This window comes from Enterobacter cloacae complex sp. ECC445 (assembly GCF_021892025.1).
Lineage (GTDB): Bacteria > Pseudomonadota > Gammaproteobacteria > Enterobacterales > Enterobacteriaceae > Enterobacter > Enterobacter chengduensis.
The window spans coordinates 1-114,370 of the sequence record NZ_JAKLRZ010000002.1 but is presented as its reverse complement, the minus strand read 5'-3'; the positions used below and the strand labels follow the sequence as shown (position 1 = coordinate 114,370).

The following is a 114,370-nucleotide window of genomic DNA, read 5'->3' as shown; positions in this document are numbered from 1 at the left end:
TTGGTCGGCACTAAGACTTATAGCATTGGCCCCGAAGTTTTTCATCGCAAACGGCGCTTGTTTTTTGTTTCGCCGTTAGCATCCTGAGATTTACCTTAAGTCAGATAAAAAGAGCGTATTAGTGAAAATGTTCTGCTCAGCGTGCTGTGATACTGGTCTCCAGCCGTGGTAAGCGATAGTATCGCCCGCGGTGAGACGATGCGTTCGTCCTCCTGTTTAAGGCGCTTTGCTACTATTATTCTCTTTTGTTTAGCAACGCTTAATAAATTAACGAGAGAATATATTTTATATTCTTATTAAGTTTTGAGTATTAATATGACTGGTCATTTTTCACGATAAATAACTAATATGGTTTGAATGCGCATGTTCGTTGCCCGATAAAGATGTACCCGGCAGGCGAAATCGGTAACCCTCTCAGGCGTGGGATTGCATAATGCTCAATATATCGTGGGACCCTGTGTTAATCGCTATCTCTTATCTGGTGGCGTTTATCGCCTCCTTTGTGGCACTGGACAGCGCCGGAAAGATCCCCCTTTCCAGCAGAAAGGCTGCCCTCTTCTGGCGGATTGCCGGAGGGGTCACGCTGGGCATTGGCACCTGGTCAATGCACTTTATCGGCATGCTGTCGATGCAAATGCCCATGATGATGAGTTACGACCTCTGGCTAACCCTTACATCACTGGGCGTCGCGGTGGTGGCTTCCACCACGGCCCTTAATATTGCCGTCACGGGCAAAAAACGCTCTCCCGTTCGATTAATCCTGGCCACGGCGATCCTGAGCGCTGGCGTGGTGTCGATGCACTACACTGGTATGGCTGCCCTGATGCTGGACGGCGGCATCATCTGGGATCGTCGTATAGTTGGACTGTCCGTAGTAATTGCCGTTGTTGCCTCCGGCACGGCGCTGTGGCTGGCTTTCCGTTTGCGGGATAAACACAAAGGCGTCTTTATCGAACGCATTCTTGCGGCCATCGTCATGGGCGCCGCAATTTGTGCGATGCACTATACCGGCATGAGCGCCGCGCGGTTTCAGGATATGGCGCATACCCTGCCCGGGGGAATTAGCGAGCTGGGCTTATCCATCTGGGTTTCGGTCACCACGCTCTGCCTGCTCGGCATGATGTTAATCATTTCGCTTATCGATTCCCACCGGCGCACCAGCCGGCTGACGGATAACCTTCAGCAGCTCAACCGCCAGCTTGAGCTACAGGCGCGCTTTGATGCGCTCACCGGGCTCGCCAACCGCCACCAGATGGATCTCCGCATGCAGGATTGTCTGCGCAGCGCGTTGCTGAGCAACAGGCCATTTGCCGTGATTTTTCTGAACGTCGATCACTTCAAGCGCATTAACGATACGTGGGGCCACAGCGTCGGGGATGAGTTTTTGATCGCCGTTGCGCAGCGCATCACCGCCCGGCTCACGCGCGAAATGACGCTGGCAAGGCTGGGAGGAGACGCCTTTATCCTGCTGGTGCCTGAATGTGATGACGATAAGCTCAACGCCCTGCTCACCGCGTTGCTGGAAGATGTTCGACGCCCGCTTTCGATCTGCGGGCATGCGCTAAGCACGACAATCAGTGCGGGCGTCAGCCTCTATCCCCGGGATGGTGAAACGCTGCACGAGCTGAAGCTCAAGGCGGATGCAGCCTTGCACCACGTCAAAGAAGAGGGCCGAAACGCCTGGACGATTTATCGGGCCGAGATGTCCACGGCTATCCCGGCGAAACCCGGTTTCCTGCAGGAGCTTTCTCAGGCGCTGGAACGCGATCAGTTTGAGCTGTGGTACCAGCCAACCTGGTATGCGCAAGAGAAAACCATCCACGGTTTTGAAGCCCTGTTACGCTGGCGTCATCCTGAGCAAGGCGTCGTGCTGCCTCATCTTTTTATCCCCTCGCTGGAACAAACGGGCTTGATTATTCAGGTAGGCAACTGGGCCATTGAAGCGGCATGCCGGCAGCTGCATTTCTGGACGGAACAAGGGTTCAGCCAGTGGACGCTGTCGCTCAACCTCTCCCCCGTCCAGTTCGAGCAGCCCGACATTTTTCATATCGTATCGTCGATGCTGGAGAAATATAACCTGTCTCCCTCAAGGCTGATTCTTGAGGTAACCGAGAGCACCGCGCTTAAAAATCTCGACCGCAGCATTGAGTTGCTCAACGCGTTTAATCACGCGGGGATCACCGTCTCAATTGATGATTTTGGTACGGGCTACTCCAACCTGCTGATGCTGAGCGTGCTGCCTGCTAAAGAGCTTAAGATCGACCGAAGCTTTGTCACCTCAATGCTGGAAAATGAAAAAAGCCACAAGCTGGTTGAAACCATTATCAGTATCGCCCGGACCATGGAGATGAACGTGGTGGCTGAAGGGATCGAAACGAAAGAACAGGAGGCGGTTCTCACCCGTCTCGGCTGTGATTATCTCCAGGGTTACCTTTTTTCCCGCCCCTTACCTGCTGAACAGGTGCCGTGGCTACTGCTGCAGATAAACTCAGACAAAATGATTATACCCATTAATAAAATTCAAACGGACCCCGCATTTATTTCACAAAAAAATCATGCCTGACGGGGTTAACTGGAGTATGTTTCAAAGGAGTACACGCGAGTCAATTCTGTCATGATTGTCAGGCACATGTTGCCGATGAACAGGAAACGCCTATGTCGCAACCTTGTTTTGATGCATTGAATGTAATTAAAACACCCGTGTGGCTCATTTCACCCGCGTCGGAACAGATCGTTTTTGCGAATGTGGCCGCAAGGCAGGTGATGGGGGATAAAACGCTCGATGACCTGCGCAAGGGGATCTACTCTGCCAGCGCGCAAACCCTCCTGTCGATGTATGTACCTGAACTGAAAACAGAGCAGGAGATCGTCGAAATCTGGACAATGAGCCGGGATGGGCAGGATACGCCCTTAAGCTGTCGACTCTCGCTTGCCCAGCACGCGCCCTGGGGGGATGTTATTGTTTTCGAAGGCATCGCTCCACAACTACTCTCAGGCTTGAAGGCCAGCCGTTCCGCCACCTACCGGCGGAAAAAACAGGGTTTTTATGCGCGCTTTTTTCTGACCAACAGCGCCCCGATGCTGTTAATCGATCCCGCGCGCGACGGCCAAATCGTCGATGCGAATCTGGCCGCGCTCCATTTCTATGGGTATTCACATGATGAAATGTGCAGTAAACATACCTGGGAAATCAATACGCTGGGGCGGGCCGTGATGCCCATCATGACGGCGATTGCCGCACTGCCCGGTGGGCATAAGCCGCTCAATTTTATTCACCGCCTTGCCGATGGCTCCACCCGTCACGTTCAGACGTATGCCGGGCCCATTGAGATCTACGGTGACAAGCTCATGCTGTGCATCATTCACGACATCACCGAGCAAAAAAGGCTGGAGCAGGAGCTGGAACATGCGGCGTTACGTGACTCCATGACCGGGCTTCTCAACCGGCGGCAGTTCTACGCGATTACCGATCAAAGCAACCTCAATTATCTTCCCGCGCAGCAGCAGTTTAGCCTGCTGCTGGTGGATACCGATCATTTCAAAAACATCAACGATCTGTTCGGTCATCTGAAAGGTGATGAGGTCCTTATCGCCCTCTCGCGAATGCTTGAGGCCTGCAGCCGGGAGAACGACATGGTGTTCCGCTGGGGGGGCGAAGAGTTCGTCATCCTGCTGCCCCACACCTCTCTCGATACCGCGCTGCAGATTGCGGAGTCGATCCGTGCAGCGGTTGCCCACATTACGATTCCAGGCTTACCGCGGTTTACCGTCAGCATTGGCGTGGCGCGGCATAATCAGGGTGAGAGTATTGATGAGCTGTTTAAGCGCGTGGACGATGCGCTGTATCGCGCAAAGAATGATGGCCGTAATAAAGTCCTTGCTGCATGAAACTGGAGTATCCCGGAAAGCCCCGCTACAATGCCCACCTCGAATGAATTAGCGCAGGTGGGTTAAAGCTTTAATGGGAAAAACAGAAATAATACTCACCTTAATTATTTTACTCCTTATTATATTTGGCCTTTGGTTTATTTTTAGCGGTGAGGTCTGGTACCTCGTCGAGTTTCTCGAAAATAGCCTTTACCCGACCTTCGACGCGCCGTAACGCAGACAGGCTTTTTATTTCCGGCATTTCAGCCACGCCAGGCTATACCTTAATCATCTTTTGTCATTGAGGAGAGAAATGATGAGCAAGAAGATCCTGATGCTGGTAGGCGACTACGCCGAAGATTACGAAACCATGGTGCCTTTTCAGGCGTTGCAGATGATTGGTCATCAGGTAGATGCCGTCTGCCCCGACAAAGCGAAGGGCGACTACATCATGACGGCAATCCATGACTTTGACGGCGCCCAGACCTATAGCGAAAAACCCGGTCACCGGTTTATCCTCAACGCTGATTTTTCTACCGTAAAGGAGCAGGATTACAACGCGCTGCTTATCCCCGGTGGAAGAGCCCCCGAATATCTCCGGCTAAATGAGGACGTTTTAAAGCTGGTGCAGGCATTTGACGCCGCGCGTAAACCGATTGCCGCAGTGTGTCACGGCCCACAGCTGCTTGCTGCCGCAGGGATCCTGAAGGGGCGAACCTGTAGCGCCTACCCGGCGTGTGCGCCTGAGGTTCGCCTCGCGGGGGGACACTACGCCACAATCGGCATCGATCAAGCCCACGTAGACGGGAACCTGGTAACGGCTCCCGCGTGGCCCGCGCATCCGCAGTGGCTGGCGAAGTTTAATGCCTTATTAGAATAGCTTTATCTGCTCCCGCGAGATCGGCCCGGGCGGGAGCGTTATCACAGACGACATCCCCGACAAAAGCCGGGCATGAAGCCCGGTTAGCGAAAAATTTTCATTTATCATGCCCATGCCATTGCTCATCCATCTCTCGCTGCTTTCTTCGCGCGTTCTCTTTTTTACGATACAGCGGCGGATAATAAATGTGCCCCCAGTCCCACTTACCGAACCAGATGTTTATCAGGGCGCTAAATACGATGAGGATGACGATATAAAATATAACAAAACCCTCATCGCCGCCCAGGTTGAAAAGATCGCAGGCTAAGGAATGTTGAGCGTGACTGAACCAGTGCGGATGGTAATCAAGGGTCATGAAAAAAAGGATGCCGAAGAGTAAATCGCCAATTTTAAACCTTTCACTGAATTTATTGCGCCAGGCGATATCATGTTTTTCATAGTAACTGAGTAAAAACTGATTATTCTCTTCCAGCGCTAAATCAAGTACTTCGCTTGACGGTACCGTTCCGGGATGTCGTTGGTAATCGCTCTGAGGGCGAAGAATGTCCGGGAAGATGCTGCTGTATATGATCTCATTTAGCAATAGCCTTACGATATTCGCGGCAGCGGGCATGAGGGTTGTGGCTATCAATCCCAGCGCCGCCAGCGCGACGCAGAAGAAACCAAGATGTTCGGTCCAGTTACTGACCTGTACTGGCCAGGTCAAGATCCCCTGTCCGGTGTAAGCCAGCAGTGCCAGATCGGCGAAAAGGACAATATAGATGAAGCGTATAATCCATTGCCATTCCCAGATTTTATCCATAATGCCTAAGCCTGCAGGAAATGAGGGTTTGTCTTTCTTTTCATCCGTCATAATTTATCCATACGATTACTTGTAAATAAGACATTTTCGGCAAATAAAAAAACAACTGGCGCCATATGCGCCAGTTGTCAATCTTACTCTTATTAACGACAGTTGCCGTAGAAAACGGGCTCGTCAGTGCTTCTCAATATACATCGTCCGGCTATACGCCACGTCTTCCGGGTTATTAATCGGATAACCTTTCACCCAGGGCTTAATCAGGCGACCGTTGGTGTACTGGTAAATAGGCGCAATAGGCGCTTTCTCCATGAGGATTTTCTCCGCCATATTGTAGTCCGTATTTCGCGCTTTTGCCGTGGTTTCCAGCGTCGCCTGGTGAATAATCTTATCGTAAGCCGGGTCATTGAAACGCGAGATATTGCCGCTGTGCGTGGAGGTCAGCAGGGACAGGAACGTCGATGGCTCGTTGTAATCGCCGACCCAGGACGCGCGGATCACGTCGAAATTACCGGTATTGCGGCTGTCGATATAGGTTTTCCACTCCTGGTTTTGCAGTTTGACATCCACACCGAGATTTTTCTTCCACATGGACGCCACCGCAATGGCGATTTTCTGGTGATTTTCCGACGTGTTGTACAGCAGGGTCAGCTTCAGCGGGCGCTGAGGGCCGTAGCCTGCCGCCTGAAGCAAGGTTTTCGCCTGAGCGTTTAGCTCCTGCTGGGACATCTGCTCGAATGGTGAAGGTTCAGGCGTGAAGCCCGCCGTCACGTCGGGGGTGAAATGCCAGGCCGGTTTCTCGCCGGTTCCTAATACCTTTTCCGCCATAATGCGGCGATCGATCGTCATACTCAGCGCCAGACGCACGCGGGAGTCGGCCGTCGGTCCCTTTTGCGTGTTAAACGCGTAGTAATAGGTCCCGAGCTGAGGCGGCGTATAAACCTGCCCCGGAATGTCCTTCAGCAGCTTCTGATACATGTTTTTCGGGAATGATTCGGTAATATCAATATCCCCTGCCAGATAGCGTTTGGTGGCGGACGATTCCTGGTTAATCGGAATAAAGGTCACCTTTTGCAGGACAGTTTTCGCATTGTCCCAGTAGTGGGTATTGGGCACGACGACCAGTTTTTCATTCACCACGCGATCGTTCAGGACGTAGGCGCCATTACCGACCAGGGCTCCCGGACGCGTCCACTCCTTCCCGCTTTCAACGTTCGCTTTTTGCACCGGATAGAAGGCAAAGTTTGCCGTCAGGTTACTGAACCACGGTAGCGGTTTGTCCAGCTGAACGCGTAACGTTCTGGCATCCACCGCCGTCACGCCCAGCGTGTCAGGCGCCGCTTTGCCGTCGATAATCTCCTGCGCGTTGCTGATGCCCGCCAGCGCAGCAAACCAGGCGAACGGAGAGGTGGTTTTCGGGTCGACCAGACGCTGCCAGCTGTAGACAAAATCCTGCGCGGTAACGGGCGTACCGTCAGACCATTTCGCGTTGTCACGCAGGGTGAACGTCCAGATACGGTTATCGTTGCTCTGCCAGCGCGTCGCCACGCCCGGGGTCAGTTCCCCCTTCTCGTTCTGATTCACCAGCCCTTCAAAGAGATCGCGGATCACCTGAATCTCGGGTAAACCGACCGCTTTTGCCGGATCGAGCGAAGCCGGTTCATCTTTAATATGCCTGACCAGCTCCTGTTTTTGCGCCAGTACCGTGCCCTGGGGCACGTCAGCAGCGTACGAGAGTGTAGAAAGTCCGCACAGGTACAGTGCAGCGCAGAGACGCGAAACAGGATGCTTCATAAGATCCCCTTTAATGAATTCAGGTAACAAGCAGATGCGTAATTATTTGTTTCGAAACAGAGAAATGCAAATACCTTCGTCAGGAATAGTGATTTGAGGCAATTCTGAGCCACAAAGGAAACTATTTGATTAAGCGCGGGTTTTGCACAACACTGCCAGTAGAGACTTCTTAATCAGGATTTCGTATGGCAACCACCCGACCCCGCGCGGAACGCGGCGCCTTTCCGCCGGGCGCTGAGCAATATGGCCGCTCATTTTTAGGCGCATCGCTAATCTGGTTCCCGGCGCCCGATGCCGATCGCGACAGCGGTCTGATTATTGCCGGGACCCACGGAGATGAAAACTCGTCTGTCGTCACGCTCTCGTGCGCGCTGCGGACGCTTACGCCTTCGCTGCGGCATCATCACGTTATTCTTGCCGTCAATCCGGATGGCTGTCAGCTTGGGTTACGCGCGAATGCCCGGGGAGTCGACCTGAACCGTAATTTCCCGGCGGCAAACTGGCGCGCCGGAGAAACGGTGTATCGCTGGAACAGCTCCGCCGATGAGCGGGACGTGGTGCTGCTGACGGGAGACAAGCCCGGCTCGGAGCCAGAAACGCAGGCGCTTTGCCAGCTTATCCATAAGATCCACCCCGCATGGGTTGTCTCCTTCCACGATCCGCTGGCCTGTATTGAAGATCCGCGTCACTCCGACCTTGGCGCGTGGCTGGCCCAGGCTTTCGCCCTGCCGCTCGTCACCAGCGTGGGTTATGAAACGCCAGGCTCGTTCGGGAGCTGGTGTGCCGATTTAAGCCTGCCGTGCATCACCGCTGAATTCCCGCCGATTTCCTCCGACGAGGCCAGCGAAAAATACCTAAAAGCGATGGTAGAGCTTCTGCGCTGGCAGCCTCAGAGATGAAGCACGCCGCTGGTAAAATTCAGCGCCGGTGAAACGTCAACCGCCAGCCACGTCGGGCCATCCAGATCCGCGAAGCGGACCTGGTTAACCAGCGGCAGCGCCGCGCCGATCGCACGGGACGTGCAGAGCATGCAGCCCAGCATCAGCGCAAAACCCTGCGCCTGCGCTTCCGCCGCCAGGGCCAGCGCTTCAGTCAGCCCGCCGGTCTTGTCGAGCTTGATGTTGACCATGTCATAGCGGCCCTTAAGCTCGCTTAAATTCTCGCGGGTGTGGCAGCTCTCATCTGCGCAGACGGGCAACGGATGGATAAAATTCTTCAGCGCCGCATCGTCCCTGGCTGGCAGAGGCTGTTCCAGCATCGCCACGCCCAGATCGGCCAGCAGCTGGCATCGGGCGGCCAGCCCTTCGGGACGCCACGACTCGTTGGCGTCTACAATCAGCGTGGCAGCGGACACCGCCGAGCGAATGGCGACCATCCGCTCGCTGATCAGGCGATCGTCGAGCTTCACTTTTAGCACCGTCGCCCCGGCGTCGTAGAGCGCTTTTGCGCTGGCGGCCATATGCTCCGGCTCGCCAATCACGACCGTTTGCGCCGTCACGACGGATGACGGCAGCACCACGCCCAGCAGGGACGGCAGGGATTGCTGCCGCTTAGCGGCCTCAAGGCTCCAGAGCGCGCAGTCGATGGCGTTGCGCGCCGCGCCAGCGGGCAAACGCTGCTGTAGCGCCTCCCGCGTGAGCCCTTTTTGCAGGTCAGGCACCAGGGTCATGATCTGCGCCATCACCGAGGCAAGGCTTTCCCCATAGCGCGGGTACGGCGTGCATTCCCCGACGCCTTTCACCCCCTCTTCTTCGATCTCAACCACGACCACGCTGGCTTCACTTCGGCTGCCGCGGGAGATCACAAACGGGGTGTGCAATGGCCAGGCTTCTTCATAGACCTTAACGCTTCTCATCACTGACTCCTTGCGGCCCGGAAAGGCGAAAAATTTGGTTTGCCGTGTTATCCGCTGATGGCATACACTAGCCACGACGTTAACTATATGTAAACAGGAAGATATCTATGTCACAACTCGTTCATTTCCAGGGCAACCCGGTTGCTGTAGCAGGTTCCATTCCTCAGGCTGGCAGCAAAGCGCAGGCTTTTACCCTGGTGGCTAAAGATCTGTCTGACGTCACACTGGCTCAGTTTGCGGGTAAACGCAAAGTGCTGAACATTTTCCCAAGCATTGATACCGGCGTGTGTGCCGCATCCGTGCGTAAATTCAACCAGCTGGCGACTGAAATGGACAACACCGTTGTGCTGTGCGTTTCCGCTGACCTGCCGTTTGCCCAGTCCCGCTTCTGCGGAGCCGAAGGCCTGAGCAACGTGATCACCCTCTCTACCCTGCGCAGCGCTGATTTCCTTGAGAAATACGGCGTCAGCATCGCGGAAGGTCCGCTGAAGGGTCTGGCGGCACGTGCTGTACTGGTTCTTGATGAAAACGACACCGTTCTGTTCAGCGAACTGGTTAACGAAATCACCACCGAGCCGGACTACGCTGCCGCGCTGGACGTGCTGAAAGCATAATAAGTCCTTAGCATTCTATACAACTTATTCTCAACCTCGCTACGGCGAGGTTTTTTATTGCGTAAAAGCTGAATCGTTAAGGCACAAACAAACATAAATCACACTAATTATGCAATGATGTCGACAGCCTGTAACATAATCGTGACTAACAGCGCATTCTAATCGCTAAGATCCGCTATTTTTGCCCTCAGTGAAGCCCATCACATTTCCCTTTTTGTCTAAACATTAGATTTGCTTACGAAAGAAAATAATCGTTTCAGCAAAAAGGATAAAATATGAAAATCAAATTCGCCTATACGCTCCTCGCCGTCCTGATTTCTGGCCATGCAGCGGCTCAAACCTGGGTGCTGACGAGCGCTGAAAGCAGCGTAGAGAAAGGAAACTGGAAGATTTCCAGCGATGAGCTGAACGTTAAGGATAAAACGTTCAGCATTGAGCAAAAGGTCCTGCACGGCGGTAAGCAGGAGGGCAGCAAAGTCATCATAATTAGCAGCAAAGACGGCCTGACCATTACCTTAAGCCCAACCCGCGGCATGAACCTTCTGCACGTTGAAGGGTTTGGCACCCGGCTGGGCTGGGATTCTCCGGTTAAAGAGGTTGTTAACCCGGCCTATATCAATCTTGAAAGCCGCAACGGTCTCGGCTGGCTGGATGGTTTCAACGAGATGATGGTGCGCTGTGGCTATGAGTGGACGGGACACCCGGTCACCGCGGACGGGCAAATTTATACCCTTCACGGCCGGGCCGGTAATACCCCGGTATCGCAGGTGGAAGTTGAGGTTGCGGATGCCGCTCCGCATGAGATCCGCGTTCGGGGCCTGATCAAAGAGAGCACGTTCAAAAAAGCGGATCTGCAAACCATGACCGAACTGCGTTACGTCCCCGGTACCAACCGCTTTAGCCTGCACGATGTTCTGACCAACCGTGCGGATTATCCTCACGATTACCAAATAATCTATCACAGCAACTTCGGCACGCCGATCCTCGAAGAAGGCGCCCGCTTCCTTGCGCCCGCGGTGAGCGTGAGCCCGTTTAACGACTACGCCAAAGCGGGCGTTAACGACTGGCAAACCTACGCCGGGCCGACAAAAGGCTTTGATGAGATGGTCTTTAATATTAAGCCGATCGCGGACAATAACCACGAGACGCTCGCGGCGGTGATTAATAAAGCCGGAGATAAAGGCGCGTCAATCCAGTTTGATACCCGCCAGCTGCCCGTGCTGACCTTATGGAAAAATACCGACACGCTGAAGCAGGGCTATGTCACGGGCATTGAGCCGGGCACCAGCTACGCCTACCCCGTCACCATTGAACGCGAGCAGAAGCGGGTTAAGCAGCTGCAGCCCGGCGCCAGCGCGCAGTTTGATCTGACCTATACCCTGCTGCACAGCCCGCAGCAGGTGAAAGAGGTCGAAAGCAGGATTGCGTCAATTCAGGGCGAGACAAAAACAGAAATCGTTAACACGCCGATTGCGAAGGAATAAACCTAAGGTCAAAAGCCTCTTTACAGAGGCTTTTTTGTTATTCGTCGCCTTTCTTATGATTCAAACCGTACTCGCGCAGCTTATTCGCGATCGCGGTGTGCGAGACGCCAAGGCGTTTTGCCAGTTTACGGGTGCTGGGGTAGCTGCGGTACAGCTGGGTCAGCACTGAACGCTCGAAACGGCTGGTGATATCGTCCAGCGACCCTTCCATCGCCTCTTCGCCTACCGATACCGTACCGGCGTCGTAATCCGGCAACAGGATATCCTGCGGGCGCAGTTCATAGCCTTCAAGCTGGGTCAGCGCACGATAAACGGCGTTTTTGAGCTGACGAATGTTGCCCGGCCAGCCGTAGCGCATCAGCACCGTGCCGAGATCGGCAGAGAGCTTCGGACGCGGCACCCCCTGCTCGTCGGCAAAGCGGGCGACGAACAGCTCCGTCAGCGGCATGATGTCCTGCGGACAATCGCGCAGCGGCGGAATGTTCAGCGTCAGGACGTTGAGGCGATAATAGAGATCTTCGCGGAAGATCCCCTTTTGCACCAGTTCCACCAGGTTTTTCTGGGTGGCGCAAATGACGCGCACGTCCACATGCACTTCGTGATCTTCACCGACGCGGCGGAACGTGCCGTCGTTCAGGAAGCGCAGCAGCTTAGCCTGCATACGCGGCGACATTTCGCCGATCTCGTCCAGCAGCACGGAGCCGCCGTTGGCCTGCTCAAAGAACCCTTTCTTGCCTTCCGGCGCGTGGCCAAACAGCTCGCTTTCAACGGCATCTTCCGGAATAGAGGCGCAGTTAAGGGCCAGATAAGGCTTAGCCGCACGCGGGCTTGCCAGATGGACGGCGTGCGCCAGCAGGTCTTTGCCGGTGCCGGTATCCCCGGTAATCAGCAGCGGCGCGGTCAGGCTGGCGAGCTTGCGCGCCTGGTCCACCACGTGGCGCATTTTCGGGCTGACGGCAATAATCTGGCTGAACGCACCCACGTCCTGACTGGAGAGGTTTTGCAGCTGACGCCCCATGCGAAGCGTCGAGCGCAGCATGATCACCGCCCCGGTCAGTACGCGGGTATCATTTTCCCCTTTCAGATAGACCGGCGTGATCTCCATCAGGAAATTCTGCCCGTTAATCACCACATGCTCGCTGTGCGTGTTTTGCGGGTTGCTGTCCAGCCAGCGCTGGAAGTTAAAGCCGGGGATCAGCTGCGCGGCGTTATGATTGCTCAGCTTCTCCTGGCTCTGGGCGAAAAGCTGGCAGCTCGCGTGGTTAACGCGCTCAACTTTGCTTTTCAGATCCAGGGAGAGGAACGGCTCCGGCATGGCCTCCAGCAGCGCGCTCAGCGCCAGGTGCTCGCGCTCGGAGGGCATCCAGGGAATGGTGCGGACATCCGTAACGCCAGCGATACGGCGGATTTCCGCCATCAGGCTGCTGAAGGTATTAAATTCAATTTCGGCAAAATTGAGGTAAATTCGCCCGACAGGATCGATCTCAATGCCACGTAAATCAATGCTACGTAAAACAAGAAGATCGAGTAATTCGCGGGTCAGACCGAGACGGTCTTCACAGAAGACTTCGAGACGCATGGGAAATTCACCGTTTTAAGCCAATAACAGTAAAATGATATGTCAGAACACGGTGATCCGGAAGATGGCTGTCAACAAATATTGACAGCCAGCACGATTAGTGAACAAAACCTCACGGCGCCGGTTTTTTATTGAGCGTCTCTTTGAGCTGGCCGATCAGTTCACGTCGGAAATCCCCGAGACGGGGCTTATCGCCGTCAATCCACGGCAGCGGACGGCAGACCTCCATCGCTTTAATCCCCAGGCGCGCGGTTAATAATCCCGCACCGATACCCTGAGCCGCACGGGCAGAAAGACGCGCCGCCAGATCCTGCGACATCCAGTCCATGCCCACTTCGCGCACCAGTTCGCTCGCCCCGGCAAACGCGATATTGAGCAGGACCAGCTTGAACAGTCTGAGCCGACTGTAGTAGCCCAGCTCGATGCCGTAAAGGTTCGCAATGCGGTTGATCAGGCGCAGGTTACGCCAGGCGATGAAGGCCATATCGACCAGCGCCAGCGGGCTGACGGCAATCATCAGGGTGGATTCCGCGGCAGAGCGGCTAATTTCCCGCCGCGCCTGGGCATCCAGCACCGGCTGTACCATATGGGAGTAGAGCGTCACCACTTCCCGGTCATTCTGGGTTTCATGGATGGCGGCATACCAGCGCTGAAGCGCCGGATGCGACTGATCGATTCCGGCCTGGCTGGCCAGCTTTTCACAAAACGCGCGACCTTTGCCGGTGCCGTGGCTGTGGAGCAGATCCCGCGCCTCATCACGCTCGTGCGCGCGCTGTCGCAGTCGCCAGAGTCGCCGCCACTCGGTGGCAACCGATCCGACGCCCGCCCCCACAATCAGCGCGCCTGCGGCACATCCGCCCAGCGCGACCCAGTCCTGCGTTTGCCAGGCATTCATCGTCCACTGCACGCCCTGTCCCACCACGCTTACGCCAAACAGCGCCAGACCGGCGGTCACCATCCTGCGCCACAGGCTGCGTTTTGGGCGAAGCGCGGCGTCCACGGCCGCCTCTGCCGGCCCCTCCTCAACAGCGGGATCGTCCTGCAGCGCCGGGGCGAAGTTTTCGGCCTGAGTACCGCTGAACGTCTGCGCCGTTTTAAACGCCTCCTGAGGCTCCTGCTCAAGCGTACCGGTAAAGTCTATGCGCGGTTTTAACGGTTCCGTCATCGCAATTTATCTCCAATCAAAAACTCCAGCGCCGCATCCAGACGGATGTGCGGTAATGGCCGATCGACGCTCATCGCCTGCGGGCGGAAGGCTTCGAACTGGAAGCCCTGGTTCTGCCAGAAGGCCTGACCCGGCAGCCGCGCGGGCACTTCGCCCGGATACACCGTGAGCGGTTCACCGTCGCTGAGCCGGTTGCCGCGCAAGGCCGGTATTTTTTCGCCGTTGAGGTCAATCAGCCCGCTTTGCGTCGCCTGGACGGACGCGAGCCCAAGGCAATCCATGCCGATCCCTTCGAAGGCGGCGTTTTGCCAGGCGTCCTGCACCAGCTGCTGCAGCAGCGATACCATATTGGCATGCTGGTCGACCGTGACGTGATCGGCCTTGGTGGCCGCAAAAAGCAGTTTGTCGATCACCGGAGAGAACAGGCGGCGAAACAGCGTCCGCTGCCCGTAGTGAAAACTTTGCATCAGCTGCGTCAGCGCGAGGCGCATATCGTTGAAAGCCTGCGGCCCGCTGTTGAGCGGCTGCAAACAATCCACCAGCACAATCTGACGGTCAAATCGCAAAAAGTGGTTTTTATAGAAACCTTTGACCACCTTTTCACAGTAGTAATGGTAACGCTCGCGCAGCATCCCGGCATTGGTATGTTTGTCCGCCTGCGCCAGCGTCGACTCGCCCACCCCATCCACATCCGGCCACGGGAAGAACTGCAGCGCGGGCGCGCCCGCTAAATCGCCAGGCAACACGAAACGCCCCGGCTGGATGAAGTGCAGCCCTTCCTGTTTGCACTGATGCAAATAGTCCGTCCACGCTCCGGCGATGGCCGCCAGACGGTTTTCATCGGCGGGCGCAAGCGGGTCCAGGCCTTCGCACAGCTCTCGCCATTTAGCCGACCAACCGGCGCGCTGCCCCTGCAACAGCCCCGTCATCTGGCGGGACCAGCTCAGGTAATCCTGCGCCAGCATCGGCAAATCGAGCAGCCATTCACCGGGGTAATCGACGATCTCCAGGTACAGCGTAGAGGTATCCTTGAAGTGGCGCATCAGGGATTCATTGGAGCGAAAACGTAGCGCAAGACGAATTTCACTGACACCTCGCGTCGGCGTCGGCCACATAGGCGGATCGCCATAGAGCTGCGCCAGCCCTTCGTCATAGGTAAAACGGGGAATACCAAAATCACGCTGCGGGACGCGCTTCACGCCCAGCAGGCGCTCTTCCCGCACCGCGCTCAGCAGCGGCAAACGCGCCCCGGCGTGCACGTTCAGGAGCTGGTTTACCATCGCCGTGATAAACGCCGTCTTGCCGCTGCGGCTCAGCCCCGTCACGGCCAGACGCAGATGACGGTCAACGCCGCGGTTCACCAGTGAATTGATTTCGTTTTTAAGTCGCTTCATCGCCGTCCTTCGTTGCCTGGAAGCCTTGAATGCATGGCTTCAGAATACATTAGATGGGGGCAGATCGTTGATTATCAATTCTTATTTATTGCTATTGCCGTTTTCTCTCCAGTAAGATGAACGACATTGCTGTCAGTCCGGAGTGAGTAAGGTGTATGTCACCCACCATCTATGATATCGCACGGGTTGCGGGCGTATCGAAATCAACCGTTTCCCGCGTTCTGAATAAACAAACGAATATTTCCCCCGAAGCACGCGACAAAGTGCTGAAGGCGATTGACGAATTAAATTATCAGCCCAACAAACTGGCCCGCGCTCTGACGACGTCAGGCTTCGATGCCATTATGGTTATTTCCACCCGCTCCACCAAAACCACTGCCGGTAATCCGTTTTTCTCCGATGTGCTTCACGCCATTACGGCAAAAGCGGAAGAAGAAGGATTTGATGTTATTTTACAAACGTCAAAAAGCAGCGAAGACGATCTGCTGAAATGCGTGAGTAAAATAAAACAGAAGATGATCAAAGGGATCATTATGCTGAGCTCTCCGGCAAATGAATCCTTTTTTAACACGCTGGATGCGTATGGCGTACCGGTTGTGGTTATCGGCAAAGTTGAAGGTGAGTATCAGAATATTTATTCCGTCGACACGGATAATTTTCATGACAGCGCCACGCTCACTGAAACCTTTATTAAAAATGGCCGCCGTAAAATTGCCTGCCTGCATGCGCCACTTGATTATCATGTTTCAATCGATCGTCTGGCGGGCTATAAGGCCAGCCTGGAAAAGCACCATATTGCCATTAACCCGGAATGGGTCAGGGATGGCGGCTATACCCATGAGAGTGCGCTGACGGAGGCGCTGGAATTGTTGTCTTCGCCCACGCCGCCTGATGCGGTATTTGCTACCGACAGCATGAAGTTGCTCAGCCTCTATCGCGCGGCGGATGAGTTGAATCTGATGATCCCAGAGCAGGTGGTGATAGCCGGATACAGCGACCCGATGCTCTCACTCATTCTGACGCCCGCCCCTGGCGGCTTTGATATCCCCACCCGAAAACTGGGGGAAGAGAGCTGCGATCTTCTCTTCAGGCGCATTGCGGGCCATCCCGCCCCGCAAAAAGTGCTTGTTGACACCCATTTTTTGCTGGCTGCTTCCCTTCGCTAAAACCAGGGGCTTTGTGCCCCTGGCGTGCCGTCGGTCAGAACGCGTAGTTTACGCCAACCCCCGCGTAGTGGAAGCGGTCGTTTTCACCCTCGTCATGGTTTTCCCACTCATAGGCATATTCCAGCGTCATGGATAAACCATTGTTGAAATCATAAGCGTAAAGAAGACCGAGCCGGTTGAAATCGTGTCCTTCACGATCGGGATCGTCCTGCCAGTCCCAGTTCGACCAGCGATCCAGCCCAAGGCGGGTATAAGGCGTCAGGGTGGTCTGGCCTAGCGAAATGGGCAGATAGGCGCGAATTTCCTGCGTAGAAAACTCGCCGTTATTGCGGGAACTGTCCATGTTGAAACCGCGCTCTAAATAGTAATTCACTTTAGCGGCAAAGGTTTCGTTAAGGGTCCAGGTAAAGCCCGTTTCGGTTTCGACGCGGCTGTCAGCATAGCCGGTTTTTTCCAGATCGTTTGCAAACTGGTACATGGCAAACCAGCCGCCAAAGCGCCAGTCGTCGGTTAATTTAATATCCCAGTCAGGCTGAACCTTATAGCGCTGCATATTTGCGCTGCCGTCTCTGGCGCCGTGTTCATCCTTAAAGTGATAGCCATAATTACGGAAGCCGCCGGTCAAACCGAAGGTAAAATCATCGGTTCCGATAAAGCGATAGCGTAATTCAACTTCAGGACGATCGAAATAGGTTCCGCGGGTCATGCTGCTATAATCAACCGGACCTTCCTGATACATTGCCAGCGAAATAGTCCAGGCATCCCAGGTTGCATTAAACCATACGGAGGGTTCATATAATCCGTCTTTATCTTCCCCCTGTCCTTCGACGTTTTCGATTTCATACATCGCGCCAATATTAAATTCCCACTGCTTAGCTGTTTCTGATGCTTGGGCGCAGCTAACCCCTGCGCACAGTACCAGCGCAGCACGTCTTAGTAGAGTACTCATTACATATTCCCTTTATAAGTAACAAACAAAAAAACCGGAAATGGGTATTTCCGGCGAACACCTTTCTTATCTAATAGCCGCTTCGGTTTCAGCGTCGAAGAAATGGCACTTATTCATATCGAACTGGATGCCGATACTGTTCCCAGCGGCATAATCATTCGCGGCACCCGCGCGAACAACCAGCTCGTGGCCGCCAACCGTGGCGTAGAGCATAAACTCCGCCCCGGTCAGTTCGGCTACGCTGACTTTCGCCGCAATATTTTCACCACTGCTCTGCAGAGTAAGAATATCTTCCGGGCGGATCCCAAAGACCACGGCTTTTCGCTGATACCCTGCGGCATGCAGTGACGCGAGCTTGTCTTCCGGGATCGCCAGACGCAGCGTTTCCGTGACGAAATAGCGGTCGTCGATAGCGCCACGAACAAAGTTCATGGCCGGCGAGCCAATGAACCCCGCGACAAACATATTGGCCGGCTCGTTGTATACCTGCTTCGGTGCGCCGACCTGCTGAATAATGCCGTCTTTTAAGATCACGATGCGGGTCGCCATCGTCATGGCTTCCGTTTGATCGTGGGTCACGTAAATCATCGTGGTGTTGAGCTTCTGGTGAAGCTTGCTGATTTCAGCCCGCATCTGCACGCGAAGCTTGGCGTCGAGGTTGGAGAGCGGTTCATCCATCAGGAACACGCCCGCTTCCCGCACTATCGCCCTGCCCAGCGCCACGCGCTGACGCTGGCCGCCGGACAGCGCGCCTGGCTTGCGCTTAAGGTACTCGCGCAAGCCGAGGATCTGTGCCGCCCAGTTAACCCGCTCTTCGATAACCGCAGGCGCAATCTTTTGCATCTTCAGGCCGAACGCCATGTTGTCGTAGACCGTCATATGCGGGTAAAGCGCATAGTTCTGGAACACCATGGCGATATCGCGAGACTTGGCGGGCACGTCGTTCATGCAAACCCCGTCAATGACCAGTTCCCCCGCGCTGATCTCCTCCAGACCGGCAATCATGCGCAGCGTCGTGGACTTACCGCAGCCAGAAGGCCCGACGAAGACGATAAACTCCTTGTCCTCGATTTCGAGATTGAAATCCTTCACCACGTGAACCTGGTTATCGTAAATTTTCTGAATGTGTTTCAGAGACAGTTGAGCCATTGTTAATTCCTTATCAATACGTCCGGGATGCCCAAAACTCGGTCAGGCGCGTCCAGGTCAATTCCCGCGTTGAATGAAGCTGTAATCCCGCATGGTTCAGGCCAGATCCAATTCCCACCGATAGCATTCCCGCCGCGTTGATCGCCTCCACGCCCGCTGGCGCATCTTCGATGCCGATAGCCTCTTCAGGACGAACATTCAGGCCTGCACAGGCGGCGAGGAAGATCTCCGGGTCCGGCTTTGAACAGATGATGAGGGACGCATCGGCGCAAAAATCAAACGCGTGCTGAATGCCGAGGGCACGCAATATGCCGGGGGCATTCAGGGAAACGGAGGCCAGCCCAATTTTGACGTTCGCCGCACGAATATCCGCCAGGACGTCGCGAATGCCCGGCAGCAGTGAATCCTCCGTCAGTGACGCCAGAGACTGCACATAGAGGGCGTTTTTTTTCGTCGCCAACGCGAGGCACTGCTCATCGCTAAGCATCCCCTCTTTCCCGCCATGCTTCAGGATGCGCTGCAGGGAATCCATGCGGCTAATGCCCTTCAGCTGCTCGTTAAACGCCTCGTCGACGGTGATGCCGATTTCCTCCGCCACCGCGCGCCAGGCCAGAAAATGGAGGTGTGCGGTGTCGGCGATCACGCCGTCCAGATCGAATACAACGGCCTTAAGCATCATGGCGCCCCTCCGTGGTAGCGGTCCCATTGATGGGTGTAAGAAAGTCCTCATAAGCGCAAACCTGATGCCCCAAAACGCGTAGCGTTTTACCCCAAAGCTTCAGCGTGACCGGAGCCGACGTCTCGATGGTTAACGCCTCGTGTTCACAGGTGAAGCGCAGCGTTGCGTTCCGCCAGCGCAGGGGGAACGCCAGTCTTCGCCAGTGGGCTGGCAGACGTGGGGCCAGATGCAGCTCCCCTTCCACAATCTGCATACCGGCAAAGCCCTGAATGACTCCGGACCAGATTGCGCCGGTCGCAGCGGCGTGAATTCCGTCATCGCAGGCGTGCGGGTCGTCTCCAAGATCAATGGCGACGCCATCACGCCAGAAGGCGTAGGCACCTTCAGTGTCACCACAGCGGGCGGTGACAATGCCGTGAATGGCCTTGCTCAGCGAAGAGTCATGGATGGTGCGGGGCTCGTAGAACGCCAGATTGGCGGCGCACTGTTGCGGCGTAAACCGCTCCGGCAGCAGATAGGTCAGCATCACCACGTCAGCCTGCTTAAGGATCTGCATGTCGTTCACTTCCGCGCGGGAATAATCGAGCAGGATGGTCTGCTTGCCCGCCTTCGCTTTATAGCGGCTCAGGTCAATGGCAGGCTTCGCCATGAAGGTATCATCCTGCGGGATCACGCCGTCTGAACCGGCTTCCGGCAGGAACAGGCGCATCAGGAACCGCGTGGCATTCTGCGTAAAACCGTTATCCTCCCGCCCAAACATCGCCATAAACCGGCGGGCGCAGGCAACGTTATGCCAGGCCAGATAGTTGGTGTAAGCATTGTTGTTCACATGCTCGGTGTATTCGTCCGGTCCGATGACGTCATGGATTTCGAGACGATCGTTGATTTCCGTTGCGCGCCCCATCCAGAACGTAGCGGTTTCCATCAGCAGCGTCAGGCCTTCATTGCGCATAAAGACATCATCGTGCGTCGCCTGCCAGTAGGCCACAACGGCCCAGGCAATGTCCGCCACGATGTGGTGTTCCGCCAGCGCGGAGGCCACCTTCTGACGCGTGCCGGTTCGGATGTTGATAGCCGCGAACTCCGGCGTCTCTTCATGACCGCTGGCGGCGCTTTCCCAGGGGAACAGCGCGCCGGGCCAGCCGTTGCGACGGGCTTTTTCCCGCGCCCCGGACAGGTTGAGCCAGCGATAGCGCAGCAGGCTACGGGCGGTTTGGGGACGCGTGAAGAGATGGAAAGGCAGCAGGAAAATTTCGGTATCCCAGAAGACGTGGCCTTTATACCCTTCTCCCGTTAGCCCTTTGGCGGCGATGCTGCTTCGCTCATCATGGGCGGGCGTCATGGCCGTCAAATGCCAGACGGCATAGTCCAGCGCTATCTGATCCTGATGCTCCGCAGACTCCACTTCTACCCGCGCGTCACGCCAGATAGCCTCCCAGGCATACGATGAGCTTTCCAGCAGCGCGTCATAGCCTCTTGCCGCACAGACCTTAAGATCGGCCAGCGCGTTGTGAGCGAAAGACGCCTGCGGCAGCGCTTTATCACTGCGATGGGTCACCCAGACGATTTTCTCAAGCGTGACGGTGTCACCCTTCGCGATGTCCAGCGAATGATGAACGCTGAGACGACGATTTTTGGCCGTGAAGCAGCTGTCGCTCTTTGCGGAGAGCTGACAAAACGCCGAAACCACAACGTCTGACGCCCGGTCCTGCGTTTCATACACGCCCTGCATGTACTGCTGGTCAAACACTCTGACCGATATTTCATCCAGATGCTGTCTGCCGCTGTTCGTTTGCGTGGCATCAATGCCGGTTTTCAGCACGGCGTGCGTGGCGGCATCAAGCGGGGTGATCGAAAGCTGCATGGCCACGAGGGGTAGCTGGTCCAGAGACACAAAACGTCGACTCTCCAGCCGATACCGTTTCCCATCAGGCGCGCGCCAGACGACGCTGCGACGAAGTTCGCCATTGGCAAACGCCAGCTCGCGCTGCCACTCAAGAATGTCGCCTGACAGGAGCGTGAAGTTGACGCCATCCAGCTCAACATCCATACCGATGATATCCGGCAGATTGATGAGCTCAGTGGTCTCGTTACGCCCCGCCCGGTGATAGAGCCCCGCAAGATACATGCCTCTGGTTTGCCGGGTGTAATCTTCTTCGTGCGCAGCGCGGATCCCCATGTAGCCATTACCGCAGGCCATAATGGAGCCGTATTTATTCAGGCTGTGTGGACAAAAGCCTGGTTCGGTTAATACAGACACGTTTAGCATAACGTCACGCTTTCCCCTGTTTCTGCTGATTCATACAGCGCGGCGACAAGCTGCTGGATAACCAGCCCCTGCTCTGCATCGGCGATCGTGACGGGCTCGCCCTGAACATGGCGCACGAAGGCATCCATGCTGCGCATATGACGCTGGTCTTCAGCCTCTTCACGCTGCGTGAGGGTAACTAAAGTACCGGCTTCGTCGTTGTAGATGTGCGCCGGAAACAGCGTTGCCCCCGCCTTTTCCCCGCAGAACGCGACGTTCATGATCGACTGCTCGCGGATATTCAGCGCAAACGAGGTGTCCAGACGCAGAATGCCGCCGTTGCAGAATTCGAGGGTGCCAAAAAGGGCATCTTCCACCGAAAACTGTGCGGGATCCCACTCGCCAAACTGGCCGCTGCTTTTTCGGTTGCCCAGCCTTTGAAAGCCGTGCGCCGTCACCCGTTTTACCGCCGGGAACCCCAGCACGTACATCGCGGCATCGAGCATATGGATGCCGATATCAATCAGCGGCCCACCGCCCTGCAGCGTTTTGTTGGTGAAGACGCCCCAGCCGGGTACCCCGCAGCGCCGTAACGCCTGCGCCGAGGTGTAATAAATCTCCCCCAGCGCTCCCTTCATCACTGCCTCACGAAGCAGCTGCGTATCGAGAGCAAAGCGATGGTGAAAATCATATGCCAGCACTTTCCCTGCCCCGCGTGCGGCCATGCGCATCCGGTCGGCCTCCTGCGGCGTCATCGCTGGCGGTTTTTCACACATCACGTGGCAGCCTGCTTCCAGCGCGGCCATGACGTGCTCGAAATGGAACCGGTTAGGCGAACAGACGCTCACCACGTCCGGCTTCACCGCGGCGAGCATGTCTCGCGCATCCTGCCATGCAGAGGGAATACCATGACGTTCCGCAAACGCCCGAGCCTGTTCAGGATGGCTGTCCATGACGGCCACCATCTGAACATCACTGCGCGTGGCGTAATACGAGGCATGCACTTTATCCGCAACCTGCCCGGCACCAATGATGGCAACGCGCAGAGGCGAAGGTGTAGAAGCACTCATCACGCTCGTCATCCTTAGCATTTACGCAGATAAATGAGTGAGTCCCGGTATGCCTGGGCCGGATCCTCGGCGCGAACGCGGCACTCATACACCACGTAACCCTGGTAATTATCGGCACGCAGCCGATCGAACAGGCTGGCAAAATCGAGGCTGCCGCTGCCCGGCTGGTAGCGGTGGTTATCCGCGATGTGCACATGGCCCAGCAGATCGCGGTGCTGATGCAGCGCGTCCGTCAGCGAGTCTTCTTCAATGTTCATATGATAGAAATCGCCGATGATCTGCACGTGATTGAGATCGTTCTCTTCAATATAGCGACGCGCGTCAGCCAGGGTGTTAATCATGTGGTCCTGATAGCGGTTCAGCGGCTCCAGGTAGACGGTGGTGCCGGTGCGCGCAGCCACCTCATCCAGCCAGCGCAGCGACGCACTCACCGCTTTGCGGTCTCCTTCGAGACTGCGTGGTGAGGTCATTGGCGGCAAACGGAAGGTAAACATTCCCCAGGCGGCAGGCACGATAATGCCCTTACCGCCCACTTCAGCCAGCGCGTCCAGAATGCGCTCAATCTGCTGTAATCCGTTCAGACGGCGCTCTTCGATGAAGTCGCCGATCCAGCCATCGTATCCACCGCAGGCCGTCGTCACCGGCAGGCCGGTGGCCTTAATCGCCGCTTTTACCTCGGCGAGGTTTTCCACCAGCAGCCTGCCGTCAATTTCATAGCCATCAAAACCCATCGCTTTGATGTACTCGAATTTTTCCATGATGTTGGCCGGGAAAAAGGCCTGGTTCTGTGTTGCGATTTTCATGATTTGCTCTCCTTAGCTTAAAAAGTGACGCCCATTTTGATGCTCAGTTCCGGGTGCCGATCGACATATTTCATATAGCTTTCAGCGCTGCTGGTGAAGGCCACGACCGGGTCGATCAGATCGTCACAATTCAGATAACCGTTCATCAGCAGTTTCCAGCAGGTTTCTTCAATACGCTTGCGGCTCCAGCGCGGGTAGTCCGGGTTTGGCTCACTGCAGGCGCGGGAGAAGACAATCTTCGCGTTGTTGAAGTGCGCTTCGCGCCCCAGATTGAAGCCTTCCGCGAACGGTTTTGCGAACGCAACGTAGGAGATAGTGCCGCCGTAGGCGAGGCCGCGCAGCGCGGACTGCAGGGCATCTGCAAAGCCGCTGGTCTCGATGATCACGTCCGCGCCCTGCTTCCCGGTCAGCTTTTTGATTTCCAGACCGACGTCCGTGCCGATGGGGTTCAGGCAGTGGTCCGCACCATGACGGCGGGCGATCTCACAGCGGTGTTCGATAGGATCGACGCCGATGACGACTGACGCACCGGCTTTTTTCGCCAGCTGGATCGCTATCTGTCCGATGGCACCCAGACCGACCACCACCACAAAATCTCCGACCCGCACGTTGGCATCGCGCACGCCGCTCATGGCGAACTGCGCGGGATCGTAGCAAACGGCGTTTTTCCAGGAGGCGCCCTGCGGCATTTTGCGCAGCTTATAGTTGTTCACCGCGTTGACGATAACCGTCTCCTGCAGCGGACCGTAGCAGCAGACGCGATCGCCCGTCTGGTAGTCCGTGACGTCAGCGCCGCATTCGATAATGTCGCCGACGATCATATTGCCCAGCAGGAACTTACCGAATTCGATCCCGCGCGCGGCGCCCTCTTCACGCGGGGTAAACATTTGCCACTCCGCGTTGAACTCTTCGTCAATAAACGGGCTTGCGGCGCGGAAATCCACCACTTCGGTACCGTGTTTCGGCGCGCCGAAGCGGGCACGAATTTTCACTTCATGACCGGCAACCGGACGATCTTCATATTCCACCAGCGCCGCCACGCGTGGCGCTGTCGCAACTAACTTTTTCATGACTGACTCCTTGTTAAAATTGGCCGCCTCAGCCCTTCACGCCACCGGCGGTCAAACCACTTTTAATAAAACGTTCAGACAGGGCGTACATGATGACCACCGGAAGCGCCGTCACCAGCGATGCCGCCATCATGCGACCCCAGATATAATCCGGCGTGCTAAAGAGCGTGTTCAGCCCGACCGGCAACGTGAAATTGCTGGCGCTGGACAGGAAAATGGACGCAAACAGGTAGTCGTTCCACGCCACCATAAAGCAGTAGACAAACACCGATACCAGCCCGGAAATCGCCAGCGGTACGGTGATTCGAAAGATGATTTGCAGGCGGTTCAGGCCGTCCATCATCGCGGCTTCTTCGATTTCGTCCGGGATGGTGTCGAAATAGCTGCGCAGCATGAACACCGCTGTCGGTAACGTTTGGGTCACCATGGTGATAATCAGCGCCAGCTCGGTGTCGTAGATCCCAAGGGCAGTGATGATTTTGAACAGCGGCACCACCAGCAGTATCCCGGAGAACATGTAGACGGTGTAAAAACTCGCGTTGATCGTCGTGCGACCCTTAAAACGCAGCTTGGACAGCGCGTAAGCCCCCAGCGTGCCGAGAAACACGGCAATCACCGAGGAGGTCAGCGACACCACCATGCTGTTTCTGAAATAGTCCACAAACGGGAAGATCAGCGGGTTAAAGATGTCGACGTAATGCTGCAGCGTCCAGGCCTGCGGCAAAATGGTCGGGCTAAGCGATATCGCCTCTTTCGCACTCTTAAACGACGTCATGAGCATCACGAAGAACGGAAACAGCGTGATGACCAGAAACACCGCCAGCCCGAGATAAAAACCAATACGGTTAAGGACGCGTTTATTTGTTGCCATTGAGGTTTACCCTTTTTCTGGTCAGCAGAATCACCGCGAAGATGATCACAAACAGCACCACGGAAATCGCCGCCGCCTTGCCTAAATCGTTGAACGCGAACGCGGTTTTGTAGAGATAGACGCCCAAAATATCGACCTTGGTCGTCAACAGGTAGACATCCGCAAACATGTAGAACATCCAGATGGTTCTCAGCGTGACCACCGTTGCCAGCACCGGCATAATCGCGGGCAGCGTGACGATACGAAAACGCTGCCAGGCATTCGCCCCGTCCATTTCCGCCGCTTCGTACAGTGACTTATCAATGGTCTGTAAAATCGCCAGGAACGAAATGAACGCGTACGGGAAGTAACGCCAGATGGCGAACAGCACCACCAGCACAAAACTGCTGCCAGGGTTGTCGAACCACAGCGGCGCCTGGTCATACAGATGCAGCAGGTCTACGCCCAGATAGTTCACGATGCCGTAGCCGTTGTTGAACATGTATTTCCACGCAAACACCAGCGAGATGGACGGGGTGACGTAGGACAAAATCACCAGCGAACGTGCCGTTTTGCGCATGCGGAATTCTCGGTTAAAGAAGATCGCAACCGCGAGTCCCAACCCCGTGCTGCCGATGACCACCAGCGCGGTGTACCAGCACGTCATCCACAGCGAGTGCCAGAACGCAGCATCCCCGAGAATGCGGATGTAGTTATCGAGCCCGACGAACACCGCATCAATACGCGGGTTAAGCGGCAGTCGTAAGAAACTGATTTCAATATTGGAAATCATTGGCCAGGCCACCAGGCCCCCCAGCAAAATCAGGCTGGGGGCCAACAGCAGCATGGCGAAAGGCATATCTGAACGACCAGAAAACAACGTCTTCATAATTTCCTTCCGCAGAGCGCTCCTATCGTTGTGACATCAGGTCAGTCAGACGCTTCTGGCTGTCGCTAAGCGTGGCGCTGAGATCGTGTTTTCCCACCGTGACGTTATGCACCATGGAGCTGATAATGCCGGACCCGGTAACATCGCCCATGCGCGTGAAGTTTTTGTCGCCCACCGCGCCAAAAACCTGAACGTTCGGAAACTGCGCAATCAGTTCGTAAGGCAGTTGCCCAAAGGCTTTAATGACCTCGTTGTTTTTCCAGGTATCGGTGCCCACCACGAGCTTGTTCACCGGCAGCGCCGCGCCGGGCGACATCATGACCCAGTCGGTTGCGTTTTGGGCCTGCTCCATCCAGGTCACAAATTTTTCAGCCGCCTGAGTTTCCTCTTCGGTTTGACCAGTGGTAATCGTCAGCGACGTGACCATGCCGTAAACGGCAGAAGATGTTTCTGTTGGGACGACGAAGCCCAGGCTGGCAGGGTTTCCATCCTGGAATACCGCCGGCAGGATGTAGGTGGAGTAAACCGCCATCGGCGCAGACCCATTCATAAAGGCATCTTTGATCTCCATGACGTCGTTTGAGCCCGGCATGGTGGTCGCGGCCAGGGCTTTATAAAACGCCAGGGCTTTCGCCATTTCAGGGGTATTGATGTCGACGGTCCCGTTGGCATCAAACACGTTCGCCCCGCCGGAAAGCGCAAACTGGGAGAATGCCTGTTCGGTCATGACGCTTTCCGCAGTGGGCAGCGCAATGCCGTAATGTTTTTTGGCCGGATCGTTCAGGCGCTGGCTGGCTTGCAGAAGCTGCTCCCAGTTATGCGGTTCCTCAATACCGGCTGCTGCAAGCACATCCTTGTGATACCAGACGCCGGATAGCCAGGCACTGACGGGTACCCCTGTCCAGGCAGAACCGTCTTCCGTGCGAACAACACGCAATATGCCGTCATAGAAGGTGTTCTCGCCGACCGCTTTAATGGCTTCGCCAATCGCCTTGCGATCCAGCAGCTGTTCCTTATCCATGACCTTCGCGTAGTCATGGCTGACTTCAATCACCTCAGGCAGCGCGCCCGTTCTGGCGAGCGTAATGACCTTGGTGTTGTAGGCATCCTCTTCTACCGGCACCTGTTTCACCGTGATGCCGGGGTTCTCTTTCTCGAATTTTTCGATCAGCTTCGTGATAACCGCCTGGCGCTCCTGCTCGACCGACGAGTGCATAAACTCAATGGTGACGGCAGATTTTTTGTCATCCTTGCATCCTGACAGCAAGGCGCACGAAACCAGTGCTGATATCAGCACAATTCGGGGCATTTTCATTTTTAAGGTCCTTTTTAGTTTTCTTTAATCCAAAGCACCTGCCATGGATATAGGGTCAGCGTTTTATCTGTAATATCTTTCCCAGTAATCAATTCTTTTCCGGACTGAATAACGGACTCCACCGTTTGAATGCCATCACTGAAATTAAACAGCGCCGTTATTTTTTCACCACCACTCGCCACGCGGAGTATTTTTAGAACATGTTCACCTGACGCGCTAAAATAAGCCTCACTGTCAGGATGGAATGCTTTTTCCGCCCGACGCAGCGCGATTAGCTGGCTTAATGAGGAATAAACCTGAGAACGCAGGCTATTTTTATCCTCAAGCGCACTATCAATTTGTCCTGCAGCGTATTTCTCACGATTTATCGCGCGGTTGTATCCCAGGCGCTCAACGCCGGCATAATCATTACGGGAGCCGAGAATACTCTGGATATAAATCGCAGGCACGCCGGGGAAGCTTAACAGGACGGCATGGGCCAGAATAAACCGGGCAATCCGGTCGCTATCAAGACCGTCGCGCGGACTTAATGCATCCAGATAGGTCACATTAATTTCATAAGGGCTGCGCGTACCATCCGGGTTATTTTTCCAGTTGACCAATGCCCCTTCAGCCTGAAGTTTCTCGACCAGCGAAAGGATTTCCGACTCGGGTAAAATGCCGCGTAACGGATTCAGACCAATTCCGTCATGCGAGGCCAGGAAGTTAAACCAGGTGGTTTTCGTGGAAGGTAACGCAAGCGACGCTGCCCACTGGCTGAGCGTGCGGACGTCCTGAGCATGCACCGCATGCAGCACCAGCGGGGGCAACGAGAACTGATAAACCATCTGCGCTTCATTTTGGCCGTCACCGAAGTAAGAGACGTTATCTTTATGCGGCACGTTCGTCTCGGTGATGATTACCGTTCCCGGCGCGACAGCCTCGGTAATGGCACGGAAAAGCTGGATGAGCCGGTGGGTTTGCTCAAGGTGGATGCAGTTTGTTCCGGGTATTTTCCACATGAAGCCCACCGCATCCAGACGGATGTACCGCGCCCCTTCAATCAGGTAATGCAGCAGCACGTCGACCATTGCGATCAGCACCTGCGGAGAGGCGAAGTTGAGGTCAACCTGGTCCTCGCTGAAGGTGGTCCACAGGTGCCGCACGCTGCCATCTTGCAGGGTAAAAGGCGTAAGCAGCGGTAAGGCACGCGGACGCGTAACGGCGGATAAGTCGGTTTCTGGATCGACAGAAATAAAGAAATCGTCATACCCTGGCGTTTGCTTCAGATAATTAGCAAACCAGGGACTTTTGGCCGACATATGATTGCAGACGAAATCAAACATCAAACTGGCTGATCGTTTTAATTCAGCAACATCTCGCCACGTTCCCGTTTCAGGCGCAACTTCATGATAATCAATGACAGAAAACCCGTCGTCTGAAGACCATGGATAAAAAGGCAAAAGATGGACATGAGAAAAAGAATGAGAAAGCCATTTGTTATAAAAACGTGTAAAAACCGGGAGTGCTTTCTCCCCTTTCGCTGAAAACTGATCGGCGTAGGTAATCAAAACAACGTCTTTCTCATCCCAACCCGCCTTACGTTTTTCAGTAATAACGGACGCGGCCTTTCCAATATTTTCCAGCAGCGCATTAAGATGGGCTTCGGAAAACGTTTTTCCATAAACAAGATTAATGAGTGCCTTAATTTTTTCGTTCATTTCATTTTCCATGGTAGCGGTCCCACGGAGTGGCAATCTACTCCCATGAAAAATATCTGTCAACGGAACGGTTGGGAGAAAATGGTATTTGCAAAGCAGCTCAATACAATAGTGTGAGCTGCCGCAAAGAAAGCACGGGGAGAAGAGAAAACGCGGTTAACCGTCGTGAGTCCCTCTCCCGAAGGGAAAGGACTCACGCCAGCGGGAATTATTGGGATAAGTAGCGGCGAGAAAGCCGTTTTGCCACCTTTTGTAACAGCGGTTCGAGCGCTACCGCCAGCACCATTCTGACCGGCTTGCGGGCAACGGATTTTATCGCCCAGCCCGCCACGCCTGCCGGGCCGAAACGTAACGCGGTCAGCAGGACCAGTTTACCTGCGATTTTCAGGCCGGGCTTTACCTTCTGACCGGCCTGTTGCCAGTGTTGTTTCATCTCATTTCTCTCTTAAAGCTGACGAAAACGGCTTCTCAGCGTAAAGGTATCCGACGTGACATAGCGCTCCATTTCCCGCAGCCGCTTCTCACCGGCGGCGAGTTGTTCATCAACGGCATTGAGAAGATCGCTGCTGGTGGGAGCACCTTCCGCAGCCAGTTCGCCTTCCGGCATCGGGTCCAGAACAAACGACAGGACGATATATGCCACCAGGGTAATAAAGGCCAGACCAAAGAAGATCGATAGCACCGCGACCACGCGCACCAGCTTAACCGGGACATCAAGATAATGCGCCAGTCCGGCACAAACGCCGCGCACCATGCCCTGCTGTGGAATACGCCACAGCTTTTTGTTCAGGTTCAGTCCAGACATTAGCGGTCCCTCCAGTTTGGATGCTCAGCATCGAGAATGGCTTCCAGCGCCTGAATACGTTCGCGCATTTTGTTCGCCTCATCGGAGAGCTGTACCAGACGCTGTTGTTCACTCTGGGAAAGTTCGCCCCGTGAGGAACGGTTGCTGTAGTGCAGCCATAGCCAAATCGGCAAAACGAACAGCACGAAAATTGTCAGGGGAATAGCCAGAAATAGCGCGCTCATGTGTACTCCTTGTCTTACGATGCGGCACGCTCAGGTGCCGCAGGCATTATTATTGGTTGTCTTGCTTCATTTTGGCTTTCAGTGCCGCCAGCTGCTCGCTGATTTCGTCATCGGCCTTCAGGTCGGCAAACTGCTGATCCAGCGACTTCTGCTTGCCGATGCCGTGGCTCTCGGCTTCCGCCTCCATCTGATCGATACGACGTTCAAACGATTCAAAACGCGCCATCGCTTCATCAAGCTTACCGCTGTCCAGCTGGCGGCGCACGTCGCGGGATGAGCTTGCCGCCTGGTGACGCAGGGTCAGCGCCTGCTGACGCGCGCGGGTTTCGCTCAGCTTGTTCTCCAGCTCGCCAATCTCTTTCTTCATGCGGGTGAGCGTATCGTCCACCAGCGTCACTTCATGCTCCAGCGTCGCGACCATATCCGCCAGCTTCTGTTTTTCGATCAGCGCCGCGCGGGCCAGATCCTCTTTATCTTTGCGCAGCGCAAGCTCCGCTTTTTCCTGCCATTCGTTCAGCTGAGCGGTGGCCTGTTCAATACGACGCGTAAGCTGTTTTTTCTCCGCCAGCGCGCGGGCGGAGGTAGAACGCACTTCAACCAGCGTGTCTTCCATCTCCTGAATCATCAGCCGTACCAGCTTCTGCGGATCTTCCGCTTTCTCAAGCAGCGAGTTGATGTTGGCGTTCACGATGTCGGCAAAACGAGAAAAAATACCCATAATCAAATCCTCATAGTTCTGTTATCGGGCGATGCCCTGCTGTACAGATAATACAAACATCATGCCAACTTTTTATCTTATTGATTTCACTGAGCCTGATTGATTTTCAGGCAATGAAGAACTATTCTTGCCTGGTGAATATCGCTAAGGAGTGGTTAATTTCATCATGCCCGGATATAAAGACAATTTACTTGGCGAAGCGAACAGCTTTCTGGAAGTGCTGGAGCAGGTTTCTCGCCTGGCGCCACTCAATAAGCCGGTGCTGATCATTGGTGAACGCGGGACGGGGAAAGAGCTGATAGCCAACCGTCTGCATTACCTATCCGGACGCTGGGATGGTCCCTTCATTTCCCTTAACTGCGCGGCGCTGAATGAAAACCTTCTCGACACCGAACTCTTCGGCCATGAGGCGGGCGCGTTTACCGGTGCCCAGAAACGCCATCCCGGACGCTTTGAGCGCGCCGACGGCGGTACGCTGTTCCTTGATGAACTGGCCACCGCGCCCATGCTGGTGCAGGAAAAACTGCTGCGCGTGATTGAATACGGCGAGCTGGAGCGCGTCGGCGGCAGCCAGCCGCTGCAGGTCAACGTGCGCCTGGTCTGTGCGACCAACGCCAACCTGCCGGAAATGGTAGCAGAGGAGAAATTCCGCGCCGATCTGCTCGATCGTCTGGCCTTTGACGTCGTTCAGCTTCCTCCGCTGCGCGAGCGAAAAAGCGACATCATGCTGCTGGCAGACCAGTTCGCGATTCAGATGTGCCGCGAGCTTGGGCTGCCTCTGTTCCCCGGCTTTAGCGATTATGCGCGGGAGACGCTGCTGGCTTACCACTGGCCGGGCAATATCCGTGAACTGAAAAACGTCGTGGAACGTTCCGTCTATCGCCACGGCAGCAGCGAGACGGAGCTGGACAACATCATTATCGACCCTTTTCAGCGCAGCGCATCACCGCTGTCTGCGCCACCGTCTTCAGGCGATGCCCCCACTCTCCCCCTTGATTTGCGCCAGTTCCAGCACGATCAGGAGAAACAGCTGCTGGAGCAAAGCCTGAAGGTCGCGAAATATAACCAGAAACGGGCGGCTGAACTGCTGGGTCTGACCTACCATCAGTTAAGGGCATTGCTCAAAAAGCATCAAATGCGCTGACAATATCAGCACTTACCCGCAGACATTTTTACGAAGCAGGCGTAAGTGCGATACACTTTGCAGATCGAACCTAAAAACCTTAAAAATTATGCGTCTGGTTTTATCGTCCTTTTTTGCACTCGGTCTGTTTAGCAGCCTGGCCTTCGCCGCGCCCGGGCAAACGCCGCAGCCTGATATTCGTGACAGCGGCTTCGTCTATTGCGTAAGCGGCCAGGTGGATACCTTCAACCCGCAAAAAGCGGGCAGCGGCCTCATCGTGGATACTCTGGCCGCGCAGCTTTACGATCGCCTGCTTGACGTTGACCCGTACACCTACCGCCTGGTGCCCGAACTGGCGGAAAGCTGGGAAGTGCTGGATAACGGCGCAACCTACCGTTTTCACCTGCGCGATGACGTCGCGTTTCAGCGCACGCCGTGGTTTACCCCCACGCGCAGGCTAAACGCGGACGACGTGGTCTTTACCTTCCAGCGCATCTTCAACCGCAATCATCCGTGGCATAACGTTAACGGCAGCAACTTCCCCTATTTCGACAGCCTGCAGTTTGCCGATACCGTGAAAAGCGTGCGCAAGCTGGACAACCGGACGGTTGAATTTACGCTGACGCGACCGGATGCCTCCTTCCTCTGGCATCTGGCGACCCACTATGCGTCGGTCATGTCTGCGGAATACGCGGCGAACCTGACGAAAAAAGATCGTCAGGAGCTGCTCGATCGTCAGCCTGTCGGCACCGGGCCGTTCCTGCTGGCCGAGTACCGCGCCGGGCAATATATTCGTCTGCAGCGTCATGAGCATTTCTGGCGCGGTACGCCGCTGATGCCGCAGGTGGTGGTCGATCTCGGTTCAGGCGGAACGGGGCGCCTGTCAAAACTGCTCACCGGGGAATGTGACGTGCTCGCCTGGCCTGCCGCCAGCCAGCTCACCATTTTGCGCGACGATCCCCGCCTGCGTCTGACCTTACGCCCCGGCATGAATATCGCCTATCTGGCCTTTAACACCGATAAGCCGCCGTTAAATAACCCTGCCGTTCGTCATGCGCTGGCGCTGGCGATCAACAACCAGCGCCTGATGCAGTCGATTTATTACGGCACGGCGGAAACCGCGGCCTCAATTCTACCGCGCGCCTCGTGGGCCTATGACGGTGAAGCTAAAATTACGGAATACAATCCGGCAAAAGCGCGTGAACAGCTGAAGGCGCTGGGGGCGGAAAACCTGACGCTGCAGCTCTGGGTGCCAACCAGCTCCCAGGCGTGGAACCCGAGCCCGCTCAAGACCGCCGAACTGCTGCAGGCGGACATGGCGCAGGTGGGCGTTAAGGTGATCATCGTACCGGTTGAGGGCCGTTTCCAGGAGGCGCGCCTGATGGACATGAATCATGATTTGACCCTGACAGGCTGGGCGACAGACAGTAACGATCCGGACAGCTTCTTCCGGCCGCTGCTGAGCTGTGCGGCGATAAACTCGCAGACCAACTACGCCCACTGGTGTAATCGGGAGTTTGACGCCGTGCTGCAAAAAGCGCTGGCTTCCCAACAGCTGGCCTCACGTATTGACGCCTATGATGAAGCGCAGAAGATCCTCGCCGAGGAGTTGCCCGTGCTGCCGCTGGCCTCTTCCCTTCGTCTTCAGGCGTATCGTTATGATATTAAAGGCCTGGTGCTGAGCCCGTTCGGCAACGCCTCGTTCGCCGGCGTGTCGCGTGAAAAAGAACAAGAGGTGAAAAAACCATGATTATTTTTACCTTACGTCGGCTCCTTTTACTGCTGGTGACGCTCTTTTTCCTGAACTTTGTCGGCTTCAGCCTGAGCTACTTCACGCCCCACGCGCCGCTCCAGGGGTCGTCGCTATGGGATGCCTGGCTCTTCTGGTTCAACGGGCTGCTGCACTGGGATTTCGGCGTGTCCAGCATTAACGGGCAGCTGATTTCCGACCAGCTGAAAGAGGTTTTTCCGGCCACGATGGAGCTGTGCATTCTGGCGTTCGGCTTTGCCCTGATGGTCGGGATCCCCGTGGGCATGCTGGCCGGGATCTACCGCAACAAATGGCAGGATAAGTTTATCAGCGCCCTCGCCCTGCTTGGCTTCTCCATCCCGGTATTCTGGCTGGCGCTACTGCTGACGCTGTTCTTCTCGCTGACGTTGGGCTGGCTGCCGGTGTCCGGCCGTTTTGACCTGCTCTATACGGTTAAATCGGTGACGGGCTTCGCCATCATCGACGCGTGGCTGTCCGATTCGGTGTGGCGGCATGAGATGATCGTCAGCGCCCTGCGCCATATGGTGCTGCCGGTGCTGACGCTGGCGGTTGCGCCGACGACCGAAGTGATCCGCCTGATGCGCCTGAGCACCATCGAGGTGTTTGACCAGAACTATGTCAAAGCCGCCGCCACGCGCGGACTGTCGCGCCTGACCATACTGCGCCGCAACGTCCTGCACAACGCCCTGCCGCCGGTTATTCCGCGTCTGGGATTACAGTTTTCCACCATGCTGACGCTGGCCATGATCACCGAAATGGTCTTTAGCTGGCCTGGCCTGGGACGCTGGCTGATTAACGCCATCCGCCAGCAGGACTACGCCGCGATTTCCGCAGGCGTGATGGTGATTGGTTCGCTGGTCATTATTGTTAACGTGTTGTCCGATATTCTGGGTGCCATGGCTAACCCATTGAAGCATAAGGAATGGTATGCCTTACGATAGCGTATACAGTGAAAAGCGCACGCCCGGCGTGCTGCGTACCGTGTGGCGTAAATTCTATGGTGATACCACGGCAATGGTCGGCCTTTACGGCTGCGCCGGCCTGGTGTTGCTGTGCGTCTTTGGCTCGTGGTTTGCGCCGTATGGCATTGACCAGCAGTTCCTTGGCTATCAGCTGCTGCCGCCGTCCTGGTCCCGCTACGGGGAAGTCTCTTTCTTCCTGGGAACGGACGACCTCGGGCGTGACGTGTTGAGCCGGCTGCTGAGCGGTGCGGCCCCGACGGTGGGCGGCGCGTTTGTGGTGACGCTCGCGGCAACGATCTGTGGGCTGGGGCTCGGTATTTTTGCAGGCTCTACGCATGGCCTGCGTTCGGCGGTGCTTAACCACATTCTGGATACGCTGCTGTCGATCCCCTCGCTGCTGCTGGCAATCATTGTGGTTGCCTTTGCCGGTCCGCATCTGTCGCATGCCATGTTTGCCGTCTGGCTGGCTATCCTGCCCCGCATCGTGCGTTCGGTTTACAGCATGGTGCATGACGAGCTGGAAAAAGAGTATGTCGTTGCCGCCCGTCTGGACGGCGCGACGACGTTCAACATTCTGTGGTTTGCCGTGCTGCCGAACATCGCCGCCGGGCTGGTCACTGAGATCACCCGCGCCCTGTCGATGGCGATTCTGGACATCGCGGCGCTCGGCTTCCTCGACCTCGGCGCGCAGCTGCCCTCGCCTGAATGGGGCGCGATGCTCGGCGACGCGCTGGAGCTGATCTACGTCGCGCCGTGGACGGTCATGCTGCCGGGTGCGGCCATTATGGTGAGCGTGCTGCTGATCAACCTGCTGGGCGACGGTATTCGCCGTGCAATTAACGCGGGGGTGCAATAATGCCGCTTCTTGATATTCGCAACCTCACGATTGAATTCAAAACCGGCGAAGGCTGGGTTAAGGCCGTCGATCGCATCAGCATTACCCTCGCGGAGGGTGAAATTCGCGGGCTGGTGGGGGAATCCGGCTCGGGGAAAAGCCTGATCGCCAAAGCCATCTGCGGCGTGGCGAAAGATAACTGGCGCGTCACCGCCGACCGCATGCGCTTCGACGATATCGACCTGCTGCGCCTCTCTCCCCGCGAGCGGCGCAAGCTGGTTGGGCATAACGTCTCGATGATTTTCCAGGAGCCGCAGTCCTGTCTCGACCCGTCCGAGCGCGTGGGCAAACAGCTGATGCAGAACATTCCCGGCTGGACCTATAAAGGCCGCTGGTGGCAGCGTTTCGGCTGGCGAAAACGACGCGCCATCGAGCTGTTGCACCGCGTCGGGATTAAAGATCACAAAGATGCGATGCGCAGCTTCCCTTACGAGCTGACCGACGGTGAATGCCAGAAAGTGATGATTGCCATCGCGCTAGCCAATCAGCCGCGTTTGCTGATTGCAGATGAACCGACGAACGCGATGGAGCCCACCACGCAGGCGCAAATTTTCCGCCTGCTGTCGCGTCTCAACCAGAACAACAACACCACCATTTTGCTGATCAGCCATGACCTGCAGATGCTCAGCAAATGGGCGGATAAAATCGACGTGATGTACTGCGGGCAAACGGTCGAAACCGCGCCGAGTGAAGATCTGGTCACCGCGCCGCATCATCCGTATACCCAGGCGCTTATCCGCGCCATTCCGGATTTTGGCAGCGCGATGCCGCATAAAAGCCGACTGAATACCCTGCCAGGGGCGATTCCGCTGCTGGAGTCTTTGCCGATAGGCTGTCGTCTGGGGCCGCGTTGCCCCTATGCGCAGCGTAAATGTATTGAAACGCCACGCCTGACGGGGGCCAAAAATCATCTTTACGCCTGTCATTTCCCGCTGAACATGGAGAGAGAGTGAAATGGTCGAAACCTTGCTTGAAGTCCGTAACCTGAGTAAGACCTTTCGCTACCGCACGGGGCTGTTTCATCGTCAGACCGTCGACGCGGTGAAACCGCTGAGCTTTACGCTGCGCGAAAAACAGACCCTGGCGATCATCGGCGAGAACGGTTCAGGGAAATCCACCCTGGCGAAAATGCTCGCCGGCATGGTTGAACCGACCGCAGGGGAAGTGTTGATTGACGATCATCCTCTGACGTTTGGCGATTACTCGTTCCGCAGCCAGCGCATCCGCATGATCTTCCAGGATCCGTCTACTTCCCTTAACCCACGCCAGCGCATCTCGCAGATCCTCGATTTTCCGCTGCGTCTGAACACCGATCTGGAGCCAGAGGCGCGCCGTAAGCGCGTAGTTGAAACCCTGCGCATGGTTGGACTGCTGCCGGACCACGAAAGCTACTATCCGCATATGCTGGCCCCTGGCCAGAAACAGCGTCTGGGCCTGGCGCGTGCATTGATCTTGCGGCCAAAAGTGATCGTTGCGGATGAAGCGCTTGCCGCGCTGGATATGTCGATGCGCTCGCAGCTGATTAACCTGATGCTGGAACTGCAGGAAAAACAGGGGATCTCGTACATCTACGTGACCCAACATCTGGGCATGATGAAACACATCAGCGATCAGGTGATGGTCATGCACCAGGGCGAAGTGGTCGAGCGCGGCAGCACCGCGGACGTGATGGCCTCCCCGCTTCATGAACTGACAAAACGATTGATTGCAGGCCATTTCGGCGAAGCTTTGACCGCCGATGCATGGCGAAAAGATCGGTAAACAAACGTTGCATCGTTCAAAAGGATTAAATAGCCCTTGCGCGCTGTTTAATCCTTTGCTTTTTCATCTCCATCTCCGCTCCATATTTTAAGCAATATCAATCAACAGTTCTTCTCCAGAATATCCGGACATTACGGAGGAGAAGAAATGAATACCACCACGTACGTTCTCAAATATACAGAATACCTCATCAGAAAATGTCGTTCATTTTTAATAAGTGACCTGCACTTTCATACCGTGAGGCTTAAGAAAACATCCGGCAAAAACCCTGACGTCAAATCACCTACGACGTTGAGCGAGAAAATATGTCATCGTCTGGTCTACGATCATAATACTCTCTACACGATGCTTGCCGATAAACTCGCCGTTAGGGCATACGTTTCCGCCAGAACAACACGGGTGAAAACGGTGCCATTAATTGGCGTTTATGCCAGGGCGTCGCAGATTGATTTTTCAGTCCTCCCGGATAAATTCGTCCTTAAGTGCAACCATGACAGTGGCAGCACAATAATATGTACCGATAAGGCGCAATTTAATACCAGGGAAGCGTGTAAAAAACTGAGTCTCGCATTAAAGAAAAATTTGTACTACACCACGCGTGAATGGCAATACAAAAACATTACGCCGAGTATACTTTGCGAGCCGTTTGTCGATCTCTTTGATGATGCAGACAGAAACACAACCCCCGAAATGCTGAGGATCCATTGCTTTCATGGCGTCGCGCACTATGTTGAGGCGGATTTTACGGATGATAACGGCAACGGTTTTATCAACGTTTACGACAGACACTGGAACTTGCAGCCCTTCCAGATGGAATATCCGAATATGTCAGTCGATCCAGGCGAACCGCTCTTATTCCGACAGGCGTTGTTGGCCGCCCAGGAGCTGGCGGAAGGCATTGATTACTGCCGCGTTGACCTGATGCTAAAAAACGATGATATCTATTTCAGTGAAATAACCTTAAGCCCGAAACGCGGTAAGCTGACGATTACGCCGCAGGAATGGGATGCCAGGTTAGGAAAAATGTGGCATTTATCGCCGGCAGGCGCATTTGACCTGCCGCTGAACGTCACGAGTCGGGCCAGGTGAGTTTAAATATCGAGTGGTTTTGCGTCGTTAAGGTATAGGTAACATCGCCACCATGAGCAAGCATGATGGCTTTTACCACCGACAGGCCCAGGCCACAGCCTTCCGGATTCACATGTCTGGCACCATTGTCGCGCTGAAAGGGCTGAAACAAGCGATCGTGAAATTCTCTGGGAATGCCCGGCCCCCCGTCCTGAATAAGGATATAATTGCCTCTGTCAGACACGCCATTTTTCACAATGAGTTTGCGTGAGGTCGAATAGTGTAACGCATTGTCAAATAACACCGTTAAGCACTGATTGATGCGTAACGGATCGAACACGCATTGCTGATCCCTGAGTTCTGCATTGAGGGTAAATGCCTTACGGTTAAACTCGGGCATGAATGTATCGAGCGCATCCTGTATTGTCCCTTTTAGATCGCTTCTGAGCGGGTATAACGCGTATCCCGCTCCACCATCCGAACTGATTACCCGCAGATCTTCAATCAGACGGGTTAACCCTTCCGTCTGTTTAAGAAGATTGTTAAACAGAACCGGGTCAGGAGTAAAAACACCGTCAACCAACCCCTGAAGCCGTCCGCGTAAGATCGTTACCGGGGTTCTTAATTCATGCGCAATAGCGGCATTCCAGGATTTCCTGTGCATATCCAGCGTCTGTAATTTTTCCGCCATTTCATTGAAATCCGTTACAAGGTGATTGATCTCACCCAGCCGGGAACTGGCGCAGAATGCCCGGGCGTCCAGATCGCCCTGAGAAATCCTTTTCAGGCTGGACGCGACCGCGTTTAGCGGAGTGAGTATCCGCGATGAAAGTTTGACCGTGAAAAAGAGTGCAATAATCATGCTGATCGTCGTCGCGGTGCCAATCCATACCCAGTCCCACATCGTCATCTGCTCGTCATCGCTCGCTACAGTGCCGCCCGGAAGGTGATCCAGAATGAAGGAGTAAAATAACCAGGAACCCAGCACGGCGATGGCGATTATCGTAAACGTCAGCAACAGCATGTACGTTAAGATCTGACGACTCAGGACAGACTCTTTGTTCATTTCTTTTCCCCAAGCCGGTAACCCATGCCTCTGATGCTTTCGGGTACACCGTAAAGCCCGGCAAGCTCCAGTTTTTTACGCAACTTACTCATGTGGCTGTCGACCGTTCTGTCGAGCGTATCACCTTCCGGCAGACACGCGTTGAGTAACTCTTCCCGGGAACAAACCTTTCGCGGATATCTCACCAGATAAGTCAGTAATTTAAATTCGGTCGTCGTTAATACCGGGGAGATCACCTCCGTGCCCACGGTGACTTCCACGTAGAAGTCATCCGGATAGACCGTGATGAATGGCGTTCTGAGCGGCAGGGAACCCGCCTGCTGAAGCGCGGGTTTGGTTCTGCGCAGCACCGCCTCAACCCGTGCGACAACTTCAGACGGATTAAAGGGTTTGATCACGTAATCATCCGCGCCCAGCCTCAGCCCCATGAGCTTATCGACATCCTGATCGAGAGCGGAAACCATAATGACGGGAACAGAACTTTCCTGACGAAGCGTGGTAAGTACGCTCCAGCCGTCACATACGGGCAGGTGAATGTCCAGCAATATGAGATCCGGTTTATGGAGGCGATTGAGGGCGATGGCCTGCTCGCCCTGCCTGGCTCTGAGCGTTTTCATTTCCGAACGCTCCAGGTAACTCATCAGGATTTCGGCGATTTCGTCTTCATCTTCAACAACAAGGATCAGCGTATTTTTGTGCATTTTATCTCCGTGGGTAGAATCCCTTGAGCACGCTATCAGATATCTTTAGCACAATAAGACACAGCCTCTGGGAAAAAGTGCCGTGGACACGAAAATTTCCCCGTTGAATTTATTATCCGGTTATTTCTCCACACAGCCTACACATTCAGTCAATAAAGACTCGACAATGTCCGTTCAAAATTGCTAGTCAGGCATAACCCCATTTTACCGAGAGTGACTAATAAACACCGTCCCTTAAGACTTTCTGAATTTGGCTGAGATAACGATCATGGAACTTTCTAAATACTTCTCTCCTAAAAAAATCGGCATATATTCTCTGTTTCTTCTGCTGTCGTGGGGATTACTTTATATCTGGCTGGTGCTGATACACGCAATGGATGAGAAAGTCGCGTCGACGCTCCCCTCATCCCCCATCGTCTATGGCTGTATCGGATTGTCGGTTGTCTCTCTGATAATCCAAAATAAACCCGGCGCCCTGACTGAGTTACTCGTCATTGCCTTCTGGCTGATGGTGATTTTTGTCTATCTTATTATTACGTTCACCGTGCTGTTAAACGCGGTACCCGATATCGAGGATCTGGTCTTTTACTACGAGTGTTATTTAATCATTTTTTTTGGCGGAGCACCGCTTTACCTGATGATGAGGATGTTTTGAACCGTTGCTCCACACGTCCTCCATATACCGCCCATTTCCGCTAAACAGGCGCGCGGTAGACTCTCCACCTCACTATTTTGTACAAATCACTCGCAAGAGTCTGACATATGCCTCATTTTTTTATTGAACGTCCCGTTTTCGCCTGGGTAGTGGCGCTTTTTATCGTTCTGGCGGGAGTTTTGTCTATTCCTCGTTTGCCGGTTGCGCAGTATCCGGCGGTAGCGCCGCCTGGCATCATTATTTCCGTCAGTTATCCAGGGGCCAGCCCGGATATTATGAATACGTCCGTGGTGTCGTTAATAGAACGCGAAATATCTGGGGTCGATAATTTGCTCTACTTTGAATCATCCAGTGACACCACCGGTTCGGCATCGATTACGGTCACGTTTAAGCCTGGCACGGACATCAAGCTGGCGCAGATGGATCTGCAGAATCAGATAAAGATCGTCGAGCCTCGCCTGCCTCAGGCGGTAAGACAAAACGGCATTAACGTCGAGGCCGCTAATTCTGGCTTTTTAATGATGGTGGGGCTGAAGTCCACGACAGGTCAATTTGAGGAAGCCGATTTAAGCGACTATTTTGCCAGAAACGTCAGTGACGAGCTTCGCCGCGTGCCCGGCGTAGGGAAAGTTCAGCTGTTTGGCGGCGAAAAAGCGCTGCGCATCTGGTTGGATCCCATGAAGCTCCACGGCTATGGCCTTTCGGTGAGCGACGTTCTTTCCGCTGTTAGCCAGCAAAATGCCCTTGTTTCGCCCGGCAAAACGGGAGATGAGCCAGCATCTGCAGGACAAGGAGTCACCTATCCCATCACCGTCATGGGACAGCTCTCCTCGGTAGAGGCGTTCAGCAATATCACCCTGAAATCTGACGCATCCGGCGCCCGCCTGAAATTGTCCGACATTGCCCGGATAGAATCTGGTCTGCAAAGCTACGCTTTTGGTATCCGCGAGAATGGCGTCCCCGCAACGGCGGCGGCAATCCAGCTGTCGCCTGGCGCCAATGCCATGAGCACGGCGTCAGGCGTACGCGCGCGCATCGACGAGCTGTCCCAGGTGTTGCCCGAAGGAATGGCGTTCACGGTTCCGTTCGATACCGCTCCCTTTGTGAAACTTTCTATCATGAAAGTTATCCAGACATATGTTGAAGCGATGGTTCTGGTCTTCCTGGTGATGCTGCTGTTTCTGCATAAGATGCGCTGTACGCTCATCCCGGCGATTGTTGCCCCCGTCGCACTGCTTGGCACCTTCACGGTGATGCTATTGAGCGGATACTCCATCAATATTCTGACGATGTTCGGCATGGTGCTCGCGATAGGGATTATCGTTGATGATGCCATTGTGGTCGTCGAAAACGTTGAGCGACTGATGGAGGAAAAAGGCCTGTCCCCCCGCGACGCGACGCGGCAAGCCATGCAGGAAATCACTCCGGCGATTATAGGGATCACGCTGGTGCTGACCGCCGTCTTTATCCCCATGGGGTTTGCGGAAGGATCCGTTGGGATTATCTACCGACAGTTTTGTATTTCAATGGCGGTCTCCATCCTGCTGTCCGCGTTTCTTGCCCTGACGCTGACGCCTGCCCTGTGCGCAACGTTACTCAAGCCGCACAACGCAGGAAAGCGCGGAGGCGGAAGTTTCGCGGTCGGGTTTAACGCGCGCTTCCGCTCGCTCACCGCCCGTTACGAAGCCGGGCTGGGTGCCGTTCTGCAGCGCACCGGGCGCATCCTGCTTCTGTACGTTGCGCTTTGCGCGGCGCTGTTTTTAGGATTGTCTTCGTTACCCTCATCTTTTCTGCCGGATGAAGACCAGGGCTACTTTATGTCCTCAATCCAGCTGCCTTCTGACGCCACGATGCAGCGCACCCTCAATGTGGTTAAGAAATTTGAAGCAGAAGCTGCGGCTCGCCCGGACATTAAAAGCAACATTATGATTCTGGGGTTTAGCTTTACAGGTTCAGGACCGAATTCGGCTATGGCGTTCACTACGCTGAAGGACTGGAAAAATCGTCAGGGCTCGACCGCCCAGAATGAAGCCGACCATATACAGACCAGCATGGCGAACGTCTCTGATGCGGTCACGATGAGCCTGCTCCCGCCGGCCATTTCGGATATGGGCACCTCCTCGGGCTTCACATGGTACGTACAGGACAGAGCGGGACTGGGCTACGAAGCGCTAAAGCGCGCTGCCGACGCGCTGGTTATGCAGGCTAATCAGCGCCCCGAACTGAGTGACGTCTACATAGACGGGTTGCCGGAAGGAACCAGCCTTGCGCTCCAGGTGGACAGAGAAAAGGCGGAAGCATTGGGCGTCTCATTTGATGAAATCAACCAGACGCTTTCCGTTACCCTGGGCTCAAATTACGTCAATGACTATACGAATAACGGCCGCGTTCAACAGGTGGTTATTCAGGCCGATGCCCCCTACCGAATGCAGCCTGCGCAGGTACTGAATTTATCAGTGAAAAATCGGATGGGTCAGATGGTACCGGTATCGACGTTTGCCACGCTTTCGTGGAACGTTGCGCCGCAGCAGTTAACGCGTTATCAGGGATATTCCGCTCTTCGCATTACCGGAAATGCGGCGTCGGGAAGCTCCAGCGGCACCGCAATGAAGGTTATGGAGGCGTTGTCCAGGAGCCTGCCTCAGGGCATTGCTGGCGAATGGGCCGGGAGTTCGCTGCAGGAGAGAAAATCTGAATCTCAGCTTCCGGGCCTTATCGTCCTGTCGATACTGGTCGTGTTCATGGTGCTCGCCGCCCTGTATGAGAGCTGGTCGATTCCTTTTGCGGTCATGCTGGTCGTTCCGCTGGGTCTTATCGGTGCGGTGGTGGCCGTATGGGTTGCCGGCATGGCCAATGACGTTTTCTTCAAGGTCGGTCTGATTACGCTTATCGGCCTGTCGGCCAAGAACGCCATTTTGATTGTTGAGTTTGCCCGGCAGCTTCATCACCAGGGTCAACCCCTGCTGGAGGCGACCATTCATGCCGCCAGCCAGCGCCTGCGCCCTATTCTGATGACATCGCTAGCCTTTACCCTGGGGGTTGTTCCGTTGATGCTGGCCAGCGGCGCGAGCGACAGTACGCAGCATGCCATCGGTACTGGCGTATTTGGCGGCATGATTAGCGGCACCCTTCTGGCGATCTTCTTCGTGCCGGTTTTCTTTATCGTCATTGCGCGCTTAACCGACAAGATTAGGAAAGCCTGAATATTCCTGCGGGATCGCGCTTCCTCTCTGGTTGGATGAGGCGAAGCTGATACCGGGTGATATACTGGACGAATGCTGAAATTTTGAGCCCCCGCGGGTCCGCGGCGCATTCTTCAGGGCAGGCGTCTTCAGAGAAGAGCGAGAAATATCGTGACACAAGGGGCTGTGAGTGGGCTATAATTTCGAGCTAATTTCGAATGATTTTGAAATACTGCCTGTAACGCTATGAATTACAAGGCAAAATAAGCAATGAATATAAGGATTAAAGCTATGGGTTTTCTTTCCGGTAAGCGCATTCTGGTGACTGGCGTTGCCAGCAAACTGTCCATCGCATACGGCATCGCGCAGGCAATGCATCGCGAAGGCGCTGAGCTGGCGTTCACCTACCAGAACGACAAGCTGAAAGGCCGTGTTGAAGAGTTTGCCGCGCAGCTGGGCTCCAGCATTGTTCTGGAATGCGACGTTGCACAAGACGAAAGCATCGACGGCATGTTTGCTGAACTGGCAAAAGCATGGCCAAAATTCGACGGTTTCGTTCACTCCATTGGCTTCGCTCCTGGCGACCAGCTGGACGGCGACTACGTGAACGCGGTTACCCGTGATGGCTTCAAAATCGCTCACGACATCAGCTCCTACAGCTTCGTTGCGATGGCGAAATCCTGCCGCGCGATGCTGAACCCGGGCGCTGCCCTGCTGACCCTGTCCTACCTGGGCGCAGAACGTGCTATCCCTAACTACAACGTGATGGGTCTGGCTAAAGCCTCTCTGGAAGCAAACGTACGCTACATGGCGAATGCAATGGGTCCTGAAGGCGTGCGCGTTAACGCCATCTCTGCAGGTCCTATCCGCACCCTGGCGGCTTCCGGTATTAAAGATTTCCGTAAAATGCTGGCACACTGCGAAGCGGTTACCCCGATTCGTCGTACCGTTACCATTGAAGATGTGGGTAACTCTGCAGCTTTCCTGTGCTCTGACCTTTCCGCAGGTATCTCCGGCGAAGTGGTTCACGTTGACGGCGGCTTCAACATCGCTGCAATGAACGAGCTGGAAATTAAATAAGCTGTGACTCTCTTCCCGCCCGGGAAGAGAGTATTTCCCCCCGCGTCACCCCTTCGTTATTCCGTTCTGCTATTTGTTATCACCTAACAATATTTTTCCCTTTATCTGCCTTACGCCAGGATATTGATCGCCATTTTGAGATCAAGGAACGCACATGGAACAACGCCGTTTTTCCGGCAAAGGCCACTGGTATCACGAGACCCAGTCAAACCACGCGCAGACGGATGTTCTGCCTCTGGTGCCCGAAGCCGCTAACGTCGACGATCGTTTTTTGCTCGATTTAGCCTTGCCTGACGAGATTGTCGCTGCCTGTTCTGGCTGGCTTACCCCTGCCAGAGCCTTATGCCACAAGCTGTTTCCGCTCTCGATTCCCGTGAACCGCCTGCACACGCTCAGCGCCTACGATCGGCTCAGTACCGCGCTAACGGTTGCACAGGCCTGCGGCGTTCAGCGGCTCTGTAACCATTACGCCGCCCTCCTCGCACCGCTTCCCGGCCCGGACTCCTCGCGTGAAAGCAACCGGCGTCTGGCGCAAATCACCCAGTATGCCCGCCAGCTCGCCAGCTCGCCTGACGTCATTGATGATAAAGCGCAGAACCAGCTTGATGAGGTTGGCCTGTCCACGTACGACATCGTGGTGATTAACCAGATTATCGGCTTTATCGGTTTTCAGGCGCGCGTCGTTGCGATTTTTCAGGCGCTGCTGGGACACCCTGTTCGCTGGTTGCCGGGCCATCATATTCCGCCGCACACCCTGCCCGCGCGTTACGCCGCGTGGGTACCGCTTTTGCCTGTCGTCGAGTTGCGCTATGCAAGTGCGCATCAGCTTGAGTCGCTGTCCCGCTGGCAGGCAGAACCCGCGCTGGAGGCGCTGACGCCGGTCCTTTGCCATGAGCCGTCCCTGCTCGACCTGACCGGAGAAATCCTGATAAACAGCCGCACGGAGATCCCGCTCACGTCCCCTGCACTTTCGGCGGCGGTCGAACTGCTGACGCGCTCCCCGGACCGTTTCAGCGCCGCCCAGTTCACCCCTCTAACCGATCAAGGGCTCTCTGCCGAACACGCGATTGCCCTGCTCATCCAAAGTGCGTATGACGGCTGGCTTCATCGTCTGAAAGTCGCGTTTGGTAAAGAGGAATAACCATACTCATTACCCAAACATCGCTTGCTGAGACAGTGAGAATCGCGTAAAACTGTCAGCCGCTCAATGGCTACGAAAATAGAACATTATGTTTCAGGACAACCCGCTGCTAGCGCAGCTTAAACAGCAACTGCATTCCCAGACGCCGCGTGCAGAAGGGGTCGTAAAAGCCACGGAAAAGGGCTTTGGCTTCCTTGAAGTTGACGCGCAGAAAAGCTACTTCATTCCGCCACCGCAGATGAAGAAAGTGATGCATGGCGATCGCGTCATGGCCGTCATTCATACCGAGAAGGACCGAGAGTCTGCCGAGCCGGAAGAACTGATCGAACCGTTCCTGACCCGTTTTGTGGGTAAGGTGCAGCGAAAAGACGATCGTCTTTCTATCGTGCCGGATCATCCCCTGCTGAAAGATGCCATTCCCTGCCGCGCCGCCCGTGGCGTTGAGCATGATTTTAAAGAAGGTGACTGGGCCGTAGCAGAAATGCGCCGTCATCCTCTGAAAGGCGATCGCGGTTTTTATGCTGAGCTGACCCAGTTCATCACCTTTGGCGCTGACCATTTCGTGCCATGGTGGGTCACGCTGGCACGCCACAATCTTGAAAAAGAAGCGCCGAACGGCGTGGCAACCGAGATGCAGGACGAAGGTCTGACGCGTCGCGATCTCACCGGGCTGGAGTTTGTCACTATCGACAGCGCCAGCACCGAAGATATGGACGATGCGCTCTACGCTGAAGAGAGCGACGACGGCAAGCTGCACCTGACCGTCGCGATTGCCGATCCCACCGCCTGGATTGCCGAAGGCAGCAAGCTGGATGACGCGGCGAAAATCCGCGCCTTCACCAACTACCTGCCGGGCTTCAACATTCCGATGCTGCCGCGCGAACTGTCAGACGATCTCTGCTCGCTGCGTCCAAATGAAGTGCGCCCGGTCCTTGCCTGCCGCATGACCATTGCTGCGGATGGCGCGATTGAAGACGATATTGAGTTCTTTGCCGCCACCATCGAGTCGAAAGCCAAACTGGCCTACGATAACGTCTCCGACTGGCTGGAAAACACCGGCAGCTGGAAGCCTGAATCCGACGCCATTGCCGCGCAGATCCGCCTGCTGCATCGCATCTGCCTGAACCGCGGCGAGTGGCGTAAAACCCATGCGCTGGTGTTCAAAGATCGCCCGGATTATCGCTTTGTTCTGGGCGAGAAAGGCGAAGTGCTGGACATCGTGGCCGAACCGCGACGCATTGCTAACCGCATCGTTGAAGAGGCGATGATTTCAGCCAATATCTGTGCCGCGCGCGTGCTGCGCGACAAGCTGGGCTTTGGTATTTACAACGTCCATACCGGGTTCGATCCGGCGAATACCGAAGCGCTGGCGGCCCTGCTGAAAAATCACGATGTGCACGTTGATCCGGAAGAAGTGCTGACGCTGCCGGGCTTCTGCAAGCTTCGCCGCGAACTGGACGCACAGCCGTCAGGTTTCCTGGACAGCCGCATTCGTCGCTTCCAGTCCTTCGCTGAAATCAGCACCGAGCCTGGCCCGCACTTTGGTCTCGGCCTCGACGCTTACGCCACCTGGACATCGCCGATCCGTAAGTATGGCGATATGGTTAACCACCGTCTGCTGAAAGCGATTATCAAAGGTGAAGCCGTTGCCCGTCCTCAGGAGGACACCACGCTGCAGATGGCCGATCGTCGCCGCCTGAACCGCATGGCGGAGCGTGACGTTGGAGACTGGCTGTACGCGCGCTTCCTGCAGGATAAAGCCGGAACCGATACCCGCTTTGCGGCGGAAATCATCGATGTCAGCCGCGGCGGGATGCGCGTCCGCCTGGTCGATAACGGTGCTGTTGCGTTTATTCCTGCACCGTTCCTGCATGCGGTGCGTGACGAAATGGTCTGTAGTCAGGAAAACGGTACCGTGCAGATTAAAGGTGAAACAGTTTACAAAGTCACCGACGTGATTGACGTGACTATCGCCGAAGTTCGCATGGAAACCCGCAGTATTATCGCGCGTCCTGTCGCCTGATAACCGGTTCAATTGTCGGCCGTTTCCCTTCCGGAAGGGCCGACAATTTTTTCTTTTTATCCCCGCCACAAAATCATTATTTTTCCTGACTATTTTCAATCTCCCTTCGCCCAAAACCGCCATACTTATCTACAGTAAAAGAGTGTTGTTATATTCGGTTAAGTGAATTTTTATACGCTCGGTATCCTTTTTAGCCTGACTCGTTTTATTATAAGAAAACAGGGAAAAACAACAGGTTCACTTCGGTTTTACCGCTGTTTCTCAACGGAAAAGTCGACTGCAAATGAATAATTTGTGCGCTAATGAACAGCTGCAGGAGAAAACATGATGGACGATCTGGAGCAGAACTTGCTGTTTCGCTACATGGGTACTCACAGCCCGTGGTGGCGCTTGTCAGCTGACAGCAACGCTCTGCACCTTGCCGCCAGTGAAAATGCCGACGTCACTCAGGTGATTGCGCTGGACGATAAACAGGCCGATCTCATCCGTCACTTAACCGTTATTACCTCCAGCATTTCTATGACGCTCTCGCTATTCGGGGAAGATCTTCCGGTTCACCTTGTTGGACGTAAAATTACCCGCAACGAGTGGGCCGGAACCGCTTCCGCCTGGAACGATACCCCCTCCGTGGCGCGCGACCTGGCGCAGGGGCTCTCTTTCGCGGAGCAGGTTGTCTCAGAGGCCAACTCCGTCATTGTTATTCTCGATCAGAACGGCAATATTCAGCGTTTCAACCGGCTTAGCGAAGAGTACACCGGCCTGAAAGAGCATGAGGTGATTGGCCAGAACGTATTTAAGCTGTTTATGAGCCGCAGCGAAGCGGCTGCATCAAAACGCAATATTAGCGGTTTCTTTCGCAACGGCAGCTCCTACGAAGTCGAGCGCTGGATCAAAACGCGCAAAGGGCAGCGGCTGTTTCTGTTCAGAAACAAGTTCGTTCACAGCGGCAGCGGAAAAAATGAAATTTTCCTTATCTGTTCCGGGACCGATATTACCGAGGAGCGCCGCGCTCAGGAGCGGCTGCGCGTGCTGGCCAACACCGATACCATCACCGGCTTGCCGAACCGTAATGCTATCCACGACCTGATTTCTGACGCCATTGCTAACCGCGGCGATACCCAGGTGGGCGTGGTGTATCTCGATCTGGATAATTTTAAAAAAGTTAACGACGCTTACGGGCATATGTTTGGCGATCAGCTGTTACAGGCGGTCGCCCTCGCCATCCTGAGCTGTCTGGATGAGGATCAGGTGCTGGCGCGACTTGGCGGTGATGAGTTTATCGTCATGGCTACCAATACCTCTCAGGGCTCTCTGGAGGCGATGGCATCACGCATTTTAACCCGTCTGCGCCAGCCGTTCCGAATCGGTCTGATTGAAATTTATACCGGCTGCTCCCTGGGTATCGCCCTCGCTCCGCAGCACGGCAACGATCGGGAAAGCGTGATTCGTAACGCCGATACCGCGATGTATACCGCCAAAGAGAACGGCCGGGGCAAGTTCTGCGTCTTCTCGCCCGAGATGAACCAGCGCGTGTTCGAGTATCTCTGGCTGGATACCAACCTGCGTAAGGCCCTGGATAACGACCAGCTTCTGATCCACTATCAGCCTAAAATCACCTGGCGCGGGGAAATCAGAAGCCTCGAAGCGCTGGTCCGCTGGCAATCCCCCGAGCGCGGCCTGATCCCGCCGCTGGAGTTTATCTCTTATGCCGAGGAGTCGGGGTTGATTGTGCCGCTGGGCCGCTGGGTGATGCTCGACGTGGTTCGCCAGGTGGCGAAATGGCGCGATAAGGGCATAAACCTGCGCGTGGCCGTCAACGTCTCTGCTCGCCAGCTGGCCGATCAGACCATCTTCAGCGACTTAAAGCAGGCGCTGAAGGATCTGAATTTTGAATACTGCCCCGTCGACGTTGAATTAACGGAAAGCTGTCTTATTGAGAACGAAGAGCTGGCGCTGTCCGTGATCCAGCAGTTCAGCAAGCTCGGGGCGCAGATTCATCTGGATGATTTTGGCACCGGCTACTCCTCCCTTTCGCAGCTGGCCCGCTTCCCTATCGACGCTATTAAGCTCGATCAATCCTTCGTCAAGGATATTCATAAACAGTCCATTTCGCAGTCGCTGGTGCGCGCTATCGTCGCGGTGGCGCAGGCGTTAAATCTGCAGGTGATTGCCGAAGGCGTGGAAAGTGCAAAAGAAGACGCCTTTCTGACCAAGAACGGCGTCAACGAACGGCAGGGTTTTCTGTTTGCGAAGCCGATGCCCGCTGCCGCATTCGAGCGATGGCTAAAACGATATCAAGCGCGGAATCAACGTTAGCTGGCTTTACGCAGGCCCGCCGCGTGATGGCGGTTTTGCAGCGTGACCAGACGTTCCATGTAGGCGATATCTTTCGGTTCCAGGCAGAAAGCAGCGTCAACCCAGTCTTCCGTGATGTCCATCAGTTCACTGCGCGGCAGCTGCAGAACGCGCGTCCGGGCGCGAAGCATCGCCCTTATGCCGTTCAGCTTTGGCCGCAGCGTATCGATGAAGGTTCGGGTGGAGACATAGCTTTGTCCGGGCTCAAACAGCAGGTCCACCAGCCCATGCTGTTCATACCATTCAGCCGTGTGGGATTCCCCTTTATAGATAAGCTCCTCCGCCAGCTTCATGCCTGAACGGCGCGCCACCAGGGAATATCCCCCCATGCCCGGAAACAGGTTGAAGGCTATCTCCGGAAAGCCCAGACGGGCGTCGCGCTGCGCCAGCACGAAATGATGCGCCAGGGCGGCCTCAAACCCGCCCCCTAACGCACTGCCTTCGACCATTGCCAGCGTGATGGCACCCGTATCAAACCCCCGTGACGCCGCATGGACGCAATCCACGCAGGCGCGAGCGTACGCCCGTAACGCTTCCCGACGCCCGTTTTGAATGCACTCGACGAAGAACTGTAAATCACCGCCCGCATTGTACATCTCGGGAACCAGCGATCCGGTTACCCAGAAATCAACCGCAAAACCTGACTGGCGAACCAGCCAGGAAAAGTTCATGATCTCCTCAATTAACGCATGGTTGAAGCAAGGACGCGGCTGCGCCCGCAGCATCATCCAGACGGTGTGACGCTCCGCCTCGTAATATCCTGACAGCTGCGTGAACCGTTCAGTATCGGTAAACAGTGTGCAGGTCGGCTGGTTGATAACTGTCATAGTCTAATTCCTCTTATAAAAAAGCGCCTTGCGCGCAGTTTTAGACTAATCCACCCATTAAGCCTGCTGTATGAGGGGGAATAAATTTATCACTTACGTTTATGTAATTTAGTTATTGCGTTTTTTCCCTTCTCTTTTGATCCTAATTTCTGCATCATTGAAAATATTCACTTTTCGCGCCTGGGAGAGATTATGTCTACTATTGACGCACAAGCTGTAGCACAACGAATTGATACCGTGCTGGATATCCTGGTAGCAGGCGATTATCACTCTGCTATCCGTAATCTCGAGATCCTGAAGTCTGAACTTCTTGCTCAGAATGGTGCTGACAATGCGCCCGAAAACAGACAGCCAAAAGCGCCGTGGGAAGTTTAACCCCGCCGCCTCCGACCTCGTTTCGCTTTATTAAATGGATGCTATGAATTCCCGACAACAACTCATTTTGCAGATGGTCATCGATCAGGGACGCGTAAGCGTGGTCGATCTCGCTAGAACTACCGGCGTGTCTGAAGTCACAATCCGTCAGGATCTTAATCTGCTGGAAAAACAGAGCTACCTGCGTCGCGCCCACGGCTATGCGGTCCCGCTGGACAGTGATGACGTTGAGACGCGCATGATGAACAACTACGCGCTGAAACGTGAACTGGCGGAATTTGCCGCCTCCCTGGTGAATAACGGCGAGACCGTCTTTATCGAAAACGGCAGCAGCAATGCCCTTCTGGCGCGCACGCTTGCCGATCAAAAAGACGTGACCATCATTACCGTCAGCAGCTATATCGCGCATTTGCTTAAAGAGACGCGCTGCGAGGTGATTCTTCTCGGCGGCATTTACCAGAAGAAAAGTGAAAGCATGGTAGGCCCGCTGACCCGTCAGTATGTCCAGCAGGTCCATTTCAGCAAGGCCTTTATCGGTATTGACGGCTGGCAGCCGGAAACAGGTTTCACCGGCCGGGATATGATGCGCTCTGACGTCGTGAATGCCGTACTGGAAAAAGAGTGTGAAGCCATTGTGCTCACCGACAGCTCTAAATTTGGCGCCGTGCACCCTTACACAATGGGCCCCATTTCACGCTTTAGCCGCGTGATTACCGACGAACGGTTGAGCGATGCGCACCGTAATAAACTGGAAGATGACGGACTGATCGTCAATATTATTAAAAACAGCGTCTGAGTTCCCTCCGCGCCCGAATTTCGGGCGCGCACGCCCTTCTTTCTCTGAGATGATTCCTGGTACTTCTTTAAGAGTTTTTACCTGTTTAACCGGCCTTAAAGTCGTAAAATTAATGTTAGCGATATAACAGGAAGTGACTATCACCTGCGTGATTACGTAACGCCTGCGCGACCAGCTTTCACGGAATACAGAATTAAGTATTCGGTTCGTCTATACTTAACGTGTACATCTTTCCGTGAATCGATAATTCAGGAGAAAGTATTATGACCTTAACCAGCAAAAAATTAGCCGCCGCTGTTCTGGCAATCACTGTAGCAATGTCCCTGAGCGCATGCTCTAACTGGTCTAAACGTGACCGTAACACCGCTATTGGTGCCGGTGCCGGTGCTCTGGGTGGTGCAGTATTAACGGATGGTAGTACGCTGGGTACATTAGGTGGCGCTGCTGTCGGTGGTATTATCGGTCACCAGGTTGGCAAATAATTATTATCTAAGCCTTCCCCGATATTGCGATATTTGAACGCATTTCAGGTTTGACATACGCACGTATATAACACGAGCCACGGCATTTGCCGTGGCTCATTTATTTTAGCCGCCAGCCAGTTTGACCTTCATACCTTTGGCTTCCAGCAGGGACTTTATTAAATCACGTTTATCTCCCTGGATTTCAATAATGCCGTCCTTCACGGCGCCGCCGCAGCCACATTTCTTTTTCAACTCGGCCGCCAGCTTCGTCAGTTCAGCATCATCCAGGTCAATCCCGGAGATCAGGCAAACCCCTTTCCCCTTTCGTCCGCTGGTCTGGCGCTGGATCCGAACGATGCCGTCCCCCTTTGGACGTTCCACTTTCGCCTTTTGTTCGTCGATACGCCCGCTCTCGGTTGAGTAGACCAGACGGCTGTTGGAATCGGTCATTACGCCCCCTTTTTCAGCGATGCGTTGATAGCCTTTAACGTCTCTGCCGGATTGGCAGACTGCGTCACCGGACGGCCAATGACCATATAGTCAACGCCAGCGTCTAGCGCCTGCTCAGGGGTCATAATACGGCGCTGATCGCCCACGTCGCTGCCCGCAGGACGGATCCCCGGCGTGACCAGTTTAAATTCCTGGCCCAGCGCTGATTTGAAACGTACCGCTTCCTGTGCGGAGCAGACGACGCCATCCAGCCCGCAGTTCTGCGTCAGACGCGCAAGACGTTCGGCATGTTCGGCAGGTGACAACGTCACGCCGAGGTCGCGTAAATCGTTTTCATCCATGCTGGTCAGCACGGTAACCGCAATCAGCAGCGGGGCATCTTTACCAAACGGCAGGAGCGCCTCACGGGCGGCCGTCATCATTCTTGCCCCACCCGATGCGTGAACGTTGACCATCCATACGCCCAGCTCTGCGGCTGCAGCAACGGCGTGCGCAGTGGTGTTCGGGATATCATGGAATTTCAGGTCGAGGAAAACGTCAAAACCGCGCTGCTGCAGATCGCGAACGATTTGCGGTCCAAACAGCGTGAACATCTCTTTGCCAACTTTCAGACGGCAGTCGCGAGGGTCGATGCCGTCGACAAACGCCAGAGCAGCGTCACGCTTATTGTAATCGAGCGCAACAACAACAGGAGAATCCGTAATAACGCGGGAAGTGGAGGATGTAACAGACGTCATGACCAGCCCTTTTCGTCTATGGGCGCGCAGCGGCGCGGAACAGATAAACGGCCAGCATTCTACCTGCCGACGCCGCAAATTGACAGGATCCATTTATCCACCTGCCAGGCGAGCAAACCGCACCGTGGTCGGGAGTGCTGAAAGCCATCAGTATGTTGTAACTAAAATGAGGGGTTTTAAAAAATTACTGCCCGTCCAGGCCACGAATTGGCTTGATGGTGGACCAGGCGCGGCAGGAAGGACAGTGCCAGTAGAGCGTATACGCGGTGAAACCGCACTTCTGGCAACGGTAGCGCGGCTTGCTGCGCACCTGCTCGCCGACCATGTCGCGCAGCACCATCAGGCTCTCTTTCGCGCGCCCTTCTTCCGCGTCGTTCAGATGGTAATCCATCAGCTTATGGAAGACCCGCATGGTCGGATGACGCTGCAGCTGGCGCGTAATATACACCTGCGCGGTGTCGCTTCCCTCATACTGCTCAACAACGTCTGAGAGCATCAGTTCGGCGGTGGCGCCGGTATTTTCTTCCACGCAGCGACGCAGGAACGCGACCCACTCTTCCCGCTTGTCCAGCTGTTGATAGCAGGTTTGCAGCATTTCCAGCGTTTCACTGACCAGCTCTTTGTCCTGGTCAATAACCCGCAGCAGGCTTTCAACGGCCTTGGCGTAGTCGCCATTCGCCATAAAAACGCGCCCCATCATGATGGAGATGCGCGCGCTGTTGCGGTCCGCGGCGGCGCCTTTCTTCAGCAGCGCCATGGCTTTATCCATGTCGTCGTTGCCCATCTGCTGAAGCGCAAGCTCGCAGTAGAAATGGGCTATCTCTACGCGCTGCTTATCTTTGCCAAGCTTCACCAGACGCTCAGCCGTATCAATGGCTTTTTGCCAGTCGCTGGTGGCCTGGTAAATCTGCAGGAGCTGCTGCAATGCGCCGATGCGGAAATCCGTTTCATCCACCAGCTGCGAGAACATATCTTCAGCGCGATCGTACAACCCCGCGGCCATGTAATCGCGCCCCAGCTGTTGTACGGCAAGGAGACGTTGATCGTAGGTCAGCGAAGCGCTTTCCATCAGGGTCTGGTGAATACGAATGGCGCGATCGACCTCACCGCGCGAGCGGAACAGGTTACCCAGGGTGAGATGCGCTTCAACCGTGCCCGTATCCTCTTTCAGCATATCGAGGAACAGGTCCACCGCTTTGTCCTGCTGATTGCTCAGAAGGAAGTTCACCCCCGCAACGTAGTCGCGGGAGAGCCGATTGGCCTCGTCCTGTTTTGTTTGTTGCGCACTTCTGCGGCCCATATACCAGCCATAGGCTGCGGCTACAGGCAAAAGCAGAAACAACAACTCCAGCATAGTCGATTATTCCTTCACGACCGGCACGCCAGAGCTTTCCGGAATGTCAGACCCAGGGGCAATGTTATTTTCGAGTCGCTTAATTTTACGTTCAGCGCGCGCAAGAGAAACACGGACTTTTAGCCAGAACAGGCCGCAAACCAGCCAGCCAATGGCAAAGCCGGCAGCAAATAAGACCGCTAACAGGCTCGAGACGCGATACTCACCCTGAGCCAGCAGATAGTTAAACGTCACCTGCTGATCGTTTTGTGCACCCAACGTGACTGAAATGACAAAAATCGCCAATACCAGTAAGAAAATGAGTAAATATTTCACATGACTTCCCGTTATGTGGTTCAAGCGAATAAAGTGTGTTCAACTTACCGCAATCAGCCTTATAAGCTACCATTTTAGCGACGGGCGCGAAACGGAAAAAGTGACGCGCCCGTCATGGATTTATGGGCAAAATACGGAATATCAACCGTCAGGCGCCCGTTTGGTCCCTTTCGGCTATTTCTTCTTTCTCTTCTGGCGGTGGCGTTAGCGGTCCACAGAATCGTTCAGCAAGCCAGGTCGCCAGCGTCACCAGCAGCCATGAGATCAGCGTGGCGACGACCAGGTCTCGCGGCCAGTGCATCCCCAGCAGCAAGCGGCTACCCATAACGCCCGTCGCCCAAGCCAGTAAAATCACGAGCGTTACCGTTCGACGCCTTGGCCAAAGCAGCCCGACGCCCAGCAGCGCCCAGCTGGCCGCAAACATGGTGTGACCGGAAGGAAACGCGAAACCCGTCTCTTTCTGCCAGTGTTTACGCAAGAATGTCGGGATATCCTGCTGTTCCGCAAGCTGTTCTTTCACCAGCGCACCGCGATCTTTACGCTTTAAAGTGTAGAACTCATCCACGGGAACATGATGCGTTTTTTCCAGCCAGACGACAAAAGGACGCGGCTCCTGAACGCGATCTTTCACCCAGGACTTCACGCCCTGACCGACGAGAATAGCGCCGCCGAGGATCGCAAAGAGCATCAGCGCCGCGCGCAGACGAAAGCGCAGGCACCACAGAAACCAGGCGCAGAGGAGTACATGGGTAATAATTCCCCAGGGCTGAGTGACCGTTTCCGTTATCCAGTATAACGTTTTCAGCCACATGGCGTTTTGCCCGGGCTGCCACATCCAGCCTGAAAGCCATACGGCCAGGGGCATAATCAGTAAAATGGCCGCACCTGCTGCCGTACGTCTGGCGATTGAAAGCATGTCTTCTCCTTTTTTGCTAAGCGTCACAATCATAACTGAAATTCCGCTGCCGGGTGGAGATGTCGGATCGTGCGTTTAACGTTCATATAGCATGGTGCCCATTAGGCGAATCTGCTGAGCTTGTGGCAAAATGAGTTGATACAGAAAGCAAAACAGGGCAAAGGCATGAAACGTGTCAGCCCGGTCTGGAGAATCACATGCAGCTTAAACGTGTGGCAGAAGCCAAACTGCCAACCCCATGGGGCGATTTCCTGATGGTGGGTTTTGAAGAACTGGCAACCGGACAGGATCATGTCGCGCTGGTATATGGCGACATTTCAGGGCAGACGCCGGTTCTGTCCCGCGTCCATTCAGAGTGTCTTACCGGCGATGCGCTGTTCAGCCTGCGCTGTGATTGTGGTTTCCAGCTTGAAGCCGCCCTGTCTCATATCGCAGAAGAAGGTCGCGGCGTGCTGCTTTATCACCGCCAGGAAGGCCGTAACATTGGTTTGCTGAATAAAATTCGCGCCTACGCGCTGCAGGATCAGGGCTACGATACGGTTGAGGCAAACCATCAGCTCGGCTTTGCCGCCGATGAACGTGACTTTACCCTGTGCGCGGACATGTTCAAGCTGCTGGGCGTGGACGAGGTTCGTCTGCTGACGAACAACCCGAAAAAAGTGGAGATCCTGACCGAAGCGGGGATCAACATCGTCGAGCGCGTACCGCTGATTGTTGGCCGCAACCCGAAAAACGCCCACTATCTTGATACTAAAGCTGCCAAGATGGGCCATCTGCTGAAAGAGTGAAAGTAAAAAGCCCGGCATAAACGCCGGGCTTTTTTATCAATCGAGCATCTTACGAATCACATAATGTAAAATGCCGTCGTTCTGGTAGTAGGTCAATTCGGTTGCCGTATCAATACGGCAGCGGCAGTCCAGCACCTCGGTTTTCCCGTCTGCCCGCGTTAATTTCACCGGCACCGTTTTACCCGGCTGCAGGTTTTGCAGACCGTTAATCTCAATCTGCTCTTCCCCGGTCAGCCCCAGCGTTTTACGCGTTACGCCCTGCGGGAACTCGAGCGGCAGGATCCCCATACCGATCAGATTCGAGCGGTGAATACGTTCGAACGATTCGGCGATGACCACGCGCACGCCTAGCAGACGCGGACCTTTCGCCGCCCAGTCGCGGCTGGAGCCGGAACCGTACTCTTTCCCGGCGATCACCGCCAGCGGCGTGCCTTCCTGTTGGTATTTAACCGCCGCATCATAAATCGACACGACCTCCGTCCCCGGCAGATGGCGCGTCATGCCTCCTTCTACGCCCGGCACCATTTCGTTACGAATGCGGATGTTGGCGAACGTGCCGCGCATCATGACTTCATGGTTGCCGCGACGCGAGCCGTAGGAGTTAAAATCACGGCGTTCGACGCCCCGGCCTTGCAGGTAACGCCCTGCCGGGCTATCGGCTTTGATACTCCCCGCCGGAGAGATGTGGTCAGTGGTGACGGAATCCCCCAGCATCGCCAGTATGCGCGCGCCGTGGATGTCCTTAAGCGGAGCCGGCTCGGCCAGCATCTCATCAAAGAACGGCGACAGACGAATATAGGTCGAGTCATCCTGCCAGTCATAGGTATCGGAGCCCACCACGTTGATGGTTTTCCATTCCGGCGTGCCTTCAAAGACTTCCGCATACTCTTTACGGAACATCTCGGTTGAGACCTTTTCAACGGCCAGCGCGATTTCACGCGAAGAGGGCCAGATATCCTTCAGGTAGACAGGGTCATTCTTACGGTCGTGACCAATCGGATCGGTCACCAGGTTGATATTCATGTTCCCAGCGAGGGCGTAAGCGACCACCAGCGGCGGCGAGGCAAGCCAGTTGGTTTTCACCAGCGGGTGAATGCGCCCTTCAAAGTTTCGGTTACCGGAGAGAACCGCGCCTACCGTCAGATCCCCCTGCTTAATCGCCGTTTCAATGGGCTCAGGCAGCGGACCGGAGTTACCGATACAGGTCGTACAGCCATAGCCCACGAGGTTAAAGCCCAGCTCGTCAAGGTACGGCGTCAGTTTGGCCTGGGCCAGGTAATCCGATACCACTTTGGAGCCCGGCGCCAGCGAAGCCTTGACCCAAGGCTGAGGTTTTAGCCCAAGCTCTACCGCCTTTTTCGCCAGCAGACCGGCCGCCATTAATACGCTGGGGTTTGAGGTGTTGGTGCAGGAGGTAATGGCGGCAATCACAACCGCGCCATCCGGAAGCTGATATTGCTGCCCGTTCAGGACATAGTCGACGGGACGATGGTCTTTCTGCGCCACGTTGACCTCCAGCGCATTGCTGGCGGCAAAGGCTTTTGGCACGTCGCTCAGCGCAACCCGATCCTGCGGACGCTTCGGCCCGGCGAGGCTCGCTTCAACGCTGCCCATATCGAGTTCAAGCGTGCTGGTGAAGACCGGTTCATCGCCAGGATTGCGCCACATGCCCTGCGCTTTGGTATACGCTTCCACCAGCGCGACCTGCTCTTCGCTGCGCCCGCTGAGGCGCATGTACTCCAGCGTCACATCATCAATGGGGAAAAAGCCGCAGGTCGCACCGTATTCCGGCGCCATATTGGCAATGGTGGCGCGGTCGGCCAGCGGCAGCGAATCCAGACCGTCACCGTAGAATTCAACAAACTTGCCCACCACGCCATGCTTGCGCAGCATCTGGGTAACGGTCAGCACCAGATCGGTGGCGGTAATGCCTTCAGACAGCTTGCCGGTGAGCTTGAAGCCCACCACGTCAGGGATAAGCATGGATACCGGCTGGCCGAGCATGGCCGCTTCCGCTTCGATACCGCCGACGCCCCACCCCAGCACGCCCAGACCGTTGATCATGGTGGTATGCGAATCCGTCCCCACCAGCGTGTCGGGATAAGCAACCCACTCTTTATCCTGCAGTTCGCTCCAGACGGCTTTACCGAGATATTCAAGGTTAACCTGGTGGCAAATACCGGTTCCCGGCGGGACCACGCTAAACCGGCTGAACGCCTGCTGCCCCCACTTCAGGAAGACGTAGCGCTCGTGGTTACGTTCCATCTCAAGACGCACGTTTTCACCAAAGGCATCGTCATCGCCAAAGTGGTCAACGGTTACGGAGTGGTCAATCACGAGGTCAACCGGGGAAAGCGGGTTAACTTTTGCCGTATCACCGCCGAGGCGCTTAACGGCCTCGCGCATCGCGGCCAAATCAACTACGGCCGGGACGCCGGTGAAGTCCTGCATCAGCACCCTTGCCGGGCGGTAGGCGATTTCTCTGTCGGCATGGGCATGCTCAAGCCACCCTGCCAGCGCCTTAATATCATCGAGCGTGACGGAATCACCGTCTTGCCAGCGCAATAGGTTTTCCAGTAAGACTTTCAATGACTTGGGTAAACGCGAAATGTCCCCAAGCGTTTTGGCAGCCAGCGGCAGGCTATAGTAGTGCCAGGTTTTATTTTCTGCCTGTAATGTATCCTTACTGGCTTCGCGTAGGGTTAACGACATAAGCTCCTCCTTAATCACAGAGATGCCCCGACAATCATCAGGGCCGTAATTAAAGATAACACATAGATGTCGTAACGTTTTGATAACAACCCAAATTGATAAATTTAGGATTGGTCCAGAATGGGAAAACAAAAAACCCCGCCGTAGCGAGGTTTTACATTTTAGTGGAGCGCCAGCCAGATGAGCTGGCTCCAGAAGAGAATCGACACGGTAAAAACGCCGATCCATGACCAGTATTTGTGAGACGTCATGTTATTCATCATAGGGACACCAGGCATTATTTAAAAAGTTCCGAGGTAAGTCCTCAGTGCTATATTGCTGATGTGTATTTATTAAAGAGTACAAAAGTGCAGAGTCGGTATTCAGACTATTTGCATCATTACGCAATAAACTAAATTATTGTTTTTTGGGTTCGTCTTCCGCGAACACATCAATAAACGCTTGCTGCTGCGGCGTCAGTTTCCAGGACGCAGGTACAACAGTCGCAGGCGCTTTACGCCCTCTGTGGCCGTTGTCACGATGCTGACACATCTGTTTTACCGAATCTGTACGTACCGTCACTGCCATATTTAACCCCAATATTTCCAGGCCAGGAGAGCAACCACCACCCAAAACAGGGTAGAGACGAGAAAGACCGCCAGCCAGGCTTTACGCTTGAGCGCAGGATCCCTTTGCGGTTCTTCACTTCCTGAAGGCATTGCTAACCTCATACAATCGACATCGCTTATCATTTAGGACCAAACAATTGGTACAATTAATCATCTGTTGAGATAAATCCTAAAGAAACTTTAGCCGAAAAGCCAGTGAATTTACGCACCGGGAGGTATGAAATATTCATTCTTTTGACCAGAAATAAATAATTGAAAAGAAAAATTTGCGAAGGCGTTAATTAGTTTCTACTTTTGTCGCCAATTCACGACATTATAACCTTACGGTTTAAATGGATAATGACATTATATGACAGGGGTGGTGTAGATGATGATAATTCTAATTTAGCTTTGAGGCGTTATTTCGGTATCTTTCCCTTAGGGAAAGATACCGGGTGTGATTATTTTTCGGGGAGTTTGATATCTTTAAACATCTCTTCAATATCTTCATTCGAGCGTAATGCCACGGCGGTATCAACCACATCGCGCGTTAAGTGCGGGGCAAAGCGCTGAATAAAATCATACATATAGCTACGCAGGAAAGTGCTGCGACGGAATCCAATCTTGGTGGTGCTGTGGCTGAAAACATCATGCGCATCAAGACGCACCAGGTCAGGATCTGACACCGGGTCCACCGCCATGCTGGCAATGACGCCCACGCCCAAGCCAAGCCGCACGTAGGTCTTAATGACGTCGGCGTCCGTCGCGGTGAAGACAATGCGAGGAGTTAATCCGGCACGGTTAAAGGCGGTATCAAGCTCGGAACGTCCGGTAAAGCCAAACGTATATGTGACCAACGGATATTGCGCCAGCTCTTCGATAGTGACCGACCCTTTCCCCGCCAGCGGGTGATCGGGGGTCACCACGATAGAGCGGTTCCAGTGGTAGCACGGGAGCATAACCAGATCGTCATACAGATGAAGCGCTTCGGTGGCGATGGCAAAGTCTGCATTCCCCTTCGACACCGCTTCAGCGATTTGCGTTGGCGACCCCTGGTGCATGTGCAAAGAGACGCGGGGATACCGCTCGATAAACCCTTTGATCACGCCGGGCAGCGCATAGCGCGCCTGGGTATGCGTCGTGGCAATATACAGGGAGCCTTTATCCGGCCAGGTGTGCTCCCCCGCCACAGACTTAATCGCATCGACCTTGGAGAGGACTTCCCGCGCAATGCGGATAATTTCCTGCCCCGCAGGCGTGACCTGGGTGAGATGCTTCCCGCTGCGGGCAAATATCTGGATGCCTAACTCATCCTCCAGCATACGAACCTGCTTGCTGATGCCCGGTTGCGAGGTATATAAGCCCTCGGCGGTAGAAGAGACGTTAAGGTTATGATTCACCACCTCAACGATATAACGAAGCTGCTGTAATTTCATGCCAGACCATCCGATTTAGCGCACGCGGTCAATCGCTTAAGACGATTTGATAATAAGAAATGGGTTAACTATAACCACTATATCATTTATAGCCCGACTGTATAGTACGGAACAAAAAATAATAACAGGGCAATAAAAAAGGGCCGGAGATCCGGCCCTTTTACAGGTAAGTTACGGTAAGAAAAGATTATTTTTTGCCTTCAACCCATTTGCCATCGACAAAGAAGGCGGACCAGCCGGTCGCTTTACCCTCTTTCTCGGCCGCAACATACTGCTGCTTCGTTTTACGGCTAAACCGCACTACGGTTTTATTGCCTTCCGGATCCTGCTGTGGCGCATCGGCCAGATAACGCAGTTTCTCTGGCAGGCGATCGCGGAAGCGATACAGTTCTTCTACAAGCGGCGCGCGTGTTTCACGCGATTTCGGGAAGGTGTTGGCGGCCAGGAAGACACCCGCGGCGCCGTCACGCAGCACGAAGTACGCGTCGGATTTCTCGCACGGCAGTTCTGGCAGCGGAACCGGATCTTCCTTCGGCGGAGCCACTTCACCGTTACGCAGAATTTTACGCGTGTTTTTACACTCGTCGTTGGTGCAGGCCATGTACTTGCCGAAACGCCCCATTTTCAGGTGCATTTCAGAACCACACTTCTCGCACTCCACAATCGGGCCGTCATAGCCTTTAATGCGGAACTCGCCCTCTTCGATCTCATACCCGTCACACGTTGGGTTATTACCGCAGACGTGCAGCTTGCGTTTTGGATCGATCAGGTAGCTGTCCATTGCCGTGCCGCATTTTTTGCAGCGACGCTTGGCGCGCAGAGCGTTGGTTTCCGCATCGTCACCTTCCAGCACGTTGAGAACTTCGTTCTCCGGCACCAGGTTGATGGTGGTTTTGCAGCGCTCTTTTGGCGACAGCGCGTAGCCGGAGCAGCCAAGGAACACGCCCGTTGTTGCGGTACGGATCCCCATCTTGCGGCCGCAGGTTGGGCAGTCGATGCTGGTCAGAACCATCTGGTTAGGCAGCATCCCGCCTTCATCGGGATCTTTCTCCGCTTTTTCAAGCTGGTCGGTAAAGTCGCTGAAGAAGCTGTCGAGGACCTTTTTCCACTCCGCCTGATGGCTGGCAACCTGGTCCAGGCTGTCTTCCATTTGCGCGGTGAAATCGTAGTTCATCAGCTCGCGGAAGTTCGCTTCCAGGCGGTCGGTGACGATCTCACCCATTTTTTCCGCATAGAAACGCCGGTTTTCAACGCGTACGTAGCCGCGATCCTGAATCGTCGAGATGATGGACGCATAGGTCGACGGACGGCCAATACCGCGTTTCTCCAGCTCTTTGACGAGGGACGCTTCACTAAAGCGTGCAGGCGGTTTCGTAAAGTGCTGAGCCGGGATCAGCTCAACCAGAGACAGTTCGTCACCTTTGTTCACCGCAGGCAGCGTTCTGTCTTCATCGCCTTTGCGCAGCGCAGGCATCACTTTCGTCCAGCCGTCGAAACGCAGGATACGACCGCGCGCCTTGAGACGGAAATCGCCCGCGCCAACGGTCAGCGTGGTGGAGTCGTACTGCGCCGGGGTCATCTGGCACGCCACAAACTGACGCCAGATCAGCTGATACAGCTTCTGCGCGTCGGCTTCCATGTCTTTCAGCGATTCCGCTAACACAGAGACATCAGAAGGACGAATCGCTTCGTGTGCTTCCTGAGAATTCTCTTTGCTGGCGAACTGGTTAGTGCTTTCCGGCAGGTATTTCTTACCGAAGTTGTCGCTAATATAGCCGCGCACCATGCTGACAGCGTCCTGGCTCAGGTTGGTTGAGTCGGTACGCATGTAGGTGATGTAGCCCGCTTCATACAGGCGCTGGGCCATCATCATGGTTTTCTTCACGCCGTAACCCAGACGGGTACTTGCCGCCTGTTGCAGGGTGGATGTGATAAACGGCGCACCAGGCTTGCTGCTGGTCGGTTTGTCTTCACGTTCCAGCACCTGATAGCGCGCTTTTTCCAGCAGCGCTACGGCGGCCATGGTCTGGTCACGGTTTTCTGGACGGAAAGGCTTATCGTTCTGATGACTTACCTGCAGCGGCAGAGCGTCACCGCCCGGCGTGGTAACATTGGCGTCAACTTCCCAGAACTCTTCCGGCACGAAGGCTTTAATGTCGCGCTCGCGCTCAACCACCAGACGCACGGCGACGGATTGCACACGACCGGCGGACAGGCCACGGGCAATCTTCTTCCACAGCAGCGGAGAAACCATATAGCCTACAACGCGGTCCATAAAGCGACGCGCCTGCTGGGCGTTGACACGGTCAATATTCAGTTCGCCCGGCTTCTCAAACGCCTGACGAATCGCATTCTTCGTAATTTCGTTAAACACTACACGGCTGTAGCGTTTGTCATCACCGCCGATCACTTCCCGCAGGTGCCAGGCAATGGCTTCCCCTTCGCGGTCAAGGTCGGTTGCGAGATAGATGTGGTCTGCTTTTTCAGCAAGCTGCTTCAGCTCGTTAACGACTTTTTCTTTCCCGGGCAGCACTTCATATTGTGCATCCCAGTTATGCCATGGGTTCACACCCATGCGGTTGACAAGCGCGCTACGTTCATCCTTTTTAGGCTTTTTAGCCCCTTTGGTGGAGGTAGAGTCTGCGCTCTTTTTGCTGGCTGAGCCACTGGTCGGCAAATCGCGGATATGACCGACGCTGGACTTAACCACGTAGTCATTACCCAGATACTTATTGATCGTTTTGGCTTTTGCCGGGGACTCAACGATGACGAGAGCTTTACCCATATTCACCTTTACCTAATTTAATTCTTCCAGGAATACGCCGCACGTTGATTTCCCTTCCGCTGACGACGAGCCAATGATATTGCGACTGCGTCAGGAGATATCAACCCCTTTGTCTTACCGGGCGTTAAAGAAACGACGCCCAGGTGATTGAGTTTTCGGGTATTTTTCTCACATCTCGTGTAATTCGTGACGAATTCCCGGTTGAATGTCAAGCAATTCTGTTGCCAGAATGACGAAAGCGCACACTCTACCTGATAAAATCCGTTACGCAACTTTATTAGCATGCAAAAGCAAATCCCGCCAGCCAGGCCCCTGCACCTTATCCCCTCACATTACAGGGAAAATTTGCCCCCAAAGCGCCCTCGGCGTAGACTATTGCCACTGTTTAAGGAGTGGATTATGCAGAATACGACCCAACCTATTGACCGAGCCTCTCTGCTTATCGAAGCAAACAAGCTTATCCGTGACCATGAAGATACCCTGGCGGGCATCGAAGCCACCGGCGTAGAGCAGCGTAATGGCGTGCTGGTTTTCAGCGGCGAATACTTCCTTGACGAACAGGGGTTACCAACCCCGAAAAGCACCGCCGTGTTTAACATGTTTAAATACCTGGCGCATACGCTTTCCGAGAAATATCACCTGGTCGATTAATGCAAAACGCGAGGCGTGTGCCTCGCGTTTTTGTTTACAGCAGCGGTTTTTGTCCGCGCTGTAGCCAGCGTAGCAGCAGGCGGTCCGCGCTTTCCGCCGCGCTGTTGGTAAAGCGGTCAAGCAGGCGCTTGCGCTGGGTGAAGCGCACGCCCACCAGTTCCCGGCCTTCCATCAGGTTGAGCAGCAGGTCATCGCTGGTCCCGACTTCATCCACCAGCCCTTTCTCCTGCGCCTGGACGCCGTACCAGTGCTCGCCCGTCGCAACCTGTTCAATATCGAGCGTCGGGCGCATCCGGTGCACAAAGTCTTTAAAGAGGTGATGCGTTTCGTTGAGATCTTCACGGAATTTCTGACGCCCTTCTTCCGTATTTTCCCCCAGCAGCGTCAGGGTGCGTTTGTACTGACCCGCCGTGTGAAGTTCAATATCAATCTCTTTGTTTTTCAGGAAGCGGTTAAAGTTCGGAATTTGCGCGACCACGCCAATCGAACCAATAATGGAGAACGGCGCCGCAACAATTTTGTCCGCCACGCAGGCCATCATGTAGCCGCCGCTGGCCGCCACCTTATCCACGGCCACGGTCAGCGGGATCTGTTTTTCACGCAGGCGCTGCAGCTGTGAGGCGGCCAGCCCGTAACCGTGAACCACACCGCCCGGGCTTTCAAGACGCACGACAACCTGATCCTGCGGCGTTGCCACGGCCAGAACGGCAGTCACCTCCTCCCGCAGAGAAGCAACTTCGTGCGCGTCCATGCTGCCTTTAAAATCCAGTACATAGACGCGTGGCGCGGCCTTATCCTGCGGCGCATTAAGCTTTGCTTTTGCCTTTGCCGCTTTGGCTTCCTGCTTATGCTTTTTCTTCTGCGCTTTCAGCCAGAGTTTCTGTTGATGACTATCAAGCAGCGCCAGAGACATCTCTTCCTGCATCTCCTTATACTGCTCGCTCAGGCGGGTAATGCGTAGCTCCCCACGCTGACGCTTGCGCTGCGTCAGGTTGACAATCAAAACGGCAACCACCGCAATGGCGATCACCACCGTCGCGATTTTGGCCAAAAACAACCCATATTGAGAAAGTAATTCCACGCGTTCCACCTTGATTTAACCACGAATCTTTCACGGCAGTGTACAACAGCCCTGCCCATGCGTCTCGCTTGAGACATTACCTCTGCGAACCGCCTTCAGGAATCCCCGACCTGGCGTTTAAATATTTGCAAATTGTTAATTTTACGGTAATGCGTCCTGTAGACTGATTGAATTATTAGGTTAATTCGGGCATAAAGCCGAAAAGTCATTATAAAGGCACCATTGCGTCACCGGTCGCCTGAGGAGTCACCGTGCATTATCAACCGCAAAAAAATCTGCTGCAAAACCGCATTATTCTCGTCACGGGAGCCAGCGACGGGATTGGTCGCGAGGCGGCCCTGACGTACGCCGACTATGGCGCAGCCGTTATTCTGGTCGGGCGCAACGAAGAAAAACTGAAAAACGTCGCTCACGAGATTGAGGCGGTATCCGGCACGCCAGCGCCGTGGTATACGCTCGATTTACTGACCTGCACGCCCGCCGAGTGTCAGGAATTAGCCCAACGAATCAGCGCCCACTACCCAAGACTCGACGGCGTGCTGCATAACGCCGGTCTGTTAGGTGAAGTACGTCCAATGGATGAACAGGATCCTGATATCTGGCAGCAGGTCATGCAGGTTAACGTTAACGGCACCTTCTTCCTAACCCAGGCATTGCTTCCTTTATTACTGAAATCCGAGTCGGGGTCGCTGGTCTTTACTTCATCCAGCGTTGGCCGTGAAGGACGCGCAAACTGGGGAGCCTATGCCGTATCAAAATTCGCGACCGAAGGCATGATGCAGGTGCTGGCGGAGGAGTACCAGAGCCGCCATCTGCGCGTAAACTGCATTAACCCGGGCGGTACGCGCACCAAAATGCGCGCCAGCGCCTTCCCGACGGAAGATCCGCAGAAGCTCAAAACCCCGGCAGACATTATGCCGCTCTATCTCTGGCTGATGGGCGACGACAGCCGCCGCAAAACCGGGATGACCTTTGACGCCCAGCCGGGCCGTAAGCCGGGGATTTCGCAATGAGTGAAGAACGTCACCAGCAGCGCCAGCAGCGCCTGAAGGAACAGGTGGATGCGCGCGTCGCGGCAGCCCAGGACGAGCGCGGGATCGTCATCGTCTTTACCGGCAACGGCAAAGGCAAAACCACCGCCGCGTTCGGTACCGCCACCCGCGCGGTTGGCCACGGTCAGAAGGTCGGCGTTATCCAGTTTATTAAAGGTGAATGGCCCAACGGCGAGCGTAATTTGCTTGAGCCTCACGGGGTCGAGTTTCAGGTGATGGCAACCGGCTTTACGTGGGACACCCAGAACCGCGAAACCGATACCGCAGCCTGTCTCGCCGTCTGGGAGCATGCGAAGAGAATGCTGGCCGATCCAACTTTGAATATGGTTCTGCTGGATGAGATAACGTATATGGTCGCCTACGACTACCTGCCGCTTCACGCCGTTCTGGACGCGCTGAAAAACCGGCCTGCCCACCAGACGGTTATCGTCACGGGGCGCGGGTGTCATCGGGATATTCTGGAGATGGCGGATACCGTCAGCGAGCTGCGACCGGTTAAACATGCGTTTGATGAGGGCATCAAAGCGCAAATCGGAATAGATTACTAAAGAAAAAAGCCCGGTGTCTGCACCGGGCTTTTAGATTAACCGTTGTTATTACGGCTGCCGGAGCGGCGGCTGCTGTTCACCTGGCTGTGACGCTTCACCGCGCGACGGATTTGGTTCGCCTTCATGCGACGGCGGTCTTTCTCCACCGCCACTTTTGAGGTGGTTTCCGGCGTCAGGCCGACCAGCTCGCGCAGGTAGTTGGTTTGGGTCAGATCCAGTTCGGTGTACCCCCCGCGCGGCAGGCCTTTCGGCAGCAGAATGTCGCCGTAGCGAACGCGAATCAGGCGGCTCACCTGGACGCCTACCGCTTCCCAGAGACGACGCACCTCGCGGTTACGGCCTTCGGTCAGGGTGACGTTATACCACTGGTTAATGCCTTCCCCACCGGTAAACTTGATGGTTTTGAACGCCGCAGGGCCGTCTTCCAGCTGAACGCCACGCGACAGATCGCGCAGTTTATTCTCATCAACCTGGCCAAATACGCGTACCGCGTATTCACGCTCCACTTCACGGCTTGGGTGCATCAGACGGTTGGCCAGTTCACCATCGGTGGTAAACAGCAGCAGACCGCAGGTGTTCACGTCCAGACGACCAACGGCAATCCAGCGCGCACCGCGCAGCTTAGGGAGACGGTCAAACACCGTCGGACGACCTTCCGGGTCGTTGCGGGTACACAGCTCGCCTTCCGGCTTGTAGTAAGCCAGCACGCGACAGATCTGTTCGGCAGACTCTTTCACGGAGATAAGATGACCGTCGATGCGGATCTTCAGCCCCGGTACGATTTCAACGCGGTCACCCAGCGTGGCGATTTTACCGTCCACACTCACGCGGCCCGCTTCAATAATGGCTTCGATTTCACGGCGTGAGCCGTGGCCGGCACGCGCCAGCACTTTCTGTAACTTCTCGCTCATTGAGCTTCCTCAGGTGTCGCCTTCACAGGCGTCTGGTGTACTTTCTAAACAATGAGTTAGCAACAATAACAACCTAACTCACTGATATGTAAATCTTTCACGGTACACAGCATGGCAAACAATATGTCATACAAGCTGTCACATACAATGATTCGTGGGCGCATATACTACACGAATTTTAGATTAAATGATTCAACAAGTTTTGGATGTCTGACTCTCGATACTGATAGTCAAAAACAAACTGCAGTGGTCATGAATCAGATCCGCCCATACATTCCGCTCGCTCAGAATGGGACAATGGGTATCGAAGAGTTTAAGCGGAAGATTCAAGGCTAACGAGCCGCCACAAAACAGGACTTTGACAGCTATCTACTACGCGCCCTTGAAAGAGATGTTGCCGAGGTGGAGCGTCTTCCTGAATTGGGACAGTGGCACAAAAACATCTTTCCCGACTCACCATTATCAGCCTCTGATACGGTAGAAGCTGCTCAGGGCTATGCCGATGCACATTTTAATCGAATAGTGGAAGGCAGCGAACAACCCGCGAACGAAGTACTTACCAGCCTACATATGCAGAAAATTGAGCTATGCCAATCTGATCTGCCACTTGCAAATCAAGTTGCCGCAGCACTCGATCTGAGCCGTACAACGGTAGCACAGGCCTATGAAGCATTTGATTCGAAAGACTTGCTACGCTACCGTCAAATCACAGCGAGCCTACAGGCACAGTTAGAAGAGGCAAAGATCAAATCTGAGCCGCAATCGGTCTTTGAACCAAAACAACCTGTCATCCCAGAAACCAAATAAATTGTAAGTCAGGCGATCACACTGTCCGAAACTTGGGTTATGTATGTCAAAGAGAAAGGCCAAAAGTGGCGCAGAAGTCTCGCCAATGAAAACCAGCGCTTCTTTGATGTTCTGCTCTATGTCGTCGGTGACAAGCCGATTGACTCAGTAACGAAGCAAGACATTCGGGAAGCGTTGAAGGTTACGGAAAACCTCCCGACTCGAATCAAGCTACCTTACAAGCGTTTGACACTGAATGAGTGCATTGTCACGGCTTCGATCTTGGCGTTGGCAAGTTCAACCATCAGATTAGCCAACTCAAGTTTTAGCGTTGCCTTGACCAGTTCATCGCTATTATTTGCCAGCTTCTGAGTGATGCTAACCGCTTTATCGAGAATCCCTACTGCCGCCGCCGTGCTTGCCAATACACCTGCCATAACATCCCCTGCCTGAGATTTGTTGAAGATTAACACTCTCACTTTACCGCATAACCTGCTGTTACGAAACGAAGTTTCACTTAGGCCTAATACTTGTTGCTCATGTGGTTATTGCTTGTAAAATAACCTCTTTGATTATTTCCATAACCAGTAAAGGGACTTATGAAACAATACACCAACGAACTTACCCCGCCTGTGCTCGTATCATTTAAGAATCCATTCAGTGCAGAGCAAATGGCAAACTCAGACGACGAACAACGCCAGATTTTCAAATCCCATGTTGAAGAAATGAAAGACCGTTCTTTACTGGCGATTTGGCGTTTTGCTACTACTGGAGCACTCACCCATAACAGCGGGAAGATTGAGAAAGCCAGCGCCAACGACTCATTTACCCTTGAGGACGGGAGTGAAATTAATCGGGCAATGGTTGGTGATTACGTTGTTTACCCTGACGGAACACGCGCGAAAATCATCAACGGATCGGGATCAGTCAATACCAACGGCAGCGGCGTTTCTTATGCTCTCGTAGGAAGTCAGCTTGATAACGGTGATGTGATTATCAGTACTCCGCAAGATTATGCCCTCCTCTGCCAGTTGGACAACAGCCCCGCAATGCCAGCCGATTTTCTCGCTTCAGTTGCACTCTGAAATAAGGAGTTCAGAAAATGGCTATAGGCTTTTGGGTTGTAAAAGGCGATAAAACAACATGCGGGGGATCTGTACTGACCGGACATCCGAAAGGGAAGCAGATTGGCCCGAATCTAAACAGACAAGCAACAGTAGGTTGCCAGGTCTCCTGCGGTAAACACCCAGGCATTTTCAGCGTGGTTGGTGGATACCCTGGAGAATATATTCATGGGCAGTTAGCCGCCAGTACGATTTACAGCCGTTCGACCTGCCCGTGCAAGGCTTTTTTCATTGCCACCCATACCTTTATGAAACACGGCCCTTACCAGGAACCCGTGAGAGCTACCTCTGCACCACTGGAAACGAAAGCCGTATCTGACCCAGTGCAAGAGCCGGAACAACACGCCCAGGTAGCGAAGAAGCAAAACAGCTTTGCTGACACCTGTAAGCCAGAAGAGAACCCGCTATTAAACGGCGTTTACATCTGGACTGAAACCAAAAACGCAGGTCACGCTTTCGTTTCGGTGCACCAGAATAACAATGTTTATCTCTACACGTATGGTCGCTACGGCAGAACCAATCGTGGAGGCTTTACGGGAGATGGTATTCTTAACTTCCTGCAAGATGAAGACGCAAGGGTTTACTATCGTTCTGAACTCTATGAGATGGGTGCTCGTGTTTTCCGCATAGAAGATGCCGACCCGGTGAAGACAAGAGCATTCTTCGAAAACTTATGGAACAGCAGTAAACCATCGTTCCAAACGTCAAACATGAAAGCAACCACGAGGAGAAGAGGCCACACCATTGACGGGTATGATGTAACGGGCAGAAATTGCACCACACATTCAGTCGAAGGGATCAAGTTTGCAGGCTCAAGAGTATTCGAGCATGGTTACACATCGAAGACAACACAGCTACCTATCGACGCCGAGGAGGATTTCACCATTCCTGTATCTCTGCAAAGATTTATCATCACAAAAGGTGGAGACATGTCCTCAATGCTTGTCGTTGAGATGACAAACACATTCAAAAAGCAATTCCCTACTTCAGGCAATTTGCAGCCATTCCAGGAAACTCCTGGTGGGAAATTTCAGCATCTCGTTGCAGATACCGCGGCTATTGGAGATTCATTGTCTCCGTATTCAGGCGGCACTGTGGGCGGCGTATTAGGTGGTTCTTATGACAATGACGAGTAGAACTAAAACTATTCTCCGATGGAGCGGAATTGGCATTGTATCGTTTTGCTACTTTATCGGGTTGGCACTGGCTACATTCTCATTTTCTGCTTTCAGCGAGAATGAAAGTATGCAATTTTCTGACCCAGTACCGTTGAATGAATACCATGCTTCGATTGATTCTATCCTTCAAGCGACAGGTATAGTTTTCGATGTGGCAATTTACGGATTTATGATTTGCGTCCCCTTAATCTTACTTATTTTTAAAAAGGTGAGATGATGAATAATAAATTCTGGATCAGGTGGGGATGTATCGCGCTGATCTGCGTAGCGTATTATGTTATCGTGCTGTATTTCGATCTGGTCTTCGCTGTTAACTTCTCAGAAACCGTGAGCCAAGGATGGGATTTTACGCCCTCTCAGCTAACGTCGTTTGTTATTGAGCTATCGCAAAACCACTCTGATTCAGCGTTAGCCTCTATTGTTGGTTTCGCTGTCTGCGTCCCTCTTATCCTGCTCATCTTCAAGAAGGTGAGATGACCGCCAAAGGCTGGAGACTTCCAGCTTTTTCCCTTTCCCCGAATTTAGTCTACAGAAGCCATAAAACTCGTGGTGATACACACGGACGAAACAACCCTATCGGCACAGAGGTTGATAGCCTGCCAGAGAATGAAAAACGGTGTGCATAAAAGATGGTATTTAAAGTGCTGCTAAAGCTGTCACACAAAATAATGAATGCCACTCACGCCAACAACTCAACACCTTGATAAATAATGATTTGTTATTTATCTTGCGCGCCTCACAGGCGTCGAATCAGGTCAAAACAGGGCCGCGCCCTGCTTTGATGGCCGCGTAGTATATCTGCTTATACCGTTACAAGAAAGGCTTTACATCGCCCACGCCTTCTCGAATCACTTCCGGTGCATCTTCGGTTAAGTCGACCACGGTGGTCGGCTGCTGGCCGAGATAACCGCCGTGAATAATCAGCTCGACGACCTTCTCGAGACGATCTTTGATCTCTTCCGGATCGGACTCGGTAAACTCGCTCCCCGGCAGCATCAGCGAGGTCGAGAGCATCGGTTCGCCGAGCGTTTCCAGCAGCGCCTGCGCAATCGGATTAGACGGTACGCGCATGCCGATGGTTTTACGCTTTTCCTGCAGAAGACGGCGCGGAACCTCTTTCGTCCCTTTCAGGATGAAGGTGTAGTTACCCGGCGTGTTGTTCTTAATCAGGCGAAACGCCACGTTATCCACATAAGCATAGGTCGACAGCTCGGAGAGATCGCGGCACATCAGCGTAAAGTTATGGCCGTCCGGCAGCTGACGAATACGGCAGATGCGTTCCATTGCCCCTTTATCTTCAATTTTGCAGCCCAGCGCGTAGCCTGAATCGGTCGGGTAGACAATTACGCCGCCTTTGCGGACGATCTCCACGGCCTGGTTAATCAGACGCGGCTGCGGGTTATCCGGATGGATATAGAAAAACTGACTCATACTTCCCTCTCTTCAATTTGCTGCGGCTGTTCCCAGAGCTGCCAGACCGGCTCAACGCCAGCGGGCAACCAGAGCTTGCGCCCCAGTTCGATCCAGGCGCAGGGCTGATGGAAATCAGACCCCTGTGACCCAAGCAGGCCGAACTGGCGGGCATAGGTCGCGAGCTGCGCGCGCTCGTTGGGCGCCTGCTGACACTGGGCGACTTCCATCGCCTCACCGCCGCATTCGGCAAAGTGCGCCAGCAGCCTTTTCAGCCATTTAGCAGAAAGATTATACCGCCCCGGATGGGCCAGCACGGCCTTACCGCCAGAATGATGAATCACATCAATAGCTTGTTTTATTGTACACCACTGTGGCGGAACGTATCCGGTTTTCCCGCGTGCCAGATACTTTTTAAAGACATCCGCCATGGTCGTCGCTTTGCCCGCTTCGACCAGAAAACGGGCGAAATGACCGCGCGTGACCGCCCCGCCGTTCGCCATCTTTTGCGCGCCTTCCAGCGCGCCCGGAATATGCGCCTTTTCGAGACGCTCGCCGATCATCTCTGCACGCTGGTTGCGCCGCGTTTTTTGTTCTTGCAAAAATGCCGTAAGTGCCGGATGGTCTATATCGATGTTCAGGCCAACGATATGAATCTCATGGTTTTCCCAGACGGTCGAGATCTCGACGCCGGACACCAGATTCAGCGCCAGCCCGCTGCGGGCAATCTCAGCGCGGGCCGCCGGAATGGCATCGGTCGTATCGTGATCGGTTATCGCCAGCGTGCCGACGCGCATTTCAACGGCACGATGAACCAGGGCTTCGGGTGTCAGCAGGCCATCAGAGGCCTGAGTATGGCTGTGTAAATCATAAATAATGGCGTAGGTGGTATCGCTCAAAGCACTTCCCATAGCAGGTTGGAGACATCCGAAAACACCATGATACCGACTTAACGCTAAATTCTGAAATCAAGGGTTGACAACACGCCATCGAACTAGTTAACTAGTACGCAAGTTCACACGAGAAAGGTATCTGAAAATGACAGCACATTTCACTCTGCACGGCTGGTGGCGTACTTCCTGATCGTCGGGCAGTGTCACGCGTCTGCGAAATGTAAACAGATACCCGCCCGCTACCCAGCGGGCTTTTTTTTGAACAGAATAAATGAGAACACCAACATGCAAACAGCCAAACCTCATCTCGAACTGCTGACCTGCGAGGCGGCCTATCGCCACAACCCCACCGCGCTGTTTCATCAGGTGTGCGGGGCACGTCCGGCAACGCTGCTGCTGGAGTCTGCGGACATCGACAGTAAGGACGATCTCAAGAGCCTGCTGCTGGTCGACAGCGCGCTGCGCATTACCGCTTTAGGTGACACCGTCACCATTAAGGCGCAGTCAGACAATGGCGCCTCGCTGCTGCCGCTGCTGGATGCCGCCCTGCCTTCAGGCATTGAAAATGAACGTCATCCAGAAATGCGCATTCTGCGCTTCCCGCCCGTGAGCCAGCTGCTGGACGAAGACGCCCGCCTATGCTCGCTGTCCGTGTTCGATGCCTTCCGTCTGCTGCAGAACCTGGTGACCGTGCCGGAAGACGAGCGTGAAGCGATGTTCTTTGGCGGGCTGTTTGCTTACGACCTGGTCGCCGGATTTGAAGATTTACCGGAAACCGAGCTGGGCAATCGCTGCCCGGACTATTGTTTCTATCTGGCCGAAACCCTGCTGGTGATCGACCATCAGAAACAATCCACCCGCATCCAGGCGAGCCTGTTCACCCCTTCGACGGCTGAGAAAAATCGCCTTGAGCACCGCATCGCGCAGCTTCAGCAGCAGATGACGGAAGCGCCCCCTGCGCTGCCGGTACAGCGCGTGGAGCAGATGACGTGTGAGGTTAATCAGACCGACGATCAATACGGGGCCGTGGTTCGCCAGATGCAAAAAGCGATTCGCGCCGGGGAAATTTTCCAGGTGGTACCGTCCCGTCGCTTCTCGCTGCCCTGCCCGTCGCCGCTGGCGGCCTATGACGTGCTGAAAAAGAGTAACCCAAGCCCGTACATGTTCTTCATGCAGGACAACGAGTTCACGCTGTTTGGCGCCTCGCCGGAAAGCTCGCTGAAGTACGACGCCACCAGCCGTCAGATTGAGATCTACCCGATTGCCGGAACCCGTCCACGCGGACGTCGCGCCGACGGCTCGCTGGATCGCGATTTGGACAGCCGCATTGAACTGGAAATGCGTACCGACCATAAAGAGCTCTCCGAGCACCTTATGCTGGTTGACCTGGCGCGTAACGATCTGGCCCGTATTTGCACCCCGGGCAGCCGCTACGTGGCGGACCTAACTAAAGTCGACCGCTATTCGTTCGTGATGCACCTGGTCTCTCGCGTGGTTGGCGAGCTGCGCCACGACCTCGACGTGCTGCACGCCTACCGCGCCTGCATGAACATGGGCACCCTGAGCGGTGCGCCGAAAGTACGCGCCATGCAGCTGATTGCAGCGGCCGAAGGACGCCGTCGCGGAAGCTACGGCGGCGCAGTGGGCTACTTCACGGCCCACGGTGACCTCGATACCTGCATCGTGATCCGCTCCGCCTATGTCGAAGACGGCATCGCTACCGTCCAGGCGGGTGCCGGAATTGTTCTTGATTCTGTTCCGCAGTCTGAAGCTGACGAAACGCGCAGCAAAGCCCGTGCGGTCCTTCGCGCCATTGCAACCGCACATCATGCACAGGAGATTTTCTGATGGCTGACATTCTGCTGCTCGATAATATCGACTCCTTTACCTATAACCTGGCAGATCAGCTGCGTGCGAATGGCCACAACGTTGTTATCTACCGCAACCACGTCCCGGCGCAGACCCTAATTGAGCGTCTGGCAACCATGCAAAACCCGGTGCTGATGCTCTCCCCCGGCCCCGGTGCGCCGAGCGAAGCGGGCTGTATGCCCGAGCTGCTGACGCGCATGCGCGGCAAGCTGCCGATTATCGGCATCTGTCTTGGTCACCAGGCGATCGTGGAAGCCTACGGCGGCTACGTCGGTCAGGCGGGCGAGATCCTGCACGGTAAAGCCTCCAGCATTGAACATGACGGCCAGGCGATGTTTGCCGGGCTGCCGAACCCGCTTCCGGTTGCGCGCTACCATTCGCTGGTCGGCAGCAACATTCCTGCCGGATTGACCATTAACGCCTCGTTTGAAGGGATGGTGATGGCGGTGCGTCACGATGCGGATCGCGTCTGCGGTATGCAGTTCCACCCGGAATCGATCCTGACCTCCCACGGCGCTCGCCTGCTGGAGCAGACGCTCGACTGGGCGTTACAGAAGCTGGAGCAGACCAATACCCTGCAGCCGATACTGGAAAAACTGTACCAGGCGCAGACACTGAGCCAGCAGGAGAGCCACCAGCTCTTCTCCGCCGTGGTGCGCGGCGAGCTGAAGCCTGAACAGCTGGCGGCAGCCCTTGTGAGCATGAAGGTGCGCGGCGAAAGCCCGCAGGAGATCGCCGGTGCCGCCACGGCCCTGCTGGAAAATGCCGCCCCGTTCCCGCGTCCGGACTATCCGTTTGCGGATATCGTCGGCACCGGCGGCGACGGCAGCAACAGTATCAATATCTCCACCGCCAGCGCCTTCGTGGCGGCGGCGTGCGGGCTGAAGGTCGCGAAACACGGCAACCGCAGCGTGTCCAGCCGGTCAGGCTCGTCAGACCTGCTCGCCGCGTTCGGTATTAATCTCGATATGAACGCCGAGCGCTCCCGCGAAGCGCTGGATGACCTGGGCGTCTGCTTCCTGTTTGCGCCGAAGTATCACACCGGTTTCCGCCACGCGATGCCGGTTCGTCAGCAGCTTAAAACCCGCACGCTGTTTAACGTGCTCGGCCCGCTAATCAACCCGGCGCATCCGCCGCTGGCGCTGATTGGCGTTTACAGCCCTGAGCTGGTTCTGCCGATTGCCGAGACGCTGCGCGTGCTGGGTTACCAGCGTGCCGCCGTGGTGCACAGCGGCGGTATGGATGAGGTTTCTCTTCATGCGCCAACGCTGGTAGCCGAACTGCGCGACGGAGAAATCCTGAGCTATCAGCTGGACGCTGCCGACTTCGGCCTGACGCCGTATCACCAGGAAGCGCTGGCTGGCGGTACGCCGGAAGAAAACCGTGACATTCTGACGCGCTTATTACAAGGTAAGGGTGAGGTCGCACACGAGGCCGCCGTGGCTGCCAACGTCGCCATGCTGATGCGTTTGCACGGTGAGGAAGACCTGAAGGCCAACGTTCAAAAAGTTCTGGATGTACTGCGCTCCGGTGCAGCTTACGATCGCGTTACCGCACTTGCGGCAAGAGGGTAAAGAATGCAGACCGTTTTAGCGAAAATCGTTGCCGATAAGGCCATCTGGGTGGAAGCCCGCAAGCAACAGCAGCCGCTTGCCAGTTTCCAGAATGACGTCGTCCCGAGCAGCCGTCGTTTCTATGACGCCCTGCAGGGCGCACGCACCGCCTTTATTCTGGAGTGCAAAAAGGCCTCTCCGTCAAAAGGCGTTATTCGTGACGATTTCGACCCGGCGCGTATTGCCGGTATTTACAAGCATCATGCGTCAGCCATCTCCGTGCTGACGGATGAAAAATATTTCCAGGGCAGCTTCGATTTTCTGCCGATCGTCAGCGGCATCGCGCCGCAGCCGATCCTGTGCAAAGACTTTATTATCGACCCGTACCAGATCTGGTTGGCGCGTTTTTACCAGGCCGACGCCTGCCTGCTGATGCTCTCGGTGCTCGACGACGAGCAGTATCGCCAGCTTTCTGCCGTAGCGCACAGTCTGAACATGGGCGTGCTGACCGAAGTAAGCAACGAAGAGGAACTTGAGCGCGCGATTGCGCTTGAAGCCAAAGTGGTCGGCATTAATAACCGCGATCTGCGCGATCTGTCGATTGACCTGAACCGCACGCGCCAGCTGGCGCCGCGTCTGGGTCCGGGCGTTACGGTCATCAGCGAATCCGGCATTAACAGCTACGCCCAGGTGCGCGAGCTGAGCCACTTCGCCAACGGTTTCCTGATTGGCTCCGCCATGATGGAGCATGACGATCTCAACGCCGCGGTGCGTCGCGTGCTGCTGGGGGAAAACAAAGTCTGCGGCTTAACCCGTGAACAGGATGCGCAGGCTGCGTATGAGGCCGGGGCGATTTATGGCGGGCTGATCTTCGTGGATTCCTCACCTCGCGCGGTCAGCGAAGAGCAGGCGCGTAAGGTCATCTCAGCGGCTCCGCTGAGCTACGTGGGCGTTTTCCGCAATGCCGATATTGAAGACGTTGCGGCAAAAGCCGACGCGTTATCCCTGAGCGCGGTACAGCTCCACGGCAGTGAAGACCAGATCTACATCGATGCCCTGCGCGCCGCGCTGGCACCACAGGTGCAAATCTGGAAAGCGCAAAGCGTTGGCGATACGTTGCCTCCGCGTAACCTGAACCACGTGGATAAATACGTCCTCGATAACGGCCAGGGCGGCACCGGCCAGCGTTTTGACTGGTCGCTGCTGAACGGCGAAAAGCTGGACAACGTCCTGCTGGCGGGCGGATTAAGCCCGGATAACTGCGTAGAAGCCGCTAAAACCGGCTGTGCAGGCCTCGATTTCAATTCAGGCGTAGAGTCCCAACCGGGTATCAAAGATGCCAGCAAGCTGGCCTCGGTTTTTAAAACTCTGCGTGCATATTAAGGAAGAGAAGATGACGACATTACTAAACCCGTATTTTGGTGAGTTCGGCGGGATGTACGTCCCGCAAATCCTGATGCCCGCGCTGCGCCAGCTGGAAGAAGCGTTTGTCAGCGCGCAGAAGGATCCTGCGTTTCAGGCGGAATTTACCGACCTGCTGAAAAATTACGCCGGTCGTCCTACCGCGTTGACCAAATGCCGCAACCTGACGGAAGGCACCAAAACCACGCTGTATCTGAAGCGTGAAGATCTGCTGCACGGCGGCGCGCATAAAACTAACCAGGTGCTGGGCCAGGCGCTGCTCGCGAAGCGTATGGGCAAAACCGAAATTATCGCCGAAACCGGTGCGGGACAGCACGGCGTGGCCTCTGCCCTTGCCAGCGCTCTGCTCGGCCTGAAGTGCCGCATCTATATGGGGGCGAAGGACGTTGAGCGTCAGTCGCCAAACGTCTTCCGTATGCGCCTGATGGGGGCGGAAGTGATCCCGGTGCACAGCGGCTCCGCGACGCTGAAAGATGCCTGTAACGAAGCGCTGCGCGACTGGTCCGGCAGCTACGAAACCGCGCACTACATGCTCGGTACCGCGGCGGGCCCGCACCCGTTCCCAACCATCGTGCGCGAATTCCAGCGCATGATCGGGGAAGAGACCAAGGCGCAGATCCTCGAAAAAGAGGGTCGCCTGCCGGATGCGGTCATCGCCTGCGTCGGCGGCGGGTCTAACGCCATCGGCATGTTCGCAGACTTTATCGACGACACCAGCGTGGGTCTGATTGGCGTCGAGCCTGCCGGTCACGGCATTGAATCCGGCGAGCACGGCGCGCCGCTGAAGCATGGCCGCGTGGGGATCTACTTCGGCATGAAGTCTCCAATGATGCAAACTGACGAAGGCCAGATTGAAGAGTCTTACTCCATTTCTGCCGGTCTCGACTTCCCGTCCGTCGGGCCACAGCACGCCTATCTGAACAGCACCGGTCGCGCGGACTATGTCTCCATTACCGATGACGAAGCGCTGGAAGCCTTCAAAACGCTGTGCCGCAGCGAAGGGATTATCCCGGCGCTGGAGTCTTCACACGCGCTGGCGCACGCGCTGAAAATGATGAAAGACAATCCGGAAAAAGAGCAGCTGCTGGTGGTGAACCTTTCCGGTCGCGGTGACAAAGATATCTTCACCGTTCACGATATTCTGAAAGCACGAGGGGAAATCTGATGGAACGCTACGATAACGTATTTGCAGAGCTGAAATCCCGCCAGGAAGGCGCCTTCGTTCCCTTCGTGACGCTGGGCGACCCGGGGCCGGAACAGTCGCTGAAGATTATCGACGCCCTGATTGAGGCCGGTGCCGACGCGCTGGAGCTGGGTATCCCGTTCTCTGATCCGCTGGCAGATGGCCCGACCATCCAGAACGCCACCCTGCGCGCGTTTGCCGCGGGCGTGACGCCGACCCAGTGCTTCGAAATGCTGGCGGCGATTCGCCAGAAGCACCCAACCATTCCGATTGGCCTGCTGATGTACGCCAACCTGGTGTTTAACCGCGGTATCGATGAATTTTACGCCGAGTGCGCGCGCGTCGGCGTTGACTCGGTCCTGGTGGCTGACGTACCGGTTGAAGAGTCCGCACCGTTCCGCCAGGCCGCGATGCGCCACAACGTTGCGCCGATTTTCATCTGCCCGCCAAACGCGGATGACGCGCTGCTGCGCCAGATAGCCTCTTACGGGCGCGGTTATACCTACCTGCTCTCCCGCGCAGGCGTGACCGGTGCCGAGAATAAAGCCGCCCTGCCGCTGCATCATCTGGTGGAAAAGCTGGCGGAGTACCATGCCGCACCGCCGCTGCAGGGCTTCGGGATTTCATCCCCGGATCAGGTCGCCGCGGCGATTGACGCAAAGGCGGCGGGTGCCATTTCCGGCTCTGCGATTGTGAAGATCATCGAAAAGAACGTGGACAAGCCCGAGCAGATGCTGGCCGAGCTGAAAGCGTTTGTGACCGCCATGAAGGCGGCGACGCGTAAAGCCTAACCCCCTCACCGTCTGGCAGCGCTGCCAGACGGTTACCCTCTTTTATTACACTTCCTTTTGATTTTACAGCTTTTCACTCCGTTGAAATTAACAGAACATAAATACTGAATTGCACTTTTCACCAGATTAGAATAAAAAGAAGCTGACGACATAGCGTCATGTGGTGCAGCGGGGCTAAAAAATCTTCCAATTTTCAGGGAATTAAATGAGTTACATCATCTCGACGATAATAAAAAGCAATGCTAGAATGGCCTCGGGTTCAGGCAAAGCCTTCTAATTCTTTCTATACAAATATCCGTAAGGTTTGAAGATGGATTTATACTTTTCGATTTATTTAGTTTTCACATGCTTAGCATTGGCAATTGTGATTTTTAGCCTACCGCTATTCAAATTTATAGATGAAGATACTGAACCGACAAGGTCAAACAGTATAGATGGTATGAGATACGTCCTTGCCTCATTTGTCATATTTCATCACATGGATTGTGCTTACACATATATTAAAAAAGGCAATTGGGCCCCAACATCAGACTTGTTGCTCTATTTTGGTAGGTATGGGGTTGCTTTATTTTTTATGATTACAGCTTTTTTATTTTGGGGGAAAATTAGAAAAATAAATGAAGTGGATTGGATTGAGTTATATAAAAAACGCCTTTACAGAATTGCACCGTTATCCATATTTTGCTCCTTAGCGGCTCTATGCTTACTTTTGTTATTAACCGAACGAAAAGAATTTTCTCTTAGTGTAATAAGCAACGCGCTTTCCTGGTTTGATTTAGGACTCTGGAATGACAAACCGCCGATCACTACTTTCCAGTATCCTTTTATGGCTCTGGCTGGGGTGACGTGGACATTGCGCTGGGAATGGATTTTCTATTTTTCTCTTCCGTTGTTGTATATGTTCAAAAAATGGTCGTTTGAATTAACCATTTTCCTTTTTGCCTTCTCCGTATATTTTCTTCCAGGCTTTACGAATGATTCATCTTTGTGGTCTTATTTTTTTGCCGGAATGTTATGCCGGGAAATCAAGGATAGAATAATCATAACAAAAAAAATGGCCAACGCCGCTCTGATTTGCACGGTTCTTATAACTCTGTTAGCGCAACCTGCACTTTATGGTTCTTCAGAGAAACTATTCCTCTGCGCAATATTTTTTTCTGTTATTTCCGGCGCGAATATTTTTGGTTTTTTAATTACCAAAGCAGCCATTCGTCTCGGTGCAATAAGCTACAGTTTATATTTGACACAAGGGTTAATCTTATTCCCTCTAATCCTATACTTCAAAACAAACAATGAACCAGAGTTAAATGTTCATACCTTTGTGATCTTAGTCTTATGTTATATTGCAATATGCATTCTATCTTCCATTACTTACCACTTTATTGAAAGACCTTTCATAAAGAAAATGAGCATCGGTAGCATAAAAAAAGCATACGCGAAATAATCATCTCCGGCGCGTAGGCGCCGGAAGTTAAAATCATTATTATATAACTTATAGATATTTTTTTGATATTCCTTTAAAACGTATTCCTGCCCCCTGAGATTTAAGGTCACTGCCCTCTCAGGCGTTAGTCCCACTTTGTAGTATCGATGACCTTATTTCCCGATTTCCCCCCAGTTATCTCACAATGCTGCGCCTTAACTCACAAGGAAATTGGCCTCAATTTGTTACATCACTCCCTCCGGGGGTAATCCTCAAACATCTTGCACGACAGAGACGTGCAACAAAGATCGTGAAAAGTGAATAGAACAAGCTTGAAAGTAAATGGCGGGAATATGCGGTTTACAGTGAGTTGCAGGTTTTTGATGACTGAGGTCATAAAAGGTGTATATAATTGGAAAATATTTTTTGAGAGCTTTTAGATATTGAGAAAAAGATATATATTCCAATCCGCTTAATTCACTAACCCCTTCTGAGTTCAGAGGCTTATTCATGTCATGGCAATCCTTCAAACAGACTTACCTGGTTAAGTTCTGGTCACCTGTCCCCGCCGTTATCGCGGCAGGCATTCTCTCTACTTATTATTTTGGCATTACCGGTACCTTCTGGGCCGTGACCGGTGAGTTTACCCGCTGGGGTGGACAGCTGCTGCAGCTCGCAGGCGTGCACACCGAAGAGTGGGGATACTTTAAGCTCATCCACCTCGACGGTACGCCGCTCACCCGCATCGACGGGATGATGATCATCGGCATGTTCGGCGGCTGTTTCGCGGCGGCGCTGTGGGCAAATAACGTCAAGCTGCGTATGCCTAAAAGCCACATCCGCATTCTGCAGGCGATTGTCGGCGGTATTATCGCCGGGTTTGGCGCCCGTCTGGCGATGGGGTGTAACCTTGCCGCCTTCTTTACCGGGATCCCGCAGTTTTCGCTTCACGCCTGGTTCTTTGCCGTCGCCACGGCAATCGGCTCTTACTTTGGCGCAAAATTCACCCTGCTGCCGCTGTTCCGCATTCCGGTGAAAATAACAAAAGTCAGCGCGGCGTCTCCGTTAACCCAGAGGCCCTCTCAGGCACGCCGCCGTTTCCGCCTCGGAATGCTGGTCTTTTTCGCCATGGTGGCATGGGCGCTCTGCACGGCCCTGAACCAGCCCAAACTCGGCCTGGCGATGCTGTTCGGCGTGGGTTTTGGTCTGCTCATTGAGCGCGCGCAGATCTGCTTTACCTCCGCGTTTCGCGATATGTGGATTACCGGCCGGACGATGATGGCGAAGGCGATCATTGCCGGGATGGCGGTGAGCGCCATCGGCATCTTCAGCTATGTCCAGCTAGGCGTCGAACCAAAAATCATGTGGGCCGGTCCAAACGCGGTGATTGGCGGCCTGCTGTTTGGCTTCGGGATTGTGCTGGCCGGCGGGTGTGAAACCGGCTGGATGTACCGGGCCGTTGAAGGTCAGGTGCATTACTGGTGGGTGGGCCTGGGAAATGTTATCGGCTCGACGATCCTGGCCTACTTCTGGGATGATGTTTCTCCGGTACTCGCAACGAGCTGGGATAAGGTGAACCTGCTGAGCACCTTCGGTCCCCTCGGCGGCCTGCTGGTCACCTATGCCCTGCTGCTTATTGCTTTTTTACTGGTTGTCGCACAGGAGAAACGCTTCTTCCGTCGCGCAGACGTCAAAACTGAAACGCAGGAGAACGCTGCATGAAAGAGATCGTACCTGACTATCGCCTCGATATGGTCGGTGAGCCTTGTCCTTACCCGGCAGTGGCTACCCTTGAAGCGCTACCGCAGCTAAAAAAAGGGGAAATTCTGGAAGTGGTGAGCGACTGTCCGCAGTCCATCAACAACATTCCGCTGGATGCGAAAAACCACGGCTACACGGTGCTGGATATCCAGCAGGACGGGCCAACCATTCGCTATTTGATTCAAAAATAAGAAAAAGATATGCGCCCCACCGGGGGCGCATTGAACGGACGGGATTAGAAACGATACCCCGCAGAGAACATAAACACCCACGGATCCAATCTCGTGTTGATGCTTTGCTGGTCACCGTTATGCTTGAAGCGTACGTCCGTATCAATATCCATGTACCAGACTGAGGCGTTAATCAGCCAGTCTCGGTTAATCAGATAATCCAGACCAACCTGCCCCGCCATACCCCACGAATCTTTCAGGCTGAGGTCCGTCAGACCGGCCGCTTTACCGGTATCGTTAAACTTCTCATCAAAGAAGGTGGTGTAGTTCACACCCGCGCCAATATAAGGACGCACCTTGCTGCTTGCGTCGCCAAAGTACCATTGCGCCATCAGCGTTGGCGGTAAATGGTGAACCGTGGCGATATCACCGGTCGGCCCGAGACCCACGCGATGACGGAACGGCGTTGCCGCCAGAAGCTCAACACCTACGTTATCCGTCGCCATATAGGTGAACGTTAAACCTAACTGGGTGTTATTACTGACGTTAAAACCGCCCATCCCCAGCACGTTATCCGATCCTTCCGTTGGGCGAACCGTTGCCGAACCGGCACGGATAAAGAATTCGCCTGCTTCATGCGCATACGCGCCGCCAGAGAGACTGCTTAATACAAGGGCTGCCACCGCTAATTTTTTCATATCCGCTCCATCGTTGTGGTTTTAATCGCGGATGAGAATATACTCACAAAAGAGTAATAAGTGATCTGTCACAGATCACATTAAAACCAGTAACTTAACATTCATTGATCTGGGTTAATTTTTTGTGGCGCATTGAAAAGCAGTAAGTTGTTTCCATGTCAATTTTTGGTACTTCACGGTTACAAATTTTTCCCTTTTCCCCCTCTTGCTCTTCCTCTGGCGGCTGGCTAATTTATCGCTCTCACAAGTTGATTTGATGCGTTCTTCTTTTGCAGGTGTGCCATGAGTGATATGAACCCGTGCATGACGTGCGGAGCCTGTTGTGCGTATTTTCGAGTCTCTTTCTACTGGGCCGAAGCCAGCGATGGCGGCGGTACCGTTCCGGTTCATCTAACCGAGCCGTTGACACCCTTTTTGCGCTGCATGAGCGGCACGAACCAAAAGCAGGCCCGCTGCGTCGCGCTGCAGGGCGAGCCAGGGGTATCTACCCGATGTTCCATCTATGAGGATCGCCCCAGCCCGTGCCGGGAATTTGCCATGTCGGGGGAAGATGGGCAGGTCAACGAAGCCTGCAACCGCGCCCGCGCGCGCGTTGGATTACCGCCGCTTTACAAAGATATGCTTTTCCATACAAGCCTTGATGCTGCCACTGCAGGTGCATCCGGTGTACAATTGCCGGCTAATTAACACCTGCAATACTCAAGGAGAGTGCATGTCTATCACGGCGAAGTCTGTCTACCGTGACACGGGAAACTTTTTCCGCAATCAGTTCATTACCTTTTTACTGATCGCGTTGCTTTGCGCCTTTATCACGGTGGTGCTGGGCCATGCCTTCTCACCGAGTGATGAACAGATTGCCAGCCTGAGCCAGGGCGACCATCTTGCGGGTAGCGTGGGGTTGTTTGAGCTGGTGCAAAACATGACGCCGGAACAGCAGCAAATCCTGCTTCGCGCCTCTGCCGCGTCCACGTTCTCCGGTCTGATTGGTAATGCGGTACTGGCAGGCGGCGTTTTGCTGATGATTCAGCTGGTATCGGCGGGTCACCGGGTGAGCGCATTACGGGCGATTGGTGCCAGCGCGCCGGTCTTACCTAAGCTGTTTATCCTGATTTTTTTAACCACCATGCTGGTGCAGATGGGCATTATGCTGGTCGTGGTGCCGGGGGTATTACTGGCTATCGTGCTTTCCTTTGCGCCCGTGATGGTCGTGCAGGATAAGATGGGAATTTTTACCGCGATGCGCAGCAGTATCAGACTGGCATGGGCTAATATGCGTCTGGTGGCGCCTGCCGTGATCGGCTGGCTGCTCGCCAAAACGCTTCTGCTCCTGTTTGCGCCGAATTTTGCGGTATTAACGCCAAATGTGGGTGCGGTCGTGGCGAATACGTTGAGCAATCTGATCTCAGCGTTACTGCTGGTCTATCTGTTCCGCCTGTATATGTTAATTCGTCAGTAATCATGAGGCGGGGAGATTACCGTCCCCCGCCCCGTTCAGAAGATGGAATCACAGAATGAAGCAGTTTCTTGATTTTTTACCGCTCGTGGTCTTTTTCGCGTTTTATAAGTTGTATGACATTTATGCGGCGACCACGGCGCTGATCGTTGCCACCGCCGTGGTGCTGATCTACAGCTGGGTTCGCTATCGTAAAGTCGAAAAAATGGCGCTGGTCACCTTCGTGCTGGTCGCCGTGTTCGGCGGACTGACTTTGTTCTTCCATAACGATGAATTTATCAAGTGGAAGGTGACCGTCATTTACGCACTGTTTGCGGGCGCGCTGTTAATCAGCCAGTGGGTGATGAAAAAGCCGCTTATCCAGCGCATGCTGGGCAAAGAGCTGACGCTGCCGCAACAGGTCTGGTCCCGTCTGAATATCGCCTGGGCGGTCTTCTTTATTCTCTGCGGTCTTGCCAATATCTATATCGCCTTCTGGCTACCGCAGAATATCTGGGTCAACTTCAAGGTCTTCGGCCTGACCGCGCTGACCCTTATCTTCACGCTGTTAAGCGGCGTATATATCTACCGCCACATGCCGCAGGACGACAAGCACTGATTAACGACTGACCAGAACGTCGACAACGGACGTTCTGGTCTATTCTCACCGCCCACGAATCATAGTAGCATCCCGCCTGAAGTCTTCCGTTACGAGTTAAAACAATGACAACAACTAACGCCCCGCAGGGCGAACTGGTTTTACGCACACTGGCAATGCCCGCTGACACCAATGCCAATGGCGATATTTTTGGCGGCTGGCTGATGTCGCAGATGGATATGGGCGGCGCAATTCTGGCAAAAGAGATTGCTCACGGACGCGTGGTCACCGTGAGAGTGGACGGCATGACCTTCCTGCGCCCGGTTGCGGTGGGTGATGTGGTTTGCTGCTACGCGCGCTGCGTGAAGCGCGGTAATACCTCCATTTCCATCAACATCGAAGTCTGGGTGAAGAAAGTCTCTTCTGAACCTATTGGGCAGCGTTATAAGGCCACTGAAGCGCTGTTTATTTATGTCGCAGTGGACAGCGAGGGTAAACCTCGTCAACTTCCTCAGGCCTGATCGACAGGCAAAAAAAAGCCTCCTTTCGGAGGCTTCTCTTATTCCATCTGCGCCCCGCCGTTCAGGCGGAAAACGATATTGACGATCAATCCGCTCCCCGGCTTACCCGGCTCATAGCGCCATCTGCGCATGGCAGATTTCACCTCGCGCTCAAACATATTAGAAGGTTGCGCAGACAAGATTTCCACGTTATCCACGCGCCCATCCGCGGTCACGTCAAATTTCACCCGCACGCGGCCTTCAATACGTAAGGCCTGAGCTCGCGCCGGATACTGAGGCTGGTTGCGGCTTACGGCGCGCGGGCCCGCTGGCGCGGTGACCGTTGGCTTTGCCGTCGTTGCCGTATTGTTCATCATCGGACGTGAGGGCGCTGCGTTTTCGACCGGCAGGGTCGCGCGCGGCTCGACCGGACGTTCCTCGCGTTTCGGACGCTCCTCCACCTTTTTCACCGGCTTTGGCTTCGGCTTAGGTTTTGGCTTCGGTTCAGGTTTGTGGATCACCACCGGCGCTTCCTTCGGTGGTTCCGGAACGGGCTCGGGTTCTGGCTCCGGTTCAGCCACAGGCTGTGGCGGGGAAGGAGCAACCTGCGGCGGCTCAAGATCCGCTGGCGACACCATCGTCACGGAAATCGGCTGCGCGGGCGCGGGCATTTCAATAACCTGATGAACCGAGGTATACAGCAGACCCGCCACAACGGCACCGTGAATCACGACAGAAAGCAGCGTCGGCCAGGGAAAGCGGCGAGGTAAATCAAGGGTCATCGAAGTCATAATCATCAACGTTAAAAAACCGAACCCTGATTTTAAATGCAAATAGCAATCATATTCAATAAGACACTTTGTTCTGACGCAACTTTAGCGCCAGAGAGGCCAAAAAAGGCGCAGCCAGATCAGGGTATTAACATTGTTTTTATTTTACATTGCAGTCGTATGCCCTTTCACATAACGTAGCTGACACTTTTACCGGTTAAGGAGCTTCGCCGTGCTTTACGTGATTTACTCTGAAGATGTTGCAGATTCACTTGAGAAACGCCAGTCTGTCCGCCCTGCTCACCTGGCGCGTTTGCAGCTGCTCCAGGATGAAGGCCGTTTACTGACCGCCGGCCCAATGCCTGCTGTAGACAGCAACGATCCGGGTGCCGCCGGTTTTGCCGGTTCCACCGTTATCGCCGAGTTTGAATCTCAGGAAGCCGCTCAGGCGTGGGCCGATGCAGACCCGTACGTTGCAGCGGGTGTGTATGCGAAGGTAACGGTAAGACCGTATAAAAAAGTGTTTTGATGCAAAAAGGCTCCCGCAGGAGCCTTTTTATTATCAATAACTCACTGAAATAAAAGGAATTATTTCGAGTAACGTCCACAAACTGACCACATCGATACACAAAGCTCCGCACCTGCGGAGCTTAAACCGATTTTTGAATAGTTCACATGTAGAAGTCGAAAACCCGATATTTCTGGTACACTATAGAAGTCTGAGAAAGATTTCATATTGTAGTTTAATAATAGATAAACTTAATCACTAATTATAATTTACTAGGCATTTATAATAACTCTTCATTAAGGAATATATAGATGGCAAAAAAATGCAAAAAGAAAAGTCACCGCGGCCGATTACAGGCTCAGGGAAAGACACTTGAAGAGTCTGAAAAATGGAGCCGTGAAACACCACTTTCAGGCAAAAAAGCATTAGCCTTGCTTTCAGATCTAAAATTAAAAATCCCGCCTGCTGAACTTAACATACGATTAGGCGCATTTGCACAAGCAGAGAAAGATATAAATAGATGTATGGCCGCTAAAGGAGTTTCTGCTCAATACCCAAAATCCTACGTAGTTATCGGGACCAGACATGAAAGAGTAGATATTGAAGTTTTGGCCGGAAGAGCCTTTGTATAAACAGGTTGAAAACTAATGATCAATAACTTTGAAGACATTTATAAAGCGTCAAAACCAGAAAAAAATTTAAATTTCGCACATAGCTTCTGGCACTCTCTTGTATCGGGAGTTTTACTTGACAACAACCGCAGGTTAATTGAAAACTATTACTCACAACTCAGCTATCATTTTAATTTACCTCATTTACCTCATTTACCTACAAGTAATCGAGATTCTTATAAAGAAAGGAATAGCCTTATTCCATTAGAAATTATCACCCCTCCACAACGGGATGGAAACCCCATATTAAACTGTTTCTTACCAATTCAGCAACGTTCTATTCGTATAATCAATCTATCATCTCAAAGTGATTTCCTGCAATTAAGCACGTGGACAGATAAATCATTTCGTCGCCATTTAACTGGAGAGTTAGTTATCGCATTAGAACTGAATAAAACATCATATCAACTCTCCATCATTTTAATTTACCTATGGATTTCATTAAAACCAACAAATAAAGAAATGGAATATTTCCTAGATGAGTTCTGGTCAAAATTAGTTCAAGAAAAATCAAAAGACATTTCTTATTTCAACTAAGACAAATTCAACTAAGAGAGTTAAATCTCTTAGTTGAATTCTATTTATCAAAAAACGCAGCAATGTAAATATCATTTAATTATTGATTATCATCATTTTAAAATGATTAAAACTAAGACACCTTTGTTAAGATCGCATATTATTTGTCACGCAAGTACTCCACAAGCCACTTCATAATTTAATTTCCCACTCCAATCACTTGACAGTCTTTTATATAAATACAATGGAATGAACTCCTTTTCTAAAGGAGGTTGGTTTGAAAAACTTGATGGACCTTTAAAAACAACAGGATGCTTTCCCTCTTTCAAGTCATATTTACCAATCAAATCCACAAAATATAAATGGCATTCGTTGAGTTCATCCGTATGCAGTATTAAAGTATTTTTGTAAATTTCATTAACACAACTCAGATAATCACTAAGGACGTCTTTAAGATTTATAGATTCGGCATTAATGAACTCCGGATCATTCGCGAATTTTTTCCAATCATAACCACTTGACTTCAAAAGATTAGCATCTATATATGCACTCAAACCTTTAACTTCATCCCCTGTCATGATTACCTCAGCACTCGATACAGCAAGTGAATAATGCTGGGAATAATTTCTGAGCTCATAAGCTAGTCTATATGAAAATATAGTTTTGTGTAAAAAATTTCTTTTTTCATTCCAATTATTAATTATATTTTCGTCTGAAAACCTTTTTTTTATATATATTCCGCATATTGTTATGAAAGTTGTGAAGGAAACAATACAGTTAGTTACCAACTGATTTATTTTTTTTATTGCTTTTTGAAAATCATCACCAATTAGGTGAAGTTCTTTCCAGACATATAACGGTTGCTTATGATTTTCAAGAAACTCGCAAAGTTCAAGATAATTTTCATGAGCGGCCCACCAGGTTGTATGAATACCTTCTAAATCCCATAACACCTTGGTTTTATTTCGCATACAATTAAACCATTCTTCGGTTAGATTATGTGAAAATATCTCATAGTTCATTTCTCTCTTTTTACTTGAACTTATAGAACCCATTCGATATATAGTTGACATGAATATCTCTCTGTAACATACAAATATTGTCACCATTAATAAAAAAAGAAACACCTCAAACATTTTTACGAAATCAGAAAATCATTATCAATCACTCCCCACCCTTCCTTTCATAAACAAACAAAGATATATTTTCAATAAGTTACATAATATTTTATAACTTAAAACTTTAAACTTTAAATTTCTCTCATTTCAAGCAGCTTTCATCCAATTGATCTGTTGCTGTCCAAAAGTTGTCGGGTGCGGTGCCGCTGGCACCACCTCACCAGGTGAAACAATAAAACGCGAAAGGGTCTCGGTTGTGACAAAAGTACAGCTGCAGTTGATATTCTGGCACTGATGATACCGCTCCTTTGTGGTATCAGAAAAATATCGACTTGTGCGAGCATGAGCGGCGTGATGGCATTTTGGACAGTGGAACATGGTGAGCACCTTTTAACGATTCCGATGCGCTAATTTTAATCACTTTATCCATAAAAAACAAATAGATAATCCACATTTTCTATTCGATTTCTTCACTCTCATACTCAACATCTGACACCTTAACCTCAAGCTCTAAGCCCGTCGTGTAGCCGTTCCCGTTGAGATTATGCACCACCCGGCTGACTATCCACGCCTGATCGTCTATGACGCGCTTAAACCCTTTCACCGCAACTGGCGTTTCAGGATATAAATCTGCCCGGCCAATCGCTAGCGAGATTGAAAACTCCGCAACGCCTCGCTGCAGCTTGTCCCACTTCGCCTGAGCGGCGCGCATGGCCTGCGCCTTTGTCGCGTAGATGGTTGTAAGCTCCAGCACGTTGTTAGCCTCACCGGCCATGTACTCACCCTCGCGCGCTTCCTGCTCTTTTTGGGCTTTAATCTTTGCCGGGGCTTTTGTCGCTTTCGGGTGCTGCAGCGCGCGGAGGTGCTTCTCTTTTGGCTTACGCTTGAGCTTCACCTTTTGCTTTTGCGGCTTCGGGTATTTGGTGTGCAGCCATTTTGCCGACACGCCGGTGTTGGCTTCCCGGTCAGCCGAAACGGGCTATCTCACTCTTGAGGAAATTGACGCCTTACTTGCTGCGCTCTCAGGTGATAATCGTAAAATTGCGGTTTTGTGTTTGAGTACCGGGGCAAGATGGGGAGAAGCTGCGCGATTGAAGGCGGAGAACGTGATTCATAACCGGGTGTCTTTCGTTAAGACGAAAACCAACACACCGCGCACGGTCCCGATCTCTGATGACGTTGCGGCTTACGTAGTCGGCAAAACACGAGGCTTTCTTTTTCCTGAAGCCAGTTATGCTGACTTCAGGCGAATCCTCAAAGAAGTTAAGCCCGACTTACCGGCGGGGCAAGCAACACATGCGCTGCGACACTCTTTCGCCACGCACTTTATGATTAACGGGGGCAATATCATCACACTGCAGAGAATATTAGGTCATACGAAAATTGCGCAGACAATGGTCTATGCGCACTTCGCTCCTCAGTACCTGCAGGACGCGATTTCGCTTAACCCGCTGAAGGGTGCTAATGGTGGTAAGAGTGTCCACAATGTGTCCACACCCTAGCCGCTTTTTATGGCTTTTGGCTGCTAGTAGTAAAACGTGAAGCCTTGTCTGGCGCGGATTTCCAGCTACGCCAGACATTAAAAAGGCTCCCGCAGGAGCCTTTCATCAATCAATGCAGCGACGCTAATCTCGCCGCAAACCCGACGAACAGCAGCCCTATCAGCCCGTTCCCCAGCTTTGCCAGTTTCTTTTTGGTTTTCAGATAACGCGTGACAAACGCACCGGAGAAGATCAGGAAGCTCATGTACATAAAGCTTATCAACTCCAGCGTCGTCGCGAGGATCAGGAAAGAAGTGCCGGTGCTCTCCGAATTCACGTCAATGAACTGTACGAAGAACGATACGTAGAACAGAATCGCTTTAGGGTTGGTCAGGCTTAACACCAGCGAACGCTTCATGATCGTACTGGCAGGTTCGGGGCCGCTTTCATGAGCATTCTTTTGACGGTTCACCACCGACCAGAGCATTTTGCCCCCCAGCCAGAGCAGATAGAAAGCCCCGAGATAGCGCACGATATTAAATAGCACCGGCGTGGTCTGAATTAAGGCCGCAACGCCCGCCCAGGCCAGAAACATCAGAACCGCATCGCCAATGAATACGCCCGTGGCGGCAAGGTACCCTTTTTTAACGCCGTGCCCAATTCCGGTTTTGAGCACAAACAGGGTATTCGGCCCCGGGACCAGCACGATAAAAAATGCGCCGACAACGTACGTCCAGAAATTTAGTACACCAAACTCCGCAAACACCTCTCCCTCCTTTTGCTAAACACAACAGGAACAACGCTGCAAATACGCTATTCCCAAAAATCAGACCCTATAAAAATCAGCGGGCACCATTACGGTGCCCTCATGGTTTTCAGATATCCTGGACGGCGAACAGCAACGCGTTGCGGTGCCGGGTCAATCCACATTTTCTGATGGCGTGAATACGCATATTGCGGCGGGATTGTGCTTCCAGCCAACGAGCCTTGCGACGACTCACCTGTCGCAACATGCGCCAGCGCCCTACTTCAGTTCTACTGCGCTTCATGTCTACAACTCTTTCTCTAACACTATTTCTTTTAAAAGAAAGGCCATTATAAACCCAACCCGGCGGCAAACCAGCGCTTTTACCTGGCGTTTTTATTTGCCAGATGAATCCTGATGCGTACACTCATAACAATACGCTTTCAAAAGGATTTTTTATCTATGACAACCTTCTACACCGTGGTGAGTTGGCTGGTCATTCTGGGATACTGGCTGTTAATCGCGGGTGTGACCTTACGCATCCTGATGAAGCGCAGAGCCGTACCCTCTGCCATGGCCTGGCTTCTGATCATTTACATCCTCCCGCTGGTGGGAATTATTGCCTATCTCTCATTCGGTGAGCTTCATCTGGGTAAACGCCGCGCCGAGCGGGCCCGCGCCATGTGGCCTTCAACCGCGAAGTGGCTGAACGACCTCAAAGCCTGCAAACATATTTTTGCCGAGGAGAACAGCAGCGTCGCCTCCTCACTGTTTAAGCTGTGCGAACGCCGCCAGGGGATTGGCGGCGTTAAGGGCAATCAGCTGCAGCTGCTGACTTCGTCCGACGACGTCATGCAGGCCCTAATCCGCGATATTCAGCTGGCGCGTCATAATATCGAGATGGTTTTTTATATCTGGCAGCCAGGAGGAATGGCCGACCAGGTCGCTGAGTCCCTGATGGCGGCCGCGCGACGCGGTATTCATTGCCGCCTGATGCTGGACTCTGCGGGCAGCGTGGCGTTTTTCCGTAGCCCCTGGGCGGGCATGATGCGCAATGCCGGGATCGAAGTGGTCGAAGCGCTGAAGGTAAATCTTCTGCGCGTGTTTCTGCGCCGGATGGATCTTCGCCAGCATCGCAAAATGATCATGATCGATAACTATATTGCCTACACCGGCAGTATGAACATGGTTGACCCGCGCTTCTTCAAACAGGACTCGGGCGTTGGGCAATGGGTTGACTTGATGGCGCGAATGGAGGGGCCGATTGCCACCTCGATGGGCATCGTTTACTCCTGCGACTGGGAGATAGAGACCGGCAAGCGTATTCTGCCGCCCCCGCCGGACGGCAATATTATGCCGTTTGAAGAGGCCAGCGGTCACACCATTCATACCATTGCTTCCGGGCCGGGCTTCCCGGAGGATTTGATCCATCAGGCGCTGCTGACGGCAACCTACTCGGCGCGTGACTATCTGATCATGACGACGCCCTACTTTGTTCCCAGCGATGACCTTCTGCACGCGATCTGTACCGCGGCGCAGCGCGGCGTCGATGTGAGTATCATTCTGCCGCGTAAAAATGACTCCCTGCTGGTGGGCTGGGCCAGCCGGGCATTCTTTAGCGAGCTGCTGGCCGCAGGGGTGAAAATTTACCAGTTCGAGGGCGGGTTGCTCCACACCAAGAGCGTTCTCGTTGACGGTGAGCTGAGCCTGGTGGGCACGGTCAACCTGGATATGCGCAGCCTGTGGCTCAACTTTGAAATCACGCTGGTGATTGATGACGCCGGTTTTGGCGGTGACCTCGCGGCGGTTCAGGATGACTATATCTCCCGTTCGCGGCTGCTGGATGCCAGACTGTGGGTAAAACGTCCGCTGTGGCAGAGAATTGCTGAACGACTGTTTTACTTCTTTAGTCCGTTGCTGTAAAACGTGCCCAACGATGTTAAACAGGTAGTCATCATGGAAATGGATCTGAACAATCGCCTGACCGAAGACGAAACGCTCGAGCAGGCCTATGACATTTTTCTCGAACTGGCGGTTGATAACCTCGATCCCGCAGACGTGATCCTCTTCAATCTGCAGTTCGAAGAGCGCGGCGGCGCCGAATTGTTCGACCCTTCAGAAGACTGGGCTGAACACGTGGACTTCGACCTGAATCCTGACTTCTTTGCCGAAGTGGTGATTGGGCTGGCCGATGAAGATGGCGGCGAAATTAACGATATTTTTGCGCGCGTCCTGCTGTGTCGTGAGAAAGACCATAAGCTGTGCCATATACTCTGGCGCGAATAGTAAAAAAGGCTGCGATTGCAGCCTTTTTTATTTACTCCGGCAATTCGCTGCCGCAGCGGTGACAAAAGCGCGCGTCATGTTCATGCTCGCCCTGCTGGCAATGCGGACATTTGCGCAGCTGTTTGCGGCTTTGAAATGCACTGCTCATGTGCGTGGTAATAAGCCCGGTCGGAATGGCAATCACCGAATAGCCAATCAAAATCAGCACTGAAGCCACAATGCGGCCCAGCGGCGTATGGGGAGTAATATCACCGTAACCCACGGTCGTGACGGTCACAATCGCCCAGTAGACGGACGCGTTGAGCGTCGTAAAGCCATATTTTGGCCCCTCGATTAAATACATCAGCGCGCCAAAAACAATCATGACAATGGCAATAAACGAGTAGAACAGGATCAGCTGATGCCGCGCGCTGACGATCGCACTCCAGAACACGCGTAAAGACGGCATAAAACGCAGTAGCTTCAGAATACGTAATACGCGAATCACGCGCATGGCTCGCCAGGCAAAGACATAGCTCAGGCTAATCTCCGGCCACAGCCACATCACATAGAGCGGCAGGATGGTGGCTAAATCGATAAAGCCCCAGAAGCTAAAAACATACCTGGCCGGGTTGGGCCAGGCTATCACTCTGAGGAGATATTCAGCGGTAAAGACCAGGGTTATCGCCAGCTCAAGCCAGACAAAGATATGCCATTCGTCATACGTCAGGTGATATTGCGTCCCGGCACCCGATTCAATAAAGATGACCACCACGCTGAGTAGCGCAAACAAACCGCAAAGCCCTTCAAAGCGTCGTCCGGATACCGTTTCAGGATCGAATAAAAAATGATAGAGCCGCCGGCGGGCGGACGTGAATAAACGCGACACAGTAACCTCGCAAATAATAAGGGCTGACATCATGTCAGCCCTTGCGATTATAACGGGTCTACTTTCAGGCAGGAAACCGCATGTCGGAAACTGCCTTCCAGAACCGGTCGCGTTTTCGCGCATTCCGGCCCGGCCATTGGGCAGCGCGTGCGGAACACGCAGCCTGACGGTGGGTTAATCGGGGAAGGCAATTCCCCTTCCAGAAGCTGGATGGTCTTATTCTTTTCCAGGTCGGGATCGGGGATCGGCACCGCCGACATCAGCGCTTTGGTGTAAGGATGCAGTGGATTGTGGTACACCTCGTCATAGGTGCCCAGCTCCACGGCATGGCCCAGGTACATTACCAGCACGCGGTCAGAGATGTGTTTTACCACGGCCAGGTCATGCGCGATGAAAATCAGCGACAGCCCCATTTCGCGCTGCAGCTTCTGCAGCAGGTTAACCACCTGCGCCTGAATGGACACGTCCAGCGCGGAAACCGGCTCATCGCAGATAATGAGCTTCGGTTCGAGGATCAGCGCACGGGCAATGCCGATACGCTGGCACTGACCGCCGGAGAATTCGTGCGGATAGCGGTTGATGAGGTTAGGCAACAGGCCGACTTTCAGCATCATCGCCTTCACGCGGTCGCGCACTTCCTGACGAGACATCTTTGGATGATAGGTCCGCAGCGGCTCGGCAATAATCTCACCGATGGTCATACGCGGGTTTAATGACGCCAGCGGATCCTGGAAAATCATCTGGATATCGCTGCGCACCTCGCGCCACTCGTCGGGCCTCATGCCAAGCAGATCTTTACCCAGCCAGGCGACCTTACCGTCGGTGGCTTTGACCAGACCGATAATCGCACGCGCAAAGGTTGATTTACCGCAGCCGGACTCGCCCACCACGCCCAGGGTTTCCCCTTCGTACAGACGCAGCGTAACGCCGTCTACCGCTTTCAGGGTCTTCGGCGGCTGCCAGAACCACTGTTTGCCGTCTTTGATATCGAAATGCACCCTAAGGTCAGCGATTTCGAGCAGCACGTTGCGTTTTTCATCTAATGCGTTCATACCAGCTCCTCCTGCGGCTTAAAGCAGGCGCGCAGACGGCCTGGTGCAAACTCTTCCAGCGGCGGCGCGCTGTTGCAGATTTCCATCGCGTGCGGGCAGCGCGGCTGGAACGGACAGCCTTTTGGCAAACGCAGCAGGTTTGGCGGGTTGCCCGGAATGGTAAGCAGGGATTCCCCTTCCGCATCCAGACGCGGCACCGCGTTCAGCAGGCCAATCGAGTACGGGTGCGCAGGCTGATAAAACACGTCGCGCGCTTTGCCGTATTCCATGGTTCGACCGGCGTACATCACCAGCACTTTGTCACAGATGCCCGCCACCACGCCCAGGTCGTGGGTGATCATGATAATCGCCGTGTTGAACTCACGCTTCAGCTCGTTCAGCAGGGTCATAATTTGCGCCTGAACGGTCACGTCCAGCGCGGTGGTCGGTTCGTCGGCAATCAGCAGTTTTGGCCGGCACAGCAGCGCCATTGCAATCATTACGCGCTGACGCATACCGCCAGAGAACTCGTGCGGGAACATGCGCATGCGCTTGCGCGCTTCCGGCATTTTCACCGCATCCAGCATTTTGACCGACTCTTCAAAGGCTTCGGCTTTGCCCAGGCCTTTGTGCAGCATCAGGACTTCCATCAGCTGCTCACCGACGCGCATGTACGGGTTCAGTGAGGTCATCGGGTCCTGGAAAATCATCGAGATCTGCTCAGCGCGCAGCTTGTTCAGCTCGTGTTCCGGCAGGTTGAGAATTTCACGGCCGTTGAATTTTGCAGAACCGCCAATCACTCCGTTAGCGGCCAGCAGGCCCATCAGCGCAAAGGCGGTCTGAGATTTTCCGGAGCCGGATTCACCCACGATCCCCAGCGTTTCGCCCGCGCGCAGGTTGAAGTTGAGATCGTTGACGGCGGTTACATCTCCGTCCGGCGTTTTAAAGGTCACGCGGAGGTCTTTCACGTCCAGCAGAAGATTATTCTGCTGTTGCACCAGTGGCGCAGTGGCCGTTTCAATAATTGTCATGACGGCGCTCCTTAACGGTCTTTCGGGTCGAGGGCATCACGCAGGCCATCGCCGATAAAGTTAAAACAAAACAGGGTAACGACCAGGAAGCCAGCCGGGTATAACAGCAGCCACGGTGACACTTCCATTGAGTTGGCACCATCGCTTAGCAGCGCGCCCCAGCTGCTCAGCGGCTCTTGCGTACCCAGACCGAGGAAGCTCAGGAAAGATTCGAACAGGATCATGCTTGGCACCAGCAGCGAGGCATAGACCACTACCACGCCCAGCACGTTAGGAACGATATGGCGAACCACGATATTCCCGGTAGAGACGCCGCCGACCTGTGCGGCTTCGATAAACTCTTTGCGCTTAAGGCTCAGCGTCTGGCCGCGAACAATACGCGCCATATCCAGCCAGGAAACCATCCCGATGGCCACGAAGATCAACAGGATATTCTGACCGAAGAAGGTCACCAGCAGGATGACGAAGAACATAAACGGGAAGGAGTTCAGGATTTCCAGCAGACGCATCATCACCGAGTCCACTTTGCCGCCAAGGTAGCCGGACAGTGAGCCATAGAGCGTCCCGACGATCACCGCCACCAGCGCGGCAGCGATACCTACCATCAGCGAAATACGGCCACCGATAGCAACGCGCACCAGCAGATCGCGCCCCGAGGAGTCCGTGCCAAAATAGTGGCCTGATTCCATATCCGGCGCGCTGGACATCATGCCCCAGTCCGTATCGAAATAGGTAAACTGCGACAGCATCGGTGCCAGGGTTACGAATAGCGCGATGATCACCAAGACTATCAGGCTGGCAACCGCAGCCCTGTTATGCATAAAGCGACGGCGCGCATCCTGCCAGAGGCTACGACCTTCCACTTCCAGTTTTTCACTGAAGTTTTCCAGCGCCTCGCTGTTTTTCTTACTCAACATCATGGCGTGCTCCAGTTAGTAACGGATTTTCGGATCGATGACGGCATACAGCACATCGACGATAGCGTTAAAGAGAATGGTGAGCGCACCGACAAGAATGGTCAGGCTCAGCACCAGCGAATAGTCGCGGTTGAGCGCGCCGTTAACGAACAGCTGGCCAATGCCCGGCAGGCCGTAGATTGTTTCGATAACCATCGACCCGGTGATGATCCCGACAAATGCCGGTCCCATGTACGAAAGCACGGGCAACAGCGCCGGCTTGAGCGCGTGGCGGAAGATAATCCGACGCATCGGCAGCCCTTTCGCGCGCGCGGTACGAATGAAGTTTGAGTGCAGCACTTCGATCATTGATCCACGGGTGATACGCGCAATACTGGCGATGTACGCCAGAGATAATGCCACCATCGGCAAAATCATGAACTTCAATGCCCCGCCGTTCCAGCCGCCGCCCGGCAGCCACTTCAGCGTGATGGCAAATATCATCACCAGTAATGGCGCGACAACGAAGCTGGGTATCACTACCCCGGTCATTGCCACCCCCATTACGGCATAATCCCATTTGGTATTTTGTCTGAGCGCGGCGATAACGCCTGCGGTGACCCCGAAAACGATGGCCAGAATGAATGCCGCAGCACCCAACTTCGCCGAAACCGGGAAGCTGGACGCCACCAGGTCGTTAACGGAATAGTCTTTGTATTTAAATGACGGTCCAAAATCGCCGTGAGCCAGCTGCTTCAGATAATTGAAGTACTGAGTGGAGATAGGATCGTTTAAGTGGTATTTCGCTTCGATATTCGCCATGACTTCTGGCGGCAGCGTACGCTCACCGGTGAATGGACTTCCCGGCGCAAGGCGCATCATGAAGAAGGAAATCGTGATGAGAATAAATAGCGTTGGAATCGCTTCAAGACAGCGACGTAGGATAAATTTCAACATTGCCCGTACCTTCTGGCGTGTGCCTATATTATGTGACGTTGGTTAGACACCGTGGGGCGAGCATGCCCGCCCCACTCATTGCCATTAATGCTTGATAATATACAAGTTTTTAACGTAGATATTATCCATCGGGTCTTTACCGGTGTATCCACCTACCCACGGTTTCACCAGACGGGCGTTAACGTAGTAGTAAACCGGAACGATCGCGGAATCTTTATCCAGCTGCTGCTCGGCTTTAGAGTACAGTTCTGTACGCTGTGCTTCGTCAGTGGTTTTCAGCGTGTCGCCAATCAGCTTGTCGAACGCCGGGCTCTTATAGTGAGCGGTGTTGTTCGAGCTGTCGCTCAACATGGTGTTCAGGAAGGAGGTCGGTTCGTTATAGTCCGCACACCAGCCTGCACGCGCCACGTCAAAGGTGCCCTGATGACGGCTGTCGAGGAAGGTTTTCCACTCCTGGTTCTCCAGCTTCACGTTCGCGCCCAGGTTCTTTTTCCAGATCGACGCGACGGCGATAGCCAGTTTTTTGTGCAGGTCTGACGTGTTGTACAGCAGGCTGAAGGTCAGCGGCTTATCCGCGGTATAGCCCGCTTCGGCCAGCAGTTTCTTCGCTTCCGCGTTACGCTGTTCCTGCGTCTGTTTGAACCAGTCTGGCTCGGTCAGTTTTGCGCCATCGGTATAAGGAGGGGTGTAGCTGTATGCCGGGAGATCGCCCTGGTTTTTCACCTTATTCACGATGATATCGCGATCCAGCGCCAGCTTCAGCGCGGTACGGACACGTACGTCGGTGAACGGTGCTTTCTGATTGTTGATTTCATAATAGTAGGTGCACAGGTACGGATCGACGTGAACTTCTTTAGGGATCTCTTTTTTCAGTTTCTGGAACAGCTCAATCGGCATGTTGTTATAGGTCATGTCGATTTCACCGCTGCGGTAGCGGTTGACGTCAGTCACTTCGGACGAAATTGGCAGGTAGGTAACCTGATTAATAACGGTTTTTGCGTTATCCCAATACTGCGGGTTACGGTCAAGCACCATACGTTCGTTGACCACCCAGTCTTTCAGCTTATAGGCACCGTTGGTCACGATATTGGCAGGCTGGGTCCATTTTTCACCAAATTTTTCTACGGCGGATTTTGGTACCGGGGAAACGGACGGGTGAACCAGCAGCTTATAGAAGTACGGAACAGGTTCGCTCAACGTCACTTCAAAGGTATTGGCATCGATCGCTTTCACGCCCAAATCGGTTACCGGTTTTTTGCCCGCGATGATGTCATCAATATTGGCAATATGGCCATATTGCAGGTAGCTCGCATACGGAGAGGCGGTGGTTGGATTCGCCAGACGCTGCCAGCTATAAACGAAATCTTCAGCCGTGACCGGCGTACCGTCAGACCATTTCGCATCTTTGCGCAGATGGAAGGTCCAGACTTTGAAATCTTTGTTTTCCCATTTTTCTGCCACACCCGGTGCCGGGTGGCCGTCTACGTCAGTCACCAGCAGGCCTTCGAACAGGTCGCGGCTAACGTTAGACTCAGGAACACCTTCAATTTTGTGCGGGTCAAGAGACTGAACTTCCGCACCGTTGTTACGCACCAGCGTCTGCTTCTCCGCCAGTTGAACACCTGCAGGAACGTCCGCAGCCATTGCAGCGTTCCCCGCGATTAGCGCAGTTAAAATCCCCGCCGCTACCAGATTTTTTTTTGTGATGATGGACATTGTGTTGGTACTCCACTCATTATAATGACTGGCCTTCGCCAGCTGTGTAATCCCCTGTTGGGGCCTGTACAGCGCAGGAGTTTTTTTTGCTGCTGTCAGGTTCTTCTTTTACTGCTTGCTATCACCGACTTTTTTATTACTGACCGCTCGTATGGCCGTCTTGCGTCGATTCTTCACAGGCCTCCCCTGTTTGAGACCTGCGCTGGATACCTGAGAAGAGAACCCTATGACAATAATTCTCATCTGCTTGTTTTATGCTGCAAAATAGTAGGCCGGAAAGTATCAAATGGCGTAAACGCGCGCCAATACATTTTGCAAATTTGTTAAGCAATTCTCTTTTACGGTGAGTACCGCATCGTTGAGGGCAGCCATGCCGGACATCAAACATCATTAAAAAAACATGATATTCAATAAGATAGAGAAAATTTTCTCTACGAGCGCGTCGCTGCGCTATCATCGAGTGATTTTGTACAAAAAATTAACAACTGATTATTATTTAGCACATTCATCTAGGGGAATGTTGAAATTACTAATATCATTTCGGTTATCTCTCAGCAAGCCCCAGAGTATCATGTGAGTAAAATAACAGAGCGATTGAAGATTTTCTGCGCAGGCGATTTGAGAGGGAATTAATAACTTATTGAAATACAAGTAATGAACATTATTAGTAGAATTTATTATGACATGTGAGCATTTCAACTTTAGTTATAGGATTTACTGATAATGACGTAAAAAAACGGAGCCGCTGCTCCGTTCTTTCATATGAAATATCAGTGCAGCAAACCGGGGAAAATGCTTTTAATACCCGTGACAATGAATTCAATGCCTAATGCCATCAGCAGCAGGCCCATGATACGCGTTATGACGTTAATACCGGTCTGGCCTAACAAGCGCACCAGCCAGGGGGCCATGCGGAATACGCCCCAACAGCAGAGCGCGAAAAGCGCAATGGCGACGGAAAAGCCAATCAGGTGCATCAGGCTATGGTAGCGCGTACCCCAGACAATGGTTGAACTGATGGCACCAGGTCCGGCCATCAGCGGTAAAGCCAGCGGCACCACGCCAATACTTTCGCGGATAGCGGTTTCTGACTTCTCCTGCTTGTTCTGTTTATCCTCACCCAGCTTACCGCTGATCATCGACATGGCGATGGTCACGACCAGGATCCCACCCGCGATGCGGAAAGAGTCAATTGAGATCCCGAAGATCTGAAGAATGGCGTCCCCCAGAAAAAGCGAGGTGAGCAAGATGATGGCCACTGACAGGTTCGCGGTGAGGTTGGTTTTATTCCTGGCCGCCGCCGTCTGGTAACTCGTCATACTAATGAAGACAGGAATGATCCCCACCGGGTTGACCAGGGCAAACAAACCAATAAAAAATTTAAAATACGTTGGAAAATCAAAGAGCGTTTGGATCACGTTTTGCTCCGCTTATACACATGCCCTGGATTGACAATTTGTCGTGAGAAATCGCGCTGAAGATACCCTTTTTATCAGCACACTTCACTTGAAATCTGTACCAAAACGTTATCATTTCAGGATGTTAAACATATGTATAATCAATGATAGCGCCACTTCCAATACTTACTTAATTATTTAACACTGGAAAAATCAGCACAAAATAACCCTGCTGAAAGGTATCAGCTTGGGGGAAAATTGACACAGATCATGATTTTCGTACCCAGAAGTGAGTAATCTTGGTTACGCCCCCAGGGAGGTCACCTGAAAAAATGGATGATGCTAAGGTAAGGCTCTTTTAGTAAATTAGTGTGCCGACGCACAAAGTAACTCATTGTTTTACTTTGTGTTACGCAAGTCGTATCGGCTCTGTCTATACTGTGTGACGTATCGAGCGCTGGTTTACTAAAAGAGTTTAAACATTATCAGGAGAGCATTATGGCTGTTACTAATATCGCTGAACTGAACGCCCTCGTCGAGCGCGTTAAAAAAGCCCAGCGTGAATATGCCAATTTCACCCAAGAACAGGTTGATAAAATCTTCCGCGCGGCCGCACTGGCTGCTGCAGATGCTCGAATCCCTCTCGCTAAAATGGCCGTTGCCGAATCCGGCATGGGTATTGTCGAAGATAAAGTGATCAAAAACCACTTTGCTTCCGAGTATATCTACAACGCCTATAAAGATGAGAAAACCTGTGGCGTGCTGTCCGAAGACGACACCTTCGGTACTATCACCATCGCTGAACCTATCGGTATCATCTGCGGTATCGTTCCAACGACTAACCCAACGTCTACTGCTATCTTCAAATCACTGATTAGCCTGAAGACCCGTAACGCAATCATCTTCTCTCCACATCCGCGTGCCAAAGACGCAACCAACAAAGCTGCGGATATCGTCCTGCAGGCGGCTATCGCTGCGGGTGCACCAAAAGACCTGATCGGCTGGATCGACCAACCTTCCGTTGAGCTCTCCAATGCCCTGATGCATCACCCTGACATTAACCTGATTCTGGCGACCGGTGGTCCTGGCATGGTTAAAGCGGCATACAGCTCCGGTAAACCCGCTATCGGCGTGGGCGCAGGTAACACTCCTGTTGTCATCGACGAAACCGCTGACATCAAACGTGCCGTTGCATCTGTACTGATGTCCAAGACCTTCGATAACGGCGTAATCTGTGCATCTGAACAGTCTGTTGTTGTTGTCGACTCCGTATACGATGCCGTTCGCGAACGTTTCGCCAGCCACGGCGGCTACCTGCTGCAGGGCAAAGAGCTGAAAGCAGTTCAGGATATCATCCTGAAAAATGGCGCGCTGAACGCCGCTATCGTGGGTCAGCCAGCCTACAAAATTGCTGAACTCGCAGGCTTTACCGTTCCGGCAACCACTAAGATCCTGATTGGTGAAGTGAAAGTTGTTGACGAAAGCGAGCCGTTTGCACATGAAAAACTGTCTCCAACGCTTGCCATGTACCGTGCTAAAGATTTCGAAGACGCGGTAGAGAAAGCTGAGAAGCTGGTTGCCATGGGCGGTATCGGTCACACATCATGTCTGTACACCGACCAGGATAACCAGCCAGAGCGTGTTGCCCACTTCGGTCAGATGATGAAAACTGCCCGTATCCTGATCAACACCCCTGCTTCTCAGGGTGGTATCGGTGACCTGTACAACTTTAAACTCGCACCTTCCCTGACTCTGGGTTGTGGTTCCTGGGGTGGTAACTCCATCTCTGAAAACGTTGGTCCAAAACACCTGATCAACAAGAAAACCGTTGCTAAGCGAGCTGAAAACATGTTGTGGCACAAACTTCCGAAATCTATCTACTTCCGCCGTGGCTCTCTGCCAATCGCGCTGGATGAAGTGATTACTGATGGCCACAAGCGTGCGCTCATCGTGACTGACCGTTTCCTGTTTAACAACGGCTACGCTGACCAGATCACCTCTGTGCTGAAAGCGGCTGGCGTTGAAACTGAAGTGTTCTTTGAAGTTGAAGCTGACCCTACCCTGAGCGTTGTGCGCAAAGGCGCTGAGCTGGCTAACTCCTTCAAACCAGATGTGATTATTGCACTGGGTGGTGGTTCCCCAATGGACGCCGCGAAAATCATGTGGGTCATGTACGAACATCCTGAAACCCACTTCGAAGAACTGGCGCTGCGCTTTATGGACATCCGTAAACGTATCTACAAGTTCCCGAAAATGGGCGTAAAAGCGAAAATGATCGCGGTTACCACCACTTCCGGTACCGGTTCAGAAGTGACGCCATTCGCAGTGGTAACAGATGATGCAACCGGTCAGAAATACCCACTGGCTGACTATGCACTGACCCCAGACATGGCTATCGTTGATGCCAACCTGGTCATGGAAATGCCTAAGTCACTGTGTGCATTCGGTGGTCTGGATGCGGTCACTCACGCCCTGGAAGCCTACGTTTCTGTACTGGCGTCTGAGTTCTCTGACGGTCAGGCTCTGCAGGCTCTGAAACTGCTGAAGGAAAACCTGCCAGCGTCCTACAACGAAGGGTCTAAAAACCCGGTAGCACGTGAACGTGTTCATAGTGCAGCAACCATCGCCGGTATCGCGTTTGCGAACGCCTTCCTGGGTGTTTGCCACTCTATGGCGCACAAGCTGGGTTCACAGTTCCACATTCCTCACGGTCTGGCGAACGCCCTGTTGATCAGCAACGTTATTCGTTATAACGCGAACGACAACCCAACCAAGCAGACTGCGTTCAGCCAGTACGACCGTCCGCAAGCACGTCGTCGTTATGCTGAAATTGCAGACCACCTTGGTCTGAGCGCACCGGGCGACCGTACTGCTGCGAAGATTGAGAAACTGCTGGCATGGCTGGAAAGCCTGAAAGCTGAGCTGGGTATTCCTAAATCTATCCGTGAAGCGGGCGTACAGGAAGCTGACTTCCTCGCTCACGTAGACAAGCTGTCTGAAGATGCATTCGATGACCAGTGTACCGGTGCTAACCCGCGCTACCCACTGATCTCCGAACTGAAACAGATCCTGCTGGATACCTACTACGGTCGTGAGTTCAAAGAAGGTGACGTTGCCGCTGTGAAAACAGAAGCCCCTGTCATCAAAGCTGACAAGAAAGCGAAGAAAAGCGCTTAATTGACTGCCAAAGAAAAACCCGCCTTTATGGCGGGTTTTTTTATGTCTGAATAACTGAGCTGACGTTATTGCCTGTTATCGTGCTGAATGGCCGTCAGAGAGCCTACAGACAACGCTTCCTTATAATGCTTACGACAGACCGATACGTAGCGTTCATTGCCGCCTATGACCACCTGCTCACCATCTGCATAGGGTTTTCCGGCCTGATCGAGACGAAGCACCATACTGGCTTTACGACCGCAGAAGCAGATCGTTTTGAGTTCGACAAGTTTATCAGACCAGGCGAGCAAATACTGACTCCCGGCAAAAAGCTCACCGCGGAAATCCGTGCGCAGCCCGTAACAAAGTACGGGAATATCAAGCTCATCAACCACCTCAGAAAGGGCATGAACCTGTTCGCGCGTCAGAAACTGGCTCTCATCGACCAGAACACAGTGAATAGGCTTTGCAGCATGTTCTGTGCGAATGTCTTCAAACAGATCGGTTTTCGGGTTAAACAGCCTGGCAGGCGACGAGAGCCCTATTCTGGAGCTCACCTTCCCTGCGCCAAAGCGATCGTCAATTTCAGCCGTATAAACAACGGTGCGCATCCCTCGTTCCTGGTAATTGTACGAGGATTGCAGCAGTGCGGTGGATTTACCGGCATTCATCGCCGAATAGTAGAAATAAAGTTGTGCCATTGGCCGTAAAACCCTAATCAATGTGTAATATTCCCGATGAGTCATTGTACCATATTTTGTCTGGTCATCAGCGATATGGCGCACAGAGGGTGCGGTTCAGCGCGGAGTTCGGAACCGTCTGCTAACGAAAATAGTCCGTTAAAACATGAAGTAAACGCATTCAGCCAGGCCAATATGTTATATGTTCAGCCAGACATAACACTTCTTTTTATAGTGGAATCACCATTCATTAAAATTCACCATTTATTAACTATTTCAGCGTTTACATCGCGGGCGGGAACTAATACAAAAGGCTGATATTTATCCGTCGCAACTATAATTCCTGCGGTAAATGTCACAAAAAAAAGATGCAATCGACCGGGTTAAGCAGGTTTACGTGATAACAAGCGAGACTGTCGGAGGATGAAATTTAAGTTAGCGTAATTAATAATAGTGCCATTATTTAGTATTTTTTGAATTCCTTACATTCCTGGCTATTGCACATCTGAATTTATGGCTCTATTATTAGGTCAACAAACCACCCCCCATTATAAGTTTGAGATTACTACAATGAGCGAAGCACTTAAAATTCTGAACAACATCCGTACTCTTCGTGCGCAGGCAAGAGAATGCACCCTCGAAACGCTTGAAGAAATGCTGGAAAAATTAGAAGTTGTAGTTAATGAACGTCGCGAAGAAGAAAGCGCTGCTGCTGCTGAAATCGAAGAGCGTACTCGTAAACTGCAGCAGTACCGTGAAATGCTGATTGCTGATGGTATCGATCCAAATGAATTGCTGAACAGCATGGCTGCAGCTAAAACCGGTACCAAAGCCAAGCGTGCTGCTCGTCCTGCTAAATATAGCTACGTTGACGAGAACGGCGAAACTAAAACCTGGACTGGCCAGGGTCGCACTCCTGCTGTTATCAAGAAAGCCATGGATGAGCAAGGTAAACAGCTTGATGATTTCCTGATCAAGGACTAATCACGCCACATTCAGAAAAATCCCGCGTAATGCGGGATTTTTTTTAACCAAAATTTATCGCAAACATCCCCTTACATTCTGTCATGAAGCGTTATTCGGTGTTTTCAAAACGCTTACAATCTAGAGGGCTACCGGCGTGTGATGGGCATAAAAAAACCGGTGGGCATCGCCTCACCGGTTTAGAACATTTGCAGCCGTGGCTTATTTCTTAATACCTACGCTCTCTTTGAGCCAGGTTTTAAATTCTTCACCAAGGGTATTGTGGCGAATACCATATTCGACAAACGCCTGCATATAACCCAGCTTATTACCGCAGTCGTGGCTCTTACCTTTCATATGGTAAGCCTCAACGGTCTCTTTCTCGATCAACATATCGATAGCATCGGTCAGCTGGATCTCATCACCCGCTCCTGGAGGCGTTTTCGCCAGCAGAGGCCAGATTTCAGCGCTCAGGACGTAACGACCTACAACGGCCAGGTTAGAAGGGGCTACGTCGGCTTTAGGCTTCTCTACCACGCCAACCATAGGTACGCTTTCGCCCGGCTCAAGGTTAACGCCTTTGCAGTCAACCACGCCGTATGCCGTTACGTCTTCAACAGGTTCAACCATAATCTGGCTGCTACCGGTTTCGTCGAAACGTTTGATCATCTCAGCCAGGTTATCCTGAGAAAGATCGGATTCGTATTCGTCCAGAATAACGTCAGGCAGAATGACCGCGACGGGCTCATCACCCACAACAGGATGTGCACACATAACAGCGTGGCCCAGACCTTTAGCCAGTCCCTGACGAACCTGCATAATGGTTACGTGCGGAGGGCAAATAGACTGAACTTCTTCTAACAGCTGACGCTTAACGCGTTTTTCCAGCATGGCTTCAAGTTCAAAGCTTGTATCGAAATGGTTTTCGATAGAGTTTTTTGATGAATGCGTAACCAGCACAATTTCCGTAATGCCAGCTGCGATACATTCATTAACGACATACTGGATTAACGGTTTATCAACCAGAGGCAGCATCTCTTTAGGAATCGCCTTAGTTGCTGGTAACATCCTGGTCCCCAATCCCGCTACCGGGATGACGGCCTTTCTGACTTTCGAATTTAGGGCAGCCATTCAAATTCTCCTGAGCTGTTCAAGTTTTGAACTTTTATGCAATAAATAACGCGTTGAGTATATCAGCCTCGCCCCGCAGTCCGGGTCCGAAAAGAACGCGTTGCCGATCAATTAGGACAAATACGCATGAAACTGGGCAGCGATAGTAGCACTCCCCGTAAATCACAGGTAAAGCAATCTTAAAATTAAGATCCAATTGCTTATTCCGTGGACAACATTAAGCGTAACCTTCCCCCGGCGCCCCAAATTTGGCACTGCCAGGAGGAACAGCGGTGGCTAATTTGATTAAGGTAAGCCGTTCCCAGTGTTCCAAGGGGCACACCGTTACTCACCTGAATATGGTGTTCACCGGTATTCAGTGATGCATTGAGACCCGCTGAAACGAGGATCAGATTTTTTAAACCGCTGTGGTAATAGCCAACCAATAGCGGGAACTGTCCCGGCAAATTGGCCTGGCGAAAAAGCTGGTTAACCTGTTTGAGTAAACTGCCTAACTCCGGCAGCCGCTGTCCCTGATGGGATAACTGTTCCTGCAGCAAACCATTAAATAACGCACGAAGAAGTAAGGCGGCTAATACACCGTTATCCCCCGCCCGCGTCACGTCCAGAGAATAAAACGCGAGGTCGGAATCCGAAAGAGGTGCGATATCCAGCACCAGTCCAGGCTGATCGGCCGCCACCAGCTGGCGATAATTTACGCGACAGTGTGAAATAGTCTGCTGTACGGGCGGCTGGAGTTCTTGCAACAGTTTCGCTGCGGCAGGCGGATTACTCACCAGGGCATCCCAGTCCTGGAAAAGACGCTCCTCTTCCTCAACACGGGAATTAAACATATTGGGATAAAGGCACGCTAAAACCGTTTCACGTAGCCGGTTCAGATCCTTAACCGGCTTAAGCAGAATATCCTGAACGCCAAGACGCAACGCTTTGGCGATATCCGCCATATTCTCTGTGGCAGAAATCACCAGAATCGGCATCTGAATGCCTTCGTTACGCAGATGTTCAACCAGCTTCAGTCCATTCATGCGCGGCATCGCAATATCGCAGATCATCAAATCGGGCGTAATGCCGATCATTTTTTCCAGCGCGTCGATGCCATCTTCAGCCAGTGAAGTGATTGCTCCCAGCGAGGATAACCACGAATCCAGTAGCGATCGGAAAACGGGCTCGTCTTCAACAATCAAAATGTGTTTTCCGGCCAATGGCTGCGTCATGGTTCCTCCCCTGGCTGACAGTAACTAAATAGTGGCATGCGATCGGCACTATCGCCTGTCAGATTTTGCTGAAGTAATCAAAAAAAGGTGCTCAACGTGCTGCTTGCACAAAAGGCAACAGTTCGTCCATTTTCTTTTCGACGGCTAACGAGCCCGCTGCGATGGCGGCCTCAGCCCGATGGAAATCAAGGGTAGATATTTGCGGACAGTAAGGCTGAATAAGAATATCTGGCGGGTCGCCCGCCATGCGATTGCGCTTAAGGCGATTCTCCAGCACCTGGATTGACGTGGTCATGATTTCCATCGCCGTCGGCGCGGCAACCGAGCGACGTGCGGCCATACGCCCGATTCTGCCGCGCAGGCGCTCGTGCCAGGCCAGCTTCTCGCCCTCGGTATCTTCGCTCTGGAGATTGACCGGCATAAGGTCCTGTTGCATCAGGTGGGCATCGTGCTGCAGGTCGACGGCAATGACAATATCCGCCCCCATTGCACGGGTCAGAGAGATGGGAACCGGATTTACCACACCACCGTCGACAAGCCAGTAGCCGTTGTGGGGGACAGGCGCCATGAGCCCCGGAATACTGCAGGAGGCCCGCACGGCAAGATGGATATCCCCTTCGGTCAGCCAGAGTTCGCGTCCCGTGCTGAGGTTCGTCGCGACGGCGCCGAAGGGCAACTGGCAATCAGTGAAGTTTTCGAGAGGCATAACCTGGCGGAACTGGTTAAAGACGCGTTCGCCGCGTAATAGTCCACCACGCTGCCATGAGAGATCCATTAGACGCAGCACGTCCCAGTAACTGAAGGAGCGCACCCACGTCTCAAGCTCCGGAAGCTTCCCGCACGCGTAGGCGGAGCCGACAAGCGATCCTATTGAGCATCCTGCGACAATATCTACGTTAATGCCCATCTTGTTTAAGGCATTGATCACGCCGATGTGTGACCATCCGCGGGCTGCTCCTGAGCCCAGCGCCAGTCCAATTTTAACCTTTCTCATTAGCCCTGTTTTACTTCCCCTGGATTCCTGACATAGCGTCAACGCAACAGCTCAGTTAACATAGTGCTACCCGAAGCGTTTAACGCCTTTATTTTTTGTTCCAGGAAGAGAATCGTGTCTCAACTCTGCCCTTGTGGTAGCGCTCTGGAGTATAGCCTATGTTGCCAGCGATATCTTTCTGGCGATCGGGTTGCACCAGAGCCGTCACACCTCATGCGTTCACGGTATGCTGCTTTTGTGATCAAAGACGCAGACTACCTGATTAAAACCTGGCACCCGTCCTGTCGCGCTGCGGAATTCAGACAGGATATCGAAGCCGGGTTCGCGAACACGCAATGGCTCGGCCTTACCGTCTATGAATCCTCAACCGGCAGTCATGCTGATGAAGGTTACGTCAGCTTTGTCGCCCGTTTTACCGAGAATAATAAACCGGGTGCCATTATCGAGCGTTCCCGTTTCTTAAAGGAAAGCGGGCAGTGGTATTATATTGACGGAACGCGCCCGCAGTTTGGTCGTAACGATCCCTGCCCATGTGGTTCAGGTAAAAAATTTAAAAAGTGTTGCGGGCAGTAACGTCCGACAACCCAGATTTCGCAAATACAAACAGGATTTCCCGGCAATGCAATCATTACAACGTAAAGTTCTGCGCACCATCTGTCCCGATCAAAAAGGGCTGATCGCACGAATTACCAACATTTGCTACAAGCATGAACTGAATATCGTGCAGAACAACGAGTTCGTTGACCACCGCACCGGTCGTTTTTTCATGCGTACCGAGCTGGAAGGGATTTTCAACGACACCACCCTGCTTGCCGATCTGGACAGCGCGCTGCCGGAAGGTTCGGTGCGTGAGCTAACCCCCGCAGGCCGCCGCCGCGTCGTCATCCTCGTGACCAAAGAAGCACACTGCCTGGGCGATCTGCTGATGAAGGCCAACTACGGCGGTCTGGACGTAGAAATTGCGGCCGTAATCGGTAACCACGAGACGCTGCGCACGCTGGTCGAGCGCTTTGATATTCCGTTCGAGCTGGTAAGCCACGAAGGGCATACCCGTGAAGAACACGACGACCTGATGGCGCAGGCCATTGAAGCGCATAACCCTGACTACGTCGTGCTGGCGAAATACATGCGCGTGTTAACGCCCTCCTTCGTGGCGCGTTTCCCGAACAAGATCATCAACATTCACCACTCGTTCCTGCCGGCCTTCATTGGCGCACGTCCCTACCACCAAGCCTACGAACGCGGCGTGAAGATCATCGGCGCGACCGCGCACTACGTAAATGATAACCTGGACGAAGGTCCCATCATCATGCAGGACGTGATTCACGTGGATCACACCTACACTGCCGAAGATATGATGCGTGCCGGGCGTGACGTTGAGAAAAATGTGTTAAGCCGTGCGCTGTATCAGGTGCTGGCACAGCGGGTCTTTGTCTACGGTAACAGAACCATCATTCTTTAATCTTATGGAAAATGAATTGATTAGCTTTGCGCCTTTACGGATAAAAAGCAGGCAAACAGCGTCATTTCTCTAAAGGAAAGCTTTACAGGGGCGTCTCATTTGATATGATGCGCCCCGCTTCCAGCAGGAAGCAGGCCAGTTAAAAGCATTACCCCGTGGTGGGGTTCCCGAGCGGCCAAAGGGAGCAGACTGTAAATCTGCCGTCATCGACTTCGAAGGTTCGAATCCTTCCCCCACCACCATCTCTCAGCGTTACCTCAAAATGTGTATTACCCCTGGTGGGGTTCCCGAGCGGCCAAAGGGAGCAGACTGTAAATCTGCCGTCATCGACTTCGAAGGTTCGAATCCTTCCCC

111 protein-coding genes, 1 tRNA gene, 2 pseudogenes and 1 other annotated feature are annotated in these 114,370 nt (G+C 53.6%); of the genes and pseudogenes, 56 read left to right on the top strand and 58 right to left on the bottom strand.

Features of this window, described 5'->3' with window-relative positions:
• Positions 1-433: 433 nt before the first annotated feature.
• The 4 genes from L6R44_RS01925 to L6R44_RS01910 all read left to right on the top strand — a co-directional run bounded on the left by L6R44_RS01925 (position 434) and on the right by L6R44_RS01910 (position 4,747).
• Positions 434-2,563, top strand: a complete 2,130-nt coding sequence (locus L6R44_RS01925) for a putative bifunctional diguanylate cyclase/phosphodiesterase (protein WP_237423047.1) — start codon at positions 434-436, stop codon at positions 2,561-2,563.
• Between the two features lie 92 nt (positions 2,564-2,655).
• Complete coding sequence (locus L6R44_RS01920) at positions 2,656-3,888, top strand: sensor domain-containing diguanylate cyclase (RefSeq protein WP_237423046.1); 1,233 nt, start codon at positions 2,656-2,658, stop codon at positions 3,886-3,888.
• 73 nt (positions 3,889-3,961) lie between these two features.
• Positions 3,962-4,102: an Ecr family regulatory small membrane protein gene (locus tag L6R44_RS01915; protein ID WP_032640882.1), complete on the top strand. Its 141-nt coding sequence runs from the start codon at positions 3,962-3,964 to the stop codon at positions 4,100-4,102.
• Positions 4,103-4,183: 81 nt separating this feature from the next.
• On the top strand, positions 4,184-4,747 hold the full coding sequence (locus L6R44_RS01910; RefSeq protein WP_077064044.1) for a DJ-1/PfpI family protein: 564 nt from the start codon (positions 4,184-4,186) through the stop codon (positions 4,745-4,747).
• Positions 4,748-4,844: 97 nt separating this feature from the next.
• On the opposite strand, the gene L6R44_RS01905 is transcribed toward L6R44_RS01910, so the two are convergent.
• Both L6R44_RS01905 and L6R44_RS01900 read right to left on the bottom strand, forming a co-directional pair.
• On the bottom strand, positions 4,845-5,600 hold the full coding sequence (locus tag L6R44_RS01905) for a hypothetical protein (protein WP_237423045.1): 756 nt from the start codon (positions 5,598-5,600) through the stop codon (positions 4,845-4,847).
• A gap of 123 nt (positions 5,601-5,723) precedes the next feature.
• Positions 5,724-7,340 carry a peptide ABC transporter substrate-binding protein gene (locus L6R44_RS01900; RefSeq protein ID WP_237423044.1) on the bottom strand — a complete coding sequence of 539 codons (1,617 nt, stop codon included), beginning with the start codon at positions 7,338-7,340 and terminating at the stop codon, positions 5,724-5,726.
• A 185-nt stretch (positions 7,341-7,525) separates the two neighbouring features.
• Between L6R44_RS01900 and mpaA the strand changes: the two genes are divergently transcribed.
• The gene (mpaA, locus tag L6R44_RS01895) at positions 7,526-8,239 is read left to right on the top strand and encodes a murein tripeptide amidase MpaA (RefSeq protein ID WP_237423043.1); all 714 of its coding nucleotides are present in this window, start codon (positions 7,526-7,528) and stop codon (positions 8,237-8,239) included.
• Here the strand turns inward: mpaA and ycjG are convergent.
• Positions 8,230-9,195, bottom strand: a complete 966-nt coding sequence (gene ycjG / locus L6R44_RS01890) for an L-Ala-D/L-Glu epimerase (protein WP_237423042.1) — start codon at positions 9,193-9,195, stop codon at positions 8,230-8,232. The genes mpaA and ycjG overlap by 10 nt on opposite strands.
• 107 nt (positions 9,196-9,302) lie before the next feature.
• On the opposite strand from ycjG, the gene tpx reads away from it, so the two are divergent.
• Both tpx and L6R44_RS01880 read left to right on the top strand, forming a co-directional pair.
• Positions 9,303-9,809: a thiol peroxidase gene (gene tpx, locus L6R44_RS01885; RefSeq protein WP_237423041.1), complete on the top strand. Its 507-nt coding sequence runs from the start codon at positions 9,303-9,305 to the stop codon at positions 9,807-9,809.
• 275 nt (positions 9,810-10,084) lie between these two features.
• Positions 10,085-11,293 (top strand): aldose 1-epimerase family protein, encoded by a 1,209-nt coding sequence (locus tag L6R44_RS01880; protein WP_237423040.1) that lies wholly within the window; start codon positions 10,085-10,087, stop codon positions 11,291-11,293.
• A gap of 37 nt (positions 11,294-11,330) precedes the next feature.
• Here the strand turns inward: L6R44_RS01880 and tyrR are convergent, their stop codons facing one another.
• The 3 genes from tyrR to L6R44_RS01865 all read right to left on the bottom strand — a co-directional run bounded on the left by tyrR (position 11,331) and on the right by L6R44_RS01865 (position 15,431).
• Complete coding sequence (tyrR, locus tag L6R44_RS01875; protein ID WP_032640896.1) at positions 11,331-12,872, bottom strand: transcriptional regulator TyrR; 1,542 nt, start codon at positions 12,870-12,872, stop codon at positions 11,331-11,333.
• Positions 12,873-12,984: 112 nt separating this feature from the next.
• Positions 12,985-14,037 (bottom strand): YcjF family protein, encoded by a 1,053-nt coding sequence (locus tag L6R44_RS01870; RefSeq protein ID WP_237423039.1) that lies wholly within the window; start codon positions 14,035-14,037, stop codon positions 12,985-12,987.
• On the bottom strand, positions 14,034-15,431 hold the full coding sequence (locus tag L6R44_RS01865) for a YcjX family protein (RefSeq protein ID WP_237423038.1): 1,398 nt from the start codon (positions 15,429-15,431) through the stop codon (positions 14,034-14,036). Before L6R44_RS01865 ends, L6R44_RS01870 begins: the two co-directional genes overlap by 4 nt.
• 155 nt (positions 15,432-15,586) lie before the next feature.
• Here L6R44_RS01865 and L6R44_RS01860 point away from each other — a divergent pair, with 155 nt between their 5' ends.
• Positions 15,587-16,597, top strand: coding sequence for a LacI family DNA-binding transcriptional regulator (locus L6R44_RS01860; protein WP_237423037.1), 1,011 nt, complete (start codon positions 15,587-15,589; stop codon positions 16,595-16,597).
• A 34-nt stretch (positions 16,598-16,631) separates the two neighbouring features.
• Here the strand turns inward: L6R44_RS01860 and L6R44_RS01855 are convergent, their stop codons facing one another.
• From L6R44_RS01855 to pspA, 15 genes are all read right to left on the bottom strand, one after another.
• The gene (locus tag L6R44_RS01855) at positions 16,632-17,546 is read right to left on the bottom strand and encodes an OmpG family monomeric porin (protein WP_032640905.1); all 915 of its coding nucleotides are present in this window, start codon (positions 17,544-17,546) and stop codon (positions 16,632-16,634) included.
• A gap of 66 nt (positions 17,547-17,612) precedes the next feature.
• Entirely contained in the window at positions 17,613-18,695 is a 1,083-nt protein-coding gene (locus L6R44_RS01850) for an ABC transporter ATP-binding protein (protein ID WP_032640908.1), read from the bottom strand.
• Positions 18,696-18,708: 13 nt separating this feature from the next.
• Complete coding sequence (gene pgmB, locus L6R44_RS01845) at positions 18,709-19,374, bottom strand: beta-phosphoglucomutase (RefSeq protein WP_237423036.1); 666 nt, start codon at positions 19,372-19,374, stop codon at positions 18,709-18,711.
• A complete protein-coding gene (locus L6R44_RS01840; protein WP_237423035.1) occupies positions 19,364-21,643 on the bottom strand; it encodes a glycoside hydrolase family 65 protein in 2,280 nt (759 codons plus the stop codon). Before L6R44_RS01840 ends, pgmB begins: the two co-directional genes overlap by 11 nt.
• A complete protein-coding gene (locus L6R44_RS01835) occupies positions 21,637-22,695 on the bottom strand; it encodes a Gfo/Idh/MocA family protein (RefSeq protein ID WP_237423034.1) in 1,059 nt (352 codons plus the stop codon). The genes L6R44_RS01840 and L6R44_RS01835 overlap by 7 nt, the downstream gene beginning before the upstream one ends.
• Positions 22,696-22,706: 11 nt before the next feature.
• Positions 22,707-23,495, bottom strand: a complete 789-nt coding sequence (locus tag L6R44_RS01830; protein ID WP_237423033.1) for a sugar phosphate isomerase/epimerase family protein — start codon at positions 23,493-23,495, stop codon at positions 22,707-22,709.
• Between the two features lie 17 nt (positions 23,496-23,512).
• Positions 23,513-24,565, bottom strand: a complete 1,053-nt coding sequence (locus L6R44_RS01825) for a zinc-dependent alcohol dehydrogenase (protein ID WP_237423032.1) — start codon at positions 24,563-24,565, stop codon at positions 23,513-23,515.
• A 28-nt stretch (positions 24,566-24,593) separates the two neighbouring features.
• Complete coding sequence (locus L6R44_RS01820) at positions 24,594-25,436, bottom strand: carbohydrate ABC transporter permease (protein ID WP_032640920.1); 843 nt, start codon at positions 25,434-25,436, stop codon at positions 24,594-24,596.
• The gene (locus L6R44_RS01815) at positions 25,423-26,304 is read right to left on the bottom strand and encodes a carbohydrate ABC transporter permease (protein WP_237423031.1); all 882 of its coding nucleotides are present in this window, start codon (positions 26,302-26,304) and stop codon (positions 25,423-25,425) included. The genes L6R44_RS01820 and L6R44_RS01815 overlap by 14 nt, the downstream gene beginning before the upstream one ends.
• Before the next feature lie 22 nt (positions 26,305-26,326).
• On the bottom strand, positions 26,327-27,619 hold the full coding sequence (locus tag L6R44_RS01810) for an ABC transporter substrate-binding protein (protein ID WP_237423030.1): 1,293 nt from the start codon (positions 27,617-27,619) through the stop codon (positions 26,327-26,329).
• 14 nt (positions 27,620-27,633) lie between these two features.
• On the bottom strand, positions 27,634-29,331 hold the full coding sequence (locus L6R44_RS01805; RefSeq protein WP_272930013.1) for a sugar phosphorylase: 1,698 nt from the start codon (positions 29,329-29,331) through the stop codon (positions 27,634-27,636).
• 196 nt (positions 29,332-29,527) lie between these two features.
• Positions 29,528-29,752, bottom strand: a complete 225-nt coding sequence (pspD, locus tag L6R44_RS01800; RefSeq protein ID WP_023312043.1) for a phage shock protein PspD — start codon at positions 29,750-29,752, stop codon at positions 29,528-29,530.
• 12 nt (positions 29,753-29,764) lie between these two features.
• A complete protein-coding gene (pspC, locus tag L6R44_RS01795) occupies positions 29,765-30,124 on the bottom strand; it encodes an envelope stress response membrane protein PspC (RefSeq protein ID WP_023312044.1) in 360 nt (119 codons plus the stop codon).
• Positions 30,124-30,348: an envelope stress response membrane protein PspB gene (gene pspB, locus L6R44_RS01790; protein WP_023312045.1), complete on the bottom strand. Its 225-nt coding sequence runs from the start codon at positions 30,346-30,348 to the stop codon at positions 30,124-30,126. The genes pspC and pspB overlap by 1 nt, the downstream gene beginning before the upstream one ends.
• A gap of 49 nt (positions 30,349-30,397) precedes the next feature.
• Positions 30,398-31,066 carry a phage shock protein PspA gene (gene pspA / locus L6R44_RS01785; RefSeq protein ID WP_023617933.1) on the bottom strand — a complete coding sequence of 223 codons (669 nt, stop codon included), beginning with the start codon at positions 31,064-31,066 and terminating at the stop codon, positions 30,398-30,400.
• Positions 31,067-31,232: 166 nt separating this feature from the next.
• On the opposite strand from pspA, the gene pspF reads away from it, so the two are divergent.
• The 7 genes from pspF to L6R44_RS01750 all read left to right on the top strand — a co-directional run bounded on the left by pspF (position 31,233) and on the right by L6R44_RS01750 (position 38,667).
• Positions 31,233-32,210 (top strand): phage shock protein operon transcriptional activator, encoded by a 978-nt coding sequence (gene pspF / locus L6R44_RS01780; RefSeq protein WP_237423028.1) that lies wholly within the window; start codon positions 31,233-31,235, stop codon positions 32,208-32,210.
• A gap of 88 nt (positions 32,211-32,298) precedes the next feature.
• Positions 32,299-33,939: an ABC transporter substrate-binding protein SapA gene (sapA, locus tag L6R44_RS01775; protein ID WP_237423027.1), complete on the top strand. Its 1,641-nt coding sequence runs from the start codon at positions 32,299-32,301 to the stop codon at positions 33,937-33,939.
• Positions 33,936-34,901 carry a putrescine export ABC transporter permease SapB gene (gene sapB, locus L6R44_RS01770; RefSeq protein ID WP_237423026.1) on the top strand — a complete coding sequence of 322 codons (966 nt, stop codon included), beginning with the start codon at positions 33,936-33,938 and terminating at the stop codon, positions 34,899-34,901. The genes sapA and sapB overlap by 4 nt, the downstream gene beginning before the upstream one ends.
• Positions 34,888-35,778 (top strand): putrescine export ABC transporter permease SapC, encoded by an 891-nt coding sequence (gene sapC, locus L6R44_RS01765; RefSeq protein ID WP_032640939.1) that lies wholly within the window; start codon positions 34,888-34,890, stop codon positions 35,776-35,778. Before sapB ends, sapC begins: the two co-directional genes overlap by 14 nt.
• A complete protein-coding gene (gene sapD, locus L6R44_RS01760; protein WP_032640940.1) occupies positions 35,778-36,770 on the top strand; it encodes a peptide ABC transporter ATP-binding protein SapD in 993 nt (330 codons plus the stop codon). The genes sapC and sapD overlap by 1 nt, the downstream gene beginning before the upstream one ends.
• Before the next feature lies 1 nt (position 36,771).
• Complete coding sequence (gene sapF / locus L6R44_RS01755) at positions 36,772-37,578, top strand: putrescine export ABC transporter ATP-binding protein SapF (protein WP_032640942.1); 807 nt, start codon at positions 36,772-36,774, stop codon at positions 37,576-37,578.
• A 147-nt stretch (positions 37,579-37,725) separates the two neighbouring features.
• Positions 37,726-38,667: an ATP-grasp fold amidoligase family protein gene (locus L6R44_RS01750; RefSeq protein WP_237423025.1), complete on the top strand. Its 942-nt coding sequence runs from the start codon at positions 37,726-37,728 to the stop codon at positions 38,665-38,667.
• Here L6R44_RS01750 and L6R44_RS01745 read toward each other — a convergent pair.
• Positions 38,648-39,712: an ATP-binding protein gene (locus L6R44_RS01745; RefSeq protein WP_237423024.1), complete on the bottom strand. Its 1,065-nt coding sequence runs from the start codon at positions 39,710-39,712 to the stop codon at positions 38,648-38,650. The two genes, L6R44_RS01750 and L6R44_RS01745, sit on opposite strands and share 20 nt — an antisense overlap.
• Positions 39,709-40,413, bottom strand: a complete 705-nt coding sequence (locus L6R44_RS01740; RefSeq protein WP_237423023.1) for a response regulator — start codon at positions 40,411-40,413, stop codon at positions 39,709-39,711. Before L6R44_RS01740 ends, L6R44_RS01745 begins: the two co-directional genes overlap by 4 nt.
• 268 nt (positions 40,414-40,681) lie before the next feature.
• Between L6R44_RS01740 and crrC the strand changes: the two genes are divergently transcribed.
• From crrC to pdeR, 6 genes are all read left to right on the top strand, one after another.
• Entirely contained in the window at positions 40,682-41,068 is a 387-nt protein-coding gene (gene crrC, locus L6R44_RS01735) for a colistin resistant protein CrrC (RefSeq protein WP_237423022.1), read from the top strand.
• 107 nt (positions 41,069-41,175) lie between these two features.
• Positions 41,176-44,271, top strand: coding sequence for a multidrug efflux RND transporter permease subunit (locus L6R44_RS01730; protein ID WP_237423021.1), 3,096 nt, complete (start codon positions 41,176-41,178; stop codon positions 44,269-44,271).
• Positions 44,272-44,541: 270 nt separating this feature from the next.
• On the top strand, positions 44,542-45,330 hold the full coding sequence (fabI, locus tag L6R44_RS01725) for an enoyl-ACP reductase FabI (protein WP_003856831.1): 789 nt from the start codon (positions 44,542-44,544) through the stop codon (positions 45,328-45,330).
• Positions 45,331-45,484: 154 nt separating this feature from the next.
• Positions 45,485-46,471 (top strand): CMD domain-containing protein, encoded by a 987-nt coding sequence (locus tag L6R44_RS01720; RefSeq protein ID WP_237423020.1) that lies wholly within the window; start codon positions 45,485-45,487, stop codon positions 46,469-46,471.
• Between the two features lie 88 nt (positions 46,472-46,559).
• A complete protein-coding gene (locus L6R44_RS01715; protein ID WP_237423019.1) occupies positions 46,560-48,494 on the top strand; it encodes an exoribonuclease II in 1,935 nt (644 codons plus the stop codon).
• Positions 48,495-48,818: 324 nt separating this feature from the next.
• On the top strand, positions 48,819-50,810 hold the full coding sequence (pdeR, locus tag L6R44_RS01710) for a cyclic di-GMP phosphodiesterase (RefSeq protein ID WP_237423018.1): 1,992 nt from the start codon (positions 48,819-48,821) through the stop codon (positions 50,808-50,810).
• On the opposite strand, the gene L6R44_RS01705 is transcribed toward pdeR, so the two are convergent.
• A complete protein-coding gene (locus L6R44_RS01705) occupies positions 50,807-51,676 on the bottom strand; it encodes a crotonase/enoyl-CoA hydratase family protein (protein ID WP_032640959.1) in 870 nt (289 codons plus the stop codon). The two genes, pdeR and L6R44_RS01705, sit on opposite strands and share 4 nt — an antisense overlap.
• A gap of 192 nt (positions 51,677-51,868) precedes the next feature.
• Here L6R44_RS01705 and L6R44_RS01700 point away from each other — a divergent pair, with 192 nt between their 5' ends.
• The 3 genes from L6R44_RS01700 (at position 51,869) to osmB (ending at position 53,329) form a co-directional block, all read left to right on the top strand.
• Entirely contained in the window at positions 51,869-52,051 is a 183-nt protein-coding gene (locus tag L6R44_RS01700; protein ID WP_024907126.1) for a YciZ family protein, read from the top strand.
• A 43-nt stretch (positions 52,052-52,094) separates the two neighbouring features.
• Entirely contained in the window at positions 52,095-52,847 is a 753-nt protein-coding gene (gene yciT / locus L6R44_RS01695) for a DNA-binding transcriptional regulator YciT (RefSeq protein ID WP_032640961.1), read from the top strand.
• A gap of 263 nt (positions 52,848-53,110) precedes the next feature.
• Entirely contained in the window at positions 53,111-53,329 is a 219-nt protein-coding gene (gene osmB / locus L6R44_RS01690; protein WP_008501216.1) for an osmotically-inducible lipoprotein OsmB, read from the top strand.
• A 105-nt stretch (positions 53,330-53,434) separates the two neighbouring features.
• Here osmB and yciH read toward each other — a convergent pair whose 3' ends face one another.
• From yciH to pgpB, 5 genes are all read right to left on the bottom strand, one after another.
• Entirely contained in the window at positions 53,435-53,761 is a 327-nt protein-coding gene (yciH, locus tag L6R44_RS01685) for a stress response translation initiation inhibitor YciH (protein WP_032640963.1), read from the bottom strand.
• Positions 53,761-54,498, bottom strand: a complete 738-nt coding sequence (gene pyrF, locus L6R44_RS01680) for an orotidine-5'-phosphate decarboxylase (RefSeq protein ID WP_237423017.1) — start codon at positions 54,496-54,498, stop codon at positions 53,761-53,763. The genes yciH and pyrF overlap by 1 nt, the downstream gene beginning before the upstream one ends.
• 184 nt (positions 54,499-54,682) lie before the next feature.
• Positions 54,683-55,852, bottom strand: a complete 1,170-nt coding sequence (lapB, locus tag L6R44_RS01675) for a lipopolysaccharide assembly protein LapB (RefSeq protein WP_237423016.1) — start codon at positions 55,850-55,852, stop codon at positions 54,683-54,685.
• Between the two features lie 6 nt (positions 55,853-55,858).
• Positions 55,859-56,167 carry a LapA family protein gene (locus L6R44_RS01670; RefSeq protein WP_032640968.1) on the bottom strand — a complete coding sequence of 103 codons (309 nt, stop codon included), beginning with the start codon at positions 56,165-56,167 and terminating at the stop codon, positions 55,859-55,861.
• Between the two features lie 148 nt (positions 56,168-56,315).
• Positions 56,316-57,083 (bottom strand): phosphatidylglycerophosphatase B, encoded by a 768-nt coding sequence (pgpB, locus tag L6R44_RS01665; protein ID WP_032642613.1) that lies wholly within the window; start codon positions 57,081-57,083, stop codon positions 56,316-56,318.
• Between the two features lie 197 nt (positions 57,084-57,280).
• Between pgpB and ribA the strand changes: the two genes are divergently transcribed.
• Entirely contained in the window at positions 57,281-57,871 is a 591-nt protein-coding gene (gene ribA, locus L6R44_RS01660) for a GTP cyclohydrolase II (RefSeq protein WP_008501210.1), read from the top strand.
• Positions 57,872-57,907: 36 nt separating this feature from the next.
• On the opposite strand, the gene acnA is transcribed toward ribA, so the two are convergent.
• From acnA to topA, 6 genes are all read right to left on the bottom strand, one after another.
• Entirely contained in the window at positions 57,908-60,583 is a 2,676-nt protein-coding gene (acnA, locus tag L6R44_RS01655) for an aconitate hydratase AcnA (RefSeq protein ID WP_237423015.1), read from the bottom strand.
• Positions 60,584-60,744: 161 nt separating this feature from the next.
• On the bottom strand, positions 60,745-60,843 hold the full coding sequence (ymiC, locus tag L6R44_RS01650; protein WP_032623144.1) for a small membrane protein YmiC: 99 nt from the start codon (positions 60,841-60,843) through the stop codon (positions 60,745-60,747).
• Positions 60,844-60,979: 136 nt separating this feature from the next.
• The gene (locus L6R44_RS01645) at positions 60,980-61,150 is read right to left on the bottom strand and encodes a hypothetical protein (protein ID WP_032640975.1); all 171 of its coding nucleotides are present in this window, start codon (positions 61,148-61,150) and stop codon (positions 60,980-60,982) included.
• A gap of 2 nt (positions 61,151-61,152) precedes the next feature.
• Entirely contained in the window at positions 61,153-61,293 is a 141-nt protein-coding gene (locus L6R44_RS01640; protein WP_213327741.1) for a YmiA family putative membrane protein, read from the bottom strand.
• 338 nt (positions 61,294-61,631) lie between these two features.
• On the bottom strand, positions 61,632-62,606 hold the full coding sequence (cysB, locus tag L6R44_RS01635) for an HTH-type transcriptional regulator CysB (protein WP_008502814.1): 975 nt from the start codon (positions 62,604-62,606) through the stop codon (positions 61,632-61,634).
• A gap of 187 nt (positions 62,607-62,793) precedes the next feature.
• On the bottom strand, positions 62,794-65,391 hold the full coding sequence (topA, locus tag L6R44_RS01630) for a type I DNA topoisomerase (RefSeq protein WP_237423014.1): 2,598 nt from the start codon (positions 65,389-65,391) through the stop codon (positions 62,794-62,796).
• A gap of 399 nt (positions 65,392-65,790) precedes the next feature.
• On the opposite strand from topA, the gene L6R44_RS01625 reads away from it, so the two are divergent.
• Positions 65,791-66,042 (top strand): YciN family protein, encoded by a 252-nt coding sequence (locus tag L6R44_RS01625; RefSeq protein ID WP_003856804.1) that lies wholly within the window; start codon positions 65,791-65,793, stop codon positions 66,040-66,042.
• Positions 66,043-66,076: 34 nt separating this feature from the next.
• On the opposite strand, the gene sohB is transcribed toward L6R44_RS01625, so the two are convergent.
• Complete coding sequence (sohB, locus tag L6R44_RS01620; RefSeq protein WP_161656413.1) at positions 66,077-67,123, bottom strand: protease SohB; 1,047 nt, start codon at positions 67,121-67,123, stop codon at positions 66,077-66,079.
• A 251-nt stretch (positions 67,124-67,374) separates the two neighbouring features.
• On the opposite strand from sohB, the gene L6R44_RS01615 reads away from it, so the two are divergent.
• Both L6R44_RS01615 and cobO read left to right on the top strand, forming a co-directional pair.
• Positions 67,375-68,136, top strand: a complete 762-nt coding sequence (locus L6R44_RS01615) for a YciK family oxidoreductase (protein ID WP_237423013.1) — start codon at positions 67,375-67,377, stop codon at positions 68,134-68,136.
• Positions 68,133-68,723, top strand: a complete 591-nt coding sequence (cobO, locus tag L6R44_RS01610) for a cob(I)yrinic acid a,c-diamide adenosyltransferase (RefSeq protein ID WP_237423012.1) — start codon at positions 68,133-68,135, stop codon at positions 68,721-68,723. Before L6R44_RS01615 ends, cobO begins: the two co-directional genes overlap by 4 nt.
• 35 nt (positions 68,724-68,758) lie before the next feature.
• Here cobO and rluB read toward each other — a convergent pair whose 3' ends face one another.
• Positions 68,759-69,634, bottom strand: a complete 876-nt coding sequence (gene rluB / locus L6R44_RS01605; protein ID WP_032640985.1) for a 23S rRNA pseudouridine(2605) synthase RluB — start codon at positions 69,632-69,634, stop codon at positions 68,759-68,761.
• Positions 69,635-70,036: 402 nt separating this feature from the next.
• Between rluB and L6R44_RS01600 the strand changes: the two genes are divergently transcribed.
• Positions 70,037-70,441, top strand: coding sequence for a hypothetical protein (locus L6R44_RS01600; protein ID WP_237423011.1), 405 nt, complete (start codon positions 70,037-70,039; stop codon positions 70,439-70,441).
• Between the two features lie 215 nt (positions 70,442-70,656).
• On the opposite strand, the gene L6R44_RS01595 is transcribed toward L6R44_RS01600, so the two are convergent.
• Positions 70,657-70,857, bottom strand: a complete 201-nt coding sequence (locus tag L6R44_RS01595) for a hypothetical protein (protein WP_237423010.1) — start codon at positions 70,855-70,857, stop codon at positions 70,657-70,659.
• Positions 70,858-71,019: 162 nt separating this feature from the next.
• Here L6R44_RS01595 and L6R44_RS01590 point away from each other — a divergent pair, with 162 nt between their 5' ends.
• From L6R44_RS01590 to L6R44_RS24910, 3 genes are all read left to right on the top strand, one after another.
• Entirely contained in the window at positions 71,020-71,505 is a 486-nt protein-coding gene (locus L6R44_RS01590) for a PAAR domain-containing protein (RefSeq protein ID WP_237423009.1), read from the top strand.
• Between the two features lie 17 nt (positions 71,506-71,522).
• Positions 71,523-72,680 carry a PAAR domain-containing protein gene (locus L6R44_RS01585; RefSeq protein ID WP_237423008.1) on the top strand — a complete coding sequence of 386 codons (1,158 nt, stop codon included), beginning with the start codon at positions 71,523-71,525 and terminating at the stop codon, positions 72,678-72,680.
• Positions 72,681-72,935: 255 nt separating this feature from the next.
• Positions 72,936-73,199, top strand: coding sequence for a hypothetical protein (locus L6R44_RS24910; protein WP_337249834.1), 264 nt, complete (start codon positions 72,936-72,938; stop codon positions 73,197-73,199).
• A 333-nt stretch (positions 73,200-73,532) separates the two neighbouring features.
• Here L6R44_RS24910 and L6R44_RS01580 read toward each other — a convergent pair whose 3' ends face one another.
• Together L6R44_RS01580 and rnm are read right to left on the bottom strand one after the other, a co-directional pair.
• Positions 73,533-74,153, bottom strand: coding sequence for an L-threonylcarbamoyladenylate synthase (locus L6R44_RS01580; RefSeq protein ID WP_003856793.1), 621 nt, complete (start codon positions 74,151-74,153; stop codon positions 73,533-73,535).
• Positions 74,150-75,031 carry an RNase RNM gene (gene rnm / locus L6R44_RS01575; RefSeq protein ID WP_032640987.1) on the bottom strand — a complete coding sequence of 294 codons (882 nt, stop codon included), beginning with the start codon at positions 75,029-75,031 and terminating at the stop codon, positions 74,150-74,152. The genes L6R44_RS01580 and rnm overlap by 4 nt, the downstream gene beginning before the upstream one ends.
• Positions 75,032-75,170: 139 nt before the next feature.
• On the opposite strand from rnm, the gene trpL reads away from it, so the two are divergent.
• From trpL to yedF, 9 genes are all read left to right on the top strand, one after another.
• Positions 75,171-75,215, top strand: coding sequence for a trp operon leader peptide (gene trpL, locus L6R44_RS24960; RefSeq protein ID WP_106993556.1), 45 nt, complete (start codon positions 75,171-75,173; stop codon positions 75,213-75,215).
• Positions 75,192-75,285: a sequence feature (Trp leader region), on the top strand. (Overlaps the previous gene by 24 nt.)
• A 25-nt stretch (positions 75,286-75,310) precedes the next feature.
• Positions 75,311-76,873 carry an anthranilate synthase component 1 gene (locus tag L6R44_RS01570; RefSeq protein WP_237423007.1) on the top strand — a complete coding sequence of 521 codons (1,563 nt, stop codon included), beginning with the start codon at positions 75,311-75,313 and terminating at the stop codon, positions 76,871-76,873.
• Positions 76,873-78,468, top strand: a complete 1,596-nt coding sequence (gene trpD, locus L6R44_RS01565) for a bifunctional anthranilate synthase glutamate amidotransferase component TrpG/anthranilate phosphoribosyltransferase TrpD (protein ID WP_237423006.1) — start codon at positions 76,873-76,875, stop codon at positions 78,466-78,468. Before L6R44_RS01570 ends, trpD begins: the two co-directional genes overlap by 1 nt.
• 3 nt (positions 78,469-78,471) lie before the next feature.
• Positions 78,472-79,830, top strand: a complete 1,359-nt coding sequence (gene trpCF / locus L6R44_RS01560) for a bifunctional indole-3-glycerol-phosphate synthase TrpC/phosphoribosylanthranilate isomerase TrpF (RefSeq protein WP_237423005.1) — start codon at positions 78,472-78,474, stop codon at positions 79,828-79,830.
• 10 nt (positions 79,831-79,840) lie between these two features.
• Positions 79,841-81,034 carry a tryptophan synthase subunit beta gene (trpB, locus tag L6R44_RS01555; protein WP_024907111.1) on the top strand — a complete coding sequence of 398 codons (1,194 nt, stop codon included), beginning with the start codon at positions 79,841-79,843 and terminating at the stop codon, positions 81,032-81,034.
• Positions 81,034-81,843: a tryptophan synthase subunit alpha gene (gene trpA, locus L6R44_RS01550; RefSeq protein ID WP_237423004.1), complete on the top strand. Its 810-nt coding sequence runs from the start codon at positions 81,034-81,036 to the stop codon at positions 81,841-81,843. The genes trpB and trpA overlap by 1 nt, the downstream gene beginning before the upstream one ends.
• A gap of 310 nt (positions 81,844-82,153) precedes the next feature.
• On the top strand, positions 82,154-83,287 hold the full coding sequence (locus L6R44_RS01545; RefSeq protein ID WP_237423003.1) for an acyltransferase family protein: 1,134 nt from the start codon (positions 82,154-82,156) through the stop codon (positions 83,285-83,287).
• A 489-nt stretch (positions 83,288-83,776) separates the two neighbouring features.
• Positions 83,777-84,988, top strand: a complete 1,212-nt coding sequence (gene yedE / locus L6R44_RS01540) for a selenium metabolism membrane protein YedE/FdhT (RefSeq protein ID WP_237423002.1) — start codon at positions 83,777-83,779, stop codon at positions 84,986-84,988.
• The gene (yedF, locus tag L6R44_RS01535; RefSeq protein ID WP_003856774.1) at positions 84,985-85,218 is read left to right on the top strand and encodes a sulfurtransferase-like selenium metabolism protein YedF; all 234 of its coding nucleotides are present in this window, start codon (positions 84,985-84,987) and stop codon (positions 85,216-85,218) included. The genes yedE and yedF overlap by 4 nt, the downstream gene beginning before the upstream one ends.
• Before the next feature lie 44 nt (positions 85,219-85,262).
• Here the strand turns inward: yedF and ompW are convergent, their stop codons facing one another.
• A complete protein-coding gene (gene ompW / locus L6R44_RS01530) occupies positions 85,263-85,895 on the bottom strand; it encodes an outer membrane protein OmpW (protein WP_237423001.1) in 633 nt (210 codons plus the stop codon).
• 282 nt (positions 85,896-86,177) lie between these two features.
• Between ompW and L6R44_RS01525 the strand changes: the two genes are divergently transcribed.
• The 4 genes from L6R44_RS01525 (at position 86,178) to yciA (ending at position 88,446) form a co-directional block, all read left to right on the top strand.
• Positions 86,178-86,582 (top strand): YkgJ family cysteine cluster protein, encoded by a 405-nt coding sequence (locus L6R44_RS01525; protein ID WP_023335964.1) that lies wholly within the window; start codon positions 86,178-86,180, stop codon positions 86,580-86,582.
• A gap of 25 nt (positions 86,583-86,607) precedes the next feature.
• Complete coding sequence (locus L6R44_RS01520) at positions 86,608-87,351, top strand: YciC family protein (RefSeq protein WP_063409349.1); 744 nt, start codon at positions 86,608-86,610, stop codon at positions 87,349-87,351.
• 55 nt (positions 87,352-87,406) lie between these two features.
• A complete protein-coding gene (locus L6R44_RS01515) occupies positions 87,407-87,946 on the top strand; it encodes a septation protein A (protein ID WP_032641006.1) in 540 nt (179 codons plus the stop codon).
• 104 nt (positions 87,947-88,050) lie between these two features.
• A complete protein-coding gene (gene yciA, locus L6R44_RS01510; protein WP_008502796.1) occupies positions 88,051-88,446 on the top strand; it encodes an acyl-CoA thioester hydrolase YciA in 396 nt (131 codons plus the stop codon).
• Positions 88,447-88,484: 38 nt separating this feature from the next.
• Here the strand turns inward: yciA and tonB are convergent, their stop codons facing one another.
• A complete protein-coding gene (gene tonB, locus L6R44_RS01505; protein ID WP_237423288.1) occupies positions 88,485-89,207 on the bottom strand; it encodes a TonB system transport protein TonB in 723 nt (240 codons plus the stop codon).
• 220 nt (positions 89,208-89,427) lie between these two features.
• Between tonB and L6R44_RS01500 the strand changes: the two genes are divergently transcribed.
• The 3 genes from L6R44_RS01500 (at position 89,428) to L6R44_RS01490 (ending at position 90,911) form a co-directional block, all read left to right on the top strand.
• Positions 89,428-89,724 (top strand): YciI family protein, encoded by a 297-nt coding sequence (locus tag L6R44_RS01500; RefSeq protein WP_032641021.1) that lies wholly within the window; start codon positions 89,428-89,430, stop codon positions 89,722-89,724.
• Positions 89,725-90,014: 290 nt separating this feature from the next.
• Positions 90,015-90,335, top strand: coding sequence for a hypothetical protein (locus L6R44_RS01495; protein WP_048998824.1), 321 nt, complete (start codon positions 90,015-90,017; stop codon positions 90,333-90,335).
• A 15-nt stretch (positions 90,336-90,350) separates the two neighbouring features.
• Positions 90,351-90,911, top strand: coding sequence for a hypothetical protein (locus tag L6R44_RS01490; RefSeq protein ID WP_237423000.1), 561 nt, complete (start codon positions 90,351-90,353; stop codon positions 90,909-90,911).
• A 146-nt stretch (positions 90,912-91,057) separates the two neighbouring features.
• Here the strand turns inward: L6R44_RS01490 and L6R44_RS01485 are convergent, their stop codons facing one another.
• The 3 genes and pseudogenes from L6R44_RS01485 to L6R44_RS01475 form a co-directional block, all read right to left on the bottom strand.
• Complete coding sequence (locus L6R44_RS01485; RefSeq protein WP_237422999.1) at positions 91,058-91,963, bottom strand: hypothetical protein; 906 nt, start codon at positions 91,961-91,963, stop codon at positions 91,058-91,060.
• A gap of 192 nt (positions 91,964-92,155) precedes the next feature.
• Entirely contained in the window at positions 92,156-92,386 is a 231-nt protein-coding gene (locus L6R44_RS01480) for a DNA-binding transcriptional regulator (RefSeq protein WP_237422998.1), read from the bottom strand.
• A 79-nt stretch (positions 92,387-92,465) separates the two neighbouring features.
• A pseudogene (locus L6R44_RS01475) lies at positions 92,466-92,978 on the bottom strand (phage late control D family protein); the annotation flags it as partial.
• Between the two features lies 1 nt (position 92,979).
• Here L6R44_RS01475 and L6R44_RS01470 point away from each other — a divergent pair.
• A pseudogene (locus tag L6R44_RS01470) lies at positions 92,980-93,510 on the top strand (tyrosine-type recombinase/integrase); the annotation flags it as partial.
• Between the two features lie 109 nt (positions 93,511-93,619).
• Here the strand turns inward: L6R44_RS01470 and leuE are convergent.
• Both leuE and L6R44_RS01460 read right to left on the bottom strand, forming a co-directional pair.
• Positions 93,620-94,255 carry a leucine efflux protein LeuE gene (leuE, locus tag L6R44_RS01465; RefSeq protein ID WP_032641023.1) on the bottom strand — a complete coding sequence of 212 codons (636 nt, stop codon included), beginning with the start codon at positions 94,253-94,255 and terminating at the stop codon, positions 93,620-93,622.
• 109 nt (positions 94,256-94,364) lie between these two features.
• Positions 94,365-94,538, bottom strand: coding sequence for a YciY family protein (locus tag L6R44_RS01460; protein ID WP_086379783.1), 174 nt, complete (start codon positions 94,536-94,538; stop codon positions 94,365-94,367).
• Positions 94,539-94,696: 158 nt separating this feature from the next.
• Here L6R44_RS01460 and cls point away from each other — a divergent pair, with 158 nt between their 5' ends.
• A complete protein-coding gene (gene cls / locus L6R44_RS01455) occupies positions 94,697-96,157 on the top strand; it encodes a cardiolipin synthase (RefSeq protein WP_237422997.1) in 1,461 nt (486 codons plus the stop codon).
• Positions 96,158-96,190: 33 nt separating this feature from the next.
• Positions 96,191-96,520, top strand: a complete 330-nt coding sequence (locus tag L6R44_RS01450) for an HI1450 family dsDNA-mimic protein (RefSeq protein WP_006810881.1) — start codon at positions 96,191-96,193, stop codon at positions 96,518-96,520.
• A 31-nt stretch (positions 96,521-96,551) separates the two neighbouring features.
• Here L6R44_RS01450 and L6R44_RS01445 read toward each other — a convergent pair whose 3' ends face one another.
• From L6R44_RS01445 to L6R44_RS01415, 7 genes are all read right to left on the bottom strand, one after another.
• Positions 96,552-97,421, bottom strand: a complete 870-nt coding sequence (locus L6R44_RS01445; protein ID WP_237422996.1) for an ion transporter — start codon at positions 97,419-97,421, stop codon at positions 96,552-96,554.
• A 14-nt stretch (positions 97,422-97,435) separates the two neighbouring features.
• Positions 97,436-98,440 carry a murein tripeptide/oligopeptide ABC transporter ATP-binding protein OppF gene (oppF, locus tag L6R44_RS01440; RefSeq protein WP_237422995.1) on the bottom strand — a complete coding sequence of 335 codons (1,005 nt, stop codon included), beginning with the start codon at positions 98,438-98,440 and terminating at the stop codon, positions 97,436-97,438.
• On the bottom strand, positions 98,437-99,450 hold the full coding sequence (locus L6R44_RS01435) for an ABC transporter ATP-binding protein (protein WP_237422994.1): 1,014 nt from the start codon (positions 99,448-99,450) through the stop codon (positions 98,437-98,439). The genes oppF and L6R44_RS01435 overlap by 4 nt, the downstream gene beginning before the upstream one ends.
• A gap of 11 nt (positions 99,451-99,461) precedes the next feature.
• The gene (gene oppC / locus L6R44_RS01430; RefSeq protein ID WP_025756556.1) at positions 99,462-100,370 is read right to left on the bottom strand and encodes an oligopeptide ABC transporter permease OppC; all 909 of its coding nucleotides are present in this window, start codon (positions 100,368-100,370) and stop codon (positions 99,462-99,464) included.
• Positions 100,371-100,382: 12 nt separating this feature from the next.
• Positions 100,383-101,303: an oligopeptide ABC transporter permease OppB gene (gene oppB, locus L6R44_RS01425; RefSeq protein WP_008502786.1), complete on the bottom strand. Its 921-nt coding sequence runs from the start codon at positions 101,301-101,303 to the stop codon at positions 100,383-100,385.
• Positions 101,304-101,387: 84 nt separating this feature from the next.
• Positions 101,388-103,019: an oligopeptide ABC transporter substrate-binding protein OppA gene (gene oppA / locus L6R44_RS01420; protein ID WP_032641029.1), complete on the bottom strand. Its 1,632-nt coding sequence runs from the start codon at positions 103,017-103,019 to the stop codon at positions 101,388-101,390.
• A gap of 770 nt (positions 103,020-103,789) precedes the next feature.
• Positions 103,790-104,437: a YchE family NAAT transporter gene (locus tag L6R44_RS01415; RefSeq protein WP_032641031.1), complete on the bottom strand. Its 648-nt coding sequence runs from the start codon at positions 104,435-104,437 to the stop codon at positions 103,790-103,792.
• Between the two features lie 477 nt (positions 104,438-104,914).
• Between L6R44_RS01415 and adhE the strand changes: the two genes are divergently transcribed.
• On the top strand, positions 104,915-107,593 hold the full coding sequence (gene adhE / locus L6R44_RS01410) for a bifunctional acetaldehyde-CoA/alcohol dehydrogenase (protein WP_028013432.1): 2,679 nt from the start codon (positions 104,915-104,917) through the stop codon (positions 107,591-107,593).
• A gap of 65 nt (positions 107,594-107,658) precedes the next feature.
• Here the strand turns inward: adhE and tdk are convergent, their stop codons facing one another.
• A complete protein-coding gene (gene tdk, locus L6R44_RS01405) occupies positions 107,659-108,273 on the bottom strand; it encodes a thymidine kinase (protein ID WP_032641036.1) in 615 nt (204 codons plus the stop codon).
• A gap of 549 nt (positions 108,274-108,822) precedes the next feature.
• Between tdk and hns the strand changes: the two genes are divergently transcribed.
• Positions 108,823-109,236 (top strand): histone-like nucleoid-structuring protein H-NS, encoded by a 414-nt coding sequence (hns, locus tag L6R44_RS01400; protein ID WP_008502781.1) that lies wholly within the window; start codon positions 108,823-108,825, stop codon positions 109,234-109,236.
• A gap of 201 nt (positions 109,237-109,437) precedes the next feature.
• Here hns and galU read toward each other — a convergent pair whose 3' ends face one another.
• From galU to rssA, 3 genes are all read right to left on the bottom strand, one after another.
• Positions 109,438-110,346, bottom strand: a complete 909-nt coding sequence (galU, locus tag L6R44_RS01395; protein WP_008502780.1) for a UTP--glucose-1-phosphate uridylyltransferase GalU — start codon at positions 110,344-110,346, stop codon at positions 109,438-109,440.
• 200 nt (positions 110,347-110,546) lie between these two features.
• A complete protein-coding gene (gene rssB / locus L6R44_RS01390; RefSeq protein ID WP_237422993.1) occupies positions 110,547-111,560 on the bottom strand; it encodes a two-component system response regulator RssB in 1,014 nt (337 codons plus the stop codon).
• A 91-nt stretch (positions 111,561-111,651) separates the two neighbouring features.
• The gene (gene rssA, locus L6R44_RS01385; protein WP_032641040.1) at positions 111,652-112,554 is read right to left on the bottom strand and encodes a patatin-like phospholipase RssA; all 903 of its coding nucleotides are present in this window, start codon (positions 112,552-112,554) and stop codon (positions 111,652-111,654) included.
• A gap of 114 nt (positions 112,555-112,668) precedes the next feature.
• On the opposite strand from rssA, the gene L6R44_RS01380 reads away from it, so the two are divergent.
• From L6R44_RS01380 to L6R44_RS01370, 3 genes are all read left to right on the top strand, one after another.
• A complete protein-coding gene (locus L6R44_RS01380; RefSeq protein ID WP_032641041.1) occupies positions 112,669-113,127 on the top strand; it encodes a YchJ family protein in 459 nt (152 codons plus the stop codon).
• Between the two features lie 46 nt (positions 113,128-113,173).
• Positions 113,174-114,016 (top strand): formyltetrahydrofolate deformylase, encoded by an 843-nt coding sequence (gene purU, locus L6R44_RS01375; RefSeq protein WP_023335983.1) that lies wholly within the window; start codon positions 113,174-113,176, stop codon positions 114,014-114,016.
• Positions 114,017-114,173: 157 nt separating this feature from the next.
• Positions 114,174-114,258, top strand: a tRNA-Tyr gene (locus L6R44_RS01370).
• The last annotated feature ends 112 nt before the right edge of the window (positions 114,259-114,370 follow it).

Bases quoted from the DNA above. Each gene is read 5' to 3' on its own strand.
- L6R44_RS01925 (WP_237423047.1), top strand. From the start codon at position 434: ATGCTCAATATATCGTGGGACCCTGTGTTAATCGCTATCTCTTATCTG.
- L6R44_RS01920 (WP_237423046.1), top strand. From the start codon at position 2,656: ATGTCGCAACCTTGTTTTGATGCATTGAATGTAATTAAAACACCCGTG.
- L6R44_RS01915 (WP_032640882.1), top strand. From the start codon at position 3,962: ATGGGAAAAACAGAAATAATACTCACCTTAATTATTTTACTCCTTATT.
- L6R44_RS01910 (WP_077064044.1), top strand. From the start codon at position 4,184: ATGAGCAAGAAGATCCTGATGCTGGTAGGCGACTACGCCGAAGATTAC.
- L6R44_RS01905 (WP_237423045.1), bottom strand. From the start codon at position 5,600: ATGACGGATGAAAAGAAAGACAAACCCTCATTTCCTGCAGGCTTAGGC.
- L6R44_RS01900 (WP_237423044.1), bottom strand. From the start codon at position 7,340: ATGAAGCATCCTGTTTCGCGTCTCTGCGCTGCACTGTACCTGTGCGGA.
- mpaA (WP_237423043.1), top strand. From the start codon at position 7,526: ATGGCAACCACCCGACCCCGCGCGGAACGCGGCGCCTTTCCGCCGGGC.
- ycjG (WP_237423042.1), bottom strand. From the start codon at position 9,195: ATGAGAAGCGTTAAGGTCTATGAAGAAGCCTGGCCATTGCACACCCCG.
- tpx (WP_237423041.1), top strand. From the start codon at position 9,303: ATGTCACAACTCGTTCATTTCCAGGGCAACCCGGTTGCTGTAGCAGGT.
- L6R44_RS01880 (WP_237423040.1), top strand. From the start codon at position 10,085: ATGAAAATCAAATTCGCCTATACGCTCCTCGCCGTCCTGATTTCTGGC.
- tyrR (WP_032640896.1), bottom strand. From the start codon at position 12,872: ATGCGTCTCGAAGTCTTCTGTGAAGACCGTCTCGGTCTGACCCGCGAA.
- L6R44_RS01870 (WP_237423039.1), bottom strand. From the start codon at position 14,037: ATGACGGAACCGTTAAAACCGCGCATAGACTTTACCGGTACGCTTGAG.
- L6R44_RS01865 (WP_237423038.1), bottom strand. From the start codon at position 15,431: ATGAAGCGACTTAAAAACGAAATCAATTCACTGGTGAACCGCGGCGTT.
- L6R44_RS01860 (WP_237423037.1), top strand. From the start codon at position 15,587: ATGTCACCCACCATCTATGATATCGCACGGGTTGCGGGCGTATCGAAA.
- L6R44_RS01855 (WP_032640905.1), bottom strand. From the start codon at position 17,546: ATGAGTACTCTACTAAGACGTGCTGCGCTGGTACTGTGCGCAGGGGTT.
- L6R44_RS01850 (WP_032640908.1), bottom strand. From the start codon at position 18,695: ATGGCTCAACTGTCTCTGAAACACATTCAGAAAATTTACGATAACCAG.
- pgmB (WP_237423036.1), bottom strand. From the start codon at position 19,374: ATGATGCTTAAGGCCGTTGTATTCGATCTGGACGGCGTGATCGCCGAC.
- L6R44_RS01840 (WP_237423035.1), bottom strand. From the start codon at position 21,643: ATGCTAAACGTGTCTGTATTAACCGAACCAGGCTTTTGTCCACACAGC.
- L6R44_RS01830 (WP_237423033.1), bottom strand. From the start codon at position 23,495: ATGAAAATCGCAACACAGAACCAGGCCTTTTTCCCGGCCAACATCATG.
- L6R44_RS01825 (WP_237423032.1), bottom strand. From the start codon at position 24,565: ATGAAAAAGTTAGTTGCGACAGCGCCACGCGTGGCGGCGCTGGTGGAA.
- L6R44_RS01820 (WP_032640920.1), bottom strand. From the start codon at position 25,436: ATGGCAACAAATAAACGCGTCCTTAACCGTATTGGTTTTTATCTCGGG.
- L6R44_RS01815 (WP_237423031.1), bottom strand. From the start codon at position 26,304: ATGAAGACGTTGTTTTCTGGTCGTTCAGATATGCCTTTCGCCATGCTG.
- L6R44_RS01810 (WP_237423030.1), bottom strand. From the start codon at position 27,619: ATGAAAATGCCCCGAATTGTGCTGATATCAGCACTGGTTTCGTGCGCC.
- L6R44_RS01805 (WP_272930013.1), bottom strand. From the start codon at position 29,331: ATGGAAAATGAAATGAACGAAAAAATTAAGGCACTCATTAATCTTGTT.
- pspD (WP_023312043.1), bottom strand. From the start codon at position 29,752: ATGAAACAACACTGGCAACAGGCCGGTCAGAAGGTAAAGCCCGGCCTG.
- pspC (WP_023312044.1), bottom strand. From the start codon at position 30,124: ATGTCTGGACTGAACCTGAACAAAAAGCTGTGGCGTATTCCACAGCAG.
- pspB (WP_023312045.1), bottom strand. From the start codon at position 30,348: ATGAGCGCGCTATTTCTGGCTATTCCCCTGACAATTTTCGTGCTGTTC.
- pspA (WP_023617933.1), bottom strand. From the start codon at position 31,066: ATGGGTATTTTTTCTCGTTTTGCCGACATCGTGAACGCCAACATCAAC.
- pspF (WP_237423028.1), top strand. From the start codon at position 31,233: ATGCCCGGATATAAAGACAATTTACTTGGCGAAGCGAACAGCTTTCTG.
- sapA (WP_237423027.1), top strand. From the start codon at position 32,299: ATGCGTCTGGTTTTATCGTCCTTTTTTGCACTCGGTCTGTTTAGCAGC.
- sapB (WP_237423026.1), top strand. From the start codon at position 33,936: ATGATTATTTTTACCTTACGTCGGCTCCTTTTACTGCTGGTGACGCTC.
- sapC (WP_032640939.1), top strand. From the start codon at position 34,888: ATGCCTTACGATAGCGTATACAGTGAAAAGCGCACGCCCGGCGTGCTG.
- sapD (WP_032640940.1), top strand. From the start codon at position 35,778: ATGCCGCTTCTTGATATTCGCAACCTCACGATTGAATTCAAAACCGGC.
- sapF (WP_032640942.1), top strand. From the start codon at position 36,772: ATGGTCGAAACCTTGCTTGAAGTCCGTAACCTGAGTAAGACCTTTCGC.
- L6R44_RS01750 (WP_237423025.1), top strand. From the start codon at position 37,726: ATGAATACCACCACGTACGTTCTCAAATATACAGAATACCTCATCAGA.
- L6R44_RS01745 (WP_237423024.1), bottom strand. From the start codon at position 39,712: ATGAACAAAGAGTCTGTCCTGAGTCGTCAGATCTTAACGTACATGCTG.
- L6R44_RS01740 (WP_237423023.1), bottom strand. From the start codon at position 40,413: ATGCACAAAAATACGCTGATCCTTGTTGTTGAAGATGAAGACGAAATC.
- crrC (WP_237423022.1), top strand. From the start codon at position 40,682: ATGGAACTTTCTAAATACTTCTCTCCTAAAAAAATCGGCATATATTCT.
- L6R44_RS01730 (WP_237423021.1), top strand. From the start codon at position 41,176: ATGCCTCATTTTTTTATTGAACGTCCCGTTTTCGCCTGGGTAGTGGCG.
- fabI (WP_003856831.1), top strand. From the start codon at position 44,542: ATGGGTTTTCTTTCCGGTAAGCGCATTCTGGTGACTGGCGTTGCCAGC.
- L6R44_RS01720 (WP_237423020.1), top strand. From the start codon at position 45,485: ATGGAACAACGCCGTTTTTCCGGCAAAGGCCACTGGTATCACGAGACC.
- L6R44_RS01715 (WP_237423019.1), top strand. From the start codon at position 46,560: ATGTTTCAGGACAACCCGCTGCTAGCGCAGCTTAAACAGCAACTGCAT.
- pdeR (WP_237423018.1), top strand. From the start codon at position 48,819: ATGATGGACGATCTGGAGCAGAACTTGCTGTTTCGCTACATGGGTACT.
- L6R44_RS01705 (WP_032640959.1), bottom strand. From the start codon at position 51,676: ATGACAGTTATCAACCAGCCGACCTGCACACTGTTTACCGATACTGAA.
- L6R44_RS01700 (WP_024907126.1), top strand. From the start codon at position 51,869: ATGTCTACTATTGACGCACAAGCTGTAGCACAACGAATTGATACCGTG.
- yciT (WP_032640961.1), top strand. From the start codon at position 52,095: ATGAATTCCCGACAACAACTCATTTTGCAGATGGTCATCGATCAGGGA.
- osmB (WP_008501216.1), top strand. From the start codon at position 53,111: ATGACCTTAACCAGCAAAAAATTAGCCGCCGCTGTTCTGGCAATCACT.
- yciH (WP_032640963.1), bottom strand. From the start codon at position 53,761: ATGACCGATTCCAACAGCCGTCTGGTCTACTCAACCGAGAGCGGGCGT.
- pyrF (WP_237423017.1), bottom strand. From the start codon at position 54,498: ATGACGTCTGTTACATCCTCCACTTCCCGCGTTATTACGGATTCTCCT.
- lapB (WP_237423016.1), bottom strand. From the start codon at position 55,852: ATGCTGGAGTTGTTGTTTCTGCTTTTGCCTGTAGCCGCAGCCTATGGC.
- pgpB (WP_032642613.1), bottom strand. From the start codon at position 57,083: ATGCTTTCAATCGCCAGACGTACGGCAGCAGGTGCGGCCATTTTACTG.
- ribA (WP_008501210.1), top strand. From the start codon at position 57,281: ATGCAGCTTAAACGTGTGGCAGAAGCCAAACTGCCAACCCCATGGGGC.
- acnA (WP_237423015.1), bottom strand. From the start codon at position 60,583: ATGTCGTTAACCCTACGCGAAGCCAGTAAGGATACATTACAGGCAGAA.
- ymiC (WP_032623144.1), bottom strand. From the start codon at position 60,843: ATGAATAACATGACGTCTCACAAATACTGGTCATGGATCGGCGTTTTT.
- L6R44_RS01645 (WP_032640975.1), bottom strand. From the start codon at position 61,150: ATGGCAGTGACGGTACGTACAGATTCGGTAAAACAGATGTGTCAGCAT.
- L6R44_RS01640 (WP_213327741.1), bottom strand. From the start codon at position 61,293: ATGAGGTTAGCAATGCCTTCAGGAAGTGAAGAACCGCAAAGGGATCCT.
- cysB (WP_008502814.1), bottom strand. From the start codon at position 62,606: ATGAAATTACAGCAGCTTCGTTATATCGTTGAGGTGGTGAATCATAAC.
- topA (WP_237423014.1), bottom strand. From the start codon at position 65,391: ATGGGTAAAGCTCTCGTCATCGTTGAGTCCCCGGCAAAAGCCAAAACG.
- L6R44_RS01625 (WP_003856804.1), top strand. From the start codon at position 65,791: ATGCAGAATACGACCCAACCTATTGACCGAGCCTCTCTGCTTATCGAA.
- cobO (WP_237423012.1), top strand. From the start codon at position 68,133: ATGAGTGAAGAACGTCACCAGCAGCGCCAGCAGCGCCTGAAGGAACAG.
- rluB (WP_032640985.1), bottom strand. From the start codon at position 69,634: ATGAGCGAGAAGTTACAGAAAGTGCTGGCGCGTGCCGGCCACGGCTCA.
- L6R44_RS01595 (WP_237423010.1), bottom strand. From the start codon at position 70,857: ATGGCAGGTGTATTGGCAAGCACGGCGGCGGCAGTAGGGATTCTCGAT.
- L6R44_RS01590 (WP_237423009.1), top strand. From the start codon at position 71,020: ATGAAACAATACACCAACGAACTTACCCCGCCTGTGCTCGTATCATTT.
- L6R44_RS01585 (WP_237423008.1), top strand. From the start codon at position 71,523: ATGGCTATAGGCTTTTGGGTTGTAAAAGGCGATAAAACAACATGCGGG.
- L6R44_RS24910 (WP_337249834.1), top strand. From the start codon at position 72,936: ATGATGAATAATAAATTCTGGATCAGGTGGGGATGTATCGCGCTGATC.
- L6R44_RS01580 (WP_003856793.1), bottom strand. From the start codon at position 74,153: ATGAGTCAGTTTTTCTATATCCATCCGGATAACCCGCAGCCGCGTCTG.
- L6R44_RS01570 (WP_237423007.1), top strand. From the start codon at position 75,311: ATGCAAACAGCCAAACCTCATCTCGAACTGCTGACCTGCGAGGCGGCC.
- trpD (WP_237423006.1), top strand. From the start codon at position 76,873: ATGGCTGACATTCTGCTGCTCGATAATATCGACTCCTTTACCTATAAC.
- trpCF (WP_237423005.1), top strand. From the start codon at position 78,472: ATGCAGACCGTTTTAGCGAAAATCGTTGCCGATAAGGCCATCTGGGTG.
- trpB (WP_024907111.1), top strand. From the start codon at position 79,841: ATGACGACATTACTAAACCCGTATTTTGGTGAGTTCGGCGGGATGTAC.
- trpA (WP_237423004.1), top strand. From the start codon at position 81,034: ATGGAACGCTACGATAACGTATTTGCAGAGCTGAAATCCCGCCAGGAA.
- L6R44_RS01545 (WP_237423003.1), top strand. From the start codon at position 82,154: ATGGATTTATACTTTTCGATTTATTTAGTTTTCACATGCTTAGCATTG.
- yedE (WP_237423002.1), top strand. From the start codon at position 83,777: ATGTCATGGCAATCCTTCAAACAGACTTACCTGGTTAAGTTCTGGTCA.
- yedF (WP_003856774.1), top strand. From the start codon at position 84,985: ATGAAAGAGATCGTACCTGACTATCGCCTCGATATGGTCGGTGAGCCT.
- ompW (WP_237423001.1), bottom strand. From the start codon at position 85,895: ATGAAAAAATTAGCGGTGGCAGCCCTTGTATTAAGCAGTCTCTCTGGC.
- L6R44_RS01525 (WP_023335964.1), top strand. From the start codon at position 86,178: ATGAGTGATATGAACCCGTGCATGACGTGCGGAGCCTGTTGTGCGTAT.
- L6R44_RS01520 (WP_063409349.1), top strand. From the start codon at position 86,608: ATGTCTATCACGGCGAAGTCTGTCTACCGTGACACGGGAAACTTTTTC.
- L6R44_RS01515 (WP_032641006.1), top strand. From the start codon at position 87,407: ATGAAGCAGTTTCTTGATTTTTTACCGCTCGTGGTCTTTTTCGCGTTT.
- yciA (WP_008502796.1), top strand. From the start codon at position 88,051: ATGACAACAACTAACGCCCCGCAGGGCGAACTGGTTTTACGCACACTG.
- tonB (WP_237423288.1), bottom strand. From the start codon at position 89,207: ATGACCCTTGATTTACCTCGCCGCTTTCCCTGGCCGACGCTGCTTTCT.
- L6R44_RS01495 (WP_048998824.1), top strand. From the start codon at position 90,015: ATGGCAAAAAAATGCAAAAAGAAAAGTCACCGCGGCCGATTACAGGCT.
- L6R44_RS01490 (WP_237423000.1), top strand. From the start codon at position 90,351: ATGATCAATAACTTTGAAGACATTTATAAAGCGTCAAAACCAGAAAAA.
- L6R44_RS01485 (WP_237422999.1), bottom strand. From the start codon at position 91,963: ATGTCAACTATATATCGAATGGGTTCTATAAGTTCAAGTAAAAAGAGA.
- L6R44_RS01480 (WP_237422998.1), bottom strand. From the start codon at position 92,386: ATGTTCCACTGTCCAAAATGCCATCACGCCGCTCATGCTCGCACAAGT.
- L6R44_RS01460 (WP_086379783.1), bottom strand. From the start codon at position 94,538: ATGAAGCGCAGTAGAACTGAAGTAGGGCGCTGGCGCATGTTGCGACAG.
- cls (WP_237422997.1), top strand. From the start codon at position 94,697: ATGACAACCTTCTACACCGTGGTGAGTTGGCTGGTCATTCTGGGATAC.
- L6R44_RS01450 (WP_006810881.1), top strand. From the start codon at position 96,191: ATGGAAATGGATCTGAACAATCGCCTGACCGAAGACGAAACGCTCGAG.
- L6R44_RS01445 (WP_237422996.1), bottom strand. From the start codon at position 97,421: ATGATGTCAGCCCTTATTATTTGCGAGGTTACTGTGTCGCGTTTATTC.
- oppF (WP_237422995.1), bottom strand. From the start codon at position 98,440: ATGAACGCATTAGATGAAAAACGCAACGTGCTGCTCGAAATCGCTGAC.
- L6R44_RS01435 (WP_237422994.1), bottom strand. From the start codon at position 99,450: ATGACAATTATTGAAACGGCCACTGCGCCACTGGTGCAACAGCAGAAT.
- oppC (WP_025756556.1), bottom strand. From the start codon at position 100,370: ATGATGTTGAGTAAGAAAAACAGCGAGGCGCTGGAAAACTTCAGTGAA.
- oppB (WP_008502786.1), bottom strand. From the start codon at position 101,303: ATGTTGAAATTTATCCTACGTCGCTGTCTTGAAGCGATTCCAACGCTA.
- oppA (WP_032641029.1), bottom strand. From the start codon at position 103,019: ATGTCCATCATCACAAAAAAAAATCTGGTAGCGGCGGGGATTTTAACT.
- adhE (WP_028013432.1), top strand. From the start codon at position 104,915: ATGGCTGTTACTAATATCGCTGAACTGAACGCCCTCGTCGAGCGCGTT.
- tdk (WP_032641036.1), bottom strand. From the start codon at position 108,273: ATGGCACAACTTTATTTCTACTATTCGGCGATGAATGCCGGTAAATCC.
- hns (WP_008502781.1), top strand. From the start codon at position 108,823: ATGAGCGAAGCACTTAAAATTCTGAACAACATCCGTACTCTTCGTGCG.
- galU (WP_008502780.1), bottom strand. From the start codon at position 110,346: ATGGCTGCCCTAAATTCGAAAGTCAGAAAGGCCGTCATCCCGGTAGCG.
- rssB (WP_237422993.1), bottom strand. From the start codon at position 111,560: ATGACGCAGCCATTGGCCGGAAAACACATTTTGATTGTTGAAGACGAG.
- rssA (WP_032641040.1), bottom strand. From the start codon at position 112,554: ATGAGAAAGGTTAAAATTGGACTGGCGCTGGGCTCAGGAGCAGCCCGC.
- purU (WP_023335983.1), top strand. From the start codon at position 113,174: ATGCAATCATTACAACGTAAAGTTCTGCGCACCATCTGTCCCGATCAA.